Here is an 88,543-nt window from a genome sequence, read left to right as displayed (position 1 = left end):
GTGGCGGTCTTAGTCCGGAACAATTTGAAAACCAGAACCTCGCTTAGGGTTGTGTCCATATTACGCGGGTAGGATCACTTTGCGCAATATTAAGTAATTATCACCACCTGGGTTCCTACGCCCGAGGGGGGTGACGCTGACGAAGGTAGGAAGTACCGATGCACAAAGAAACCGGCCAGTCTTTCGACTGCTCCGCCAGCGCCACCATGATTCTATCCAGATGTACGCTGCCCTGACAAAAAAATCGTCATTTTGTGCAATTTTTCGGGTTCCTACGCCCGGTTGCAGGTGTGCTGCAACAAGGGAAATTTATGCCTTGAGAAAGAGTCGGTAAAGGAATTTAGTTAATAACTGGCCAAGTAATTTCATTTTTCTCGAGGTGGATTCCAAAATTTGATAAACCCTACAATAGCAGTTAAGAAGAGTTGATAATTCATTCTCTCTACACATAGAATAATCAAGAAAAATCAATCAAAACAATTAACTTCAGCTTACAGTTTTTATTTAAGGGGTAGCAATATCTCCAGGCAATTGACTAAATCGACCTCAAAAAAACCTTTACTTTGAGCACCGCAGCCAATTATTAAGAGGAATTAACAATGGATGCATCATTTAATACTTTATTTTCATACCTATCTGAACTCATTGATAATAAATATGTATTTGCAATAATAGTTATTTCTTCTGTTGTAGGCTTTTCATTTTACATCAAAAGGAAAGCAAAATCTGGATTCTCTATTTCAAATAAGTTATTCATATTTCTTATAGGATACCGTAAAAAAAACAACAATGATCTTATTGATGAGATAATCGATATTGAAAAATTCAATTTCCATTATAACACTAATGCTATATCCAAAAGACAGATTAATAGATTTGAGTTATGGATTCGAACTTACGAGTTAGACTTCAGGCTCATATCAAAACTAAAAGGTCTCTTAAACATTGAAAGCCTTAAAATAAAAAAGGTTAATAACCTATATTTTACATTGGTGTTTGTAAGCATTTTTGTGCCATTTTTTACATTATTTCCGGCAATTAACGTTGCGCTAACACCAGCTTTTTTAATTAAATTAGAAAATACAGGATGGTTTTGGATAAACAAAAACCAAGCAACAGAGTATGTTTTTACTGATAAAAAAAAGCCGTGGGTAATCAACACAACCACTTGTACCGCAAATAACTCGACTACACCAACTAAAAACATCATTAAATTAATAGATGAAAAAACATTTAACTTAATTTGCAAATCTTTCAGCAACAAAGAAGATCAACGGTATATAGAAAGAAAGATCAAAGAACAGCAATTATTTTTCTACATTGTATCAATCGCATTAATTCTCTTAGTATTTATTTTATCCAAGTATTTGATGACATTATTTTCTGCATATGAAGCACGAAAAATGATTTTATTAAAAATAAAAAACTTCCGGAGTAAGCGAAAACATAGATTTTGAAGGAATAAAATCACGGAACAAATGTCAAGTATGAAAATTGATCACATCAAAAGGAACAATAGAATATCCTATCGAAGTTAATATAGCTTGAAACCAAAATCTGCAGGGGCTAAATGAGAAATTTTAGCCCCGCAAATTCACACACTTTCTTGCTTACGTGCACCTACACACTCAGGCTGCTTTCAATCTCTGCTTCTGCGCACGGTTTTCGCGGCGGATCTTACGTTCTTCAAGCACCGCGACCATCGCCATCAGGATGATACAGCCGATGGCTGCCGCATCCAGCGCAGCAAACGTACCCGCCCAGCCAGTGAGGCCGAAAATCGGCGTGCCGTCGGCGATCATCCCCAGACCCAGCTTAGCGAAGCTGTCACCAATCAGATAAGCGAATGTCCCCTTAATCCCATCGGCTGCACCGATCGCTTTTTTCGGTACAAAGCCAACCGCCGCAACACCGATCAACAGCTGCGGGCCAAACACCAGGAAACCGAGCGCAAACAGGGACGCCAGGTAGACATACTGGTTGCTGGCATGCTGATAAATGCCCAGTGTCGCGATAATGAGTGCCAGGGCAATACAGGCCACCAGCGCACGACGACCATTGGCGAGATCAGAGAGCCAGCCCCACAGCAGCGTGCCGACCAGCGCCCCCACTTCAAACAGGGTAAAGCCCTGAATCGCCACCTCTTTAGAGAGCTTCAACTCCTGGAAGGCATACACGGTAGACCACTGGTCTATACCGATACGCACCACGTACAAGAAGATGTTTGAGAAGCAGAGCAGCCAGATAACTTTGTTTTTCAGTACGTACTCAACAAAGATCTGCCATTTGGTCATCGACTCATTTTCAGCTTCTTTATCTTCTTCGCTAATCTCTTCATCAAACAACTCTTCGGCTTTACCCAGTCCGTAAGATTCCGGGGAGTCACTGCCGAAGCGCAGGCCGATAAAGCCGACAATCAGGGCGATAATCGACGGGAAGATAAACATGCCGATCACATGGCCATCGAACAGATAGTTCGCACCAAACAGCGCCACACCCGCCGCACCTGCCCCACCGAGGTTATGGGAGATGTTCCACATGCCGAGGTAAGACCCGCGCTTACGGCGTGGCGTCCATTTGGTGATGGTAGAGTAACTGCATGACCCGCCGGTACTCTGGAAGAAACCGCTCAGGGCATAGAAAGCGATCATCATAAACAGGCTAACGGAACCCGCACCCATGCTGGCGCTGAAACCGAGCATACAGATAGCGGAGAGGATCAGCATAAACGGCAGGAATTGCTTGGTGTTTTTGCCGTCGGCATAGTAGGAAACCAGCGTTTTCCCCACACCGTAAGTGATGGAGAAGCCCAGGCCAATCATCCCCAGTTGCGTCATGCTTAACCCGTAGGTTGAGATCATGTCGTTCTGCGCGATGTTAAAGTTTTTGCGGATCAGGTACATGGTCAGGTAGCCGATGAAGACCACCAGATAGGACTGCATGAACGGTTTGAACCACATTTTGCGCCGCACATCGAGCGGCAGATCCAGGGTTGGTTTGCGCACCTGGTTGAGGAAGGCCAGCATGGTTTGCTCCTGAGCTGATTTTTATACCTGCGAATGGCAGGCATTGTAAAAATCAGCCGGGAGAGACGCCTGAGACAGCGTCCAGGTGAAACCGGGAAAATTTCTTAGTTTTTCGCCACTCGGGGCAAAAAGGTGAGGCGTATCACGCTTCGCTGGCAGCGCGCGGCGTCTGAGCGTTCAAAAACGGCAGCAGCAGCAATGCTGAAATCCCCGCCGCGATAGCAATCACCGCGAAGAACCCGCTCCAGTGCCAGATATCGATCACCCGCGCGAGCGGCCAGCCGGAAAGGGATGCCCCAAGATAAGCAAACAGCCCAACGAACCCCGTCGCTGCTCCCGCCGCCTCTTTGTGCGAGCACTCCGCCGCCGCCATACCAATCAACATCTGTGGGCCAAACACGAAGAAACCGGTGGTGAAGAAACACGCCGCCTGCATCACATAGCTGGCAAACGGCATCAGCCACAGGGAGCCGACGGAAAGCAAAATCCCGGCGGCGAAGATTAAATTCATCGGGCCTCGATTGCCGTTAAACAATTTATCCGATCCCCAGCCCGCCACCAGTGCACCGATAAACCCGCCCAGCTCAAACATGGTGACGGCTGAGTTGGCAGTCACCAGATCGACACCCAGCGTCTCAGACATATACAAATTGCCCCAGTCGTTGATCGCCGCACGCACCACGTAGACCAGCACATAGCACAGGGAGAGTAACCAGATATAGGGATTCTTCAGCACGTATTTAGTGAGAATTTCTTTGCGTGTCAGCCCTGCACCTTCCTGCTGCTGGGCGATCTCCATTTCGTCGTGTCGCCAGTCACCCACCGCAGGCAGGCCCACGGTTTGTGGTCTGTCGCGCAATCGCCAGCAGATGAAAAGCCCTGCGATAATCGCCAGCCCCCCAGCAATCATCATCCCCGCACGCCAGCCGTAGTGCAGTGCCGCCGCGCCCACCACCATCGGGATCAGCGCTCCACCGACGTTATGCGCCGTGTTCCAGACAGCCCACCATCCCCCGCGCTCGTTGCGGGAGTACCAGGTTGTGAGCAGACGAGCGCATACCGGCGCGCCCCAGCCCTGGAAAAAGGCGTTCAGCGCCCACAGCAGGGCAAACGCCCACAGTGACGTGGAAAAGCCAAACAGGATATTCACCACGCCCGTCGCAATCAGCCCCAGCCCCATAAAGTAACGCGCGTTGGAGCGGTCGCTGACGATGCCGGAGAAGAACTTCGACAGGCCGTAAGTGATGTAAAACAACGTCGCCAGCAGACCAATGTCGGTACGAACCATCACACCGCTGGCGAGGATTTCTGGTGCGGCGGCGTTGAAGCTTTTGCGGGTGAAATAGAACAGCGCGTAGCCGAGCCAAATGGTGATCAGAATATGGCGTCGCCAGTAGCGGTAACGGGCGTCGATTTCCGTTTTATCGCCAAGCGGCGCGGCATTTACGGGCGTTTTCAGAAAGGTAAACATGACGGTTCCTTATGCGTAACGCAGCGGCAAACTGACGCTGACACGCGTGCCGTGAGTACAGGAGATGGTTAACGTACCGCCGAGTGCGGTCACGCGTTCACGCATACCTGCCAGCCCAAAGCCCTGCTGACCGGAACCTGGTGGCAAACCGCAGCCATCGTCCTCAATCACCAGCCACAAACGTTCGCCCTGCTGCCAGCCCTGTAATGTGACCGCGCTGGCACTGGCGTGTTTGACGATATTGTTCAGCCCCTCCTGGCAGACGCGGAACAGCGTCACACGCTGGCCTTCACTCAACGGAGCTTCATCAATACGCCAGTCAAGGTGGCTGACAATGCCCCGGTCTTCCAGCTCCATCTCGCGCATCATCGAACGAACCGCCTGCTCCAGAGAGAGGTCGTCAAGCTGACGCGGCCGCAATCTACCCAGCAGACGACGCACTGAATCGTACACGCCAAGCGAAAGCTGCTCGATATGCGCCCCCCCCTGCTTTACCCCGGCATTGTCAGGCGCAAGACGCTGGACGATCCCCGCCTGTGTGCGGATGGCCGTAATCGTCTGGCCAATATCGTCGTGCAGTTCGCGCGCCACTTCACGCCGCACACTCTCTTCAGTTTCCAGCAGCCGCTCGGCCAGACGGCGATTCCGGGCCAGCTCTGTTTGCAGGGACTGGTTCAGCTCACGCAGACGCTGAATACCCGCCCCGAGCAGCAGCCCGGTCAGGCTTTGCGCCAGCAAAGAAAGCAGTAAATCAACGGGATGATCGTGCCAGGTCTGGCTGGCAATCAACGCGATGGCATTCATCAGGGTGGCGATAAGCGCCCCTTGCCAGCCGTAGTGCCAGGCCAGCGCAATAATCGGCAACGCCAGACAAAACGGCGTGAAGCGCGAAAGTTCAGCGGGGAGGCCAAGCTGAAGCCACAGGCTGACCACAAACAGCAGCAGATACCAGATCAGATGGCGTGCGCGCCAGTTCACAGGCTGTGAGACCAGCGCAGGCCCAAGCGGTTGCCAGACGGTACTGGTGAGGTAATGCCAGATCACCAGGCACGTTGGCGCGAGGGTTAATCCTCCGGTGAGCGTCAGTAACAGGGCGTTAAGCGCGTCGGGTTTCCCCACCCACGGCAGGGACTGCAGCAGGGCGGCGGCAATCAACGCGCCTCCCTGACGCAGCAGCGTCCGCCAGTCTCGCTGGTGACGGTAACGGGAGATCAGCGCTACAGGAACCGTGGTGAGCACACCACCGATCATCAATAAGGGGAGATGGGCCAGCGCCACTTCCTGCGCCAGCCAGATGAGCATCAGCCACTCGGCCCCCAGCAGTACAGGCCAGTATCCGCGCGGGCATTGCAGCATGAGGCCCAAACGCAAACCAAACGGAAACAACAGCACCGCCAGTTCCGGACGCTCAACCAGATGCAGGCTGATGCTCCACAGGCAGAACCATGCGGCAGAGAAGATAAAAAAGCTGGCGACAACGCCAATCAGCCGGGAAAAGAAGGGACTCATTGCCAGCCATCAAACATACGGCGCGCCAGCTCGACGTCATTACTGACGCCCAGCTTTTCCAGCAGGTTGGCGCGGTGAACGTGAACCGTTTTCGGCGATAACCCCAGTTCGGCGGCGATCTCTTTTACCACCATCCCCTGAGCCAGTTTTTCCGCCACCTGACGTTCCCGTTTGGTCAGGGGGTCCTGCCGTCCTGCAGCCAGTTTGATGGCGATGTCTGGCGTCAGATAACAGCCGCCTGTCGATACCGTTCGTACAGCGGCAATCAGCTCATCAGGGCTACAGCGTTTAGAGAGAAATCCGCGCGCACCGGCGTTGAGCGCCTGCTCCACCAGCGCCGGGCTGTCGTGAACGGAGAGCATAATGGTCGCAATGCCTTTCGGCAGTTGACCCAGCAGTTCCAGCCCGGAGAGATCCGGCATGGAAATATCACAGATGCAGACCTGTACACCTCGTCCAGGCAGACCCGCCAGCGCCTCACGGCCTGAACCAAACTCCGCCACGACCTGAAAATCAGGTTCCAGGCTCAGAAGCTGGGCAAATCCGGAGCGGACGATAAGGTGATCGTCAATAAGGGCGATGGTGGTCATGGCGCATTCCTGGCGGGGTAAAAAAACGCGCTTACCTTAACGATAAGCGCGCGAGTGTTCAAGCAATGAGCGATTTATTCAAAGAACACGGCAATTTTGTTAAACATGGTGGGATCGGACTGGTTGCGCACCACTTTCGTGACATCTTCCAGCTTGTCGATCTGCGCCATCATCTGCTCCAGACGCTGGTCGTCATTAACCAGAAGCCAGATACGGCTGTGTTCACTGCCCTGAATTGGCAGACAGAGAATGCCCTCCACGTTAAACGCGCGGCGGGCAAATAGCCCACAAACGTGAGTCATAACCCCGGGATGGTTGCGGACGGTGAGTTCCAGAATGACGTTATCATGTTGTTTCTGCATGGCTTATTCCCCCACCATTTCTGTATTAGCCGCACCCGGCGGAACCATCGGATACACCTTTTGTTCAGGATCGATACGCACGTGGATCAGCGCCGGGCCTGGGCGAGAGATCGCCTCCTGCAATGCCGCATGCGCGTCCTCTTCGGCATTCAGATCGCAAGTGTGAAGGCCAAAACCGGCGGCAATCTGCATAAAGTTGATCATGCCCGGATACGTCGCAGCAAACACGCCCTGTTTATAGAACAGGCTCTGCTGCTGGTGTACCAGCCCCAGCGCTTCGTTGTTCATCAGGATGATTTTCACGTCTAACTGGTTTTCGGCCGCGGTCGCCATTTCCTGAATATTCATCATCAGACTGCCGTCGCCGGAGAAGCAAATCACCTTACGGTCGGGGTTCGCGAGTGCAGCCCCCACCGCCGCAGGCAGGCCGAAGCCCATCGTCCCCAGACCACCGGAGGTCAGCCACTGACGCGGACGGTTCAGGGGGTACGCTTGTGCGGTCCACATCTGATGCTGGCCAACGTCAGTGGTGATAATGGCGCTGTCGTCCACGCAGGCAGCCACGGCGTTGATCAGCCCGTAATGGCTCAGCGGGTCGCCCTCCGTTGGGATCGTGCTCGGGAATTCCTGTTTCAAATCAGCCACCAGAGTCTGCCATTCTGCATGGTCTGTCGCCTCAGTTTGCGGGATCAACTGCGCCAGCACGTCGGCAACATCGCCCTGAATGGCAACATGTGGCTGCTTGATTTTCCCCAGCTCAGCACGGTCGATATCCACATGAATGATTTTGGCATTTGGGCAGAACTGCTCCGTTTTACCAATCGCCCGGTCATCAAAACGAGCGCCAAGAACAATCAATAAATCAGACTCTTGCAGAATATAATTGGTACTGCGCGCGCCATGCATTCCCAACATTCCCAATGAGAGCGGATGCGCCTTTGGCAGCATACCCAGCGCCATCAGCGTCATGGTAGTCGGCAGGTTAGCTTTTTCCGCAAACTGGCGTACCTCATCAGCGGCGTTAATTGCGCCGCCTCCCAGATAGAGCACCGGACGTTTGGCGGCGTTAATCATCGCCGCAGCATCACTCACGCTTTGCGTGCTAAATTCCGGCGTCGGTGCGCGGTCGCCCGGCTCGGGCAGCACATCGATTTCAATCTCTGCGGTCTGGACATCCTTAGGAATGTCTATCCACACCGGGCCAGGACGGCCGGACTGCGCAATGCGGAATGCATCGCTGATAACCTGAGGCAGTTCAGCAATATCGCGAACTAAATAGTTATGTTTGGTGATGGGGATAGAGATGCCGTAGGTGTCTACTTCCTGGAAGGCGTCAGTACCGATCATCGATGAAGGGACCTGGCCGGTGATGCAAATCAGTGGAATGGAGTCGAGACGCGCGTCCGCGATGGCCGTCACCAGGTTGGTTGCCCCCGGCCCGCTACAGGCCATACAGACCGCCGGTTTGCCCTGCGTACGCGCCATGCCCTGGGCGATAAAACCGGCTCCCTGCTCGTGGCGCGCCAGAACGTGACGGATTTGCGTACTTTGGCTTAATGCATCGTACAGTGGCAGCACCGTGCCGCCAGGAATACCGGAGACAATGGAGATACCCTGTCGCTCCAGCAGATGAACGATTAACTGCGCGCCAGTAAAACGCGTCTTGGTGGATGTTGTGCCCGAACTTGCCATGCTCCAGTCCTTTTCTTCTGGGCCAGCGTTACGCATCGTACTTCGCGTATCCGGGGGGCTTAAACGAAAAACCCCGCCGGTTTGCGCCGGCGGGGTTTTGGATTCGTGTGTTGATCCAGTCCCTACGGCGCATTGCCGACGACCACCACCACACGCACAACGACCACTGCGGCTGGTTGCGCAGTTTTTAGTAGGGTCGAGGCGATCATGGAAGCTGTCATTGGGGACCTGTGTTTAGAATCATTGATGGAATTTATACAAACACAGGTTTTCTGGCGTGACAATGGAAATATTTTCATACGCACAAAAATGCGCCAGCGATCACGTTTATTTTGTTGAATGCTGAAAACAAAAAACCCCGCCGAAGCGAGGTTTTTTTCAGGGTTTGCGGCTGGTAACCGCAGAACACACTGTGTTACGTCAACGCAAGAAGTATACGCGATCGGCGACGAGCGCGCAATTTTAGGCACGGATTTTGACGTTTCTGAGTATGTACCCTCTGCCGACATTTGTCCACAAAATACTGTTCATGCATACAGTATTTATCTATACTGATGGTGTTCGCAGTGCGCGAGGGGGCCGCTGTTTTACCGGCGCAATAAAAGTCCTGGCTGAAACGGGTGGTGCCGTCAGTGCCTTAACCCCCGAAGTGAGCACACTGTGTTACGTCAATCCAGGTGCTGGCAACAGGCGGCGGAAAGGTACGCCAGCATCGTGCTCCTTTTACCCAAAAGGAGACGCGTATGAGCGTAGTGGATACGGTCATTCTGATCCTCAAACTCATTGTTGCGGTACTGCAACTGCTTGATGCCGTCCTGAAATACCTGCGGTGATTCAGGTTCAAGTCGCACCTGAGAGGGGCGGGAAACCGCCCCTCTTTAATAACGAGGGAATGCTATGTCGCGTTTGTTAATTGAGCCCATCACACCCGATGAACCCGGCTATATCGCCTTAAAGGCTGAAAGTATTGCGTTGAATTTTAATATGTTGCGCAGGTTAGAAGATAACTGGTTTCGCGGTGAAAACCGTTTTAATGCACCTGGCGAAAAGCTGCTGGGGGCATTTCTCAACGGCAAACTGGTCGGCGTGTGCGGTCTGAACCGCGACCCTTTCAGCCAACAACCGCGCGCCGGGCGTATCCGTCATCTCTATATCAGCGAGAAATGCCGTGGCAAGGGCGTGGGGAAACAGTTGCTCTCCGTTGTCATGGCGGATGCGAGCATCTGGTTTGATTTTCTCAACACCCATGCGCCACAGGCAGCCTGGGGATTTTATCATCAGGCAGGGTTTACCCAGGTGACTGACGAACCACGGGTAACGCACCGTCTTTTTTGCGCTGTTTGACTCGCTGGCAGCTTCAGAGTGTGAATGTTACTGTTGTATGACAATCCATCACCCGATACGTTATGACCCTCTCCGTTTTTTGCGTTTTGCTGTTCGCCGCGCTGTTACATGCCAGCTGGAATGCCATCGTCAAAGCCGGAACAGACAAGCTCTACTCCGCCATTAGCGTCAGTGGTTCCGCAACATTGATCGCGATGATTTTACTGCCATTCTCGCCACAACCCGCAGCAGCCAGTTGGCCATTTCTGGTTGTCTCCTGTGCGTTACAGGTGGTGTATACGGTGCTGGTGGCAAAGACTTATCAGGTCTCGGATATGAGCCAGACCTATCCACTGATGCGCGGCACAGCTCCGCTACTGGTGGCGCTGATAAGCGTTTTGGTGCTGGGAGATCCCCTTTCCTGGCTCGCCTGGTCTGGAATTGGCGTGATCTGCCTGTCGATCCTCGCTATGGCGATGAACGGCCGCATGCAGTCGCGTAAAGGGATTTGGCTGGCGCTGCTGAATGCCTGTTTCATCGCCGGATATACCCTGGTGGATGGCACTGGCGTGCGGCTCTCGGAAACGGCGCTGGGCTATACGCTGTGGACATTCTTTATGAACGGTTTTTGTCTGCTGTGCTGGGCAATGGCGGCGCGTCGTCGTGAAGCCTCAGCATATCTGCGCCTGCACTGGAAAAAGGGGCTGCTCGGTGGAATTGGAACAATGGGCTCCTACGGGCTGGCGCTATGGGCAATGACCCAGGCCCCGCTGGCAGTGGTCGCGGCGTTGCGCGAAACCTCAATCCTCTTTGGCGCACTTATCGCTTTCCTGTTGCTAAAAGAGCGGGTTGCCGGGCTACGCATTGTTGCGGCGCTGGGTATTGCAGGCGGGGCCATTCTGCTGCGCATGGCGTAGCAGAAGCTGGCAACATTAGTTGCCGATATTGTTTACAAATCCTGCCTTTTCATTTCCTTCCATTCACCACCGCAATGCTTAATTTGCCATCACACTGTGGTAGATTCCTCGCGCATTTATGGTAATGCGTAGTGACTTATTCTTTAATTTTCTCTTTTGGCAAAAGTATTCAGCGACATGAAAAAACAAAGGAACGTTAACTTATTGTTGATGCTGGTGTTACTGGTAGCCGTCGGTCAGATGGCACAAACCATCTACATTCCGGCAATTGCAGACATGGCAAAGGAACTTAATGTCCGTGAAGGTGCGGTACAGAGTGTCATGGCCGCATATCTGCTGACCTACGGTGTCTCTCAGCTTTTTTACGGCCCACTGTCCGACCGCGTGGGGCGTCGCCCGGTGATCCTGGTGGGGATGTCCATTTTTATGGTCGCCACGGTGATTGCCATTACCACTCATAGCCTGACGGTATTGATTGCCGCCAGCGCCCTCCAGGGGGTAGGAACCGGCGTCGGTGGCGTGATGGCGCGAACGCTGCCGCGCGATCTCTATCAGGGCACTCAGCTTCGCCATGCCAACAGTCTGCTCAATATGGGCATTTTGGTCAGTCCACTGCTGGCTCCGCTGATTGGCGGCCTGCTCGATACGATGTGGTCCTGGCGCGCCTGCTATGCCTTCCTGCTGGTGCTTTGCATGATCGTCACGTTCAGCATGGCTCGCTGGATGCCGGAAACCCGGCCAACCGGAGCGCCACGCACCAGGCTGTTAACCAGCTATAAAGTGCTTTTCGGCAATGGCGCATTCAACTGCTACGTACTGATGCTGGTGGGCGGCCTCGCGGGAATTGCGGTATTTGAAGCCTGCTCTGGCGTGCTGTTAGGGGCAGGGCTGGGTCTGAGCAGCATGGTCGTGAGTATCCTGTTCATTCTGCCTATTCCGGCGGCATTTTTCGGTGCATGGTTTGCCGGACGCCCCAACAAGCGGTTCTCCACGCTAATGTGGCAGTCGGTTATTAGCTGTCTGTTGGCAGGATTAATGATGTGGATCCCAGGCCTGTTTGGCGTGATGACCGTCTGGACATTGCTGATCCCGGCAGCGTTGTTTTTCTTTGGTGCAGGCATGCTATTCCCGCTTGCGACCAGCGGCGCGATGGAGCCCTTCCCGTTCCTCGCAGGCACGGCAGGGGCGTTGGTGGGCGGTTTACAGAATATCGGCTCTGGCGCACTGGCCTGGCTTTCAGCGATGCTGCCACAAACCGGACAGGCTAGCCTGGGTTTACTGATGACGCTGATGGGGCTACTGATTTTACTGTGCTGGCTGCCGCTGGCGTCGCGTGCTCCTCGCCATGAGCAGCCGGTTTAATGGCGTGATGGCCCGGCTTCTCGCCGGGTTTTTCGCATACCGGGGTCATCATCGCCTGCAGTAGCGGTTCTGGCGCAGGTCGCCAGGCCCCTTCTTCACCATCATAAAACTGAAAATCAGCGTTAATCGCATAGGGGATTTTCGCCTTTTGCAATTCGCAGGCCATAAAACTGGCGAACGCCATCTGCGAAGCCGTTGGTGTGAACCGGTTTGATTCCCCTACCCCCCAGCCGCCAACCCAACTGACATGCCCGGTTTTTTGCTGCCAATGCAGCGCCACATTAATACGGTTGCGGATCGCCGTTTTCTCAGCGGCCGTACCGGACGTCCACGGATATTTGCCGTTATTTTTCAGCGGACCCCACGGGAAAATATGCCACTCTGCCAGCACAAAGTTTTGACTGTGCACCGGCAGCTTCAGGCTGGATAAATCTTCCGGCGCCGCACGCAAACGCGGTGCAATAAAAATCATGCGCTGCGCATCAATGCTGTGAATGACTTTTATCGTCTTCTCGTAAACACGGTTCAGCGAAGCCTGGTTGTGATTGAGTTTATCCGCAGGCTCGTAGATCAGGTCAAACCCCAGTAAAGGTGAGCTTTGACCGAAATAGTGCGCCACGGCAATCCACCAGTTGATCACCTCTTTTTCGTTGTCCGCTTTTGGGTCGTTTTTATATTCATCAGCCTGGTAGGAGATGATGGGGATCATTCCGTATTGCTCGCAGGCTTCGACCAGCTTACGCAGGTGAATCAACCGGGCTTCCGTGGGTTCATCAGCCACCCGAATACGCACATGGGTAAAACCTTTGGCGCGAAAATCGCGTACCACCAGCGGGTCGAATTCACGGATACCGCGCTCGGTGCGTGCCCAGTCAACGTCGATGCCCACGCCAAGCTGTTGCGCGTAAAGCGCAGCCGTCAGCGGTGGTTCAGCGGCAAACGCCCAACCGGATGAGATCAATAACGCAGTGACAATGAAAGGCTTTAACACGGTTTACCTTGCGAGAAATCAAAAGCAATAACCTGTATTTAGCACGCTTTTTCGCATTTCGTGTAGAGCCAAAGCGTAATAATTCTTCATTGCGCCATTTCGTTCAGCCAGCCAATAAAGGCATTGATTTTTGGCCACTGCCGCCCGGAGAGCGTCGAAACGTAATAGTGTTGATGGCATTTCAGGGTCTTCTCACCAAACGGCGCGATCAGTTCTCCTCTGTCGAGCCGTTTTTGCACCAGACGTTTGCGCCCCATCGCAACACCAACGTGATTCATCGCAGCAATAATAGCCAAATCAGAACGATCAAAGCCGATTCCCGATGATGGCGGCATGTTCGCCGCAAAATGTCGCGCCCAGCTCAACCACTCATCTGTCCCTGAATCGTTACTCCAGGCCTGCCGATCGTGCAACAACGTACAATGGCGCAGGTTGTCAGGATTCTGAAACAACGCATGCTGCCTGGCATATTCGGGCGAACATACCGGCAGGATAGCCTCGTCCATCAAAAAATGATGGGACTGTTGGTTAGGCGGGGTATCGTCGAAATAGAGCGCAAAATCGATACCCGTTCGCTGCATGTTGACGTATTCATTGCCGGTGAGAATGGTCAATGAAATCGACGGATAGCGACGGGTAAAATCCCCCAGCATCGGAACCAGCCAGCATTGGGCAATCGACGGACGAGAATAGACAGTAAGCGTGCCGGAAAGCGCCTGATTTTTGATATCAAGGATCTCCTGGTTCAGCGTATCCAGCGAGGATTTCAGGGTCCAGTAAACGCATTTCCCTTCCTGTGTCAGTTCAACCTTACGGTGAGAACGTACAAATAATTGAATACCCAGCTCCCCTTCCAGCAGGTTGATGCGATGGCTCACCGCACTGGGGCTTAGCGACAACTCTTCCGCCGCCAGCGCGAAGGACTCATGCCGGGCAGCCACCTCAAACGTGTACATTTTCGATAACTGCCAGCCATTTAACTGTCGATTTCGGTCTTCATTCGCATCATTCATCGTCGTTCTCACTCTCTTATGTCGCCCCAATGCTGCCGCTGTACCCCAATGTCAGCCCGGAGATCATCACGATTGCCATCGGTTCAGGTGCAATTGGCTGCACGATCGTCACCGATTCCCTCTTCTGGCTGGTGAAGCAATATTGCGGCGCGCCCCTGAATGAGACCTTCAAATACGACACGACGGCGACGTTTATCGCCTCGGTGCTTGCACTTGCTGGCACATTCCTGCTTTCTTTCATTATCTGAGCACGAAGAGACGTACTATGGAAAACGTAAACATCACTACTTTAACCGCACAGTTTCCTCTGGTTGAGGATCTGATCGCCCTGAAAGAAACCACCTGGTTTAACCCACGCACCACCACACTTGCAGAAGGGTTGCCGTACGTGGGACTGACCCAGGCCGACGTGAACGACGCGCATGCGCGCCTGACGCGTTTTGCTCCTTATCTGGCAAAAGCCTTCCCGGAAACGGCGGCCACAAACGGTATTATCGAATCTGAGCTGGTGGCGATCCCTGCCATGCAAAAGCGGCTGGAGAAGGAATTGAGCGCGGCGATTCCCGGCAAACTGTTGCTGAAAAAAGATAGCCATCTGCCCATTTCCGGGTCGATTAAAGCCCGTGGCGGGATTTATGAAGTTCTCACTCATGCAGAAAAACTGGCACTTAACGCGGGAATGCTGTCCCTGACGGATGATTACAGCATTTTGCTGGAACCGCGCTTCAAAGATTTCTTCCGCCAGCACAGCATTGCGGTAGGCTCAACCGGCAATCTGGGCATGTCCATCGGTATTATGAGTGCAGGCATTGGCTTTAAGGTGACGGTACATATGTCCGCCGATGCGCGTGAGTGGAAAAAAGCCAGGCTGCGCAGCCACGGTGTGACAGTCGTGGAATACGAGCAGGATTACGGCGTGGCCGTTGAACAAGGGCGTAAAGCTGCGGAAAGTGACCCAAACTGCTTCTTTATCGATGATGAAAACTCCCGCACCCTGTTTTTAGGCTATGCCGTGGCAGGCGAGCGCCTGAAAGCACAGTTTGCGCAGCAGAGTCGCGTTGTGGATGCGGACCATCCGCTGTTTGTCTATCTGCCTTGTGGCGTCGGCGGTGGTCCTGGCGGCGTGGCGTTTGGTCTGAAGCTGGCCTTCGGCGACAACGTTCACTGTTTCTTTGCCGAGCCGACCCATTCCCCTTGTATGCTGTTGGGCGTCTACACCGGCCTGCACGATGAGATTGCGGTGCAGGATTTAGGGATTGATAACGTCACGGCAGCCGATGGACTGGCTGTTGGCCGCGCATCCGGTTTTGTGGGCCGGGCGATGGAGCGCTTGCTCGATGGCTTCTACACCTTAAGCGATCAGAGCATGTATGACATGCTCGTCTGGCTGGCGCAGGAAGAGGGGATCCGCCTTGAACCCTCCGCGCTGGCGGGAATGGCCGGGCCGGTTCGCGTATCGCTGAGCAAGCAATATCCGCTGGAGAATGCAACGCATCTGGTTTGGGCGACCGGTGGCGGCATGGTTCCGGAAGATGAGATGGTGAAGTACCTGGCGAAGGGACGTTAAGCGGTTTTGCCTTATCCCTCTCCTGTGGGAGAGGGATCGATTTTTTTACAGGCTCAGGATCTGCTGTATATGCGTGACGGAGAAGAGCAGTGACAGTGACAAGACAGCCAGCGCAATCAGGAACTTATCTCGCACCGCTTTTGGCTGTACAACCTCATCCCGCGCAACATCCATAAGATTCCGGCTACGGGTATATCGCCACAAAATAACCGCCACCAGCGCCAGCACAACAAGTGAAATCCAGAACGGGACGCCCGTCCGATGCCAGTTATGTTTTATCGCCAGCGCGATCAGTGCGCCGTAACCCAGTAGCGTCCGCAGCCAGGCAAGCGAGGTACGCTCCGGTTGTAAACTGGGATCGGCTTCACGACGTGCTTTACGGCTATCCGCCATAGAACACCAGCACCATGACAACCCCGGCCACGGTCAGCAATATCGCACTAATCATGAACAAACCGCGCGTATAGGGGAGATCCTGTTTCAGGCGCATCGCCTTTTCATTGCGCAACCAACGCAGATAGCCGTAAATCGCCAGTCCTCCCGCGAACAGGCACAACAATAGCGCCAGCACTTCACGAATTAATGGGGTGGCGAAATCCGGGGCCAGTTGATCAAGCCCAACACCAGCGGCCAGAAAGCCCAGTGCAGTGCGGATCCACGCTAAAAATGTACGTTCATTGGCCAGCGAGAAGCGGTAGTCCGGTGCTTCGCCGAGGCGGGAGATTTTCATCAAGATTCCTTGTCGTGCTGCGGCAGGCTTCAGCATAGCGTAAATCGACAAAGACAAGGAGACCGGCATCAAAGGATGCCGGTCAGGAGGGTTAATGCAGTTCTGGCCAGTACGCTTTGTTGGCTTCGATCAGGTCATCAAGAATCGCTTTGGCAACCGACGCGCTTGGTACGGTTTTGGAAAGCGTAATGGCCTGCCAGAGTTTCTGATATGAACGCTGTTCCCACGCATCCACGACCAGTTTTTCAACAGCAACCTGCTGGCTCATCAACCCTTTCTGGAAGTGCGGAATGTCGCCCACGGTTAACGGCTCCGGCCCGTTATGGCCCACCAGACACGGAATTTCGACCATCGCATCCGCATCAAAGTTATGAATTGCGCCATTATTCGGCACAATCAGCAACATACGTTCCTGGGTGTTAAAGGCAATTGCTGTTGCCAGATCGACGATGTACGACGCATGTTCGTCGATTTCCAGCTCACCTGCTGAAGATTTACCGGCCTCGATAATCGCCCGACAAGAGCTGAACACATGTTTCTCACGGTGATCCATCACTTCGTTGGCACGGGTGCGTTCCGGGTTGGAATGCGCCACCACATAGTCCGGGAAGAAGTAATATTTCAGGTAAGTGTTTGGCATGGTATCTGGATCAAGCGCCTGGACGTCCTTTGCTTTGGCAAACGTATCGTTCCAGCTTGCTTCGGTATGCGCATCGTCAGAAGGCGGAACATAGCCATTTTTAGCCACATACTCACGCAGTTTCGGCATCAAATCGTTACCGTTCAGATCTTCAATCGATGTCCACCAGCCGAAGTGATTCAGGCCGTAGTAACGCACACGCATCTCTTTACGATCTTTGAGGCCAACAATCTGCGCCATGCGCCCTTCAATGCCGATGGGCATATCGCAGATGTTGAGGATTTTGGCGTTTGGACGCAGGCGACGGGTCGCTTCCGCCACAATCGCCGCCGGGTTGGAGTAGTTCAGCATCCACGCATTCGGGGAGTACTGTTCCATATAATCCACCAGCTCCAGCACGCCACCAATCGAGCGCATCCCGTAGGAGATCCCGCCAGGACCACAGGTTTCCTGGCCCAGTACGCCATGACGAAGTGGGATTTTCTCGTCTTTTTCACGCATCGGATATTTGCCGACACGAATATGCGCCATCACGAAATCCACATCGCTAAAGGCCGCTTTCGGATCGGTGGTGTAGCTAAACTCAATATCCGGCGCCTGCTCCTTGAGGATAATTTTGCACGCTTCTGCGATGGTTTCCTGACGTGCGCCATCGTTGTCATAGAACTTCAGCGTGCGCAGTGGGAAGCGGTCGCGGTTAGCTAACAACATCAGGACGATACCTGGCGTAAAGGTACTGCCGCCGCCTGCAATGACAACTGAGAATTTTTTCATGATATAGCCTCTGTCAGGGTGGTTTGTTCATTCGTTAAAGGAGTTTTCATTAGCGATTCAAGCTGGTCCCGCACCTGAGGAACGTGCAGACCGACAATCACCTGAATGCCGTTGCCGCGCCGCACTACACCGTGTGCGCCCAGGGCTTTAAAGACGTCGTCGCTTTGAGTTTGTGCCATATCGACCAGGGCGATACGTAAGCGGGTGGCGCAGTTGTTGATACTTTCGATATTGGCGGCTCCGCCGAGCGCCGCTAAGAAACCGGCAGCCTGACTCACCTTCTGGCTCGCCGCCGCTGGCGCAGTAGTTTGCCCACGGGCAGCCTGATAATCGGCTTTGCTGTAGAGCTTGATTTCACTCTCTTCGCGGCCTGGGGTTTTGAGGTTTAGGCGTTCGATCAGCGTTTTGAAAACCACGAAGTAGATGCCGGTGAAACAGACACCAATGCCGATTTGGGTGAACATCATCGAGGCATGGTTATGGAACATCGGGATCCAGTTTTGCGGCAGGAACTGGTCCAGCAGACCGCCGCCCATGTTGCCCACGACACCAAAGACATACATCACCGTCGCCATCGTGGCGGCCAGTACGGCGTGCACAGCAAACAGCAGTGGCGAGATGAACAGGAAGGTGAACTCCAGCGGCTCGGTGATCCCCACCAGCATGGCGGTGAGCGTGGCCGGGATCAGCAGACCCGCAACTTTGACGCGGTTTTCCGGTGATGCGGTGTACCAGAGCGCCAGCGCAATGCCGACAGAACCAAACACTTTCGAGTTACCGTGCAGCGCGAATCCGCCTTCCGGGAAAAGGGTTTTCAGCGGCAACGTACTCTGGCTGAATTCCTGTAAGTGCTGCGCCCAGTAAACCTGAATACCGCCCTCCACGGCTGCCGGGCCGAAGATAAACGGACCGTAGACGAAGTGATGCAGCCCTGTTGGGATCAGAATGCGTTCCAGGAAGGTATAAACCCATACTCCCAGTGCCCCGGCAGAACGTAAGAATGCCTGCAAGGATTCAATACCCATCTGCACTTTCGGCCAGCCCAACAGCGTTAGCCAGGCGCAGGGGATCATGACGAAAAACGCGAGAATGACGACAAAAGAGGTTCCCTGGAATATCCCCAGGAAAACGGGCAGGGGTTTTTCGAAATAGCGGTTGTGGATGGCGGTGACGATACCCGAAATCACAATCGCCCCAATAATGCTGGTATCCAGTGTTTTGATACCGGCAATCATTGCCAGCCCGCTTCCCGCTGTCGGTTCAGCTGAAAAGTCGACGCCGAAGAAGTGACCCCAGGTCATCCCCATCGCGTTTATAAAGTAGTTCCAGGTCAGAAAACTGATCAGCACCGCAAGACAAGCCCGGCCCTGCGCCTGTTTTGCAAGGCCGATAGGTAAACCGACGGCAAAAATCAGCGGCATGTTGCGAAAGACCGCCCAGCCGCCTTCTTCAATAATATGAACAATTTGCGCGAATAAATTATCTGGCGCGGTTAAAGCTTCACCCACAAAAAGCGGGTTGCGCAGCATGATAGCGATCCCCACCACGATCCCGGCGAAGGGGAATAACAGCACTGGGGTAAACATGGCGCCGCCAAAACGTTGTATTTGACTGAGCATTTTCAAATCCTCATGTAACAACCTGTAGGGGTTAGAGGCCTTTATGGTTTTTTACTGGCCTGAAATGAGCATAAGAATTTCCCGAATAACGCACATGACGTGCCGCTACGATTCGTGATCGCTTTCATGGTTTTAATTTGTGCAATCAGGTCTACTTTTTGCAGTAAATATGGACATCTAAAGACCGTATTCACGCCCTGATATTCACAGAGAGGTCTACAGGTGATCTACAAATCCATTGCTGACAGATTGCGGTTGCGGCTCAATTCTTCTGATTACACTGTCGGTAGCCCACTGCCGGGAGAGAAAGCACTGGCGAAAGAATTTGGTGTGGCGAGGATGACGGTCCGTAAAGCGCTCGATTTGCTGGTGGGTTGGGGTCTTGTCGAACGTCGTCACGGCAGCGGGACGTTTGTTTCACGCAAAGACGTTCACCATGAAACCACCAATCTGACCGGGCTGGTGGAAGTGCTCCGTCAACAAGGCAAAGAGGTGCAGAGCCAGGTCTTACAGTTTGAAGTGATGCCTGCTCCGCCCGCCATCGCCAGCCAGCTGCGTATTCAGATAGATGAGCGGATCTACTTTTCGCGCCGGGTACGTTATGTGGAGGGAAAACCACTGATGCTGGAAGACAGCTTTATGCCTGTGAAGCTGTTTCGCAACCTCTCACTGGTACATCTTGAAGGGTCGAAGTTTGATTATATTGAGAAAGAGTGTGGGATAACCATCAGCGGCAACTACGAAAGCCTGACGCCTGTTCTGGCAGACAAACAGCTGGCGCATTATCTGAACGTCCCGGAACAAACGCCGCTGCTGCGTATTACATCCCTTTCCTACAGCGACAGCGGCGAATTCCTTAATTATTCCGTGATGTTCCGCAACACCAGCGATTACCAGGTGGACTACCACTTACGGCGCATTCACCCGGAGGCCTTACTAACCCAGCCCCCAGAAGATCACCGCCAGTAGCTGCGGCGTGATAATGCGTAAGAACATAACCAGCGGATAAACCGTGGCATACGAGAGCGCTGCCGCGCCGCTGGTGGCATGCAGGTTATTAGCAAACGCCAGTGCCGGAGGATCGGTCATCGACCCCGCCAGCATGCCGCAGAGCGTGAGATAGTTCATTTTGGTGAAGATACGCGCCAGAATGCCCACCGTGAGCAAAGGAATGGCGGTAATAAAAATCCCGTACCCTACCCAGCTCATCCCTTCACCCTGGAGCAAGGTATCGACAAAATCGCCGCCCGATTTTAAGCCGACAACGGCCAGGAACAGCACAATCCCCAGCTCCCGCAGCGCCAGGTTTGCACTTGGCGGCATAAACCAGTACAGCTTACCGATGCAACCGATACGCCCCAGGATCAGCGCCATAATCAGTGGGCCACCCGCCAGCCCCAGTTTAAGTGCTACCGGGAATCCGGGCACATACAGCGGAATGGAGCCCAACAGTACACCCAACCCGATCCCGATAAACACCGGTAACATCTGTACCTGCTGCAGTTTTTGCTGCGCATTCCCCACCATATCCGCCACCGCATCTATTGATGCTGGCCGCCCCACCAGATTGAGGATATCCCCGAACTGCAGGCTGGCTTCCGGGCTGGCAACCAGCTCGATACCTGCGCGGTTAAGCCTGGAGATCACCACGTCATAACGCTCTTTTACCTGCAGATCACGTATTTTTTTCCCTAAAACCTGCTCATTTGTCACCACCACCCTTTCCACGCGCATGTCTGTTCCACGTGTAGAAAGCGAGGTTTCAACCTCCTGGCCAATTACCAGACGCGCGTTGTGCAGATCGCCGGGCTGCCCAACAAGATGCAAGAGATCGCCCAGCTGAATCACCGTCCCCGGCGAAGGAACCATCAGCATTTCGTCACGCTTAAGCCGCGAACAAATGATGTTAACGCTGTTCAGGATCGGCACATCCTGTATCGCCATATTGTTCAGGTTAGGGTTATCGACCCGAATATTGATGGTTTTGATAAGGGCATGCCCGTTGGTTAACGTGGACTCATGATCCTGCGCTTCCTTCTCAACGTTGATGCGAAACAGCACGCGTACCAGCCACATTGAGAGCAGAATGCCGCAAATACCAAATGGATAAGCCATGGCGTAGCTCATCCCCATTTGGTCAACGATGTCAGGTGAGATCCCCAGGTCACGCAAGATTTGCTGCCCTGCCCCCAGCGCGGGTGTGTTGGTGACTGCACCGGAGAAAATCCCCAGTACCACAGGCAGTGGAATGCTGAATAGTTTATGCAGGATGGCTGTCACCAGTCCGCCCATCACCACAATGCCGAGAGCAAAGAGGTTTAACCGCAGCCCGGAGACGCGAAGTGAGGCAAAAAATCCCGGTCCCACCTGGATGCCGATGGTGTAAACAAAGAGGATCAGACCGAATTCCTGGATGAAGTGCAACATCTCAGCGCTGAGCACCAGCCCAAGCTGGTCAGCAAAATGACCGACAAAGATCCCCCCGAATAGCACCCCGCCAATCCCAAACCCGACTCCACGGATTTTGACGTTACCAATCCATAGCCCGATCACCGCCACCAGGGCTAACACGCTAACCGTTAACGCGATATCACTCATGATCCACTTCCTGTGCATAACCTTAGTTATGACAGGGATTCTCTCAGAGCCAGAAAGCGTTGTATGGGTGATGGCGCACAAAAAAGCCCCGCTAAAGCGGGGCTTTTTCTTTTACTTCAGAGGGCCGTGGTGGCTACCCGGTCAGCTGTTCAACGCAGGACGCTCGCTAATCGCGATGCGTTGCGGAGCGATCGCATCTGGCACGTTACGCGTCAGATCGATATGCAACAAGCCGTTGGCAAAGGTCGCACCGGAAACTTCCATATGGTCTGCCAGCGTGAAGCTCAGGCTGAATGGCTGAATAACCAGCCCCTGGTGCAGCCATTTGGTCTCGGTGTCTTGTTTTTCCGGCGTACCTTTCACGGTAAGGCGCGTCCCTTCAAGCTGGATATCCAGGTCTTCCTGGCGGAACCCTGCCAGCGCAAGGGTGATGCGATAGTGGTTATCATCGCTTTTTTCGATGTTGTACGGCGGAAACGTCTGTTGCTCAGTGGTGCTTTGCAGGGCATTAGCCAGTTTGTCAAAACCAATCCACTGACGCAGCAGAGGGGATAAATCGTAGTTACGCATGGTGTTTCTCCTTCTAAGAAGCGAGTTGGCACAGGTTAATTTTGTGCGCAGTTGTTCCTGCAAATCCTTATGGATTCGCATATGCTCCCATTTCGGCAAGCATCTCTGGGTGGGCCGCTTTCGCGACCCGATAAATTAATTAATTTCGATACGGCGCGGTTTTTTCTCTTCCGGAATCACACGTTCCAGATCGATAAACAGCAGGCCGTTGACCAGGTTCGCACCATGAACATGAATGTTCTCGGCTAACTGGAACTTACGTTCAAAGTTACGTTCTGCGATGCCCTGATACAGATAGGTACGTTCTTTTTGCTCGGATGTGTGAGCGCCCTTCACCACCAGTACGTTCTCCTGCGCGGTGATTTCAAGCTCGCTCTCGGCAAAACCAGCAACGGCAATCGCGATGCGGTAGTGGTTTTCGTCGACCAGTTCAACATTGTATGGAGGGTAGCCATTACCCTGATTTTGGTTATTTTCTAATAGGTTAAACAGACGATCAAAACCGATGGCTGAGCGATAAAGCGGAGAAAGATCAAAGTTACGCATAAATAAAAGCTCCTGAAATCAGCGAGAATTTTAGCCTTCCACCATGGACAGGCTATTGCACCCCCGAATACCCATCAGGCGTATTCGTTATCGGGCTACAGTCTTAAAGTGGGTCTGGTATAGGTATTTTCAAGCGCAACAAGTACACTTTTTTTTGCACTTTCTTGCATCTCGCATAGACTGGGACAACAGCACAAAGGGTTAAATTGCGATGGCCGCCACAGTGCGGGGTTTTTGGACTATTCATTTCTTATCGGGATAGCTATAACCCTGAGTTGTAGGTCGATGCAGTGCCATTAACGATGACAAAGTGATGATGAAAAATGTTCTGATCAAGCTGACGACGTTCAGCGGTGTAGTTTTACTTTGCGGGTGTTCGAGCGTGATGTCTCACACTGGCGGTAAAGAAGGAACATACCCGGGCACACGCGCAACAGCGACAATGCTCTCGGATGATGACACTAACTGGGGAACCAAATCCCTGGCGGTGCTGGATATGCCGTTTACGGCTGTCATGGACACCCTCTTGCTACCGTGGGATCTTTTCCGTACGGACAATTCGGTGAGATCGCGTGTCGAGAAAAGCGAGCAGGAAAATCTGGCTACCAACTCCGTCATTCCGCCCGCTGAAATGCCACCACGCTAGTTTTATGCGGTTTCCGTGACCCAAAGCTGACGGAAACCCGCCGTCTCCTCCATCCATGCCACCAGCTTGCCGTCTGGTGAAAACACCACGGCATCTCCCGATGGTGGTTTGCCGTGATCGGACGTCAAAAATCTGACCTCTCCGGAGACAGCACTGCAACAGGCAATTCTGTTTTCGAGAACAAATCCAAGCATATTCCCGGATGGATGCCAGTTGAATGCCGACTGGATATCGCTGTCATGGTGGGTTAACTGGCGTGGTTCGCCCCCTTCAGGGGAGATCAGCCAAAGCTGGACAATCCCGTTATCGTCGCGCATCAAAAAGGCAATCTGCGTTCCCTGTGGATTACTCCGCACCCAATGGCGTGGCACGTTTACCAGCCCCGGAAACGCGCGAGGATGGGTGAAGGTTAAACGGCGCTGTATAACACCCAAAGGCGGGGCTGGCATCAACGCTGGTGTACCTTGCAACGGCAGATCGCCTGCACGTTTCCACCCCAACTCATCCGTTGGCAGGTCAACAATAAACAGCTCCGGGATTTTCTCACCGTTCATGCCGAGCGTGTCGCCGATAAACGCCAGTCTGTCGTTATTCACCCATCCTTCTTCATAAGCGCGATTAATTTCATCGCTCCCCGGTTGCGGGTCCGACGTCGTGGTGCTCACCAGCACGCTCCAGAATGTACCGGCATACTCACGCGGGTGATTCCCCAGAGGATTCACCGGGCCATACGGCGCTGCTACACCCACATTGCGCAAATCACATGCAGGATCGCGTTCATGCAACACGTGGTCGTTATAGGTAAAGCTAACGCATTGCCCATCAGGACTGAAGACATGCACATGGCTGCCGCCACGCAGTGCGCCTGCGGTATAAGGCGCGGTGATATCCATTGCATCAAGGTTACTCACCTGACCGTGGTGCACAATGACGCCCTGACGGTGGTGAAAATCATACTGCCAGTGTGGATCTGGATTTTGGGGTCCATGGATAAAGACATATCGGTCATCCACGGGATGAACCGTCACCACACCAACATGTGCGCCGTTTGTCGCGCGGTAAAGCACCTCAATATCACCCGTCAGCACATTAATCCGCTCGATCGTCTCACCAGTAAATGACGCCCCTGACGGGCGCACATCGTATACGAGCCAGCGACTGTCTGCCGTCCAGGTACGGGTATTGGTGAGTTGATGATTGCGGGAAGCAAAGGTGATTTGTTTCATAAAGGAACCCTGATGCGCGATTATCGCATCAGGGTAAAACATCAACGGAAATTAGCCTACTCGTTTAACATCGCCCACCAGCAGGATATAGGAGAGCGCACCAAGCAGAGCCACGACAGAGATATAAACCAGAGCAGGAGCAAAGCCGTAGCCTTGCGCAAGGTAGCCCACCACCAGGGGAACCGTAATCCCGCCCAGCCCACCGATGAAGTTAAACACGCCGCCCGTCAAACCGATTAAACGCATCGGAGCAAGTGATGACACCAGAGACCAGGTGATGGAAGCAAACCCATTCCCGAAGAAGGCAATCGCCATCAGGGTCATAATCCAGATCGGATCGCTGGTATAGTTTGCCCCCATGATGCAGGTTGAAATCAGCAGACCGCATATGATGGGCAGCTTACGGGAGAAACCGATTGAGTAGCCTTTACGTACCAGCCTGTCAGCCACCCAGCCAGACAACAGAACCCCCACAAATGCCGCCAGGAAGGGGACGGTCGTCATAAAGCCAGCTTTCAGCGCCGTGATGCCTTTTTCCTGCGTCAGATAGTTCGGGAACCACGTCAGGAAGAACCACAATGTCGATGCAATGGCAAACTGACCAAGATAGACCCCCACCAGTTTACGGTGGAACACCAGCTTCCAGTCAGCCAGAGTCAGCGGCTGGCGCGCCTCTTTTTTCACCGGTGCATCGCCATCCACCAGACCGCCGCCATCACGAATGTAGTCCAGCTCGGCTTTGGTGATATTTTTGGTCAGACGTGGCGGCTGGTATACCTTGAACCAGATCAGCGACCAGATAATGCCGATACCGCCGGTGACAATGAACACCCAGTGCCAGCTCAGCATCTCCTGGATCCAGATCAGCAGCGGAGTCAGAAATGCCAGCCCAACAAACTGCCCTGAGGTATAAAAGCCCACCGCCGAGGCGCGCTCGTGCTCCGGGAACCAGCTCGTCACCATACGGTTATTGGTCGGGAACGCCGGTGCTTCAAAAATACCGGTAATGGCGCGCAGGCCAATCAGCGACATCAAGCCGGTGGCAAAGCCCTGGAACAGGGTCGCCACTGACCAGCCGAAAATAGCGATAAAATAGGTTAATCGTGACCCGACACGGTCCAGGAACCAGCCGCCTGGGATTTGGCAAAGCGTATAAAGCCAGGCAAACGCCGAGAAGACATAACCCATTTGCGCTTTGGTAATACCAAACTCTTCCTGAATATGAGCCGACGCCACGGCAAGGTTGGCGCGGTCAACGTAACAAATAACCACAGTAATAAAGATCATAATCAGCGTCAGGTAACGGCGACGCCCAGGTTTTGCTGCAGTAACTGGAATATCCATCGTAATCTGTCCCCAGATTTTGGGCATAGCGAAGCCGCTCACCATGCCCTGTAATTTACAGAGGGTGTGTTTGATTTTTTTAATTAAAAACTGAAACGAAGCGCGCTAAATCATTCGTGCCAGGGAAGTGCAGCCAACGCACTCACCCGCGCGAGTATGACGCGCATTTACCATTCGGCGACGGAGCCATCCTCATGACGCCATAATGGGTTACGCCAGTCCGGCGCGTTTTTGCTGAACTCAATCACTTTGGCTTCATCGATATCTACGCCAAGCCCTGGTTTCATCAGCGGTTTAAAGAAGCCTCCTTCCATGTTGAAATCTTCTTTGTTTTTCACAAAGTCGAGCAATTCAGCCCCTTTGTTGTAGTGAATCCCCATGCTCTGCTCCTGAAGCACAGCGTTGTAAGAGACAAAGTCCACATGCAAACAGGCCGCTAACGCAATAGGCCCAAGTGGGCAATGCGGCGCAAGGGAGACATCATAAGCTTCCGCCATACCGGCAATTTTGTAGCACTCCGTAATACCGCCCGCATGAGATAAATCAGGCTGCAAAATGGCAATGCCACCCGCTTCCAGCACACGTTTGAACTCAAAGCGCGAGAACATACGTTCACCTGCCGCAATAGGGATATGCGTCTGTGCCGCCAGTTTCGGATAATATTCTGCCTGCTCCGCCAGCACCGGTTCTTCAATAAACAACGGACGATAAGGTTCGAGTTCTTTAATCAGGACTTTTGCCATCGGCGCGCTGACACGTCCGTGGAAATCAAGGCCAAACTCAATCTGGTTTCCGAAGGCTTCACGGATCTGCGCCACGGTATTTACCGCCGCATCCACCGAGCGAGAGTTATCGATCAGCCCCATCTCTTCACAGCCATTAAGCTTAAAGGTATCAAAACCAATCTCACGCAGGGTTTTAATCCCATCGATAACATCTGCCGGACGGTCACCGCCAACCCAGCTGTAGGCTTTAATTTTGTCACGAACCAGGCCACCCATCAGTTGCCAGACGGGGGCATTGAGCACTTTGCCTTTGATATCCCACAGAGCCTGGTCAATACCGGCGATAGCACTCATCAGGATCGGACCGCCACGGTAGAAGCCTGCGCGATACATCACCTGCCACAGGTCATTAATACGAGCAGGATCCTGGCCAATCAGGTATTCACCCAGCTCATGCACAGCGGCTTCAACAGTGCGCGCCCTCCCCTCGATGACCGGTTCCCCCCAGCCGACAACGCCTTCGTCGGTTTCGATTTTCAGGAACATCCAACGTGGAGGTAAACGGTATGTGGTGAGTTTGGTTATTTTCATTTCACTGCCTCTCGATACGCTTTAACAAATGCTGTCGCCTGCTCTGCGGTACGCTCTACGGGCTGTCCGGCACGATAGAGATCGCTACCAAGCCCCGCCCCTACGCAACCGGCTTTCATCCACTGCGCCAGGTTTTCTGGTGTGACCCCCCCGACGGCAAAGACCGGGACACTGGCGGGTAACACCGCTTTCAGCGCTTTGATGTAGTCCGGACCAAAAGCCGATGACGGGAAAATTTTGAGCGACTGCGCCCCCGCCTCGAGGGCGGTGAAAGCTTCTGTTGCGGTTGCGCACCCAGGACAAACCGTCATGCCATAACTGACCGCGCGGCGGATCACGTCCGGCTGAATATTCGGCGTCACAATCAGTTTGCAGCCCATTTTTGCCAGTTGGTCGACCTGCTCTGGCTGCAACACCGTACCCGCACCAATCAGCGCTTTATCACCAAACGCCTCCACCACCATTGGGATGCTTTTTTCCCATTGCGGCGAATTCAACGGGATTTCCACGGCGTCAAATCCGGCATTAATTACCGCACCAACATGTGCCAGCGCTTCGTCGGGCGTAATGCCGCGCAAAATAGCGATAAGGGGAAGATTAGTTTGCCACTGCATGAGCGATACTCCTTATTCCTGCCTGAAATGCCGTGTCGCCAGATATCGCAGACACCTTGCGCCCAACGGCGTGGAACGCCTGCCGATAGCGTGATGTCAGCGATGAACCAGCAACAATCGTGATGGTCTGCTCGTGGGCGATAAAATCGCTCATGCTGGCGACTTCTGCGCCAATCAACAGGCCAGATAAAAATTCGCTCACCTGCTCACGGGGAAGTGTTCCCAGTACGTGAGAGGCGCGGGTCTCGAAAAGTTGCGGCAAAACGGCAGAGGAATGAAGGCCACGATCAAGCCCGGTAATGAAGGCTTCAGAAGAGACTTCCTGAGGTGGAAGCCCTGCCCCTATCAGTGAATGATTTAGCAGCAAATGGTGCAATTCGCCGGTCATTACGGTGCGAAAATCGTGGATCTGTTCTGCATCGGCCTGCACCCATTTGCAGTGTGTACCAGGCATGACGTAGACAGAAGAAGGAGAAAGCGTGCGTGCGCCAAGCAGCTGTGTCTCTTCGCCGCGCATCACATTGTGGTTATCGTCACGAGACACGCACAGGCCGGGTACAATCCAGATATTGTCCCCAACAGACGTTAACTGCTCGCCAATAGAAGAGAAATGGGCCGGAACCGGCAGATAAGGGGCAACCTTCCAGCCTACGTTGCTGCCCACCATTCCCGCCATGACTACCGGCGTGGTGCTATCACGCCAGTTTTGTGTCACTTCTGCTAACACCGCTTCAGGGGATTTTCCGTTCAGGCGCGTCACGCCTGCTTCTGATGCCTGCTCTCCAGGCACTGCTCACCCTGATAAAGCCAGGCGCGCAAATTGGTCGATCCCCAGTCAATTGCGATGTAGCGAGATGTCATGTGATTTCCTTCAACCTTCGTGTCGAGCTGGCGATCATGGTCATTGCCGCCTGCTCTGCCGCATCACCGTCCTGATGCCGTATCGCATCGAACAGCGCTTTATGTTCCTGGAGCGTTTTTGGCATGTTGGCCTCATCACCCATCCAGGTTCGTTCAAATACTGCTCGTTGTAGCGAACTGATTGCCACGCTAAGCTGTTGTAAAACCGGGTTATGTACTGACTGCAGCACCGCTTCGTGATAGCGAATATCCGCTTCGTTAAAGGCATCCCGGTTCTGGTTGTTGGCGATCATGTCATTCAGCGCCGACTCAATCAGCGCCAGATCACCTGACGTTGCGCGCTCCGCTGCCCAGCGGGCAATCGCGGGTTCTACCAGGTTTCGTACCTCGCTCATCGCGCCGATAAGCCTTGGGTCGTAGTCATTTTCCAGAACCCATTGCAGGACATCAGTGTCGAGGTAATTCCACTGGTTTCGCGGCGCAACAAACGCGCCGCGATAGCGCTTCATTTCAATCAGCCGCTTCGCCATCAGCGAGCGAAACACTTCCCGGATAATGTTGCGCGAAGTTTCAAACTCTTCGCACAGTTCAGCCTCTGCAGGCAGCGGCGATCCTGGTACGTATTTTCCACCCACAATCTGGCTACCCAGCGTAATGACGATGCGATCGGTTTTATTGAGAGTCATGGAGAGTCCTTGTGCTCTTTGTGTCCATCACTACTTTACCGCGATCGCTGAATTTCACCTCACTTTTGCAGTACAAAAGCAACGCTACTTATCATTATCGAGGTTTTAATGTAGTACAATCACACAATGTTGTACTACAATCAAGATCACAAAAAGAACAATCCGGTAAATTGAAGGCAAAAAAAACCCCGGTGGATCACCAGGGTTCGTATGATTGGGTTGCTGTTATTGCAGAACAAATTTCTCGATCGCGTAGGCAACACCGTCTTCCAGATTGGATTTCGTTACAAAGTTGGCGACATCTTTCACCGATTGAATAGCGTTATCCATCGCGACACCCATTCCAGCATATTCAATCATCGCAATGTCGTTTTCCTGATCGCCAAGAGCCATGATCTCTTCTGGTTTGATCCCCAGCGCATCCGCCAGTGATTTCACGCCCGTCCCTTTATTCACACGTTTATCGAGAATTTCGAGGAAGTACGGTGCACTTTTCAGTACGGTGTATTTCTCTTTAACGTCCGCCGGTATTTTGGCGATCGCTTTATCAAGAATGGCAGGCTCATCAATCATCATCACTTTGAGGAACTGCGTGGCCGGGTCCATTTTGTCGGCTTCACAGAACACCAGCGGGATCGTCGCGACAAAGGATTCATGTACGGTGTAGTAACTGATATCGCGGTTCGCAGTATAAAGCGTGTTGCGATCGAGCGCGTGGAAGTGAGAACCCACATCGCGAGACAGTTTTTCCAGGAACAGGTAATCGTCATAGTTCAGCGCAGTTTGCGCGACCGTACTGCCATCAGCGGCCTTCTGTACCAGCGCACCGTTATACGTGATGCAATAATCACCCGGCTGATTCATGTGCAACTCTTTCAGGTAACTGTGTACCCCCGCATACGGACGCCCGGTGGTCAGAACCACATTTACGCCTTTTTCACGCGCTGCGGCGATAGCGTTTTTAACGGCTGGAGAAATAGAGTGGTCTGGCAGCAGCAGTGTGCCGTCCATATCGATTGCAATGAGTTTAATGGCCATGAGATCCCCGATTTAAATGAGTCTTTCCTCATGCTAACGCGATTCGGCACGGAAAACAGTAAAAGAGTCGGAGATAAAGGGGGATGGAATAGAGAAAGGGGATTCCTCTTTTGTGGGGAATGATCCCCCTATCTCCAGTGGAGAGAGGGGGATAAACGACTTAGATATCGATATTTGCCGCTTTCAGGGCGTTTTCTTCAATAAAGGCACGACGCGGTTCAACGGCATCGCCCATCAGAGTAGTGAACAGCTGATCCGCAGCAATCGCGTCTTTTACCGTCACGCGCAGCATGCGACGGCTTTCTGGATCCATAGTGGTTTCCCACAGCTGATCCGGGTTCATTTCACCCAGCCCTTTATAACGCTGAATGTACAGACCACGACGAGACTCTTTCACCAGCCAATCCAGCGCTTGCTCGAAGCTGGTAACGGGCTGACGGCGCTCGCCACGTTCGATAAACGCATCGTCCTCAATCAGACCACGCAGTTTTTCGCCCAGGGTGCACAGACGACGGTATTCACCACCGGTCACAAACTCATGATCCAGAGGGTAATCGGTATCAACACCGTGAGTACGCACGCGAATGACTGGTTCGAACTGATGCAGTTCGGCATTCTCACGAATATCAAACTTCCACTGGCTACCGTGCTGCTCGTTTTCGTTCAGCTCAGTCACCAGTTGGTTAACCCAACGGGTCACCGTCTGTTCGTCGCTCAGATCGGCTTCAACCAGCGTCGGCTGGTAAATCAGCGCTTTCAACAATGTACGCGGGAAGCGACGTTCCATACGGCCAATCATTTTCTGCGTTGCATTGTACTCAGAAACCAGACGTTCCAGAGGCTCACCTGCCAGCGCCGGAGCGTGGGCATTCGCATGCAGGGTTGCACCGTCCAGCGCAATGGAGATCTGATACTGATCCATTGCTTCGTCGTCTTTAATGTACTGTTCCTGTTTGCCTTTTTTCACTTTGTACAGCGGAGGCTGTGCAATGTAGATATGGCCACGTTCAACAATTTCTGGCATCTGACGATAGAAGAAGGTCAGCAGCAGTGTACGAATGTGAGAACCATCGACGTCCGCATCGGTCATGATGATAATGCTGTGATAGCGCAGTTTATCCGGGTTGTACTCGTCACGGCCAATACCACAACCCAGGGCGGTGATAAGCGTTGCCACTTCCTGCGAAGAGAGCATTTTGTCGAAGCGCGCTTTCTCAACGTTCAGAATTTTACCCTTCAACGGCAGAATCGCCTGATTCTTACGGTTACGACCCTGCTTCGCAGAACCGCCCGCGGAGTCCCCTTCCACAAGGTACAGTTCGGACTGCGCCGGGTCGCGTTCCTGGCAATCCGCCAGTTTGCCCGGCAGGCCAGCCAGATCCAGCGCACCTTTACGGCGGGTCATCTCACGCGCTTTACGTGCAGCTTCACGGGCGCGCGCAGCATCGATGATTTTACCGACCACAATTTTGGCGTCAGACGGATTTTCCAGCAGATATTCGCTCAGCAGTTCGTTCATCTGCTGCTCAACTGCGGATTTCACCTCAGAAGAGACCAGCTTGTCTTTCGTCTGTGAGGAGAACTTAGGATCTGGCACTTTAACAGAAACCACAGCAATCAGGCCTTCACGGGCATCGTCACCGGTGGCGCTAACTTTCGCTTTCTTGCTGTAGCCTTCTTTATCCATGTAAGCATTCAGGGTACGGGTCATCGCCGTACGGAAGCCAACAAGGTGTGTACCGCCATCACGCTGTGGAATGTTGTTGGTGAAGCAGTAGATATTTTCCTGGAAACCATCGTTCCACTGCAGCGCCACTTCTACACCAATACCGTCTTTCTCTGTTGAGAAATAGAAGATATTCGGGTGGATCGGCGTTTTGTTCTTATTGAGGTATTCAACAAACGCTTTGATACCGCCTTCGTAGTGGAAATGGTCTTCTTTACCGTCACGTTTGTCACGCAGGCGGATAGACACGCCGGAGTTCAGGAAGGACAGTTCACGCAGACGTTTGGCGAGAATGTCGTACTCGAATTCGGTCACGTTAGAAAACGTTTCGTGGCTCGGCCAGAAACGTACTGTCGTCCCGGTTTTTTCCGTTTCGCCCGTAACTGACAGTGGAGCCTGCGGCACACCGTGGGTATAGACCTGGTGATGAATTTTGCCTTCGCGGTAGATAACCAGTTCCAGTTTCTGCGACAGGGCGTTAACCACGGAAACCCCTACGCCGTGCAGGCCGCCGGAAACTTTATATGAGTTATCATCAAATTTACCGCCCGCGTGCAGTACGGTCATGATCACTTCTGCTGCGGACACACCCTCTTCCGGGTGAATACCCGTTGGGATACCACGGCCATCATCCTGTACGGAAACAGAGTTATCGCCATGAATGGTGACGACAATGTCTTTACAGTGACCCGCGAGCGCTTCGTCGATAGCGTTATCCACAACCTCGAATACCATGTGGTGCAGACCGGTGCCGTCATCCGTATCACCGATATACATACCTGGGCGCTTACGCACCGCATCCAGCCCTTTCAGGACTTTGATACTGGAGGAGTCATAAGAATTCGACATCAACGTTTCTCGCTCATTTAATCTTGGGTTAATCCGTTATTTTACCCTTTTCCACGGTGAACATCTTCGAATTTTTGTCCGACATGTCCATTACGTGTTCAGCGCTAATCGCGCTGACGAAAACCTGCGACTGCGTGGCTTTTAAGCGGCTGGCAAGCAGTCCGCGCCGTGCGTCGTCGAGTTCCGAGGCAAAATCATCTATCAGATACAGGCAGCGTCGCCCGCTTTCGCGGGTTAAAAACTCCCCCTGCGCCAGACGCAGCGCACACATCAGGAGTTTTAGCTGCCCGCGTGACAAGGTATCTTCGACCGGCGCACCGTCAGCACGAATGCGGAAATCCGCCTTGTGCGGACCATGCGCGGTGTAGGTTAGCATGCGGTCGCGCTCGAAGCCTCTCTCCAGCACTTCGGCATAATCCGTCTCTTTCTCCCAGCCTCGCTGGAAGGAGAAGGTGAGAGAAAACTCGGGTAAAAACTGTTTGCAGGTATCCGCCATGTCTTCAGCAATCCCTGCACTGTATTCTGCACGCCAGTTGCTGATTTGTTCCGCAAGTGGGATTAATTCCATATCCCAGGGACGCAACTGAGCGTAGCGAGTGACCTGGCGCAGCGCAGCATTTCGCTGTTTCAGCAGCCGCTTCAGATTACTCCAGGCATTAAAGAAACCCGCTTCATTATGGAAACATCCCCAGTCGAGGAATGCTCTTCGGTATTTGGGGCCACCGTTGAGGAGAGTAAACCCTTCCGGTGTAATCAGCTGCATCGGCATCAGTAGTGCCAACTCAGCCACTTTATGGCCATCAGTACCGTCAATACGGACCTTGCTGTCGCCTTGCTTGTCTTTGCTCAGACCAATGGAGGTTTCACGCTCTTCACCCTGCAAGCGCCCGTGCAGAACAAATGACTCCTGCTCATGGCGAATCACACGACCAATCTGCAAGCTGCGAAACGCCCGGCCATGACCGAGCGTATAGATAGCTTCCAGCACGCTGGTTTTGCCGCTGCCATTCGCACCAACCAGGAAGTTAAAGCCAGGGGACAAAGCGAGATCCGCGCTTTCAATGTTGCGGAAATCTTTAATTAAAAGGCGCGTCAGTGACATATAAGGGGTTCTTCGGGCCTGGGTGTAATCGGCGCAGCCAGTTTCAACGCGGGCTGCACGCAGACCCTGAAACGTACACGCAGTACGTGACAGGGGTGAGCACAGCCCTGGCTGAAAATGGCAAGTAAGATAGCCCGATATTTTTCACTACAGTCTCATAGGCATGACAACATAGGCCGCGCTCTGGCTGGCGGCGTCTTCAATCTGCACGCTCGATACGGAATCAGTCAGCAAAATGCGAACGTTTTCGCACTTCAGTGCATTCAGAACATCCAGCACATAGCTGACGTTGAAGCCGATTTCCATCTCAGTTCCGGCGTAGGTGACGTCCAGAATTTCTTCTGCCTCTTCCTGCTCCGGGTTATTGGCGGTGATTTTGATCTGATTTTCACTCACATACAGACGTACACCGCGGAATTTCTCGTTAGAGAGAATGGCCGCACGCGCAAACGCCTGCTTGAGAATGTCGCAGCCTGCTTCCAGCGTTTTGTCCGGATTCTTCGGCAATACGCGACGATAGTCAGGGAAACGCCCATCAACCAGCTTCGAAGTGAAGACAAAATCGCCAACATGTGCACGAATATTGTTGCTGCCAATCTGCACACGCAGTGGCGTTTCACCACCGTCGAGCATGCGCATCAGCTCAATCACACCTTTACGCGGTACGATCACCGAATGATTTGGCAGTGAATCGCCAATCGGCATGGAGCAGACCGCCAGACGGTGACCATCGGTCGCCACGGTGCGCAGCTCTTCACCTTCGGTTTCGAACAACATGCCGTTTAAGTAATAACGGACATCCTGATGCGCCATTGAGAACTGCGTGGCTTCAATCAGACGCTTCATCGTCGCCTGCGGCAGGGTGAATTCAACTTCGCTCTGCCAGTCGTCCAGGTTTGGGAAGTCCGCAGCAGGTAGCGTAGACAACGAGAAGCGACTGCGACCGGAGCGAACCAGCATACGGTCGCCCTCAAGTTGCACAGCAATTTCCGCGCCTTCCGGCAACCCGCGGCAAATATCAAAGAATTTACGCGCTGGTACAGTCGTTGCGCCCGCGTTATGTGGCTGAGAGAGCGTAACACGCGCGATCATTTCCATTTCCAGATCTGTGCCGGTCAGCGACAGCGTACCGTCCGCGACCTGAAGCAGCAGGTTTCCGAGAATAGGCAGCGTTGGGCGGCCACCTAATGGGCCACTCACCTGTTGCAGCGGTTTTAATAAATGTTCACGTTCAACGGTAAATTTCATAGCATCACGATGATAATGTTCTGATTAAATTGGAAAAATCTTCTTTTATGTCGTGGCTTTCTTCGCGCAACTGCTCAATCTTGCGGCACGCGTGCAGCACGGTTGTATGGTCACGGCCACCAAACGCATCGCCGATCTCCGGCAGACTGTGGTTGGTTAACTCCTTTGCCAGCGCCATAGCCATCTGACGCGGTCTCGCCACCGAGCGGGAACGACGCTTAGACAACAAATCTGCCACTTTGATTTTGTAGTACTCGGCCACCGTCTTCTGAATATTGTCGATAGTGACCAGTTTTTCCTGCAATGCCAGAAGATCACGCAGTGCTTCACGCACGAAATCAATGGTAATTGCCCGGCCCGTGAAGTTGGCATTGGCAATGACGCGGTTCAGCGCACCTTCCAGTTCACGAACGTTTGAACGCAGACGTTTAGCAATGAAGAACGCGACTTCACCCGGCAGGCGAATATCGTTTTCATCGGCTTTTTTCATCAGGATCGCAACGCGGGTTTCCAGCTCCGGAGGCTCGATCGCCACGGTCAGGCCCCAGCCAAAGCGAGATTTCAGACGATCTTCGACGCCGTTGATCTCTTTTGGATAACGATCCGAAGTTAAAATGATCTGCTGATTACCTTCAAGCAGCGCATTGAAGGTATGGAAAAACTCTTCCTGTGATCGCTCTTTATTGGCAAAGAATTGAATGTCATCAATAAGCAGAGCATCAACGGAACGGTAGTAGCGTTTAAACTCTTCGATCGCATTGTTTTGCAGGGCTTTTACCATGTCCTGAACGAAGCGCTCGGAGTGCATATACACCACTTTGGCATTGGGCTTACGTGCCATAATGCCATTACCCACCGCATGCAGAAGGTGAGTTTTACCCAAGCCAGTGCCCCCATAGAGGAACAACGGGTTATACGCGCCACCAGGGTTATCAGCCACCTGACGAGCCGCAGCGCGAGCCAGTTGGTTTGATTTACCTTCAACAAAGTTATCAAACGTATGTTTCACGTTGACGTTAGAACGATAGGTAGGCTCTGCCGGGGCAGGAACGTTGTCCCAGCCGGGACGTGCAGCAGGCGCAACACGCGGCGCAGGAGCGGGAGCAGCCTGCGCAGGAACGGCGACATTTACCGTTTCTCTGACAGTTTGCGTGACCGGTTTTGTTCCCACTTCAAAACGTAGCTGTGGGGCATCCGTCCCGCAGAAATCATTGAGCAGTCCATTGATGTTATTGAGGTATTTGTCCCTTACCCAATCGAGCACAAAACGGTTTGGCGCATACAAAGCCAGCGTGTTATCGCTCAGTTCCGCCTGCAATGGGCGGATCCACATACTGAATTCTGTGGCTGGTAACTCATCCTGCAATCGGGCAAGACACTGCTGCCAAAGCGAAAGTGACACGGCGGACTCCACTCGAACAATAAAAGAAAGATACTGAATATTCGTGATTGTTGGCACACGTCGAATAGACCCTGTGCAAAAGGGTGACGTGCGAATTGCTATCTGCAATTTTTACCCCGTCGGGATCCCAGGATCGCGATCAGGACCGCGGATCATAGCCTAAACTGAGTCAGAGATCTTCTGTTTCTCACAGATTCTTCCCGATTTATCCACAGGAAGATCTGAAACCGGGTAAGTGTAATCGATCCTGCAAGGAGTGCCCCACGATTTAGCCCGCATATTGGAAAAATTAATGAGCACAGACAATTTTTTGCTTAAATGATCTAACGAAGATCCTGGACGATCCTTGCGCTTTAACGGGGAGGTCGTATAATCCCCCACCCGGCGCGTTATGCTCGACTTCTCCGCGTCGAACGCTGCTCATTTTCCACGCGAAAACGTGCGAAAATACGCGGGAAAGAAGGAAAGAGAATTGACTCCGGAGTGTACAATTATTACAATCCGGCCTCTTTAATCACCCATGGCTTCGGCGTCCGTCGTTCAATATTCGTTCGGGCATCGTGAAAAGCCATTGAATTTATTCAAGTTTAGGTAGAAATCGCCATGAAACGCACTTTTCAACCGTCTGTACTGAAGCGCAACCGTTCTCACGGCTTCCGTGCTCGTATGGCTAATAAAAATGGTCGTCAGGTTCTGGCACGTCGTCGTGCTAAAGGCCGTTCTCGTCTGACCGTTTCCAAGTAATAAAGCTAACCCCTGAGTGGTTAAGCTCGCATTTCCCAGGGAGTTACGTTTGTTAACTCCCACTCATTTCACATTCGTCTTCCAGCAGCCACAACGGGCTGGCACGCCGCAAATCACCATCCTCGGCCGCCAAAATTCGCTGGGGCATCCCCGCATCGGTCTTACAGTCGCCAAGAAAAACGTTAAACGCGCACACGAACGCAATCGGATTAAACGTCTGACGCGTGAGAGTTTCCGTTTACGTCAGCACGAACTTCCATCAATGGATTTCGTGGTGGTGGCTAAAAAGGGGGTTGCCGACCTCGATAACCGTGCTCTCTCGGAAGCGTTGGAAAAATTATGGCGCCGCCACTGTCGCCTGGCTCACGGGTCCTGATAGCCCTCATTCGGGTCTATCAACGCCTGATTAGTCCGCTACTCGGGCCGCACTGCCGTTTCACACCAACCTGTTCGCAATACGGAATTGAGGCATTGCGCAGGTTTGGAGTGATAAAAGGCAGTTGGTTGACGGTGAAACGCGTATTAAAATGCCACCCTTTACACCCCGGTGGAGACGACCCCGTCCCCCCAGGACCATTTGATACCAGAGAACACTAACGATGGATTCGCAACGCAATCTTCTTATCATCGCTTTGTTGTTCGTGTCTTTCATGATCTGGCAGGCGTGGGAGCAGGATAAAAATCCTCAACCACAACAGCAGGTCACGCAGACCACGACCACAGCAGCGGGTAGCGCCGCCGACCAGGGCGTACCGGCCAGTGGCCAGGGTAAACTGATTACGGTTAAGACCGATGTGCTTGAGCTGACTATCAACACCCGTGGTGGTGATGTCGAGCAGGCGCTGCTGGTAACTTACCCGAAAGATCTCGGTTCTAACGAGCCGTTCCAGTTACTCGAAACTACGCCGCAGTTCCTCTATCAGGCTCAAAGCGGTCTGACCGGTCGTGATGGCCCGGATAATCCGGCTAACGGTCCGCGTCCGCTGTATAACGTCGATAAAGATGCGTTTGTATTGGCTGATGGCCAAAACGAACTCGCGATCCCGATGACTTATACAGACGCAGCAGGCAACACCTTCACCAAAACCTTCACCCTGAAACGCGGTGAATATGCGGTGGGAGTGGATTACAACGTGCAGAATACCGGTGCTAAACCACTGGAGCTGGCAACGTTTGGTCAGCTGAAGCAGTCCATCAATCTGCCAACGCATCGTGACACCGGAAGCAGCAACTTTGCGCTGCATACCTTCCGTGGCGCGGCGTACTCCACCCCAGATGCGAAATACGAAAAATACAAATTCGACACCATCGCCGACAACGAAAACCTGAACGTCAGTTCTAAAGGTGGTTGGGTCGCGATGCTGCAACAGTATTTCGCAACGGCATGGGTTCCACGTAATGAAGGTTCTAACAACTTCTACACGGCGAATCTGGGTAACGGCATTGCTGCTATCGGCTATAAGTCTGAGCCAGTTCTGGTTCAACCGGGTCAAACCGGGAAAATGGGCAGCACCCTGTGGGTCGGTCCGGAAATCCAGGACAAGATGGCAGCCGTCGCGCCACATCTGGATCTGACCGTAGATTACGGCTGGTTGTGGTTCATCTCTCAGCCGCTGTTTAAGCTGCTGAAGTTCATCCACAGCTTCCTGGGTAACTGGGGCTTCTCCATCATCGTTATCACCTTTATCGTGCGTGGCATCATGTACCCGCTGACTAAAGCGCAGTACACCTCCATGGCGAAGATGCGTATGCTGCAGCCGAAGATTGCGGCGATGCGTGAGCGTCTGGGCGATGACAAACAGCGTCAGAGCCAGGAAATGATGGCCCTGTATAAAGCAGAGAAAGTAAACCCGCTGGGTGGTTGCTTCCCACTGCTGATTCAGATGCCAATCTTCCTTGCGCTGTACTACATGCTGATGGGCTCCGTTGAGCTGCGCCATGCGCCGTTCGCTCTGTGGATCCACGACTTGTCTGCACAGGACCCGTACTACATCCTGCCGATCCTGATGGGTATCACGATGTTCTTCATTCAGAAGATGTCGCCAACCACAGTGACCGACCCGATGCAGCAGAAGATCATGACCTTTATGCCGGTCATCTTCACCGTCTTCTTCCTGTGGTTCCCGTCAGGTCTGGTGCTGTACTATATCGTCAGCAACCTGGTGACCATCATCCAGCAGCAGCTGATTTACCGTGGTCTGGAAAAACGTGGCCTGCATAGCCGCGAAAAGAAAAAGTCCTGATTCGGTAAGTTAACGCTAAAATAAGGGCGGTCAATTGACCGCCTTTTTTTATTGGTATTAAACGAGACAAACCATGAGCCATAACGACACTATCGTCGCCCAGGCAACCCCACCGGGACGCGGTGGTGTAGGTATTTTGCGAATCTCCGGCCTCAGGGCACGCGAGGTAGCCGAAGCCGTGCTGGGCAAACTGCCAAAGCCGCGCTACGCCGATTATCTGCCATTTAAAGACATGGACGGCTCCGCACTGGATCAAGGCATTGCACTGTGGTTCCCCGGCCCAAATTCATTTACCGGTGAAGATGTACTGGAGCTGCAAGGCCACGGTGGCCCGGTGATCCTCGACCTGCTGTTAAAACGTATTTTGACCCTACCGGGCCTTCGCATTGCGAAGCCAGGCGAGTTCTCTGAGCGCGCGTTCCTGAACGACAAGCTCGATCTGGCGCAAGCAGAAGCCATTACTGACCTGATTGATGCCAGTTCTGAACAAGCAGCACGCTCCGCGCTCAACTCGCTTCAGGGCGCATTTTCCGCACGCGTAAATCATCTTGTGGAAGCACTTACTCACCTGCGAATCTACGTCGAAGCGGCTATCGACTTCCCGGATGAGGAAATCGACTTCCTCTCTGACGGAAAAATCGAAGCGCAGCTTAACAGCGTGATGGCCGATCTCGATGCTGTTCGCGCTGAAGCACGTCAGGGGAGCTTGTTGCGCGAAGGGATGAAGGTTGTCATCGCCGGGCGTCCAAATGCCGGGAAATCGAGCCTGCTGAACGCTCTGGCGGGTCGTGAAGCCGCCATCGTGACCGATATCGCCGGAACCACTCGTGACGTGCTTCGTGAGCATATCCACATTGATGGTATGCCTTTGCATATTATCGATACCGCAGGTCTGCGTGATGCCAGTGATGAAGTTGAACGTATCGGTATCGAGCGTGCCTGGCAGGAGATCGAGCAAGCCGATCGTGTACTGTTTATGGTTGATGGTACAACGACCACGGCTGTCGATCCCGCCGATATTTGGCCAGACTTTATTGCACGTCTTCCTGCCAAATTACCGATCACCGTGGTGCGTAACAAAGCCGACGTTACCGGCGAGACGCTGGGCATCAGCGATGTGAATGGTCACTCACTTATTCGCTTGTCCGCTCGTACAGGCGAAGGCGTGGATGACCTGCGTAACCATCTCAAACAGAGTATGGGTTTTGACACCAGCATGGAAGGCGGATTCCTTGCCCGTCGTCGTCACCTGCAGGCACTGGAAGAAGCGGCAAAACATCTTGATCAGGGTAAAGCGCAGCTCCTCGGAGCCTGGGCGGGTGAACTGCTGGCGGAAGAGTTACGTCTCGCACAACAGAACCTGAGTGAAATCACCGGGGAATTTACGTCAGATGATTTGCTGGGCAGGATCTTCTCAAGCTTCTGTATCGGTAAGTAATTACCTCAACAGATAACAGCATTCCCTATTAAACCCGTATTAATTTATTGTTAATACGGGTTTTTACGTTTAAATAGCCTGATTAACAGCTAATAGATCCTGTCATTACATTTTAATATTGGAAAACCTTTAATAAGAAACAACTCAATTTATTGTTGTGATTTTAATCACAAGTACATAATCAGCAGATAGACAAATAATTTCAGTACAATATTGTATGCTTCGTGTCTAACGAGGATAAACATATGATGATTATCTTAACCACATACATTACCTCCAAATGGTTTAATATCGACAATCGAATTGTCGAGCACCATCCTTAATTCCTTTTTCGCATTTTCCTCTTAAACATCAATGGGTTCTTTGCAATCTATTGTTTGTCACGCCCAAAAGAAAATAAATATTATTCAAACCGCTGTATGTTGGCTTACTTACGTATCTATAAGGCTATTCACTTAGCCAGAGGTATGTCTGTATTGAAAGCAACAGAATAATATCTAACGGGCTATCAAAAAATGATTGTTTATCAATAAACAGTCACAGGGATTCTATTAATTAAATTATTCAAAGGATTATATCATGGAAAACTTTACACATCTCCCGGAACCCTTTCGCATCAGAGTTATTGAGCCAGTAAAACGTACAACCAGAGCGCATCGTGAGAGTGCGATTGTAAAATCAGGCATGAATCCTTTCCTCCTTGATAGCGATGATGTATTTATTGATTTACTGACGGACAGTGGTACAGGTGCTGTCACGCAGAATATGCAGGCCGCGATGCTGCGTGGCGATGAAGCCTACAGCGGAAGCCGTAGTTATTATGCCTTAGCGGATTCTGTAAAAGAGATATTTAACTATCAATATACCATTCCCACCCATCAGGGACGTGGTGCAGAGCAAATTTACATTCCTGTTTTAATCAAAAAACGTGAACAGGAAAAAGGGCTGGACAGAACAAAGATGGTTGCTTTCTCGAACTACTTCTTTGATACCACCCAGGGTCATAGCCAGATCAATGGTTGTACCGTTCGCAATGTTTATATCAAAGAGGCATTCGATACCGCCGTTCGTTACGACTTTAAAGGGAATTTTGATCTCGAAGGATTAGAGAGCGGCATCGAAGCGGTTGGCCCGAATAATGTCCCTTATATTGTTGCGACGATAACCAGTAACTCGGCAGGCGGGCAACCGATCTCTCTGGCAAACTTAAAAGCCATGTACAAGATTGCCAAAAAATACGATATCCCGGTCGTTATGGATTCTGCACGTTTCGCTGAGAATGCCTATTTTATCCAGCAACGAGAAGCGGAGTATAAAGACTGGAGTATTGAAGAGATCACCCGTGAAACCTACAAATATGCCGATATGTTAGCGATGTCGGCTAAAAAGGATGCCATGGTTCCAATGGGTGGTCTGCTGTGTATCAAGGACGACGCATTCTTCGATGTCTACACCGAATGCAGGACGATTTGCGTAGTCCAGGAAGGATTCCCGACTTACGGCGGCCTGGAGGGGGGTGCGATGGAACGCCTTGCTGTCGGCCTTCATGACGGCATGAATAAAGACTGGCTGGCCTATCGTATTACTCAGGTTCAATACCTGGTTGATGGCCTGGAAGCCATCGGCGTTGTTTGCCAGCAAGCTGGCGGACACGCAGCGTTCGTTGATGCCGGGAAGTTACTACCACATATCCCGGCAGAACAGTTCCCGGCTCAGGCACTGGCATGTGAATTGTATAAAGTAGCCGGTATTCGTGCTGTCGAAATTGGTTCCTTCTTACTGGGCCGTGATCCTAAAACCGGTAAACAGTTACCTTGCCCTGCTGAATTATTACGTTTAACAATTCCACGAGCAACGTATACACAGACACATATGGACTTTATTATTGAAGCATTCAAACATGTAAAAGAGAATGCTTCAAATATTAAAGGATTAACCTTCACATACGAACCAAAAGTCTTACGCCACTTTACAGCAAAACTCAAAGAAATTTAATTTACACCACATGAAATGGCTATATTCGTATAGCCATTTCATTATTCATTCCTGTTTTTTCTGAAGAATAAATAATGCTTAACGACTACAGTTAACAGAGGCATCATGGAAGAAAATTCAAAAGCTAAACACTCTTCTTTTTGGGGCGTGATGGTTATTGCTGGCACTGTCATTGGAGGGGGCATGTTTGCCTTGCCCGTTGATCTTGCCGGAGCATGGTTTTTTTGGGGTGCATTTATATTAATAATAGCCTGGTTTTCAATGCTACATTCAGGATTGTTATTACTTGAAGCCAATTTAAATTACCCGGTAGGATCCAGCTTTAACACCATCACAAAAGATTTAATCGGTAATAAATGGAATGTTATAAGTGGCTTCACCGTTGCATTTGTACTTTATATACTGACTTATGCTTATATCTCAGCTAATGGCGCGATTATAAGTGAAACAATAGCAATGCAATCAGGTAATCACGTCAACCCTCGAATTATAGGTATTTGCACTGCCGCTTTTGTCGCTGGCGTACTTTGGTTCAGCTCAATAGCAGCCAGCAGAATCACTTCGCTTTTTTTAGGTATCAAAATTCTGGCGTTCATCATTGTTTTTAGTTCATTTTTCTTCCAGGTCGACTTTTCAATACTAAGTGATAGTGCGAATAACCATAACAATACTGCGTATAGCCCCTACATATTTATGGCGCTTCCTGTCTGCCTGGCCTCTTTTGGTTTTCATGGAAATATACCCAGCCTCATCATTTGCTACGGAAAAAGAAAAGATAAGCTTATAAAGAGTATTGTCTTTGGCTCGCTTTTGGCTTTGTGCATCTACCTGTTCTGGCTCTATTGCACTATGGGGAACATTTCCCGTGATGGGTTTAAGGATATTATCTCATCAGGTGGAAACGTTGACTCGTTAGTCAAATCCTTCCTTGGAACGAATCAACGAGGGATCATTGAGTTTTGCCTGCTTGTTTTTTCCAATCTGGCTGTCGCAAGCTCTTTCTTTGGCGTCACTTTAGGGCTTTTCGATTATCTTGCTGACTTGTTTGGGATTGACAACTCCGGGGCTGGGCGTTTTAAAACGATACTGCTCACATTCCTTCCCCCGGGTATTTTGTACTTACTCTTTCCGAATGGCTTTATTTATGGCATAGCCGGAGCCGGGCTGTGTGCAACGATCTGGGCCGTCATTGTGCCGGCGATACTGGCACTCAAATCCAGACAAAAATTTCCGGATAAAACATTCACCGTCTGGGGCGGTAGAATCATCCCCACTGTGGTAATTGTCTTTGGGGTGATGGTCATTCTGTGCTGGTTTGGCAGTACACTCAATATCTTACCGCGATTTGGTTAATCGTAATTTCGCAACAGATTGCGTGTGCTTCTCCCTCAGAAACAATGGTGATTTCCTGTGAGGAAATCACCATTGTCCAAATGGCAACTCGCATCTCCATCCTTCTCCCCCTATGCTTCACGTCTGCCGAACATGGGGGTTTTATGGCGCGTTTTCTGTTTTGTAGTTTTGCTCTGGTTCTTCTGTATCCATCCGGGATTGATATGTATCTGGTTGGTCTGCCACATATCACTCGTGACCTGGGGGCCAGTGAAGCGCAATTGCATATCGCGTTTTCGGCGTATCTGGCGGGTATGGCCTCGTCGATGGTATTTGCCGGGAAAATTGCCGACAAAGCTGGAAGACAACCAGTAGCCATTACCGGTGCGGTAATTTTTGCCCTGGCCTCAGTGCTGTGCTCACTGGCACAAGACAGCACGCTGTTCCTGGCTGGCCGTTTTATTCAGGGTGTTGGCGCAGGCGGGTGCTATGTGGTGGCCTTTGCGATTTTACGCGATACCCTCAGCGCGCAACGTCGCGCAAAAGTGCTCTCAATGCTGAACGGTATTACCTGCATTATTCCGGTACTCGCCCCGGTTATTGGCTATCTGATTATGCTCAGACTGCCCTAGCAGAGCCTCTTCTGGACAATGGCGGCAATGGGCATGCTCGTCTTTATCCTGTCGATTACGGTGCTTAAAGAGACCCATCCGGGTTCGCACACCGCAGGCAATAATGCGACCATTGCGCCTGCCGAAAAGCTATTGAACCGTTTTTTCCTCAGCCGCCTGGCGGTGACCACGCTAAGCGTGGCGGTAATTCTGACCTATGTAAATGTTTCCCCGGTCTTGCTGATGGAGACCATGGGGTTTGATCGCGGGGAATACTCTACGGTGATGGCATTAACCGCGATGGTCAGCATGGCCGTGTCCTTCTCGACGCCATTTGCGCTGAATATTTTCCGTCAGCGTACATTGATGCTGACCTCTCAGGTACTGTTCCTGGCAGCAGGCATTACTCTGGCAACGACAAACTCACATGCCATCATGCTGGTCGGTATTACGTTGATTTGCGCCGGGTTCTCTGTTGGCTTCGGTGTAGCGATGAGTCAGGCATTAGGTCCGTTCTCACTGCGCGCGGGAGTGGCAAGCTCAATGCTCGGTATCGCACAGGTATGCGGTTCCTCACTGTGGATTTGGCTGGCGGCAATATTAGGGCTTAACGCCCTGAATATGCTGATCGGGATATTGATTGGCTGTAGCATGCTCTGCATTGTCTTACTCATGGTCATACAGCCCGCGGCGCATTATGAAGAAGCCCATCAGCAGTCTCGATCTTAACCTTTTGTTGTGCCTGCAGCTGTTGCTGCAGGAGCGCAGCGTCACTAAAGCCGCGAAACGGATGAACGTCACCCCGTCGGCGGTGAGTAAATCGCTGGCAAAGCTGCGTGACTGGTTTGACGATCCGCTGTTTGTGAAAACGCCGTTAGGGTTACTGCCAACGCCGCTGACGGTGAGTCTGGAGCAGGATCTCGCTGACTGGATGCAGATTGGCAATCAGATCCTCGATAAATTCCATCATGACTCACCCGGTGGACTGACGTTCGAGCTAGCGGCGGAAACGCCGCTTATGTTGATACGCTTCAACGCCTTGCTGGAACAGGTCAATCAACGCTATCCGCAAGCGACGGTCAAGATGCGCCACTGGGACTACGATTCACTTGATGCCATTACGCGAGGCGAAGTCGATCTCGGCTTTACAGGGCGCGAAACACACCCACGCTCCAGGGAATTATTGAAGCTGATGCCGTGGTTTATCGACTACGAAATCCTGTTTAGCGATCGTCCTTGTGTTTATCTGCGTGAAGATCATCCCGCACTACAGGAAGAGTGGAATCTGGACACGTTTCTGCGCTACCCACATATCAGCATATTTTGGGAGCGTAGCGACACCTGGGCGCTGGATGAAGTGCTGAAAGAGATGGGTCGCGAACGCAATATTGCTATGAGCCTACCAGGGTTTGAGCAGTCGATGTTTATGGCCGCGCAGCCTGGCCACAACTACCTGGCAACCGCACCCTATTACTGCCACCATTATAATGAGCTCCACCAGCGTAAGCTGATTACCCGCCCCATCCCCATTGATGAAGAGATAACCCAAAAGCTCACCGTTCCCTTCACGTTAATCTGGCATAAACGTAACAGCCATAACCCAAAAATTCTCTGGCTCAGAGAGACGATAAAGGCGCTATACGGTACGCCATTGGGCTAAAGCGCCCATTTTTATCTAAGAAAATGTAAAGTTTAGCTCCTGGGCTTCTCATCCTTCCATTTACTGATTAAAACAGTAGCAAAGTTAAGCGATAATGATGTAACCGTTTACCCCCACTACGACCATTATCATGGAGAGAAAAATGGCAACGCACTTTGCTAGAGGGATACTGACTGAAGGACACCTCGAGCCGGTCAGGGTTTCACCGGCCTGTCATGATGAAGCCCGCAAACTGCCTGAATATCGCCGGACGCGATTTTTAGCCTCCAGAGCACTCCTCGCTGAGCTGTTGTTTATGCTGTATGGCACGAGCGAGCTGCCGGACATGATCACCCAACCAGAAGGCCGACCGGTCTTTGCTGACCCTGAGCTCCCTCATTTTTCAATCGCCTACACGGGCAATATTGTTGGCGTAGCCCTGACGACGGAAGGCGACTGCGGACTGGATATGGAACTCCAGCGCGCAACGCGCGGTTTCCATGGTTCCACCGCCCATGACGCGTACCCTCTGTCCAGCAACGAAAAACTGTGGGTACGTAATCAAAACGATCCCAACGAAGCACGGGCACAACTCATTACATTGCGCCAAAGCATCCGCAAACTCTCAGGCTGTGCCGCTGATGATGCGAGTCTGCTCCAGTTACTGCCCGGTTCAGGCCGTTTACGCGCCTCACAAGCGGCTCTGGTTGAAGCACTCAGCGACGCTGAAGATGTCCTGATCTGGTCAATTGCCGTTACCCCCGCCATTGAGCGTCTGAAGATTTGGGAATTTGACAGCCATCGTGGATGGCATAGCCTTCCTGATGTCCCGGCGCGCGCCAATGAGCCTGCCGCACGTTTAATGAGACTCACCAGTTTACCAGCAGAAAAAGCACTTACCCTTAACTGACCCGTCCTGGGCCATCATGATGAAAAGGAGTAATCATGTCTGATACGTTGAAAGTTGTTACGTTACTGGGAAGCCTGCGCAAAGGTTCGTTTAATGGGATGGTTGCCCGCACGCTGCCGAGCCTCGCACCGGCAGGAATGGATATCTCAGCACTGCCTTCTATTGGTGAGATCCCGCTGTACGATGCCGATGTTCAGCAGGAAGAGGGTTTCCCGCAGAGCGTAGAAGCTCTGGCAGAGCAAATTCGTCAGGCCGATGGCGTGGTCATTGTGACGCCGGAGTATAACTACTCCGTTCCTGGTGGCCTGAAGAATGCCATCGACTGGCTATCCCGTTTACCGGAACAACCTTTGTCAGGTAAACCGGTTCTGATTCAAACCAGCTCCATGGGGGCGATTGGCGGTGCACGCTGCCAATATCACCTGCGCCAGATTCTGGTGTTCCTGGATGCAATGGTGATGAACAAGCCGGAATTTATGGGTGGCATGATTCAGAATAAAGTCGACCCGCAAACGGGTGAAGTGGTGGATCAGAGCACACGTGACCATCTCTCTGGCCAGCTGACTGCATTTGGGGATTACATTAAGCGGGTGAAAGCGTAATTTTGCCTTCACCCTAACCCTCTCCCGCCGGGAGAGGGAACTGCGTTCATCGGTCAGGTAAGCGAAGCACCACCTGACACCATCTTCTGCATCTTAGTGTGCATCAATAAACACAATCTTCAGCACAAACAGCAGAGCAACGATAATGACGCATGGGCTGAGGTCACGGAAACGGCCCGTACCGATCTTCATTACGCAGTAAGAGATAAAGCCCAGTGCGATACCTTCGGTGATGGAGAAACTAAACGGCATCATCACGGCAGTAATAAACGCCGGAACGGCTTCGGTTAAGTCATCCCACTTCACACGTGACAGGCTGGACGTCATCAGCACACCCACATAAATCAGCGCACCTGCCGCCGCATACGGTGGAACCATCCCAGCCAGTGGAGAGAGGAAAATCACCAGCAGGAACAGAATACCGACGACGACCGCGGTCAGGCCGGTACGGCCCCCGACAGAAACGCCAGAAGAGGATTCAATGTAAGCGGTAACAGAAGATGTACCGATAAAGGAACCGGCAACAGAAGAGATACTGTCCACAAACAGCGCCTGCTTCATGCGCGGGAACTTGCCTTTTTCGTCTGCCAGACCTGCTTTATCCGTCACGCCGATCAGCGTACCAGAGGAGTCAAACAGGTTTACCAGCATGAAGGAGAAGATCACCCCAGCCAGCCCAAGGTTCAGCGAACCGGCAAGATCAACGTGACCAATCACGGTTGAGACACTCGGTGGCGCAGAGACAATACCGTTATAGTGAACATCACCCATCATCCAGCCCAGCAACGTGGTGACAACAATAGACACCAGCACAGCCGCATGAATGTTGCGGGATGCCAGGATCGCAATGATAAAGAAGCCCAACACGCCCAGCAGAACGCTATGAGAGGTCAGATGACCGATGCTAACCAGCGTTTCTGGGTTCGCAACAATAACACCGGCGTTTTTCAGACCCATCATACCGATGAACAGGCCAATACCACTGGTGATCCCCACACGCAGGCTCACCGGAATATTGGCAATCATCCAGTAGCGAACACGGAAAATGGTCAGCAACAACAGGCCAATAGCGCCCCAGAAAATAGCGCCCATCCCCACTTGCCACGGCAGGCCCATCGCCTGAACCACAACAAACGCGAAGAATGCATTCAGACCCATCGCAGGTGCAAGCGCGACTGGCAGGTTCGCAAAGATACCCATCAGAATACTGCCCAGTGCCGCAATCAGACAGGTGGTGACGAAGACGGCGCTGGTATCCATGCCAGCAACGCCCAGAATTTGCGGGTTAACAAAAACGATATACACCATCGTCAGGAAGGTGGTGAAACCGGCGATCACTTCGGTGCGTGCCGTTGTGCCGTGCTCGCGCAGTTTGAACACGCGCTCAAGCAAACCCTGACCAGATGTCTGGGTAGTGTGTTGTTGACTCATCATCAATTTCCGAACAAGGAGGGAAAATTCGTCGCTATCCTATACCAAAATGCGACAATAGGGGCGGTTGCGAGATACTTTTTTTCATTGATTTTTCTTATACGGCAACGATTGCGTCTCGCAAAACCGCAGTACGTAAACGATAAACTTGTGAAAAGGGAAAGGCATGTCCGGAATTGAGGCGGTATTTTTCGACTGCGACGGTACGCTTGTCGACAGTGAGGTCATTTGTTCCCGCGCGTATGTTGCCATGTTCCAGGAATTTGGCATCGCACTCGATCTCGAAGAGGTGTTCAAACGCTTTAAAGGCGTGAAGCTATACGAGATCATCGACATTATTAATGATGAACACGGCGTCAGCCTCGCAAAAACAGAGCTGGAACCTGTGTACCGCGCCGAGGTCGCACGCCTTTTCGATTCCGAACTGGAGGTCATTGCGGGAGCCAATGCGCTTCTGGATTCGATGACCGTCCCCATGTGCGTGGTCTCCAACGGACCGGTCAGCAAAATGCAGCACTCACTGGGCAAGCTGGAGATGTTGCATCACTTCCCGGAGAAATTGTTCAGCGGTTACGATATTCAGCGCTGGAAACCCGATCCGGCATTAATGTTCCATGCGGCAAAAGCCGTGAATGTGAACGTCGAGAACTGCATTCTGGTAGATGATTCTTCAGCTGGCGCGCAGTCGGGCATCGATGCGGGGATGGAGGTGTTCTATTTTTGCGCCGATCCGCATAACAAACCGATCGTTCATCCCAAAGTGACGACCTTTACCGATCTGGCTCAGTTGCCTGAGTTGTGGAAGGCTCGCGGGTGGAATATTACGCGTTGAAAAAACAAAGCCGGATAGCGCTATGGCTATCCGGCCTACAGGTTTATCAGGCGAATCACCCGCCGCAATGATTACTCTTTCGGGTCTTTACCCGCCAGCAGCTTATCCAGCTCATCGCCGCCAACGTGACGGAAATCCTGTCCCTTCACGAAGTAGAAAATGTACTCGCAGATGTTCTGGCAACGGTCGCCAATACGCTCGATAGAGCGAGCGCAGAACAGCGCGGTCAGTACACTTGGAATGGTTCGTGAATCTTCCATCATGTAAGTCATCAGCTGACGCACAATACCTTCATATTCCTGGTCGACTTTCTTGTCTTCACGGTAAATACGAACCGCTTCATCCAGATCCATACGCGCAAAAGCGTCCAGCACGTCATGCAGCATCTGCACAGTGTGGCGACCCAGCGACTCCAGACTCACCAGCAGCGGCTGGTGCTGTTGAGAGAACTTCTCCAGCGCAGTGCGACAGATTTTATCTGCAACATCACCAATACGTTCCAGTTCAGCAATCGTTTTGATGATCGCCATCACCAGACGCAGGTCGCTCGCCGTCGGCTGACGTTTCGCGATAATGCGCACGCAGGCTTCATCGATCACGACTTCCATCATGTTGACGTTTTTGTCGCCTTCAATGACGCGCTTCGCCAGTTCGCTATCCTGGTTGTGCATCGCGGTAATCGCATCAGACAGCTGCTGCTCGACCATGCCACCCATGGTCATCACCTGGGTGCGGATGCTTTCCAGCTCTGCGTTAAACTGGCCGGAAATGTGTTTATTAAGATTGAGGTTGTCCATGGTTTCTCCACATGCACTAAGGCAAATCAACCGTAGCGGCCAGTAATATAATCTTCAGTTTGTTTCTTCGCGGGCTTGGTGAACAGGTCGTCCGTGTTGCTGAACTCAATCAACTCACCCAGATACATAAACGCCGTGTGATCGGAACAACGCGCAGCCTGCTGCATGTTGTGGGTCACGATAACCACGGTGTAATCCTGCTTCAGTTCGGTGATCAGCTCTTCAATACGACCGGTTGAGATCGGATCCAGCGCTGAACACGGCTCATCCAGCAGCAACACTTCCGGGCGAATCGCGATACCGCGCGCAATGCACAGACGCTGCTGCTGACCACCGGACAGAGAGTACCCACTCTGATGCAACTTATCTTTAGTTTCGTTCCATAATGCGGCTTTGGTCAAAGCCCACTGCACACGCTCGTCCATATCGGCACGAGAGAGTTTCTCGAACAGGCGAACACCAAAGGCGATGTTGTCATAAATCGACATCGGGAATGGCGTCGGCTTCTGGAATACCATGCCCACTTTCGCACGCAGCAGGGCGATATCCTGGGTATTGGTCAGGATGTTGTCGCCATCAAGGATAATTTCACCTTCTGCACGCTGCTCTGGATAGAGCGAATACATCTTATTAAAGGTACGCAGCAACGTGGATTTTCCACAGCCAGACGGACCGATAAATGCCGTGACCTGGTTCTTTGCGATATCCAGGTTGATATTCTTCAGGGCATGGAATTTACCGTAGTAGAAGTTCAAATCACGAACCTGAATTTTACCCGGGGCAGTATCAACCATACTCATTGACTCATTTCCTCATTCGACGCCGCGATGTGCCGCGCCGTAAAAAATTAACCGTGTTTCTTCTTCGCGAAAATCACGCGCGCCAGAATGTTCAACAACAGTACGCAAAGGGTAATAATCAACACCCCGGCCCAGGCCAGTTGTTGCCACTCTGCGAATGGACTCATCGCAAATTTAAAGATGGTTACCGGCAGGTTAGCAATCGGCTGCATCATATCCGTGCTCCAGAACTGGTTGGAGAGCGACGTAAACAGCAACGGAGCCGTTTCACCCGCAATACGCGCAACCGCGAGCAGAATACCGGTCATGATCCCGGAGATTGATGCTTTCAGCGTAATGGCGGAGATCATTTTCCATTTCGGCGTACCCAGAGCATAAGCCGCTTCACGAAGACTATCAGGCACGAGTTTCAGCATGTTTTCGGTGGTACGAATCACAATCGGGATCTGCAGCAGTGCCAGCGCAATCACGCCTGCCCAGCCGGAGAAATGCTCCATCTGAGCCACGACAATGGTGTAAACAAACAGGCCGACCACAATTGATGGCGCAGAGAGCAAGATATCGTTAATAAAGCGAATCACTTCTGCAAGCCAGGATTTACGGCCATACTCCGCCAGGTAAATGCCCGCCATAATGCCAAGCGGCGTACCAAATACCGTGGCCCACAGGATCAACAGACCACTACCGGCAAGGGCGTTCGCCAGACCACCTCCCGCCGTGTTAGGTGGAGGCGTCATCTCGGTGAACAGCGCCAGGGACATCCCATCGATACCACGTACAACCGTTGAGAACAGGATCCACACTAACCAGAACAAACCAAATGCCATGGTTCCCATGGAAAGCGTCAGCGCGATACGGTTTTTAAAGCGGCGCTTAGCCTGCATTTTACGGCGAGATTCCGCCAGCTCTGCGGTGCTTTGCATTTCGAGAGTCGCCATTAGCGTGCCCCCTCATTTTTCGCCAGACGCATAACCATAACTTTCGAAATGGCCAGCACGATAAAGGTGATCACAAACAGAATCAGACCCAATTCCATCAGAGCAGCAACATGAAGCCCTGATTCTGCTTCAGCAAATTCATTCGCCAGTGCAGACGTAATACTGTTACCTGGCATGAACAACGATGCGCTGTCGAGCTGGTAGGTATTACCAATGATAAAGGTCACCGCCATGGTTTCACCCAGCGCACGGCCTAAGCCCAACATAACGCCACCGATGACACCATTTTTGGTGAACGGAAGGACAATACGCCAGATCACTTCCCAGGTGGTACAGCCGATGCCGTAGGCCGACTCTTTCATCATCACCGGAGTTTGTTCGAAAACATCGCGCATAACGGCCGCAATGTACGGAATAATCATAATGGCGAGGATCACACCGGCTGCCAGAATACCGATACCAAACGCCGGACCAGAGAACAACGAGCCGACAATCGGAACTGCTGACAACACATTGCCGACAGGCTCCTGGAAATAGGTCGCAAACAGCGGGGCGAAGATAAACAGGCCCCACATGCCGTAAACGATACTTGGAATAGCGGCCAGCAATTCAATGGCGATACCCAAAGGACGCTTCAGCCAGTTTGGCGCAAGCTCCGTCAGGAACAACGCGATACCAAAACTCACCGGTACGGCGATCAGCAAGGCGATGAACGAGGTCACCAGCGTGCCGTAAATCGGCACAAGTGCACCATAAATATCGTTTGGTGCATCCCACTCTTTGGTCCACAGGAAGGAGAAACCAAATTTCTGGATGCTCGGCCAGGAGGAGAAAATCAGAGACACGATAATGCCGCCCAGCAGCAATAGCACAATCAGCGCAGCCAGTCTTACCAGCGCGCTGAAAATCATGTCACCTTTTTTACCCGGAGGGTTAAATGCAGGCTTGGTTGCAGCCATAAATCACTCTTCTGTTAGACGTTTCACGAATATTGGCGGGTTAGCTCACGCCACCCGCCATCTTCGTCAAAAATATCTTGTTAGTACAGCGCTTTACCGCTGCTGTCTTTCACGTTGGTTTTCCATGCAGCACGAATCTGCTCAACCACGCTATCAGGCAGGCTTGCGTAATCCAGGTCATTAGCCTGTTTTCCGCCATTTTTGTATGCCCAGTCGAAGAACTTCAGCACTTCAGTACCCTGCTCTGGTTTCTTCTGATCTTTGTGAACCAGGATGAAGGTCGTGGACGTAATTGGCCACGCACCTTCGCCTTTCTGGTTAGTCAGATCCTGAGCGAAGGATTTGCTCCAGTCAGCGCCTTTGGCTGCATTCGCAAAGTTCTCTTCGGTTGGGCTTACCGCTTTACCGTCAGCAGACAACAGCTTGGTGTAAGCCAGGTTGTTTTGCTTAGCGTAAGCGTATTCTACGTAACCGATAGAGCCAGGCAGGCGCTGTACAAACGCGGCGATACCGTCGTTACCTTTACCGCCCAGACCAGTCGGCCAGTTAACGGTAGAGCCAGAACCAATTTTAGATTTCCACTCTTCGTTCACTTTCGCCAGGTAGCTGGTGAAAACGAAAGATGTGCCGGAACCGTCTGCACGACGAACGACAGCGATGTTCTGCGCTGGCAGTTTCAGGCCTGGGTTGAGTTTAGCAATCGCTTCGTCATCCCATTTTTTGATTTTGCCGAGGTAGATATCACCCAGCGTTTTGCCATCCAGCACCAGCTCACCAGACTTCACGCCTGGCAGGTTGATCGCCAGAACCACACCCCCAATAACGGTTGGGAACTGGAACAGGCCTTCCTGAGCCAGTTTCTCATCAGACAGTGGAGCATCTGACGCACCGAAATCGACCGTGTTAGCGGTAATTTGTTTAACACCACCGGAGGAGCCAATACCCTGATAGTTCACCTTGTTACCGGTTTCTTTCTGGTAGGTATCTGCCCATTTGGCATACACCGGCGCAGGGAAGGTTGCACCAGCGCCAGTCAGGCTTGCTTCTGCGAATACAGAGAAAGCGCTCAGAGATAAGGTCGCGGCGACAACAGTTGCGACAGTGGTACGCATAACTTTCATAATGTCTCCTGCAAGGATTTCGTAAATCATTGTTTAAGTGGCTACGATGAGCAAAATAGGACAAACAGGTGACAGATAAATGTACGAAATATGACAGTTTTATGACATTGAAAATCCCACTTAGGATTCTCCAAAATAAGCATTAATAATCATCACGTTAACCACAAACATGACAGTACGTTTTCAGAAATATTTTCTTTCCGTGACACTAAAAAAAGTAGCTGAATATGACAGATTGTCATAAATAAAAGCGAGGAAGAGTTGATTAAAAACAAGCCGGAGTGGGTAAAAAAGCCCCACCCGAAGGTGGAGCCTGTCGTGATTATTCTACTGTTACTGATTTCGCCAGGTTACGTGGCTGGTCAACGTCTGTGCCCTTGATCAGCGCGACGTGATAAGCCAGTAACTGCAATGGAACGGTGTAGAAGATTGGTGCAATCACCTCTTCCACATGCGGCATCTCAATGATGTGCATATTGTCGTTACTGACAAAACCGGCATCCTGATCGGCGAAGACATACAGCTGGCCGCCACGGGCACGAACTTCTTCGATGTTGGACTTCAGTTTTTCCAGCAGTTCGTTGTTCGGTGCAACAACGATGACCGGCATATCCGCATCAATCAGCGCCAGAGGGCCATGTTTCAGCTCGCCTGCCGCATAAGCTTCAGCGTGAATATACGAGATCTCTTTCAGCTTCAGCGCGCCTTCCAGCGCGATAGGATACTGATCGCCACGCCCCAGGAACAATGCGTGGTGTTTGTCAGAGAAATCTTCAGCCAGTGCTTCAATACGTTTATCCTGCGACAACATCTGCTCAATACGGCTCGGCAGCGCCTGAAGACCGTGAACAATGTCATGCTCAATGGACGCGTCCAGCCCTTTCAGGCGCGACAATTTCGCCACCAGCATCAGCAGAACGGTTAACTGAGTGGTAAACGCTTTAGTCGATGCCACACCAATTTCAGTGCCTGCATTGGTCATCAGCGCCAGATCGGATTCACGCACCAGAGAGGAGCTCGGTACGTTACAAATCGCCAGCGAACCGAGATAACCCAGCTCTTTGGACAGACGCAATGCCGCCAGGGTATCCGCTGTTTCACCAGACTGGGAAAGGGTGATCATCAGGCTGTTACGACGCACAGCTGATTTGCGATAGCGGAATTCAGAGGCGATTTCGACATCGCACGGCACATCCGCCAGCGCTTCAAACCAGTAACGGGAAACCATGCCCGAGTTGTAAGACGTACCACAGGCCACAATCTGAATATGCTCAACTTTCGAGAGCAGTTCGTTGGCATTTGCCCCCAACTCACTCAGATCAATCTGACCATGGCTGATACGTCCACTCAGGGTGTTTTTGATCGCGTTAGGTTGTTCGTAAATCTCTTTCTGCATGTAGTGACGGTAAGCGCCTTTGTCGCCCGCGTCATATTGCAGATTCGATTCGATCTCCTGGCGTTTTACCGGAGAACCTGACTTATCAAAGATCTCCACTGAGCGACGCGTTACTTCCGCGATATCACCCTCTTCCAGGAAGATAAAGCGGCGAGTAACGGGCAGCAGAGCCAGCTGGTCGGAGGCAATAAAGTTTTCCCCCATCCCCATACCGATAACCATTGGGCTACCTGAACGGGCCGCCAAAAGAGTGCTCGGATCGCGGGAATCCATGATCACCGTACCGTATGCACCACGCAGCTGTGGGATAGCACGTAGTACCGCATCACGCAGCGTACCGCCCTGCTCCAGCTCCCAGTGAACCAGGTGAGCAATTACTTCGGTGTCGGTTTCGGAAACAAAGGTATAGCCGCGTGCTTTCAGTTCTTCGCGCAGCGGTTCGTGGTTTTCGATAATGCCGTTATGTACGACCACGATGTGTTCAGACACATGCGGGTGCGCATTACCTTCGGATGGTTCGCCATGCGTAGCCCAGCGGGTGTGAGCAATACCTGTGCCACCATGCAGCGGATGTTCTTCTGCTGCTTGTGCCAGTATTTGTACTTTACCGAGACGACGCAGACGAGTCATATGACCTTCTGCATCAACAACCGCCAGACCGGCAGAGTCGTAGCCACGGTATTCCAGACGACGTAAACCTTCGAGAAGGATTTCAGCAATATCACGCTGCGCAACTGCGCCAACAATTCCACACATAGTTAGATTTCCTGATAATGGCGTTATGCCATGCGTTGTCGCTGACCTGTATTTACCCGTTTCCGGGCCCCCCGAGCCTTGTAGAGAGTGGGGGTTATCTTTATGGGTACTGCTGGTGGGGGGAGGATTATATTATCCCCTCACCCCAGCCCTCTCCCCAAAGGGGCGAGGGAGAAAAACACCGCACCGAAATATCCGCTCCCCCAAGGGGAGAGTTAAGGTGAGGAACAAATCGACTACTTCTTCTTCACCGGGCGTTTCCAACCCTGCTTATGGACCTGCGGCACACGGCTCAGTACCAGCTCGTTGTCCGCAACGTCACGCGTTACAGTCGTACCAGCAGCAATGGTGACACCTTTGCCAACGGTAACGGGGGCCACCAGTTGCGTGTCGGAACCGACAAACACATCGTCCCCAATAATGGTTTTAAACTTATTCGCACCGTCGTAGTTACAGGTAATCGTACCTGCACCAATATTCACGTTGTCGCCAATTTCCGCATCGCCCAGATAGGTCAAATGACCGGCTTTGGAGCCCTTACCCAGACGCGCCTTTTTCATTTCGACAAAGTTACCCACGTGAGCACCTTCCAGTAGCTCAGCACCAGGACGAAGGCGTGCAAATGGGCCAATCGTACAGGCGGACTCCAGATGGGCATCTTCCACAACGCTATACGGGCTGATTTCACAATCATCACCAATCACGCTGTTTTTGATCACGCAGCCCGTACCAATTTTGACGCGATGACCCAGGGTAACGTTGCCTTCAACGATAACGTTAGTATCAATCTCAACATCACGCCCATGAGACAACGTTCCGCGCAGATCAAAACGCGCCGGATCGCGCAGCATAACGCCAGCCAGCAGCAATTTTTCTGCCTGTTCGGACTGATAAACGCGCTCCAAACGGGAAAGCTGAAGGCGGTTATTCACCCCTTCAGTTTCGCTAATACGTGTCGGATGTACTGCAGCGATCTCACGTCCTTCCTGATACGCCATCGCAATAATGTCGGTGATATAGTACTCACCCTGTGCATTGTTGTTAGTCAGCTTTGACAGCCAGCGCTTCATATCTGCGCCATTGGCAATCAGGATACCGGTGTTAATTTCCTGGATTTGTCGCTGTGCATCGCTGGCATCTTTATGCTCAACAATACCCGTCACTTTACCGTTTTCACGGGTGATACGACCGTAACCACTGGGATCATCCAGATTCACGGTTAATAAACCGATGCCACCCTGCGGTTTTGCGTCACGCAGGCGAGTCAAGGTTTCGACAGAGATCAGCGGGACATCGCCGTAGAGCATCAGAATGTCTTCGTCATCCGCGAAGAATGGCGCGGCCTGCTGCATCGCATGACCTGTACCGAGCTGTTCAGCCTGAAGTACCCAGTTGAGATTGTCATCACGCAGCGTTTGCTTCAGCAATTCTCCGCCGTGACCGTAAACCAGATTGACGTGGCGCGCACCCAATTCATTTGCAGCATCAATAACATGCTGCACCATCGCTTTCCCGGCAAGGGTGTGCAGCACCTTCGGAAGATCGGAATACATGCGGGTTCCTTTGCCTGCGGCAAGGATGACCACGCTCATCGTATTGTTCAACATACGCGTCCTGACTGTAATTTGAGTGAGAAGTAAAACCCTTTGACGTTGAAAATTCTACATATTTTGCGCCATAAAATGGAATGGTGCTAAAACGCTCAACCCAGGGCGTTACGGGCTCTTTGAGGATACTTTTTAAGACCGAATAAATCACTTTTTCTCTGGAAAATCCCATTCTCCGGGTAAGTCACTAACGCTCACAACAGCTTAGCGATTTTTTCGCCTCATGAATAAAGATCGGTCAAAATCAAAACATGGTTTTAATAATTGAATATTGTGACGAACAAAAAAGAAACACCGTTTCATCTTGATGATAATGACGCTCAGTTATTACTCAGGAGAATAAGATGAACTATAAAATACCTCTGGCCTTGATGATGTGCGCACCTTTAGCTTCGACTGCAGCAGAACCCACGCATGTCTGGAAAGCCATTGCCTTCGGGCAGTCAACGGACGTGAATTTTTCCTCCAACGTATTACCTGCCAAAATTGGCGTTAACGATGTCACTATCGGCGGAAAAACGCTTACGCAACAGGATACTGCCGATTTATCAAAAGCCATTACGCTTGAAAGCCGCGGCGGTAAGATTGCTAACTCACACGATGGGTTAACCTTTTTCTATACCGAACTTCCAGCCAAAGATAATTTTATTCTTCAGGCTACCGTCAGAGTTGACCAGTTTGGACCTGAGAATGGGGCAAAACCAGCTGCTCAGGAAGGTGCTGGCCTTCTCGTGCGCGATATTATCGGTGTTCCACGTCAGCAACCGCTGAAAGAGGGTTATGAAGAGTTTCCGGCGGCATCAAACATGGTGATGAATGCCATCATGACGCAGGATAAAAAAGATCATAACCGGGTAAAACTGCAGGCCATAACGCGCGAGGGGATCTCACAACCCTGGGGAAATGCAGGGGCAGCGGTTAAAAAGCAGAGCTATAAAGAAGAGGTTGATATCAACCAGACTCCTGCATTCCGTTTAAAACTGGAACGCACAAATGACGGTTTTATCACGGCCTGGGCCCCCGCAGACAGTGACGCCTGGGTGAGCCAGCATGTACCTCGCGCCGATCTAATTTCCGTGCAACATAAAAACAGCTACTACGTTGGTTTCTTTGCTTCCCGCAATGCAAAAATAACCGTAACGGATGCGTCCCTGACCACATCGGTTGCTAAAACAGAAGCATCCAAACCCTGGCAGGCAAAAGCCATCCCCGTGCTCGTCCAGCTCGCTTCAGCAAGTAAAAGTACATCCGCGCAGTACCTGGTGCAGGCTCGGGCAAACTATGACGGGGTTTTCAGCGTTCAGCAAAATGAAGTGGTGATCGGTAACGATAAATCGGTGAATGCCGGAGAGATGTATACCTTACCCACCACGCTCAATGAAAAAAATAACTTCCGTCTCACCTTTACGCCCACCAGCACAAAGGATAACACCCCTGTCACTCAGGATTTCAGCGTTGAAAAACAGACAGATATAACGGCAACAACGTTCTATGTAACGCCTGACGGAAAAGCCGATGGTAAAGGGACTCTCAACTCTCCACTGGATTTAACCACAGCCATCAGCCTGCTTCCTCCTGGTGGAACCATCATTCTGCAAGCGGGGAATTATCCGCGTAGCGACATTCCTCTTACAGCGAGTGGCAATGCCAGCAAGTTGAAAACACTGCAAGCCGATGGTAAAGCCGTTATCAATGGATTGCTGGTGGATACGAGTTACTGGCATATCAAGGGGATTGATATCACAGGAAAAAGTCTACGTATTCAGGGCAGCCATAATCTGATCGAAAACGTAACGGCCTATCATAATGACGATACAGGGATCCAGATTTCATCCCCCGAGAACATAGGTCGTCCACTTTGGGCCAGGGATAACCAGATTATCAATTCGGAATCTTATGCCAATGAAGATCCGGGAAAAATTAACGCGGATGGTTTTGCGGTCAAAATGCGGGTTGGAGACGGTAATCGACTGGAAAATTGTTATTCACACGACAACATTGATGATGGTTTTGATCTTTTCAACAAGATTGAAGATGGTGCAAATGGTGTCGTGGTAATCAAGAACTCCATTGCCCGTAACAACACCAGCAATGGCTTTAAACTCGGTGGAGAAGGGCAACCTGTCGCCCACGAAGTCCTTAACAGCAAAGCTATCGGGAATCATCTGGATGGTTTTACGGACAACTTCAACCCGGGCGCACTAAAAGTCGCGAATAACATCGCAATAGATAATCTTCGCTTTAACTTCATTTTCCGGCCAAGCCCGTACGGCGATGCTTCCACTCAAGGGATCTTCACAGGCAACAAATCAATACGGACGCAGCCCGGTAAATATGACGATGCGGTCGTGGGGAATATTGATGGAACCAATTACTTTATTGAGAAGGGGAAAAGTGCGAATCAGGCGGGTGAATTACTGAATAGTGAAGCGGTTATGGCAGAACTGAAGATGTAGCCTGATGGCGCTTTGCTTATCACAAGACGGTAAGCCTAGCGCCACTCGGCGTTCAGCGTATTAGTGGTTAAACGTGCCGAAAGAGACGTTCATGCTGCTGAAGAGGGCGATGATTTTGTTGACCAGTTTCATGATGGCATCCTGAGTTATTGACGTTAATTTGTGATGTACCTCACAAAAAAGAAGTCTACGCCTCATTTTTTAACCGATCAACATTTTTGTGATAAACATCACAAAATAATAAAACACTTTTTCAGTTTCATTTTTTCTGGAACAACACCATAAAAAAAGCCAGCCTGGAAACCAGACTGGCTTTTTGCTTTTCAAGCCGGTGTTACATCGCTTTTTTGGTCAACTCGATAACGCGCAGTTTCGCGATCGCTTTGGCCAGCTCCGCAGACGCCTGAGCGTAATCCACGTCGCCGTGAGAGCTACTAATATGCTCTTCTGCCTTACGCTTCGATTCCAGGGCTCGCGCTTCGTCGAGATCCTGGCCACGAATAGCAGTATCGGCCAGAACGGTCACACTGCCTGGCTGCACTTCAAGAATGCCGCCGGACAGATAGATAAACTCTTCATGACCGAACTGTTTTACGATGCGGATCATACCAGGCTTAATGGCGGTGAGCAGCGGGGCGTGACCCGGGAAAATACCCAGTTCACCTTCACTACCCGTTACCTGGATTTTCTCGACCAGACCAGAGAACATTTGTTGCTCTGCACTGACGACGTCCAGGTGGTAAGTCATTGCCATATCACCCTCCGATTAAGGCGTTAAAGTTTTTTGGCTTTTTCCACGGCTTCGTCGATGGAACCAACCATGTAGAACGCCTGCTCTGGCAGGTGATCGTATTCGCCTTCCATGATACCTTTAAAGCCACGGATGGTGTCTTTCAGGGAAACGTATTTACCTGGAGAACCGGTGAATACTTCCGCAACGAAGAATGGCTGGGACAGGAAGCGCTGGATCTTACGCGCACGTGCCACCACCAGTTTATCTTCTTCAGACAGCTCATCCATACCGAGGATAGCGATGATGTCTTTCAGTTCCTGGTAACGTTGCAACAGAGACTGTACGCCACGCGCGGTGTCGTAGTGTTCCTGACCAACAACCAGTGGATCCAGCTGACGGCTGGTGGAGTCCAGCGGGTCAACGGCTGGGTAGATACCCAGAGACGCGATCTGACGGCTCAGTACCACGGTTGCATCAAGGTGCGCAAAGGTGGTTGCTGGTGATGGGTCAGTCAAGTCATCCGCAGGTACGTATACCGCCTGAACGGAGGTGATAGAACCGGTTTTGGTGGAGGTGATACGTTCCTGAAGAACACCCATCTCTTCCGCCAGAGTCGGCTGATAACCTACCGCTGAAGGCATACGACCCAGCAGTGCTGATACTTCAGTACCTGCCAGGGTATAACGATAGATGTTATCAACGAACAGCAGTACGTCACGACCTTCGTCACGGAACTTCTCAGCCATAGTCAGACCGGTCAGCGCAACGCGCAGACGGTTTCCTGGTGGCTCGTTCATCTGGCCATAAACCAGGGATACTTTATCCAGAACGTTGGAGTCGGTCATTTCGTGGTAGAAGTCGTTACCCTCACGAGTACGCTCACCCACACCTGCAAACACAGAATAACCGGAGTGTTCGATCGCGATGTTACGGATCAGCTCCATCATGTTCACGGTTTTACCAACACCCGCACCACCAAACAGACCGACTTTACCGCCCTTAGCGAACGGACACATCAGGTCGATAACTTTGATGCCGGTTTCCAGCAACTCCTGAGAGCTGGACAGCTCTTCGTAGGACGGTGCTGCGCGGTGGATAGCCCAACGCTCTTCTTCACCGATGTCGCCTTTCATGTCGATTGGGTGACCCAATACGTTCATGATACGACCCAGTGTAGCTTTACCTACCGGGACTTCGATCGGGTGTTCGAGGTCTTTAACTTCCAGACCACGACGCAGACCGTCGGAAGAACCCATGGCGATAGTACGCACGATACCACCACCGAGCTGCTGCTGAACTTCCAGCACCAGGCTCTCGTTACCATTCTTAACCTCAAGAGCATCGTACACGCGCGGTACGGCATCCTGAGGGAATTCGACGTCAACCACGGCGCCGATTACCTGGACAATTTTTCCAGTAGCCATCTTGAATCCTCTACGAATTAACCTGGTTATACCGCGGATGCACCACCGACGATCTCGGTGAGTTCCTGAGTAATGCTGGCCTGACGAGCTTTGTTGTATACCAACTGCAGCTCTTTAATCAGGCTGCCGCCATTGTCGGTCGCGGCTTTCATCGCCACCATACGTGCGGCCTGCTCGCTGGCCAGGTTTTCTACCACGCCCTGATAAACCTGTGATTCAACGTAACGACGCAGCAAGGTATCCAGCAGCGGTTTCGGATCGGGTTCATACAGGTAATCCCAGGCTTTTTGTTTCAACTCTTCATCTTCTGATGCCGGTAAAGGCAGCAACTGAGTCAGGGTTGGAGACTGAGACATGGTGTTAATAAATTTGTTGCTGACAACGTACAGCCTGTCCAGACGGCCTTCATCATAGGCCTGCAACATCACTTTAACCGGGCCGATCAGTTCGGACAGGGATGGGTTATCACCCATACCCGTCACCTGGGCAACAATATTGCCACCCACGGAATTAAAGAAAGAAACACCCTTAGAGCCGATCATTGCGATATCGCTCTGAACGCCTTTATCGGACCAGACTTTCATTTCCGCCAGCAGCTTTTTGAACAGGTTAATGTTCAAGCCACCGCACAGACCACGGTCGGTAGACACCACCAGGTAGCCCACGCGCTTAACGTCGCGTTCTTCCAGGTAAGGATGCTTATATTCCAGATTACCGTTCGCAAGGTGACCAATCACTTTGCGCATGGTATCTGCATAAGGACGGCTGGCCGCCATGCGATCCTGCGATTTACGCATTTTGGAAGCGGCGACCATCTCCATCGCTTTAGTGATCTTCTGCGTGTTCTGGACGCTTGCGATCTTACTACGTATCTCTTTTGCGCCGGCCATGAGCTTCTCCTCAATGCCAGACGGCTTGTCCTGAGACAAGCCGTCGGACGATTACCAGGACTGGGTTGCTTTGAAGGAATCGAGGATAGCTTTCAGCTTGCCTTCGATTTCGTCGTTATAGCCACCGGTCTGGTTGATCTCTTGCATCAGCGGAGCGTGATCACGGTCAACGTAAGCCAGCAGAGCGGCTTCGAAGCTACCGATTTTCGCCAGCTCCACATCTTCGAGGTAACCACGTTCAGCCGCGAACAGCACCAGGCCCTGTTGTGCAACAGACATAGGGGCATACTGTTTCTGTTTCAGCAGCTCGGTCACTTTCTGACCATGGCTCAGCTGTTTACGGGTTGCTTCATCCAGATCAGATGCGAACTGAGAGAACGCAGCCAATTCACGATACTGTGCCAGAGCGGTACGGATACCACCGGACAGTTTCTTGATGATCTTGGTCTGAGCTGCGCCACCAACACGAGATACGGAGATACCTGGGTTAACTGCCGGACGAATACCGGAGTTAAACAGGTTGGTTTCCAGGAAGATCTGACCGTCGGTAATGGAAATTACGTTAGTCGGAACGAACGCAGAAACGTCACCCGCCTGGGTTTCGATAATCGGCAGAGCGGTCAGGGAACCGGTTTTACCTTTCACTTCACCTTTGGTGAAAGCTTCAACGTATTCAGCGTTAACGCGAGATGCGCGCTCCAGCAGACGAGAGTGGAGATAGAATACGTCGCCCGGGAATGCTTCACGTCCAGGTGGACGACGGAGCAACAGGGAAACCTGACGATAAGCAACAGCCTGTTTAGACAGGTCATCGTATACGATCAGTGCATCTTCACCACGGTCACGGAAGTATTCGCCCATCGCGCAACCTGCATACGGAGCCAGGTATTGCAGTGCAGCAGATTCAGAAGCAGTTGCAACCACAACGATCGTGTTAGACAGCGCACCGTGCTCTTCCAGCTTACGAACAACGTTGGAAATGGTGGACGCTTTTTGGCCGATAGCCACGTACACACATTTGATACCCGAGTCGCGCTGGTTAATGATGGCATCGATAGCCATTGCTGTTTTACCGGTCTGACGGTCACCGATGATCAGTTCACGCTGACCACGACCGATTGGGATCATGGCATCAACGGACTTATAACCAGTCTGTACAGGCTGATCAACGGATTGACGTTCGATAACGCCAGGGGCGATAACTTCGATTGGAGAGAAGCCATCGTGCTCAACCGGACCTTTACCGTCGATTGGCGCACCCAGGGTGTTAACAACGCGACCCAGCAGGCCACGGCCAACCGGAACTTCCAGAATACGGCCAGTACATTTAACCTTCATGCCTTCGGCAAGGTCAGCGTACGGACCCATCACAACTGCACCTACGGAGTCGCGCTCCAGGTTCAGTGCGATAGCGTAACGGTTACCCGGTAGGGAGATCATCTCACCCTGCATACAATCGGCCAGGCCGTGGATGCGGATAACACCGTCACTTACAGAAACAATAGTACCTTCGTTATGAGCTTCGCTCACAACATTGAACTGAGCAATGCGCTGCTTGATCAGTTCGCTGATTTCGGTGGAATTCAGTTGCATGCTCCAGTCCCCTTAAGACTGCAAGACGTCTGCAAGGCGCTCAAGACGGCCGCGTACGCTGCCATCAATGACCATATCACCCGCACGGATGATTACGCCTGCCATTACAGACTTATCGATTTTGCAATTCAGCTTAACTTTGCGTGACAGACGTTTTTCCATCGCGGCAGTGATTTTCGCAAGCTGTTCTTCACTCAGTTCAGTCGCAGAAGTTACTTCAACTTCTGCGGTAGCTTCACTAAGGGCACGTAAGTGCTCAAACTGCTCAAGAACATCAGGGAGCACTCGTAGACGACCATTTTCAGCCATAACCTGAATCAGGTTCTGGCCATTGGTATCCAGTTGCTCACCACAAACGGCGATAAACGACGCGGCGAGGGTTTCTGGCGCTAAAGCACCTGAGAGCATCTCAGCCATTTGTTCGTTTTTCGTAACCTCAGCCGCAAACGCCAGCATATTCTGCCAGCGATCGACATTTTGGTGTTCGACAGCAAAGTCAAAAGCTGCTTTGGCGTAGGGGCGAGCTACCGTAACAAATTCAGACATCAGCCCCTCCCTCCTTACAGTTCAGCGACAAGTTTGTCCACGATGTCGCTGTTAGCAGCTTCATCCACGGAACGTTCGATGATCTTCTCGGCGCCAGCAACAGCCAGAATCGCAACCTGCTTACGCAGTTCTTCACGAGCACGTTTACGCTCAGCATCAATTTCAGCCTGAGCTTGTGTCACGATCTTAGTGCGTTCCTGTTCTGCTTCAGCTTTCGCTTCGTCCAGGATCTGAGAACGGCGTTTGTTAGCCTGTTCAATGATAACCTGAGCTTCCGCTTTCGCTTTTTTCAGCTGGTCTGTCGCGTTGGCCTGTGCAAGGTCCAAATCTTTCTTAGCACGTTCTGCAGAAGCCAGGCCGTCAGCAATTTCTTTCTGACGTTTTTCGATGGCAGCCATTAAAGGCGGCCATACATACTTCATGCAGAACCAGACAAAGAGAATAAACGCGATGGCCTGGCCGAGGATTGTTGCGTTCATGTTCACAGCACAATACCTCTTAAATTTCTGTGGCTTAGGGTTTTAAACTACTACTACGCGACAGCAAACATCACGTACAGACCCAGACCTACAGCGATCATTGGGATTGCATCCACCAGACCCATAACGATAAAGAACTGAGTACGCAGCAGAGGAATCAGATCCGGTTGACGCGCTGCGCCTTCCAGGAATTTACCCCCGAGGATGCCGATACCGATCGCAGCACCGATAGCCGCCAGACCCATCATCACAGCGGCAGCCATGTACAGCAGATCCATATTCAGGTTTTCCATGACAGTCTCCAGTTTGTTTCAATTAAAACGTAGTAGTGTTGGTAAAGAATCAGTGCTCTTCAGACGCCATCGACAGATAGACGATCGTCAGAACCATGAAGATAAAGGCTTGCAGCGTAATGATCAGGATGTGGAAAATGGCCCATGGCACATTCAGAACCCACTGTGACCACCACGGCAGAAGACCCGCGATCAGAATGAAAATCAGCTCACCCGCATACATGTTACCGAACAGTCGCAGACCAAGTGATACTGGTTTGGACAGCAGGCTCACGCCTTCCAGAATCAGGTTGACCGGAATGAACGCCCAGTGATTGAACGGCTGCAAGGTAAGCTCTTTCACGAAGCCGCTTACGCCTTTCATTTTGATACTGTAGAAAAGAATCAGGATGAACACGCCCAGCGCCATCGACAGGGTGATGTTCACGTCAGCAGACGGAACCACGCGCAGAGCAGGAAGGCCTAATACTTTTTCACCGATAAACGGCAGTAAATCGATAGGCAACAGGTCCATCAGGTTCATCAGGAATACCCAGACGAAGACCGTCAACGCCAGCGGAGCAATCAGTTTGCTCTTGCCGTGGTACATGTCTTTAACGCTGCCATTCACGAAACCGATAACCAACTCGATTGCAGTCTGGAATTTCCCTGGTACGCCGCTAGTTGCTTTTTTAGCAACGCTACGGAACATGGCCAGGAACAACAGACCCAACACCACCGAGAAGAACATGGAGTCGATGTTGAGCGTCCAGAAGGTGGCCGGGGCGTTATGCGGATCCACCAGCGAGAATGTACGCAGGTCAATCTGAAGGTTCGTCAGATGGTGACCTATGTAATCCTGCGGCGTCATATTTTCTGAAGCCATGATGCCTTTTACCCTTTGTTGTTGATTACAGCTGGAGCCAGAACTTGTACCACCAGCACCAAAACCCATGTTGCTATCAGTGGCAAAAATACCACGTTAAAAACGGCCAGCGCCACCACCAGGAGGGCAAAGGTTAGCAACACCTTACACACTTCGCCGAGGGCGAAGGACCAGGCCACGCGGCCTTTGGCTGGTGTATGCGCCTGATGACGCCAGGCAAAAATCATAAACAACGTGTTTGGCAACATAACCGCCAAACCTCCGCACACTGCGGAAACGCCCCAGAAGGGGTTTTTGAGGCAGAACAGCAATCCACTTGCTATCACCGCCAGAAACTGAATGAACAGAAGCTTACGAGCAACGTTTCGACTCAAGAGCGACACAGACATCACGTTTTTACTCCTGCTCCCTTCGAGGTATGTCGCGTGTCGTATAAAACGTCCTTTAAGGCTCGGAGTCAAGCATCAAAAAGCGGACAAATTATACGGTGCGCCCCCGTGATTTCAAACATTAAGTAGCGAAAAGGTGAATAAATGTTTAAATATTTTTCCCCACCGCTATTTTTTAACTTTTCGCTAAAGTGCCGACCTTCCAGTAAAACTGCAAACAGCGCGGAAACGTTGACTATAAAGCGTGCACGAGATCACAAAATACACATTTACGATAAGGTTGTATTTATCAAAGCAGTAAATCGGTTTATTTCATCTTTATGATATTAAAGATAAATTATAGTAACTATTTTCAAAACAGCCCTGTATACAACAAAAACCTTTTATTGACATTCTTAATAAAAATTTAACATTCCCATCTTGTTACCGCGCCCCACTTTTAGCAGGCTGATATTTTCGCAGTTGACTATCGTCTTGGGTAACAGTGGAATCAAGGTTAATCCCAAGAAAACCCGCGGTAACAATATGGTTAAAATAACCTCGGTAAACTACTTATCCCGATGCTGATTTTTAACACAATAAGAACAGCACGAATTCCACATTTTTTATTAAATATTTAAAAATTGTTTGGCTTAATAATCACCAGATGGCGCTCACCGTCGAGCTTAGGAATATGTAATTTCTCAACAGATTCGACAGTAAAACCGCCTGGAAGCTGATCAATTTCCTCGCCAGGAACCTGCCCTTTCAACGCATAAAAGCGGCCATTATCTGCTGGTAAATGCTTACACCAGCTCACCATATCGGTAAGAGATGCAAAAGCGCGGCTGATGACACCGTCGAATGGTGGCTCTGCCGGAAACACCTCTACTCTGCTTTGCACTGGCGTAATATTCTCAAGTTTCAGCTCATGCTGAACCTGACGCAAAAAGCGAACACGTTTCCCCAGGCTATCGAGCAGTGTGAAATGGCTCTCGGGACGAACAATAGACAACGGGATACCCGGCAGGCCAGGACCTGTGCCGACATCGATAAAGCGCTGACCATTAAGATAAGGGGCAACCACGATGCTATCGAGAATATGGCGAATCAGCATCTCGTTGGGGTCACGTACGGACGTCAGGTTGTACGCTTTATTCCATTTGTTCAGCATATCGACATAGGCCACCAATTGCGTTTTCTGGTGATCGGTGAGCGAAATACCTGCTTCATCGAGCAGACGAGAAAGTTTATTGAGCACGGTGAATACCTGTTTAGACATAATTTGCCCGGTGGTGCTAACACTTACCGGGCCTATGAAATTGTAGGGTGAGATCGCTGAGCGTCACTCGCCGAAAACACGAGATATTAGGCGCTACGGCGCAGCATACCTTGCTTTTTAAGCCATACCAGCAAAATGGAAATGGCGGCAGGTGTAACGCCGGAGATGCGTGATGCCTGGCCAATCGACACAGGTTTGTGATCGTTTAACTTCGCGATCACTTCGTTAGAAAGCCCAGTAACCTGACGATAGTCCAGCATTTCTGGCAGCAGCGTATTTTCGTTTCGCTGCTGTTTTTCGATCTCATCTTGCTGACGAGCAATGTAGCCTTCGTACTTAACCTGAATTTCAACCTGCTCAGCGGCTTCAGTATCATCAAGACCTGGCGCAAATGGCGCCAACTGAACTAAATGTTCATACGTCATTTCAGGGCGGCGAAGCAGATCTTCACCGCTGGCTTCACGCGACAATGGCGCAGTTAAGTGAGCGTTCACTTCAGCAGCAGATTCAGCTAACGGGTTGACCCAGGTTGATTTCAGACGCTGGCGCTCTGTTTCAATGGACTCCAGTTTCTGGTTGAAGCGCGCCCAACGTTCATCATCCACCAGACCCAGCTCGCGCCCCATTTCAGTCAGGCGGAGATCCGCGTTGTCTTCACGTAGCATCAGCCGGTATTCGGCACGAGAAGTGAACATACGGTACGGCTCTTTTGTTCCCAGAGTGCACAAATCATCGACCAGTACACCCAGATAGGCCTGAGAACGGCCTGGCGCCCAACCCTCTTTCTCGGCAGAGAAGCGCGCAGCATTGAGCCCTGCAAGCAGGCCCTGCGCAGCAGCTTCTTCGTAACCGGTAGTACCGTTAATTTGACCAGCAAAGAACAGCCCGTGGATAAATTTGCTTTCCAGGGTCGGCTTCAGATCTCGTGGGTCGAAGAAATCATATTCAATAGCGTAGCCAGGACGAACAATTTTTGCGTTCTCCATGCCTTGCATTGAGCGAACAATTTGCATCTGTACATCGAATGGCAGGCTGGTGGAGATGCCATTCGGGTAAATTTCGTTAGAGGTCAGTCCTTCCGGTTCCAGGAAGATCTGATGCTGGTTACGATCGGCAAAGCGCATCACTTTGTCTTCGATCGATGGACAATAACGTGGCCCGATCCCTTCGATCACGCCAGCATACATCGGGCTACGATCGAGGTTATTACGAATTACGTCGTGGGTTTTCTCGTTGGTGTGCGTGATATAGCACGGTACTTGCTGCGGATGTTGCGCAACATTTCCCATGAACGAGAATACCGGCATCGGGTTGTCGCCGTGCTGTTGTGCCAGCACACTAAAATCGATAGTACGCGCATCAATGCGTGGTGGTGTGCCGGTTTTCAGTCGACTAACGCGCAATGGCAGTTCACGTAAACGACGAGAGAGCGGAATGGATGGCGGATCACCAGCGCGACCACCGCTGTAGTTATCCAGACCGATGTGAATTTTACCATCCAGGAATGTGCCTACGGTGAGTACAACAGCTTTAGCGCGGAATTTAAGACCCATCTGGGTTACTGCACCAACGACGCGATCGTTCTCGACGATCAGATCTTCCACCGCTTGCTGGAAGATCATCAAATTGGGTTGATTCTCCAGAGCGGTACGAACAGCCTGCCGATAAAGCACACGGTCAGCTTGTGCCCTGGTAGCCCGAACTGCGGGGCCTTTACTTGCGTTTAGTATCCTAAACTGAATACCCGCCTGATCGATCGCTTTCGCCATCAGCCCGCCAAGTGCATCCACTTCTTTTACCAGGTGTCCTTTCCCAATGCCGCCAATCGCCGGATTACAGGACATTTGTCCCAGCGTGTCGATATTGTGTGTCAAAAGCAGGGTCTGTTGACCCATACGCGCTGCGGCCATTGCGGCCTCAGTGCCTGCATGACCCCCGCCAATGATGATGACGTCAAAAGGATCCTGATAAAACATGGTGATCTGCCTCGCGTAAAGCGGTAAGAAAATGGATTGATGCCCGGGCTGTGGATTCTACTCAACTTTCGTCTTTCGAGGAAGCATCGGGATCCTGGGCTATTAAAAAGAAGATCTCTTTATTTAGAGATCTGTTCTATTGTGATCTCTTATTAGGATCGCAGACCTTTGTGGATAAGTCCGATCTCATAAATAAGATCATACGGTTAGAAAGGATCGTTTGCTGTGAGTGATCGGTGATCCTGGGCAGTATAAGCTGGGATCAAAACGGCACTTTATGCACAGGGCTAAAACAGTGTCAGAGTTGTTCTTTGGATAACTACGGGTTAATACGAGCTTTTAACCAGAGTTATCCACATCTGTTTGCGCGATCTTTAATCGTTTTTGAGTAAATTTTTCCATTCGTCCAGCCATTCTTCTGCTGGATCCTCTGGAATGTCATGATCGAGGATGTTGATCTTCAGCGTTTCGCCGAGTTGTTTTGCTCCACATGACTTCATTGCTTCTTCTACTTTATCTACAGCACCGCAGAAGGTGTCATATTCACGACTGCCGATTCCGATAGCACCAAAGCGTACGTTTGCCAGGTTGGGCTGTTGTTCCAGCAGTTCGTCGTAAAACGGTTGCAGATTATCAGGAATGTCGCCAGCACCGTGTGTAGACGTGATCAGCAGCCAGATCCCATCAGTCGGAAGATCTTCCAGTAATGGCCCGTGCAAGGTCTCTGCGGAAAAACCCGCATCTTCCAGTTTCTCGGCCAGATGTTCTGCGACGTATTCTGCGCCGCCAAGAGTGCTGCCACTGATGAGAGTAATGTCTGCCATTGATCGCTCGCTCATATAAAGAGGCGATTATTGTACGCTGTGAATGAGCTGGGATCTACCTGTGGAAAATGTGGGAATTAAAATGCCCGATCACGGGCGAATGGTACGCATGATCGGGTTTTGCAGTGAGATCAGGGTCTCGGTGGATTGTATTTCATCAATTGTTTGGATCTTGTTGATAAGTACCTGTTGAAGCGCGTCGATGGATCGACACATCACCTTTATAAAGATGCTGTAGTGTCCGGTGGTGTAATAGGCTTCCGTCACCTCATCCAGCGCATTTAGCTTAGCCAGAGCAGAAGGATAGTCTTTGGCGCTTTTTAGAATGATGCCAATAAAACAGCAAACGTCGTAGCCCAGATGCTTTGGACTGACATCAATTCGTGCACCGGTAATAATCCCCGCTTGTTTCATTTTCTCCACACGAACGTGAATTGTCCCAGGGCTTACGCCAAATTGCTTTGCCAGTTCGGCATACGCCGTGCGGGCATTTGCCATGAGCGCTTCAAGAATGCCCCGGTCCAGATTGTCGATCTGATAATTTTCCATAGGTTTTTCTTATGATGATTGATGAAGTTCTCTATTTTAGCGCCATATTTTGATGATTCAAAAGTGAAGGTGGCTTTTTGTTGTTTGATTATTGAATTCAGTGCCGTTTTTGTTGCTTAATCAATATCAACAGGACGCAGGAGTATAAAAATGAAAACCGCTTATATCGCAAAACAACGCCAGATCAGTTTCGTTAAATCCCATTTTTCTCGTCAGCTGGAAGATAAGCTTGGTCTTATTGAAGTTCAGGCTCCGATCTTAAGCCGGGTAGGTGATGGGACGCAGGATAACCTTTCTGGATGCGAAAAAGCGGTACAGGTAAAGGTGAAAACGCTGCCAGATGCTCAGTTTGAAGTTGTTCATTCACTGGCTAAATGGAAGCGTCAGACACTGGGACAACACGACTTCAGCGCGGGCGAAGGGCTCTACACGCACATGAAAGCCCTTCGCCCCGATGAAGATCGCCTTTCCCCCATTCACTCTGTCTATGTTGACCAGTGGGACTGGGAACGCGTCATGGGCGATGGGGAACGCCATGTCGGCACGCTGAAATCAACCGTTGAAGCGATCTACGCCGGGATCAAAGCCACCGAAACCGCAGTGAGTAAAGAGTTTGGGCTAACCCCGTTTTTGCCGGAAACGATCCATTTTGTTCATAGTCAGGATTTGTTGAGCCGCTTCCCGGATCTGGATGCCAAAGGTCGCGAACGCGCCATTGCGAAAGAGCTGGGTGCTGTATTCCTGATGGGAATCGGTGGCAAGTTGTCGGACGGTAAACGTCACGATGTCCGTGCGCCGGATTACGACGACTGGAGTACAGCGGGTGAGAGGGAATTAGCTGGTCTGAACGGAGACATTCTGGTCTGGAACCCGGTACTTGAAGATGCATTTGAGCTTTCTTCAATGGGGATCCGTGTTGATGCTGAAGCCCTGAAACGTCAACTGGCACTGACCGGCGATGACGACCGTTTGCAGCTGGAGTGGCATCAGGCGTTGCTGCGCGGTGAAATGCCTCAGACGATTGGCGGTGGGATTGGTCAGTCTCGTCTGACGATGTTACTGCTGCAACTGCCGCATATTGGTCAGGTTCAGTGTGGCGTATGGCCGCAGCAGGTGCGCGAAAGCGTCAGTTCTCTTCTTTAATTACCGTTGCCAGCGTCTAAGCAGGCGGCTACGTAACCCGGTATCAAAGCGCCAGATGTGATCGAAAATGCGCATGATGCCGGGTTTTCCATGTGTTGACATGGCTACGGCATGAAAACGATGATGATGTATTCGCTGTAGCTCCTGAACCTTACTGACCACCTCGTCTGGCAGTCGCTGGGCAATAAAATCAGAAATCACGACCGCATCTGCGTCGTACCAGTCTCCGCCTTGCATACGTTCGACAATGCTACGAAAACAGCTGGCCAGATCGGTCCCACCGCGAAAGCGCTGGCTTAAAAAGCGGATTGCTTGCTCAATACCCTGTAGTCCCGTCAGTTCATACCCTACGACTTCGCTGGAGAACAGCATAATGAAGCAGCGTCGTCTGTCGGCGAGTGCCACGCGCATCAGGGCCAGACAGAATGCTTTGGCGCACTGCTCGTTAAAACCGCCCATTGATCCCGATGTATCAACACAGACGATAAAGGGGCCGCGCGGTTGTTCATCAAAATCCTGATGCACAACAGGCCGTTGGCTGATTTTCTCGCGCCAGGCTTCACCGTGCAGCCTGTAGGTCAGCAGTTGCTTCTCCACCAGCCTGCGGTAAAACTCATATTCCAGTTCAGTCATCCCCAGCGTACTGAGCTCTGTTGGCAGGAGGCGCAAAATATCATCGCTTTGCTGCAAGCCATCGACCTGTTCTGGCACGGTGGCAGGTTCACGCACCAGGGTACGGAAGGTTTCCATCGGCGCGTCTTTCTTTGGAACCGATTTTGCCTCTCTGGAGCGACCAAGCTGCTCAGCCAGTTTCATCAATTCTGGTTGCTGTGCCAGGAAATCTCCGTATTTGACGATCAACTGATAATCACCACGCCGTAACTGTCCGGCACTCATATCCCAGAGGCGACCGGCGGCGTTTTCATTTTCCACCAGCACCTGCTCAAGCTGGCCGCTCAGCGTCATACGTTCCTGAACTTCGCTGAGCAACTGCTCACGCTCTTCATCCAGAAGTTGCTGGTTAAGGGTCGTTGCCTGAACCACCAGACTGAGCCGCCAGCGCTGCAAAAACAGTGTATGCAGAGCCGATGTAAAGGTGGCGTTGTCTGTCACCAACGCCCTGGCCTGGCTGGAAAACGGGGAATGTACTTTGTCGAGAAGCGCCAGTGTCTGCGGTAACTGGACGATAAACTGCGGCGTTGAAAGCCGCTGGCACTGCTGATAGCTGGCAACTTCTTCTGTCAGTTCCGCAGGGACTTCGGTTTCTTTGAAACGTTGTCGCAAGTTATCCCGCCAGCGGGGGAGATCGTCGGTCATCGCTTTTTTGAGTTTTGGAAACTTTTCAAAGAAAGCGGCCAGCTGCGGCGAAGCCAGCAACGTAATGACAACCTCCTCGATCAAACCTTCCTCGCTGACCGCCAGCATCATATTGAGCGTATCCAGCGTTAGCATTGACGCGCCTGTTTGATCTGTGCGCTGACATCCTGCAGGCTGGCTTCGATGCGACCTAACCAGTCACTGTGGATAAAGAGGCATTTTTGCTGTTCGCTGAAGCGTGTATGTTGCTGATGCCATTCGGTATCCAGGGCTTCAAGCTGTTGTTTTATCTCGTCAGGCACGTTATCAGACGCCGTTCCCGGAAGCGCAAGACGCGATCCTTGCAAACTGACATCGCGGATCACCAGATGCTGGCTGCTATCGACCTCCAGATTGAGGGGTTGCGCAAAGCCAATACCGTTGAGTTTGCCGCGGATCTCACCACCTTTGTCGAGCCACAGCGTCAGAGCATCGCGCTCAATGGTGATGTGAACCACCTGCATATCGTGGAGCTTCAGAGGCTGCTGAAGCAACAGCGTCAGTGAAGCATTTGTCAATTCAATGGGCAGTTCGTAGTGTGGTTTACGGGCAAACATGCTGCCGAGGCGGTTAACTTTCAGCGCGGTTTTATCACTTTGTTGTTGCTGGAGCTGGATGCGTCTCTGCACAATTGCGCCGAGTTGATTGAGCATCGATTGCTGTCCCCAGGCGTGTCCGGTCATCAATATTTCAAGCTGTTGTTGCATCAGATTCATGCCCTCTGCGTCATGCCACAGGCAATCTTTCAGCAGGATCAGGTCGATAGGGGCGACGGCTTCGCGGCCACTAAACAGGGCACTTGCCTGCAACAGGCGAATCGCTTTTTTCCAGCGACGATCAGAGACATACGGTGCTGAGGGTAGCAAATCAAGTTGCTGGCGCAGCATGAAAATGAGCTCAAAGACGGCATCCGGGAGTGCGATCTTCCCGATATCCTTCTGCCACTGGTGATACTCTTCGTCAGTCACCTGAAGTGAAGCCGATACCGGATTTTCATTCTCATCCTGTTGGCTTATCAGCATGGAACGGAAGTTCGATTTATCCTGCACTTTATCCAGCCACAGGCGTATCAACATTCGGTCATACAGCGCTTCAAGGCTGCTGTCAGCTTCCGGGAGTTCATTCGACGCTGCCACCAGCAAACGCATCGGGATTTTTTCTTCGTATGCGCCATTTCGGAATCGCCGTTCGTTTATTGCGGTCAGCAGGGTATTCAGGATCGCAGGACCTGCTTTCCAGATTTCATCGAGGAAGACTATTTCAGCTTCAGGAAGATAGCCTTCCGTCAGACGCTGATAACGCCCTTCATCTTTTAGTGCCTGGATGGAGAGGGGGCCAAATACCTCCTCAGGTGTCGAGAATCGGGTCATCAGGTATTCGAACGCACGTGCGTTCTGGAAGGCAAATTTAAGCCGACGGGCAATCAGACTTTTCGCAATACCCGGAGGACCGAGCAAAAAGACGCTTTCGCCGCTTAACGCCGCCAGCAAACACAGGCGGATCGCGTGGCTACGCTCGAAAAGGCCTTTTTCCAGCGCACTGCTGAGGCGGGAAATTCTTTCTGCTAATAAATGTGAGTGAGCCATAATAGTTTTGCATCCTTTCGCCGTTGTGGCGGCCAATTGAAGCGAGTATAGACGTTTCGGTCAGGGCTGGTAATAGACTGAAGTGCGGCGCTATTTTCTTTGCGCTACATTAACGTGGTTGCATTTAGGGGTACGATTTTGCAATTAATCGTGCATACTGTGCGCTTTTTGTGGGCCAAGGGACTAAGCACACATTTGTTATACAAACGAAAAGACTAGTCTATGAGCACTGATAATAAGCAATCATTACCCGCAATAACGCTTGCGGCTATCGGGGTTGTCTACGGTGATATCGGCACCAGCCCGCTTTATACGCTTCGTGAATGTCTGTCCGGTCAGTTTGGTTTTGGAGTTGAACGAGATGCCGTTTTTGGCTTTTTGTCACTCATTTTCTGGCTGCTGATCCTTGTTGTTTCAGTTAAATATTTATCTTTTGTTATGCGTGCGGATAACGCCGGTGAAGGCGGTATTCTGACGCTGATGTCGCTTGCTGGGCGGAATACCTCAGCCAGAATGACGTCGGTCCTGGTTATCATCGGCCTGATTGGCGGCAGCTTCTTCTATGGGGAAGTCGTGATTACGCCTGCCATTTCGGTTCTGTCGGCAATAGAAGGGCTTGAGATTATTGCGCCGCAGCTCGATACCTGGGTTGTGCCGCTCGCTATCATTGTTCTGACACTGCTGTTTGCAATTCAGAAACATGGCACAGGGCTGGTGGGTAAGCTGTTCGCGCCGATCATGCTGGCCTGGTTCCTGATCCTGGCTGCTCTGGGTTTACGCAGTATTATTGCCAACCCTGAAGTGTTGCATGCGCTGAATCCTCTCTGGGCGGTGAATTTCTTCCTGGAATATAAAGTAGTTTCGTTTGTGGCACTGGGTGCAGTGGTGCTTTCTATCACGGGTGTTGAAGCGCTGTATGCGGACATGGGGCACTTTGGTAAGCTGCCGATCCGCGTGGCCTGGTTTTCGGTGGTTCTGCCCTCGCTGGTGCTGAACTACTTTGGTCAGGGGGCGTTGTTGCTTAAACATCCGGAGGCCATTAAAAACCCCTTCTTCCTGCTGGCGCCCGACTGGGCCTTGGTTCCGATGTTGATCCTCGCCACTCTGGCGACGGTCATTGCATCTCAGGCGGTGATTTCCGGTGTCTTCTCACTGACGCGTCAGGCTGTTCGTCTGGGCTATCTCTCTCCAATGAGGATTATCCATACCTCTGAAATGGAGTCGGGTCAGATCTACATTCCTTTCATTAACTGGTTGCTCTATTTTGCCGTGGTGATTGTGATTGTCAGCTTTGAACACTCCAGTAACCTGGCTGCGGCATACGGTATTGCCGTGACGGGAACCATGGTACTGACGTCTATTCTTTCCACCACAGTGGCGTACCGAAACTGGCACTGGAATAAATTCCTTGTAGCGATGATTCTGGTGGGCTTCCTGTGCATCGATGTTCCTCTGTTCTCTGCTAACCTCGATAAGATCGTCTCGGGTGGCTGGTTACCGCTGACGCTGGGACTGGTCATGTTCATTGTCATGACGACGTGGAAGAGCGAGCGTTTCCGGCTGTTGCGCCGTATGCATGAGCACGGTAACTCTCTGGAAGCGATGATTGCGTCTCTGGAGAAATCTCCGCCGGTTCGAGTGCCAGGCACGGCGGTATATATGTCCCGTGCGTTGAACGTGATTCCCTTTGCGCTAATGCATAACCTCAAACACAACAAAGTGCTGCATGAGCGCGTCATTCTGCTGACGTTGCGTACTGAAGATGCGCCGTATGTGCACAACGTACGCCGTGTGCAGATTGAACAGCTATCGCCGACGTTCTGGCGCGTGGTGGCCAGCTACGGTTGGCGCGAAACGCCAAATGTGGAAGAGGTGTTCCACCGTTGTGGTCTTGAAGGCTTAAGCTGCCGTATGATGGAGACTTCGTTCTTTATGTCGCATGAGTCGCTGATTATCGGTAAACGACCATGGTATCTGCGTCTGCGTGGCAAGTTGTATTTGATTCTGCAACGCAATGCCCTACGTGCGCCAGACCAGTTTGAAATTCCACCTAACCGTGTGATTGAACTGGGTACTCAAGTCGAAATTTAAATCACTAAAAAGGCCGGGTAGCGCTTTGCATACCCGGCCTGTCTTGTCCAAAGACCGTTGCCTTCCCTCTGCTGTTTGACATTCCTCCCCTCTCTTCATATTTCACTTAGCGAAACGTTTCGACGTTGATCACAAATCTGTTACGTCGTGATGGTTTTATGAACACTCTTGAGACTAAACTGATTTCAGCGAAACGTTTCGCTAGTGGAGCAAGAAAATGAAGAAAGGCACAGTACTCAATTCTGAAATCTCATCGGTTATTTCCCGTCTTGGGCATACCGATACGCTGGTGGTTTGCGATGCAGGCTTGCCAGTTCCGCGCAGCACAACCCGTATTGATATGGCATTAACGCAAGGTGTTCCGTCGTTTATGCAGGTACTGGAAGTGGTTACCGCGGAGATGCAGGTTGAGACGGCCATTCTCGCTACGGAGATTAAACAACATAATCCGCAACTCCACGAAACGTTGCTCAGCCATATTGAGCAACTGCAACAACACCAGGGAAACACCATAGAAATTCGTTACACAACGCACGAACAGTTCAAACAACAAACCGCAGACAGTCAGGCGGTGATTCGCAGCGGGGAGTGTTCCCCGTATGCGAATATCATTCTCTGTGCTGGCGTCACGTTCTGAGGCCATCATGGACGCATTATTGCAACTCAAAGGGATCGATAAGTCGTTCCCTGGCGTAAAAGCGCTCTCCGGTGCTGCGTTAAATGTCTACTCCGGGCGAGTCATGGCGCTGGTAGGTGAAAACGGCGCGGGCAAATCCACCATGATGAAAGTGCTCACCGGCATCTATCAACGCGATGCGGGTTCCTTGTCATGGTTGGGTAAAGAAACCACCTTCAACGGCCCCAAGTCGTCTCAGGAAGCGGGTATCGGCATTATCCATCAGGAACTGAACCTGATCCCGCAGCTCACCATTGCTGAAAACATCTTCCTCGGACGCGAGTTCGTAAACCGATTTGGCAAAATCGACTGGAAAACGATGTATGCCGAAGCAGACAAGCTGCTGTCGAAGCTGAATCTGCGCTTTAAGAGCGACAGGCTGGTGGGGGATCTCTCCATTGGCGATCAGCAAATGGTCGAGATCGCCAAAGTGCTCAGCTTTGAGTCGAAGGTCATCATTATGGATGAACCGACGGACGCGCTTACCGATACCGAAACCGAATCCTTGTTCCGTGTTATCCGCGAGCTGAAATCGCAGGGGCGCGGGATTGTCTATATCTCTCACCGTATGAAAGAGATCTTTGAAATCTGCGACGACGTCACCGTGTTCCGTGATGGGCAGTTTATTGCCGAGCGTGAGGTTGCCTCGTTAACCGAAGATTCCCTCATTGAAATGATGGTGGGGCGTAAACTTGAAGATCAGTATCCGCGTCTCGATAAAGCGCCTGGTGACATCCGTCTCAAGGTCGATAATCTCTGCGGGCCTGGTGTGCATGATGTCTCCTTTACGCTGCGTCAGGGTGAAATCCTGGGGGTCGCTGGCTTAATGGGGGCTGGCCGTACCGAGTTGATGAAGGTGCTGTATGGCGCACTGCCACGTACCAGTGGTTATGTCACTCTCGATGGTCATGAAGTAGTCACTCGCTCTCCACAAGATGGCCTGGCAAATGGCATCGTCTATATTTCTGAAGACCGTAAACGTGACGGTTTAGTGCTCGGTATGTCGGTGAAAGAGAACATGTCTCTCACCGCGCTACGCTACTTCAGCCATAACGGCGGTAGCCTGAAGCATAAAGATGAGCAGCAAGCGGTAAGCGATTTTATTCGCCTCTTTAATGTGAAAACGCCATCGATGGATCAGGCGATTGGCCTGTTGTCTGGCGGTAATCAGCAAAAAGTGGCGATAGCTCGTGGCCTGATGACGCGCCCGAAAGTGCTGATCCTTGATGAGCCAACCCGCGGTGTTGATGTGGGTGCTAAGAAAGAGATTTATCAGCTTATAAATCAGTTTAAGGCCGACGGCCTGAGCATCATTCTGGTCTCATCGGAGATGCCAGAAGTATTAGGCATGAGCGATCGTATTATCGTTATGCATGAAGGGCATCTCGGCGGTGAATTCACTCGCGAGCAGGCCACCCAGGAAGTTCTGATGGCTGCCGCTGTGGGCAAGCTTAATCGCGTGAATCAGGAGTAAGAAGATGACTACCCAGGCTGTTTCTGGTCGCCGTTATTTCACTAAGGCATGGCTATTGGAACAAAAATCGCTGATTGCCCTGCTGGTGCTGATCGCGATTGTCTCCACCATGAGCCCTAACTTTTTTACCGTAAATAACCTGTTCAACATTCTTCAGCAGACCTCCGTTAACGCCATTATAGCGGTTGGGATGACGCTGGTGATTTTGACTTCGGGTATCGATCTGTCCGTCGGTTCCCTGCTGGCGCTCACCGGTGCGATTGCCGCTTCAATTGTAGGGATTGAAGTCAACGCGCTGGTGGCCGTTGCAGCTGCACTGGTAGCTGGCGCGGCGATTGGTGCTGTTACCGGGGTGATCGTGGCGAAAGGTCGTGTACAGGCATTCATTGCGACGCTGGTCATGATGCTGCTGCTGCGTGGCGTGACGATGGTGTACACCAATGGAAGCCCGGTGAATACCGGCTTTACGGACAATGCCGATCTGTTTGGTTGGTTCGGTATCGGTCGCCCACTGGGTATCCCGACGCCAGTCTGGATCATGGGTATTGTCTTCCTGGCAGCTTGGTACATGCTGCACCACACGCGTATGGGTCGTTATATCTATGCGCTGGGCGGTAACGAGGCGGCGACACGTCTGTCCGGTATCAGCGTCAATAAAGTCAAAATTATCGTCTATTCGCTGTGCGGTTTGCTGGCATCGCTTGCCGGTATTATCGAAGTAGCGCGTCTCTCTTCTGCGCAGCCGACAGCGGGTACGGGTTATGAGCTGGATGCCATTGCAGCCGTTGTGCTGGGTGGGACGAGTCTCGCGGGTGGTAAAGGTCGTATTGTTGGGACATTGATCGGCGCACTGATTCTCGGTTTCTTGAATAATGGTTTGAATTTATTAGGTGTTTCCTCCTATTACCAGATGATCGTTAAAGCGGTGGTAATTTTGCTGGCGGTACTGGTAGACAACAAAAAACAGTAACTGACGACACTACAGGACATCTCTGATATGAACATGAAAAAACTGGCTACCCTGGTTTCTGCTGTCGCGCTGAGCGCAACTGTAAGTGCTAACGCAATGGCAAAAGACACCATCGCGCTGGTCATCTCCACGCTGAACAACCCATTCTTTGTTTCCCTGAAGGATGGCGCACAGAAAGAAGCGGACAAGCTGGGTTACAACCTGGTTGTGCTGGATTCTCAGAATAACCCGGCGAAAGAGCTGGCTAACGTTCAGGACTTAACTGTTCGTGGCACTAAAATTCTGTTGATCAACCCGACTGATTCCGATGCCGTGGGTAACGCCGTTAAGATGGCTAACCAGGCGAAAATTCCGGTCATTACCCTGGACCGTCAGGCTTCTAAAGGTGAAGTCGTTAGCCACATTGCGTCAGATAACGTGCTGGGCGGCAAAATTGCGGGTGATTACATCGCGAAGAAAGCCGGTGAAGGTGCGAAAGTTATCGAACTGCAAGGGATTGCCGGTACGTCTGCTGCGCGTGAGCGTGGTGAAGGTTTCCAGCAGGCTGTTGCCGCACACAAGTTTAATGTTCTGGCCAGCCAACCCGCAGATTTCGACCGTACTAAAGGTCTGAACGTAATGCAGAACCTGCTGACTGCGCATCCGGACGTGCAGGCTGTTTTCGCACAGAACGATGAAATGGCGCTGGGTGCACTGCGTGCGCTGCAGACTGCCGGTAAATCTGATGTGATGGTTGTCGGATTTGATGGCACTCCAGATGGTGAAAAAGCAGTAAATGATGGCAAACTGGCTGCGACCATCGCTCAGTTGCCAGAGCAGATCGGCGCAACAGGCGTACAGACTGCAGACAAAGTGCTGAAGGGCGAAAAAGTTCAGGCCAAATATCCAGTTGACCTGAAACTGGTCATCAAGCAGTAATAGGCGATTCAGGTCGCCAGTTGCGGCCTGAGGGACACCATATAAAAGAAAAGTGTGGCATACGCCACCGGGTAACACCGGTGGCGCTCTCAGATGGACACCTCATACATGAAAACCGCAGGCAACCTCGTCGTCCTTGGCAGCATCAATGCCGATCACATTCTTAACCTTGAAACGTTCCCCACTCCGGGTGAAACCGTCACAGGCAATCAATACCAGGTCGCTTTCGGCGGCAAAGGCGCTAACCAGGCCGTAGCTGCCGGGCGCAGCGGTGCAAAGATTGCTTTTATCGCCTGTACGGGTGATGACGACACCGGTGAGCGAGTACGTAAACAGCTGGCAAGCGACAATATTGATATCGCTCCGGTAAGCGTGGTTGAAAGGGAATCTACCGGGGTAGCGCTGATTTTTGTTAACGCGGAAGGTGAGAATGTTATCGGTATTCATGCCGGGGCCAATGCGGCGCTGACTCTCGAACGTGTAGAGGCGCAGCGTGACATGATTGCCAGTGCTGAAGCTCTGCTGATGCAACTGGAATCACCTGTCGAGAGTGTGCTTGCCGCAGCCAAAATAGCGCATGAAAATCATACCACTGTCGTACTTAATCCCGCGCCTGCCCGTGTATTATCAGATGAATTACTGGCGCTGGTGGACATCATCACACCTAACGAAACCGAAGCTGAAAAGTTGACGGGGATCCGTGTTGAAAACGACGAAGACGCAGCACATGCGGCTCAGGCGTTGCACAATAAAGGCATCAGTACGGTAATCATCACGCTCGGTAGTCGTGGTGTCTGGGCAAGTGTAAACGGCGAAGGTCGCCGGGTTCCTGGCTTTAAGGTCAAAGCTATCGATACCATTGCAGCAGGCGATACCTTTAATGGGGCGCTGGTTACCGCGTTGCTGGAAGGGTCATCTTTAGATAGCGCAATCCGTTTCGCACATGCTGCCGCGGCAATAGCGGTCACGCGCAAAGGGGCTCAACCTTCTGTTCCGTGGCGCAAAGAGATTGATGAATTCTTGAGTCAGCAGGGGTAACGCTTGGCCACAATGAAAGATGTCGCCCGCGTCGCGGGCGTTTCTACGTCGACAGTCTCTCACGTCATTAATAACGATCGCTTTGTCAGTGAGGCGATTCGGGAGAAAGTTGAAGCTGCAGTCAAAGATCTTAACTATGCGCCGTCTGCACTGGCACGTAGCCTCAAGCTCAACCAGACGCGCACCATTGGTATGCTTATTACCGCCAGTACTAACCCTTTTTATTCTGAGCTGGTTCGCGGCGTAGAGCGCAGTTGCTTTGAGCGCGGTTATAGTCTGGTGCTGTGTAACACTGAGGGCGATGAACAGCGCATGAACCGTAATCTGGAAACGCTGATGCAAAAACGCGTTGATGGATTATTACTGCTCTGCACCGAAACCCATCAGCCATCGAAAGAGATTATGCAGCGCTATCCCTCTGTACCAACGGTAATGATGGACTGGGCGCCCTTTGACGGAACCAGCGATTTGATTCAGGACAACTCATTGTTGGGTGGTGATATGGCAACCCAACATCTGATTGATAAGGGATATACCCGAATTGCCTGCATTACTGGGCCTCTGGATAAAACACCGGCGCGTTTGCGTCTTGAAGGGTATCTTTCCGCGATGGAGCGGGCGGGGATTTCTATCCCTGATGGGTATCGCATCACGGGTGATTTCGAATTTAACGGTGGCTTTGAGGCGATGCAGACTCTTCTGGCGCAAGAGCTACGTCCACAGGCGGTCTTTATCGGCAACGATGCGATGGCATTCGGGGCATATCAGGCGTTGTACCAGGCGGGATTACGTGTTCCGGACGATATGGCCATCATTGGCTATGATGATATTGAACTGGCGCGTTACATGACGCCGCCGCTGACAACGATTCATCAACCGAAAGATGAACTGGGCGAGTTGGCTATCGACGTGTTGATTCACCGAATGGCGCAACCCGCCTTGCAACAGCAGCGCTTACAACTTACTCCTGTTCTGATGGAACGCGGGTCTGTTTCGACGGGTGGCGATCTTTAATCATGTTCCGGCCATCTTTCGGCTTTAACAGCATGAAGACCAGAGCAGAGACAACGGTAATCCCCCCCATCGTTATAAAGGTATAGTGAAACTGTTCCACTGTGTTGGTTCCTTCAATACCTTCATAAATGCGCAGCACCGCTGCACTTACCGCAACACCTAAACTGATCGACAGCTGTTGGGTAACAGCCAGTACGCTGTTGCCACTGCTGGCGTTCTCGTCGGAAAGATCCGCAAGCGTGATGGTATTCATCGAGGTGAACTGGGTGGACATCGCCATACCTAAAATAAAGAGTGGCAGAATCAACATCCATACCGGCAAAGCCGCAGACTGAAGTGAGAACTGCGCAATCATGATGCCTATAAATATTGTGATACCAACCAACGTCTTTCTATAACCCAACATGCGCAGGACTTGCGTCACGAGTGATTTTGCCAGGATTGAACCCACCGCGGTCGGGGCCATCATGCAACCTGCGATCAGGGCCGGATAACCAAACCCCACTTGTAGCATCAGTGGCATCAAAAAGGGCACACATCCGGTTCCGAGGCGTGAGGCAATATTCCCGGCGATGCCGACGGAGAAGGTCCGTGTGCGAAACAGGGAAAGTGAAATCAGGGGGGCGGGATGGCGACGTGCGTGACGAATGTAGAACAATAAAAGCAGAATGCCGCTCAGGATGATGGACAGCGCAATCCATGTCGCCACGATTTTCTCGCCAAATAATTCCATTCCGCTGGAGAAGAGTACCAGGCTCAGACCAAACAGGAAAAAACCGCCCATATCAAAGCGACGTTTTGGCGTCGTGAAGTTCGGCATATATTTCCGGGCATAGCAAAGACCCGCTACACCAATCGGAATGTTAATCAGGAATATCCAGTGCCAGCTTGCCCATGTCACTAATACACCACCAAGAACCGGGCCAAGGATGGGGCCAACCAGTCCAGGCATGGTGACAAAGTTAAGCACAGGCAACAGTTCACTGCGGGGATAGGCACGAAGTAACGCCAGACGCGCTACCGGCATCATCATGGCGCCGCCAATCCCTTGCAGTACGCGAAAGATTACAAGCTCCGTGAGGGATGTCGACAACGCACAGGCGAATGAACCCAGCGTAAAGAGCGTGACCGCAACCATAAACACCCGGCGAGTGCCGAAACGGTCGGCCAGCCAGCCACTGACGGGTATCAGCATTGCAACAGTAAGCGTGTAACTAATGATAGCGGACTGCATGGCCAGTGGGGAACGGTTGAGGCTTTGTGCAATGGCGGGGAGTGCGGTGTTAAGGATGGTGGCATCCAATGCCTGCATAAAGAACGCCATGGCTGCAATCCACGGTAAACCGGCCATGCTGCGTGCTTTTCTTTCAGTCATTTATTTACCTGCTGCTGATTGGGTGCGCTCAATAATGCCTGGCACGCACTCAGTGCCTGTTGTCCGTCACTATCCTGAATCGCATCAACGATGGCCTGGTGTAGACCCAGCTTCACCACCTCATCTTGCGTAATAGAGGTAAAATACGTGCGGTATACCGAATGGAATAAAGATGCGAAAGACGTAAGAAACGGATTTCCGCTCATCATGTAGATATGTTCATGCCATGCCATATCAACTTCAATCCAGCGCTCGCGATTGAAATGCTGCTTCAGAAATGTCATCTCTTCCATGAGTATATTGAGTTGCGCTTTTTGCTCAGTGTTGCCAAGGATTGCTGCAAGCAGACAGGCCTGAGGCTCAAGACTACTGCGCATAACCAGAAAATGTTCGACAACCTGGTGAAAGTTATCTTCAGTCATCCACCAGGACAGTAATTCCTGATCGAGAAAGTTCCAGTTACTTTGCGGCATGACGCGTGTACCGATGCGTGGACGCGGAAGGACCATGCCTTTTGCCGTGAGTGTTTTGACGGCTTCACGTACGGCTGTGCGACTTACGCCAAACTGCTCACCGAGATCCATTTCCCCTGGCAAGATACTCCCGGGTGCATATTTTCCTGCCAGGATCCGCTGAGCCAGTTTCTCTGCCAGCACATAAGAGAGGTTTTTTTGTGCCGCCAGCTGTTGTGCAGTTAAGGACATATTTCTTTTTCCTTAATGATTCATGCTGGTAAGTATGCCATCTGGAGTGTGATTGTGGTTTCAAATACATCAAATAGAACAATTTGTAGCTTGCTGAAGTCAGTTTTGGTGAAAAAAAACGCGACTGGAAGTTTTTTTTAAATTTACTCTTGTCACTGGCGAATAACTCCCTATAATGCGCCTCCACTGACACGGAACAACGGCTTACAGGCCGCCGGGTTAGCGGGGTTCAGAGATGAACGCCGGCAGAGAAAAGCGAAAATAAACGCTTGACTCTGAATGAGGAAAACGTATTATACGGGACCTCGCAACGGTGAGCGAAAGCCGCGTTGCACTGCTCTTTAACAATTTATCAGACAATCTGTGTGGGCACTCAAAGTGACATGGATTCTTGACGTCGCAAGACGAAAA

At 51.6% G+C, this 88,543-nt stretch carries 80 protein-coding genes, 3 pseudogenes and 1 other annotated feature; of the genes and pseudogenes, 31 read left to right on the top strand and 52 right to left on the bottom strand.

Going from position 1 to position 88,543, the window contains the following annotated elements; all coding sequences use genetic code 11:
- The first annotated feature begins 599 nt into the window (after positions 1-599).
- Positions 600-1,457 carry a DUF6216 family protein gene (locus GF617_RS13690; protein ID WP_203451840.1) on the top strand — a complete coding sequence of 286 codons (858 nt, stop codon included), beginning with the start codon at positions 600-602 and terminating at the stop codon, positions 1,455-1,457.
- Positions 1,458-1,628: 171 nt separating this feature from the next.
- On the opposite strand, the gene uhpT is transcribed toward GF617_RS13690, so the two are convergent.
- The 7 genes from uhpT to ivbL all read right to left on the bottom strand — a co-directional run bounded on the left by uhpT (position 1,629) and on the right by ivbL (position 8,871).
- A complete protein-coding gene (uhpT, locus tag GF617_RS13685) occupies positions 1,629-3,026 on the bottom strand; it encodes a hexose-6-phosphate:phosphate antiporter (RefSeq protein WP_181621643.1) in 1,398 nt (465 codons plus the stop codon).
- A 142-nt stretch (positions 3,027-3,168) separates the two neighbouring features.
- Positions 3,169-4,497: an MFS transporter gene (locus GF617_RS13680; protein ID WP_181621642.1), complete on the bottom strand. Its 1,329-nt coding sequence runs from the start codon at positions 4,495-4,497 to the stop codon at positions 3,169-3,171.
- Positions 4,498-4,506: 9 nt separating this feature from the next.
- Positions 4,507-6,006 carry a signal transduction histidine-protein kinase/phosphatase UhpB gene (uhpB, locus tag GF617_RS13675; RefSeq protein WP_181621641.1) on the bottom strand — a complete coding sequence of 500 codons (1,500 nt, stop codon included), beginning with the start codon at positions 6,004-6,006 and terminating at the stop codon, positions 4,507-4,509.
- Positions 6,003-6,596 carry a transcriptional regulator UhpA gene (gene uhpA / locus GF617_RS13670; RefSeq protein WP_203451839.1) on the bottom strand — a complete coding sequence of 198 codons (594 nt, stop codon included), beginning with the start codon at positions 6,594-6,596 and terminating at the stop codon, positions 6,003-6,005. Before uhpA ends, uhpB begins: the two co-directional genes overlap by 4 nt.
- Positions 6,597-6,670: 74 nt before the next feature.
- A complete protein-coding gene (gene ilvN / locus GF617_RS13665; protein ID WP_181621639.1) occupies positions 6,671-6,958 on the bottom strand; it encodes an acetolactate synthase small subunit in 288 nt (95 codons plus the stop codon).
- Between the two features lie 3 nt (positions 6,959-6,961).
- Positions 6,962-8,650: an acetolactate synthase large subunit gene (gene ilvB / locus GF617_RS13660; protein WP_203451838.1), complete on the bottom strand. Its 1,689-nt coding sequence runs from the start codon at positions 8,648-8,650 to the stop codon at positions 6,962-6,964.
- Between the two features lie 122 nt (positions 8,651-8,772).
- Positions 8,773-8,871, bottom strand: coding sequence for an ilvB operon leader peptide IvbL (gene ivbL / locus GF617_RS13655; protein ID WP_181621637.1), 99 nt, complete (start codon positions 8,869-8,871; stop codon positions 8,773-8,775).
- A gap of 522 nt (positions 8,872-9,393) precedes the next feature.
- Here ivbL and tisB point away from each other — a divergent pair.
- From tisB to emrD, 4 genes are all read left to right on the top strand, one after another.
- Positions 9,394-9,483, top strand: a complete 90-nt coding sequence (tisB, locus tag GF617_RS13650; RefSeq protein WP_181621636.1) for a type I toxin-antitoxin system toxin TisB — start codon at positions 9,394-9,396, stop codon at positions 9,481-9,483.
- A gap of 64 nt (positions 9,484-9,547) precedes the next feature.
- Positions 9,548-9,994 carry a GNAT family N-acetyltransferase gene (locus tag GF617_RS13645; RefSeq protein WP_203451837.1) on the top strand — a complete coding sequence of 149 codons (447 nt, stop codon included), beginning with the start codon at positions 9,548-9,550 and terminating at the stop codon, positions 9,992-9,994.
- A gap of 62 nt (positions 9,995-10,056) precedes the next feature.
- The gene (locus GF617_RS13640) at positions 10,057-10,890 is read left to right on the top strand and encodes an EamA family transporter (protein WP_203451836.1); all 834 of its coding nucleotides are present in this window, start codon (positions 10,057-10,059) and stop codon (positions 10,888-10,890) included.
- A 177-nt stretch (positions 10,891-11,067) separates the two neighbouring features.
- Positions 11,068-12,252: a multidrug efflux MFS transporter EmrD gene (gene emrD / locus GF617_RS13635; protein ID WP_181621633.1), complete on the top strand. Its 1,185-nt coding sequence runs from the start codon at positions 11,068-11,070 to the stop codon at positions 12,250-12,252.
- Here emrD and GF617_RS13630 read toward each other — a convergent pair.
- Positions 12,155-13,243, bottom strand: a complete 1,089-nt coding sequence (locus GF617_RS13630; protein ID WP_181621632.1) for a glycoside hydrolase family 5 protein — start codon at positions 13,241-13,243, stop codon at positions 12,155-12,157. The genes emrD and GF617_RS13630 overlap by 98 nt on opposite strands.
- 86 nt (positions 13,244-13,329) lie before the next feature.
- Complete coding sequence (gene dsdC, locus GF617_RS13625) at positions 13,330-14,256, bottom strand: DNA-binding transcriptional regulator DsdC (protein WP_203451835.1); 927 nt, start codon at positions 14,254-14,256, stop codon at positions 13,330-13,332.
- Between the two features lie 20 nt (positions 14,257-14,276).
- On the opposite strand from dsdC, the pseudogene GF617_RS13620 reads away from it, so the two are divergent.
- Both GF617_RS13620 and dsdA read left to right on the top strand, forming a co-directional pair.
- A pseudogene (locus GF617_RS13620) lies at positions 14,277-14,504 on the top strand (DsdX permease); the annotation flags it as partial.
- 17 nt (positions 14,505-14,521) lie between these two features.
- Complete coding sequence (gene dsdA, locus GF617_RS13615) at positions 14,522-15,823, top strand: D-serine ammonia-lyase (protein ID WP_181621630.1); 1,302 nt, start codon at positions 14,522-14,524, stop codon at positions 15,821-15,823.
- Between the two features lie 45 nt (positions 15,824-15,868).
- On the opposite strand, the gene GF617_RS13610 is transcribed toward dsdA, so the two are convergent.
- From GF617_RS13610 to GF617_RS13595, 4 genes are all read right to left on the bottom strand, one after another.
- Positions 15,869-16,216 (bottom strand): DUF202 domain-containing protein, encoded by a 348-nt coding sequence (locus tag GF617_RS13610; protein WP_203451834.1) that lies wholly within the window; start codon positions 16,214-16,216, stop codon positions 15,869-15,871.
- Complete coding sequence (locus tag GF617_RS13605) at positions 16,206-16,553, bottom strand: YidH family protein (RefSeq protein WP_181621628.1); 348 nt, start codon at positions 16,551-16,553, stop codon at positions 16,206-16,208. Before GF617_RS13605 ends, GF617_RS13610 begins: the two co-directional genes overlap by 11 nt.
- 91 nt (positions 16,554-16,644) lie before the next feature.
- Positions 16,645-17,967, bottom strand: a complete 1,323-nt coding sequence (locus tag GF617_RS13600) for a 6-phospho-alpha-glucosidase (RefSeq protein WP_203451833.1) — start codon at positions 17,965-17,967, stop codon at positions 16,645-16,647.
- Positions 17,964-19,586, bottom strand: coding sequence for an alpha-glucoside-specific PTS transporter subunit IIBC (locus GF617_RS13595; RefSeq protein ID WP_181621626.1), 1,623 nt, complete (start codon positions 19,584-19,586; stop codon positions 17,964-17,966). The genes GF617_RS13600 and GF617_RS13595 overlap by 4 nt, the downstream gene beginning before the upstream one ends.
- A 222-nt stretch (positions 19,587-19,808) precedes the next feature.
- On the opposite strand from GF617_RS13595, the gene GF617_RS13590 reads away from it, so the two are divergent.
- Positions 19,809-20,555, top strand: coding sequence for a GntR family transcriptional regulator (locus GF617_RS13590; protein ID WP_181621625.1), 747 nt, complete (start codon positions 19,809-19,811; stop codon positions 20,553-20,555).
- Here the strand turns inward: GF617_RS13590 and GF617_RS13585 are convergent.
- From GF617_RS13585 to ibpA, 3 genes are all read right to left on the bottom strand, one after another.
- The gene (locus GF617_RS13585; protein ID WP_203451832.1) at positions 20,523-22,184 is read right to left on the bottom strand and encodes a putative transporter; all 1,662 of its coding nucleotides are present in this window, start codon (positions 22,182-22,184) and stop codon (positions 20,523-20,525) included. The genes GF617_RS13590 and GF617_RS13585 overlap by 33 nt on opposite strands.
- A gap of 141 nt (positions 22,185-22,325) precedes the next feature.
- Positions 22,326-22,754, bottom strand: coding sequence for a small heat shock chaperone IbpB (ibpB, locus tag GF617_RS13580; RefSeq protein ID WP_181621623.1), 429 nt, complete (start codon positions 22,752-22,754; stop codon positions 22,326-22,328).
- A 135-nt stretch (positions 22,755-22,889) separates the two neighbouring features.
- Complete coding sequence (gene ibpA, locus GF617_RS13575; RefSeq protein ID WP_181621622.1) at positions 22,890-23,300, bottom strand: small heat shock chaperone IbpA; 411 nt, start codon at positions 23,298-23,300, stop codon at positions 22,890-22,892.
- Positions 23,294-23,366 (bottom strand) — a sequence feature (ROSE (Repression Of Heat Shock gene Expression) occurs in the 5'-region of heat shock genes and acts as an RNA thermometer to modulate expression.). It overlaps the preceding gene by 7 nt.
- A gap of 247 nt (positions 23,367-23,613) precedes the next feature.
- On the opposite strand from ibpA, the gene GF617_RS13570 reads away from it, so the two are divergent.
- Positions 23,614-23,946 carry a YceK/YidQ family lipoprotein gene (locus GF617_RS13570; protein ID WP_181621621.1) on the top strand — a complete coding sequence of 111 codons (333 nt, stop codon included), beginning with the start codon at positions 23,614-23,616 and terminating at the stop codon, positions 23,944-23,946.
- Positions 23,947-23,948: 2 nt separating this feature from the next.
- On the opposite strand, the gene GF617_RS13565 is transcribed toward GF617_RS13570, so the two are convergent.
- The 11 genes and pseudogenes from GF617_RS13565 to dnaA all read right to left on the bottom strand — a co-directional run bounded on the left by GF617_RS13565 (position 23,949) and on the right by dnaA (position 37,358).
- The gene (locus GF617_RS13565; RefSeq protein ID WP_181621620.1) at positions 23,949-25,172 is read right to left on the bottom strand and encodes a DUF3748 domain-containing protein; all 1,224 of its coding nucleotides are present in this window, start codon (positions 25,170-25,172) and stop codon (positions 23,949-23,951) included.
- Positions 25,173-25,223: 51 nt separating this feature from the next.
- Positions 25,224-26,561 carry an MFS transporter gene (locus GF617_RS13560; protein ID WP_181621619.1) on the bottom strand — a complete coding sequence of 446 codons (1,338 nt, stop codon included), beginning with the start codon at positions 26,559-26,561 and terminating at the stop codon, positions 25,224-25,226.
- 122 nt (positions 26,562-26,683) lie between these two features.
- Positions 26,684-27,832: a galactonate dehydratase gene (gene dgoD / locus GF617_RS13555; RefSeq protein ID WP_181621618.1), complete on the bottom strand. Its 1,149-nt coding sequence runs from the start codon at positions 27,830-27,832 to the stop codon at positions 26,684-26,686.
- Entirely contained in the window at positions 27,829-28,446 is a 618-nt protein-coding gene (locus GF617_RS13550; RefSeq protein WP_181621617.1) for a 2-dehydro-3-deoxy-6-phosphogalactonate aldolase, read from the bottom strand. The genes dgoD and GF617_RS13550 overlap by 4 nt, the downstream gene beginning before the upstream one ends.
- Positions 28,430-29,307: pseudogene (locus GF617_RS13545) on the bottom strand (2-dehydro-3-deoxygalactonokinase). Before GF617_RS13545 ends, GF617_RS13550 begins: the two are co-directional and overlap by 17 nt.
- Positions 29,304-29,993, bottom strand: a complete 690-nt coding sequence (gene dgoR, locus GF617_RS13540) for a D-galactonate utilization transcriptional regulator DgoR (protein ID WP_181621615.1) — start codon at positions 29,991-29,993, stop codon at positions 29,304-29,306. Before dgoR ends, GF617_RS13545 begins: the two are co-directional and overlap by 4 nt.
- A gap of 225 nt (positions 29,994-30,218) precedes the next feature.
- Positions 30,219-31,031 (bottom strand): sugar-phosphatase, encoded by an 813-nt coding sequence (gene yidA / locus GF617_RS13535; protein WP_181621614.1) that lies wholly within the window; start codon positions 31,029-31,031, stop codon positions 30,219-30,221.
- Between the two features lie 160 nt (positions 31,032-31,191).
- Positions 31,192-33,606 carry a DNA topoisomerase (ATP-hydrolyzing) subunit B gene (gyrB, locus tag GF617_RS13530; RefSeq protein WP_181621613.1) on the bottom strand — a complete coding sequence of 805 codons (2,415 nt, stop codon included), beginning with the start codon at positions 33,604-33,606 and terminating at the stop codon, positions 31,192-31,194.
- 28 nt (positions 33,607-33,634) lie between these two features.
- Positions 33,635-34,708 carry a DNA replication/repair protein RecF gene (gene recF, locus GF617_RS13525; protein WP_181621612.1) on the bottom strand — a complete coding sequence of 358 codons (1,074 nt, stop codon included), beginning with the start codon at positions 34,706-34,708 and terminating at the stop codon, positions 33,635-33,637.
- A 147-nt stretch (positions 34,709-34,855) separates the two neighbouring features.
- Positions 34,856-35,956 (bottom strand): DNA polymerase III subunit beta, encoded by a 1,101-nt coding sequence (gene dnaN, locus GF617_RS13520; protein ID WP_181621611.1) that lies wholly within the window; start codon positions 35,954-35,956, stop codon positions 34,856-34,858.
- 4 nt (positions 35,957-35,960) lie between these two features.
- The gene (dnaA, locus tag GF617_RS13515) at positions 35,961-37,358 is read right to left on the bottom strand and encodes a chromosomal replication initiator protein DnaA (RefSeq protein ID WP_181621610.1); all 1,398 of its coding nucleotides are present in this window, start codon (positions 37,356-37,358) and stop codon (positions 35,961-35,963) included.
- A gap of 603 nt (positions 37,359-37,961) precedes the next feature.
- On the opposite strand from dnaA, the gene rpmH reads away from it, so the two are divergent.
- From rpmH to GF617_RS13455, 12 genes and pseudogenes are all read left to right on the top strand, one after another.
- On the top strand, positions 37,962-38,102 hold the full coding sequence (gene rpmH / locus GF617_RS13510; RefSeq protein ID WP_003023858.1) for a 50S ribosomal protein L34: 141 nt from the start codon (positions 37,962-37,964) through the stop codon (positions 38,100-38,102).
- 16 nt (positions 38,103-38,118) lie between these two features.
- Positions 38,119-38,478 carry a ribonuclease P protein component gene (gene rnpA / locus GF617_RS13505; protein ID WP_014072458.1) on the top strand — a complete coding sequence of 120 codons (360 nt, stop codon included), beginning with the start codon at positions 38,119-38,121 and terminating at the stop codon, positions 38,476-38,478.
- Positions 38,442-38,699: a membrane protein insertion efficiency factor YidD gene (gene yidD, locus GF617_RS13500; RefSeq protein WP_181621609.1), complete on the top strand. Its 258-nt coding sequence runs from the start codon at positions 38,442-38,444 to the stop codon at positions 38,697-38,699. Before rnpA ends, yidD begins: the two co-directional genes overlap by 37 nt.
- Positions 38,700-38,701: 2 nt before the next feature.
- The gene (gene yidC / locus GF617_RS13495; RefSeq protein ID WP_181621608.1) at positions 38,702-40,345 is read left to right on the top strand and encodes a membrane protein insertase YidC; all 1,644 of its coding nucleotides are present in this window, start codon (positions 38,702-38,704) and stop codon (positions 40,343-40,345) included.
- Positions 40,346-40,418: 73 nt separating this feature from the next.
- Positions 40,419-41,783, top strand: a complete 1,365-nt coding sequence (gene mnmE / locus GF617_RS13490) for a tRNA uridine-5-carboxymethylaminomethyl(34) synthesis GTPase MnmE (protein WP_203451831.1) — start codon at positions 40,419-40,421, stop codon at positions 41,781-41,783.
- A gap of 245 nt (positions 41,784-42,028) precedes the next feature.
- The gene (gene tnaC, locus GF617_RS27520; RefSeq protein WP_375290271.1) at positions 42,029-42,106 is read left to right on the top strand and encodes a tryptophanase leader peptide; all 78 of its coding nucleotides are present in this window, start codon (positions 42,029-42,031) and stop codon (positions 42,104-42,106) included.
- 256 nt (positions 42,107-42,362) lie between these two features.
- Entirely contained in the window at positions 42,363-43,778 is a 1,416-nt protein-coding gene (gene tnaA, locus GF617_RS13480; RefSeq protein ID WP_181621606.1) for a tryptophanase, read from the top strand.
- Between the two features lie 105 nt (positions 43,779-43,883).
- Complete coding sequence (gene tnaB, locus GF617_RS13475; RefSeq protein ID WP_181621605.1) at positions 43,884-45,131, top strand: low affinity tryptophan permease TnaB; 1,248 nt, start codon at positions 43,884-43,886, stop codon at positions 45,129-45,131.
- 143 nt (positions 45,132-45,274) lie between these two features.
- Positions 45,275-46,450: pseudogene (locus GF617_RS13470) on the top strand (MFS transporter).
- Positions 46,419-47,381 (top strand): HTH-type transcriptional regulator YidZ, encoded by a 963-nt coding sequence (yidZ, locus tag GF617_RS13465; RefSeq protein ID WP_203451829.1) that lies wholly within the window; start codon positions 46,419-46,421, stop codon positions 47,379-47,381. Before GF617_RS13470 ends, yidZ begins: the two are co-directional and overlap by 32 nt.
- A 142-nt stretch (positions 47,382-47,523) precedes the next feature.
- Complete coding sequence (locus GF617_RS13460; protein WP_181621602.1) at positions 47,524-48,270, top strand: 4'-phosphopantetheinyl transferase superfamily protein; 747 nt, start codon at positions 47,524-47,526, stop codon at positions 48,268-48,270.
- A 35-nt stretch (positions 48,271-48,305) separates the two neighbouring features.
- The gene (locus GF617_RS13455; protein WP_181621601.1) at positions 48,306-48,872 is read left to right on the top strand and encodes an NADPH-dependent FMN reductase; all 567 of its coding nucleotides are present in this window, start codon (positions 48,306-48,308) and stop codon (positions 48,870-48,872) included.
- 93 nt (positions 48,873-48,965) lie between these two features.
- On the opposite strand, the gene adeP is transcribed toward GF617_RS13455, so the two are convergent.
- Positions 48,966-50,303, bottom strand: coding sequence for an adenine permease AdeP (gene adeP / locus GF617_RS13450; RefSeq protein ID WP_181623864.1), 1,338 nt, complete (start codon positions 50,301-50,303; stop codon positions 48,966-48,968).
- A gap of 166 nt (positions 50,304-50,469) precedes the next feature.
- On the opposite strand from adeP, the gene yieH reads away from it, so the two are divergent.
- Entirely contained in the window at positions 50,470-51,135 is a 666-nt protein-coding gene (gene yieH, locus GF617_RS13445) for a 6-phosphogluconate phosphatase (RefSeq protein WP_203451828.1), read from the top strand.
- Between the two features lie 71 nt (positions 51,136-51,206).
- Here yieH and phoU read toward each other — a convergent pair whose 3' ends face one another.
- The 7 genes from phoU to glmU all read right to left on the bottom strand — a co-directional run bounded on the left by phoU (position 51,207) and on the right by glmU (position 59,509).
- Positions 51,207-51,932 carry a phosphate signaling complex protein PhoU gene (gene phoU, locus GF617_RS13440; RefSeq protein ID WP_203451827.1) on the bottom strand — a complete coding sequence of 242 codons (726 nt, stop codon included), beginning with the start codon at positions 51,930-51,932 and terminating at the stop codon, positions 51,207-51,209.
- A gap of 26 nt (positions 51,933-51,958) precedes the next feature.
- A complete protein-coding gene (pstB, locus tag GF617_RS13435) occupies positions 51,959-52,732 on the bottom strand; it encodes a phosphate ABC transporter ATP-binding protein PstB (RefSeq protein ID WP_181621599.1) in 774 nt (257 codons plus the stop codon).
- 47 nt (positions 52,733-52,779) lie between these two features.
- Entirely contained in the window at positions 52,780-53,670 is an 891-nt protein-coding gene (gene pstA, locus GF617_RS13430) for a phosphate ABC transporter permease PstA (protein WP_181621598.1), read from the bottom strand.
- Positions 53,670-54,629, bottom strand: a complete 960-nt coding sequence (pstC, locus tag GF617_RS13425; protein WP_181621597.1) for a phosphate ABC transporter permease PstC — start codon at positions 54,627-54,629, stop codon at positions 53,670-53,672. The genes pstA and pstC overlap by 1 nt, the downstream gene beginning before the upstream one ends.
- Before the next feature lie 80 nt (positions 54,630-54,709).
- Positions 54,710-55,750, bottom strand: a complete 1,041-nt coding sequence (gene pstS / locus GF617_RS13420) for a phosphate ABC transporter substrate-binding protein PstS (protein WP_181621596.1) — start codon at positions 55,748-55,750, stop codon at positions 54,710-54,712.
- Between the two features lie 322 nt (positions 55,751-56,072).
- Entirely contained in the window at positions 56,073-57,902 is a 1,830-nt protein-coding gene (gene glmS, locus GF617_RS13415) for a glutamine--fructose-6-phosphate transaminase (isomerizing) (protein WP_203451826.1), read from the bottom strand.
- A gap of 236 nt (positions 57,903-58,138) precedes the next feature.
- Positions 58,139-59,509 (bottom strand): bifunctional UDP-N-acetylglucosamine diphosphorylase/glucosamine-1-phosphate N-acetyltransferase GlmU, encoded by a 1,371-nt coding sequence (gene glmU / locus GF617_RS13410; RefSeq protein WP_181621593.1) that lies wholly within the window; start codon positions 59,507-59,509, stop codon positions 58,139-58,141.
- A 344-nt stretch (positions 59,510-59,853) separates the two neighbouring features.
- Here glmU and GF617_RS13405 point away from each other — a divergent pair, with 344 nt between their 5' ends.
- Positions 59,854-61,965 (top strand): right-handed parallel beta-helix repeat-containing protein, encoded by a 2,112-nt coding sequence (locus GF617_RS13405; protein ID WP_203451825.1) that lies wholly within the window; start codon positions 59,854-59,856, stop codon positions 61,963-61,965.
- A 334-nt stretch (positions 61,966-62,299) separates the two neighbouring features.
- Here the strand turns inward: GF617_RS13405 and GF617_RS13400 are convergent, their stop codons facing one another.
- From GF617_RS13400 to asnC, 13 genes are all read right to left on the bottom strand, one after another.
- Positions 62,300-62,719: a F0F1 ATP synthase subunit epsilon gene (locus GF617_RS13400; protein WP_006177560.1), complete on the bottom strand. Its 420-nt coding sequence runs from the start codon at positions 62,717-62,719 to the stop codon at positions 62,300-62,302.
- Positions 62,720-62,739: 20 nt separating this feature from the next.
- The gene (atpD, locus tag GF617_RS13395) at positions 62,740-64,122 is read right to left on the bottom strand and encodes a F0F1 ATP synthase subunit beta (RefSeq protein ID WP_181621590.1); all 1,383 of its coding nucleotides are present in this window, start codon (positions 64,120-64,122) and stop codon (positions 62,740-62,742) included.
- Positions 64,123-64,148: 26 nt separating this feature from the next.
- Entirely contained in the window at positions 64,149-65,012 is an 864-nt protein-coding gene (gene atpG, locus GF617_RS13390) for a F0F1 ATP synthase subunit gamma (RefSeq protein WP_181621588.1), read from the bottom strand.
- A 51-nt stretch (positions 65,013-65,063) separates the two neighbouring features.
- Positions 65,064-66,605 (bottom strand): F0F1 ATP synthase subunit alpha, encoded by a 1,542-nt coding sequence (gene atpA / locus GF617_RS13385; RefSeq protein WP_181621587.1) that lies wholly within the window; start codon positions 66,603-66,605, stop codon positions 65,064-65,066.
- A 12-nt stretch (positions 66,606-66,617) separates the two neighbouring features.
- Entirely contained in the window at positions 66,618-67,151 is a 534-nt protein-coding gene (gene atpH / locus GF617_RS13380) for a F0F1 ATP synthase subunit delta (protein ID WP_181621586.1), read from the bottom strand.
- Between the two features lie 14 nt (positions 67,152-67,165).
- Positions 67,166-67,636, bottom strand: a complete 471-nt coding sequence (atpF, locus tag GF617_RS13375) for a F0F1 ATP synthase subunit B (protein ID WP_014072436.1) — start codon at positions 67,634-67,636, stop codon at positions 67,166-67,168.
- 47 nt (positions 67,637-67,683) lie between these two features.
- A complete protein-coding gene (atpE, locus tag GF617_RS13370) occupies positions 67,684-67,923 on the bottom strand; it encodes a F0F1 ATP synthase subunit C (protein ID WP_000429386.1) in 240 nt (79 codons plus the stop codon).
- 49 nt (positions 67,924-67,972) lie between these two features.
- Positions 67,973-68,788 carry a F0F1 ATP synthase subunit A gene (atpB, locus tag GF617_RS13365; RefSeq protein WP_181621585.1) on the bottom strand — a complete coding sequence of 272 codons (816 nt, stop codon included), beginning with the start codon at positions 68,786-68,788 and terminating at the stop codon, positions 67,973-67,975.
- Between the two features lie 8 nt (positions 68,789-68,796).
- Positions 68,797-69,177 (bottom strand): F0F1 ATP synthase subunit I, encoded by a 381-nt coding sequence (gene atpI, locus GF617_RS13360; protein ID WP_203451824.1) that lies wholly within the window; start codon positions 69,175-69,177, stop codon positions 68,797-68,799.
- A 616-nt stretch (positions 69,178-69,793) separates the two neighbouring features.
- Complete coding sequence (gene rsmG / locus GF617_RS13355) at positions 69,794-70,417, bottom strand: 16S rRNA (guanine(527)-N(7))-methyltransferase RsmG (protein ID WP_181623863.1); 624 nt, start codon at positions 70,415-70,417, stop codon at positions 69,794-69,796.
- A 107-nt stretch (positions 70,418-70,524) separates the two neighbouring features.
- Positions 70,525-72,414, bottom strand: coding sequence for a tRNA uridine-5-carboxymethylaminomethyl(34) synthesis enzyme MnmG (mnmG, locus tag GF617_RS13350; protein WP_203451823.1), 1,890 nt, complete (start codon positions 72,412-72,414; stop codon positions 70,525-70,527).
- 374 nt (positions 72,415-72,788) lie between these two features.
- Complete coding sequence (gene mioC, locus GF617_RS13345) at positions 72,789-73,238, bottom strand: FMN-binding protein MioC (protein WP_181621582.1); 450 nt, start codon at positions 73,236-73,238, stop codon at positions 72,789-72,791.
- 90 nt (positions 73,239-73,328) lie between these two features.
- Positions 73,329-73,787 carry a transcriptional regulator AsnC gene (asnC, locus tag GF617_RS13340; protein ID WP_023333916.1) on the bottom strand — a complete coding sequence of 153 codons (459 nt, stop codon included), beginning with the start codon at positions 73,785-73,787 and terminating at the stop codon, positions 73,329-73,331.
- 150 nt (positions 73,788-73,937) lie between these two features.
- On the opposite strand from asnC, the gene asnA reads away from it, so the two are divergent.
- On the top strand, positions 73,938-74,930 hold the full coding sequence (gene asnA / locus GF617_RS13335) for an aspartate--ammonia ligase (RefSeq protein WP_181621581.1): 993 nt from the start codon (positions 73,938-73,940) through the stop codon (positions 74,928-74,930).
- Here the strand turns inward: asnA and viaA are convergent, their stop codons facing one another.
- Positions 74,931-76,382: an ATPase RavA stimulator ViaA gene (viaA, locus tag GF617_RS13330; protein ID WP_203451822.1), complete on the bottom strand. Its 1,452-nt coding sequence runs from the start codon at positions 76,380-76,382 to the stop codon at positions 74,931-74,933.
- Entirely contained in the window at positions 76,376-77,872 is a 1,497-nt protein-coding gene (ravA, locus tag GF617_RS13325; protein ID WP_181621579.1) for an ATPase RavA, read from the bottom strand. Before ravA ends, viaA begins: the two co-directional genes overlap by 7 nt.
- A gap of 222 nt (positions 77,873-78,094) precedes the next feature.
- Between ravA and kup the strand changes: the two genes are divergently transcribed.
- The 7 genes from kup (at position 78,095) to rbsR (ending at position 86,053) form a co-directional block, all read left to right on the top strand.
- Positions 78,095-79,963, top strand: a complete 1,869-nt coding sequence (gene kup / locus GF617_RS13320; RefSeq protein WP_181621578.1) for a low affinity potassium transporter Kup — start codon at positions 78,095-78,097, stop codon at positions 79,961-79,963.
- 217 nt (positions 79,964-80,180) lie between these two features.
- Complete coding sequence (rbsD, locus tag GF617_RS13315) at positions 80,181-80,600, top strand: D-ribose pyranase (RefSeq protein ID WP_181621576.1); 420 nt, start codon at positions 80,181-80,183, stop codon at positions 80,598-80,600.
- A gap of 7 nt (positions 80,601-80,607) precedes the next feature.
- Complete coding sequence (gene rbsA / locus GF617_RS13310; RefSeq protein ID WP_181623862.1) at positions 80,608-82,113, top strand: ribose ABC transporter ATP-binding protein RbsA; 1,506 nt, start codon at positions 80,608-80,610, stop codon at positions 82,111-82,113.
- A gap of 4 nt (positions 82,114-82,117) precedes the next feature.
- Positions 82,118-83,083: a ribose ABC transporter permease gene (rbsC, locus tag GF617_RS13305; RefSeq protein WP_203451821.1), complete on the top strand. Its 966-nt coding sequence runs from the start codon at positions 82,118-82,120 to the stop codon at positions 83,081-83,083.
- A 27-nt stretch (positions 83,084-83,110) separates the two neighbouring features.
- Positions 83,111-84,001, top strand: a complete 891-nt coding sequence (gene rbsB, locus GF617_RS13300; RefSeq protein ID WP_014072425.1) for a ribose ABC transporter substrate-binding protein RbsB — start codon at positions 83,111-83,113, stop codon at positions 83,999-84,001.
- Positions 84,002-84,109: 108 nt separating this feature from the next.
- Positions 84,110-85,039, top strand: a complete 930-nt coding sequence (gene rbsK, locus GF617_RS13295; RefSeq protein WP_181623861.1) for a ribokinase — start codon at positions 84,110-84,112, stop codon at positions 85,037-85,039.
- 3 nt (positions 85,040-85,042) lie between these two features.
- Positions 85,043-86,053, top strand: a complete 1,011-nt coding sequence (gene rbsR / locus GF617_RS13290; protein ID WP_181621573.1) for a ribose operon transcriptional repressor RbsR — start codon at positions 85,043-85,045, stop codon at positions 86,051-86,053.
- Here rbsR and mdtD read toward each other — a convergent pair.
- Both mdtD and GF617_RS13280 read right to left on the bottom strand, forming a co-directional pair.
- A complete protein-coding gene (gene mdtD, locus GF617_RS13285) occupies positions 86,001-87,428 on the bottom strand; it encodes a multidrug transporter subunit MdtD (RefSeq protein WP_203451820.1) in 1,428 nt (475 codons plus the stop codon). The two genes, rbsR and mdtD, sit on opposite strands and share 53 nt — an antisense overlap.
- Positions 87,425-88,132 (bottom strand): FadR/GntR family transcriptional regulator, encoded by a 708-nt coding sequence (locus GF617_RS13280; RefSeq protein WP_203451819.1) that lies wholly within the window; start codon positions 88,130-88,132, stop codon positions 87,425-87,427. Before GF617_RS13280 ends, mdtD begins: the two co-directional genes overlap by 4 nt.
- Positions 88,133-88,543: the final 411 nt, after the last annotated feature.

It is taken from the genome of Lelliottia sp. RWM.1 (assembly GCF_016859735.1).
Lineage (GTDB): Bacteria > Pseudomonadota > Gammaproteobacteria > Enterobacterales > Enterobacteriaceae > Enterobacter.
Note: the sequence above shows the minus strand (reverse complement) of the source record. Positions and strands in the feature narration are given on the sequence as shown.

What these genes read in the sequence shown, in the direction of transcription:
- GF617_RS13690 (WP_203451840.1), top strand. Translation starts at nt 600, where the DNA reads ATGGATGCATCATTTAATACTTTATTTTCATACCTATCTGAACTCATT.
- uhpT (WP_181621643.1), bottom strand. Translation starts at nt 3,026, where the DNA reads ATGCTGGCCTTCCTCAACCAGGTGCGCAAACCAACCCTGGATCTGCCG.
- GF617_RS13680 (WP_181621642.1), bottom strand. Translation starts at nt 4,497, where the DNA reads ATGTTTACCTTTCTGAAAACGCCCGTAAATGCCGCGCCGCTTGGCGAT.
- uhpB (WP_181621641.1), bottom strand. Translation starts at nt 6,006, where the DNA reads ATGAGTCCCTTCTTTTCCCGGCTGATTGGCGTTGTCGCCAGCTTTTTT.
- uhpA (WP_203451839.1), bottom strand. Translation starts at nt 6,596, where the DNA reads ATGACCACCATCGCCCTTATTGACGATCACCTTATCGTCCGCTCCGGA.
- ilvN (WP_181621639.1), bottom strand. Translation starts at nt 6,958, where the DNA reads ATGCAGAAACAACATGATAACGTCATTCTGGAACTCACCGTCCGCAAC.
- ilvB (WP_203451838.1), bottom strand. Translation starts at nt 8,650, where the DNA reads ATGGCAAGTTCGGGCACAACATCCACCAAGACGCGTTTTACTGGCGCG.
- ivbL (WP_181621637.1), bottom strand. Translation starts at nt 8,871, where the DNA reads ATGACAGCTTCCATGATCGCCTCGACCCTACTAAAAACTGCGCAACCA.
- tisB (WP_181621636.1), top strand. Translation starts at nt 9,394, where the DNA reads ATGAGCGTAGTGGATACGGTCATTCTGATCCTCAAACTCATTGTTGCG.
- GF617_RS13645 (WP_203451837.1), top strand. Translation starts at nt 9,548, where the DNA reads ATGTCGCGTTTGTTAATTGAGCCCATCACACCCGATGAACCCGGCTAT.
- GF617_RS13640 (WP_203451836.1), top strand. Translation starts at nt 10,057, where the DNA reads ATGACCCTCTCCGTTTTTTGCGTTTTGCTGTTCGCCGCGCTGTTACAT.
- emrD (WP_181621633.1), top strand. Translation starts at nt 11,068, where the DNA reads ATGAAAAAACAAAGGAACGTTAACTTATTGTTGATGCTGGTGTTACTG.
- dsdC (WP_203451835.1), bottom strand. Translation starts at nt 14,256, where the DNA reads ATGAATGATGCGAATGAAGACCGAAATCGACAGTTAAATGGCTGGCAG.
- dsdA (WP_181621630.1), top strand. Translation starts at nt 14,522, where the DNA reads ATGGAAAACGTAAACATCACTACTTTAACCGCACAGTTTCCTCTGGTT.
- GF617_RS13610 (WP_203451834.1), bottom strand. Translation starts at nt 16,216, where the DNA reads ATGGCGGATAGCCGTAAAGCACGTCGTGAAGCCGATCCCAGTTTACAA.
- GF617_RS13605 (WP_181621628.1), bottom strand. Translation starts at nt 16,553, where the DNA reads ATGAAAATCTCCCGCCTCGGCGAAGCACCGGACTACCGCTTCTCGCTG.
- GF617_RS13600 (WP_203451833.1), bottom strand. Translation starts at nt 17,967, where the DNA reads ATGAAAAAATTCTCAGTTGTCATTGCAGGCGGCGGCAGTACCTTTACG.
- GF617_RS13595 (WP_181621626.1), bottom strand. Translation starts at nt 19,586, where the DNA reads ATGCTCAGTCAAATACAACGTTTTGGCGGCGCCATGTTTACCCCAGTG.
- GF617_RS13585 (WP_203451832.1), bottom strand. Translation starts at nt 22,184, where the DNA reads ATGAGTGATATCGCGTTAACGGTTAGCGTGTTAGCCCTGGTGGCGGTG.
- ibpB (WP_181621623.1), bottom strand. Translation starts at nt 22,754, where the DNA reads ATGCGTAACTACGATTTATCCCCTCTGCTGCGTCAGTGGATTGGTTTT.
- ibpA (WP_181621622.1), bottom strand. Translation starts at nt 23,300, where the DNA reads ATGCGTAACTTTGATCTTTCTCCGCTTTATCGCTCAGCCATCGGTTTT.
- GF617_RS13570 (WP_181621621.1), top strand. Translation starts at nt 23,614, where the DNA reads ATGATGAAAAATGTTCTGATCAAGCTGACGACGTTCAGCGGTGTAGTT.
- GF617_RS13565 (WP_181621620.1), bottom strand. Translation starts at nt 25,172, where the DNA reads ATGAAACAAATCACCTTTGCTTCCCGCAATCATCAACTCACCAATACC.
- GF617_RS13560 (WP_181621619.1), bottom strand. Translation starts at nt 26,561, where the DNA reads ATGGTGAGCGGCTTCGCTATGCCCAAAATCTGGGGACAGATTACGATG.
- dgoD (WP_181621618.1), bottom strand. Translation starts at nt 27,832, where the DNA reads ATGAAAATAACCAAACTCACCACATACCGTTTACCTCCACGTTGGATG.
- GF617_RS13550 (WP_181621617.1), bottom strand. Translation starts at nt 28,446, where the DNA reads ATGCAGTGGCAAACTAATCTTCCCCTTATCGCTATTTTGCGCGGCATT.
- dgoR (WP_181621615.1), bottom strand. Translation starts at nt 29,993, where the DNA reads ATGACTCTCAATAAAACCGATCGCATCGTCATTACGCTGGGTAGCCAG.
- yidA (WP_181621614.1), bottom strand. Translation starts at nt 31,031, where the DNA reads ATGGCCATTAAACTCATTGCAATCGATATGGACGGCACACTGCTGCTG.
- gyrB (WP_181621613.1), bottom strand. Translation starts at nt 33,606, where the DNA reads ATGTCGAATTCTTATGACTCCTCCAGTATCAAAGTCCTGAAAGGGCTG.
- recF (WP_181621612.1), bottom strand. Translation starts at nt 34,708, where the DNA reads ATGTCACTGACGCGCCTTTTAATTAAAGATTTCCGCAACATTGAAAGC.
- dnaN (WP_181621611.1), bottom strand. Translation starts at nt 35,956, where the DNA reads ATGAAATTTACCGTTGAACGTGAACATTTATTAAAACCGCTGCAACAG.
- rpmH (WP_003023858.1), top strand. Translation starts at nt 37,962, where the DNA reads ATGAAACGCACTTTTCAACCGTCTGTACTGAAGCGCAACCGTTCTCAC.
- yidD (WP_181621609.1), top strand. Translation starts at nt 38,442, where the DNA reads ATGGCGCCGCCACTGTCGCCTGGCTCACGGGTCCTGATAGCCCTCATT.
- yidC (WP_181621608.1), top strand. Translation starts at nt 38,702, where the DNA reads ATGGATTCGCAACGCAATCTTCTTATCATCGCTTTGTTGTTCGTGTCT.
- mnmE (WP_203451831.1), top strand. Translation starts at nt 40,419, where the DNA reads ATGAGCCATAACGACACTATCGTCGCCCAGGCAACCCCACCGGGACGC.
- tnaC (WP_375290271.1), top strand. Translation starts at nt 42,029, where the DNA reads ATGATGATTATCTTAACCACATACATTACCTCCAAATGGTTTAATATC.
- tnaA (WP_181621606.1), top strand. Translation starts at nt 42,363, where the DNA reads ATGGAAAACTTTACACATCTCCCGGAACCCTTTCGCATCAGAGTTATT.
- tnaB (WP_181621605.1), top strand. Translation starts at nt 43,884, where the DNA reads ATGGAAGAAAATTCAAAAGCTAAACACTCTTCTTTTTGGGGCGTGATG.
- yidZ (WP_203451829.1), top strand. Translation starts at nt 46,419, where the DNA reads ATGAAGAAGCCCATCAGCAGTCTCGATCTTAACCTTTTGTTGTGCCTG.
- GF617_RS13460 (WP_181621602.1), top strand. Translation starts at nt 47,524, where the DNA reads ATGGCAACGCACTTTGCTAGAGGGATACTGACTGAAGGACACCTCGAG.
- GF617_RS13455 (WP_181621601.1), top strand. Translation starts at nt 48,306, where the DNA reads ATGTCTGATACGTTGAAAGTTGTTACGTTACTGGGAAGCCTGCGCAAA.
- adeP (WP_181623864.1), bottom strand. Translation starts at nt 50,303, where the DNA reads ATGAGTCAACAACACACTACCCAGACATCTGGTCAGGGTTTGCTTGAG.
- yieH (WP_203451828.1), top strand. Translation starts at nt 50,470, where the DNA reads ATGTCCGGAATTGAGGCGGTATTTTTCGACTGCGACGGTACGCTTGTC.
- phoU (WP_203451827.1), bottom strand. Translation starts at nt 51,932, where the DNA reads ATGGACAACCTCAATCTTAATAAACACATTTCCGGCCAGTTTAACGCA.
- pstB (WP_181621599.1), bottom strand. Translation starts at nt 52,732, where the DNA reads ATGAGTATGGTTGATACTGCCCCGGGTAAAATTCAGGTTCGTGATTTG.
- pstA (WP_181621598.1), bottom strand. Translation starts at nt 53,670, where the DNA reads ATGGCGACTCTCGAAATGCAAAGCACCGCAGAGCTGGCGGAATCTCGC.
- pstC (WP_181621597.1), bottom strand. Translation starts at nt 54,629, where the DNA reads ATGGCTGCAACCAAGCCTGCATTTAACCCTCCGGGTAAAAAAGGTGAC.
- pstS (WP_181621596.1), bottom strand. Translation starts at nt 55,750, where the DNA reads ATGAAAGTTATGCGTACCACTGTCGCAACTGTTGTCGCCGCGACCTTA.
- glmS (WP_203451826.1), bottom strand. Translation starts at nt 57,902, where the DNA reads ATGTGTGGAATTGTTGGCGCAGTTGCGCAGCGTGATATTGCTGAAATC.
- glmU (WP_181621593.1), bottom strand. Translation starts at nt 59,509, where the DNA reads ATGTTGAACAATACGATGAGCGTGGTCATCCTTGCCGCAGGCAAAGGA.
- GF617_RS13405 (WP_203451825.1), top strand. Translation starts at nt 59,854, where the DNA reads ATGAACTATAAAATACCTCTGGCCTTGATGATGTGCGCACCTTTAGCT.
- GF617_RS13400 (WP_006177560.1), bottom strand. Translation starts at nt 62,719, where the DNA reads ATGGCAATGACTTACCACCTGGACGTCGTCAGTGCAGAGCAACAAATG.
- atpD (WP_181621590.1), bottom strand. Translation starts at nt 64,122, where the DNA reads ATGGCTACTGGAAAAATTGTCCAGGTAATCGGCGCCGTGGTTGACGTC.
- atpG (WP_181621588.1), bottom strand. Translation starts at nt 65,012, where the DNA reads ATGGCCGGCGCAAAAGAGATACGTAGTAAGATCGCAAGCGTCCAGAAC.
- atpA (WP_181621587.1), bottom strand. Translation starts at nt 66,605, where the DNA reads ATGCAACTGAATTCCACCGAAATCAGCGAACTGATCAAGCAGCGCATT.
- atpH (WP_181621586.1), bottom strand. Translation starts at nt 67,151, where the DNA reads ATGTCTGAATTTGTTACGGTAGCTCGCCCCTACGCCAAAGCAGCTTTT.
- atpE (WP_000429386.1), bottom strand. Translation starts at nt 67,923, where the DNA reads ATGGAAAACCTGAATATGGATCTGCTGTACATGGCTGCCGCTGTGATG.
- atpB (WP_181621585.1), bottom strand. Translation starts at nt 68,788, where the DNA reads ATGGCTTCAGAAAATATGACGCCGCAGGATTACATAGGTCACCATCTG.
- atpI (WP_203451824.1), bottom strand. Translation starts at nt 69,177, where the DNA reads ATGTCTGTGTCGCTCTTGAGTCGAAACGTTGCTCGTAAGCTTCTGTTC.
- mnmG (WP_203451823.1), bottom strand. Translation starts at nt 72,414, where the DNA reads ATGTTTTATCAGGATCCTTTTGACGTCATCATCATTGGCGGGGGTCAT.
- mioC (WP_181621582.1), bottom strand. Translation starts at nt 73,238, where the DNA reads ATGGCAGACATTACTCTCATCAGTGGCAGCACTCTTGGCGGCGCAGAA.
- asnC (WP_023333916.1), bottom strand. Translation starts at nt 73,787, where the DNA reads ATGGAAAATTATCAGATCGACAATCTGGACCGGGGCATTCTTGAAGCG.
- asnA (WP_181621581.1), top strand. Translation starts at nt 73,938, where the DNA reads ATGAAAACCGCTTATATCGCAAAACAACGCCAGATCAGTTTCGTTAAA.
- viaA (WP_203451822.1), bottom strand. Translation starts at nt 76,382, where the DNA reads ATGCTAACGCTGGATACGCTCAATATGATGCTGGCGGTCAGCGAGGAA.
- ravA (WP_181621579.1), bottom strand. Translation starts at nt 77,872, where the DNA reads ATGGCTCACTCACATTTATTAGCAGAAAGAATTTCCCGCCTCAGCAGT.
- kup (WP_181621578.1), top strand. Translation starts at nt 78,095, where the DNA reads ATGAGCACTGATAATAAGCAATCATTACCCGCAATAACGCTTGCGGCT.
- rbsD (WP_181621576.1), top strand. Translation starts at nt 80,181, where the DNA reads ATGAAGAAAGGCACAGTACTCAATTCTGAAATCTCATCGGTTATTTCC.
- rbsA (WP_181623862.1), top strand. Translation starts at nt 80,608, where the DNA reads ATGGACGCATTATTGCAACTCAAAGGGATCGATAAGTCGTTCCCTGGC.
- rbsC (WP_203451821.1), top strand. Translation starts at nt 82,118, where the DNA reads ATGACTACCCAGGCTGTTTCTGGTCGCCGTTATTTCACTAAGGCATGG.
- rbsB (WP_014072425.1), top strand. Translation starts at nt 83,111, where the DNA reads ATGAACATGAAAAAACTGGCTACCCTGGTTTCTGCTGTCGCGCTGAGC.
- rbsK (WP_181623861.1), top strand. Translation starts at nt 84,110, where the DNA reads ATGAAAACCGCAGGCAACCTCGTCGTCCTTGGCAGCATCAATGCCGAT.
- mdtD (WP_203451820.1), bottom strand. Translation starts at nt 87,428, where the DNA reads ATGACTGAAAGAAAAGCACGCAGCATGGCCGGTTTACCGTGGATTGCA.
- GF617_RS13280 (WP_203451819.1), bottom strand. Translation starts at nt 88,132, where the DNA reads ATGTCCTTAACTGCACAACAGCTGGCGGCACAAAAAAACCTCTCTTAT.